Annotated in this window: 102 protein-coding genes, 3 tRNA genes, 1 rRNA gene, 1 other RNA gene, 1 pseudogene and 1 riboswitch (1 of these 109 only partly in view); of the genes and pseudogenes, 58 read left to right on the forward strand and 50 right to left on the reverse strand. The window is 69.8% G+C overall.

Translation table 11 applies throughout. The annotated features are described in order from the left end of the window. Positions 1 to 89 (forward strand): 5S ribosomal RNA (rrf, locus tag ABH936_RS08520); the annotation flags it as partial. A gap of 66 nt (positions 90 to 155) precedes the next feature. Here rrf and ABH936_RS08525 read toward each other — a convergent pair. After that, a complete protein-coding gene (locus ABH936_RS08525) occupies positions 156 to 797 on the reverse strand; it encodes a hypothetical protein (protein WP_404603026.1) in 642 nt (213 codons plus the stop codon). 162 nt (positions 798 to 959) lie between these two features. Between ABH936_RS08525 and ABH936_RS08530 the strand changes: the two genes are divergently transcribed. Further along, positions 960 to 2765, forward strand: a complete 1806-nt coding sequence (locus ABH936_RS08530) for a long-chain-acyl-CoA synthetase (protein ID WP_288756761.1) — start codon at positions 960 to 962, stop codon at positions 2763 to 2765. Between the two features lie 94 nt (positions 2766 to 2859). On the opposite strand, the gene leuE is transcribed toward ABH936_RS08530, so the two are convergent. The 3 genes from leuE to ABH936_RS08545 are packed head-to-tail and all read right to left on the reverse strand — an operon-like array spanning position 2860 to position 5023. Then, positions 2860 to 3552, reverse strand: a complete 693-nt coding sequence (gene leuE / locus ABH936_RS08535; RefSeq protein ID WP_241724884.1) for a leucine efflux protein LeuE — start codon at positions 3550 to 3552, stop codon at positions 2860 to 2862. Continuing rightward, positions 3549 to 4055: an acyl-CoA thioesterase gene (locus ABH936_RS08540; RefSeq protein WP_006945484.1), complete on the reverse strand. Its 507-nt coding sequence runs from the start codon at positions 4053 to 4055 to the stop codon at positions 3549 to 3551. The genes leuE and ABH936_RS08540 overlap by 4 nt, the downstream gene beginning before the upstream one ends. A gap of 23 nt (positions 4056 to 4078) precedes the next feature. Beyond that, on the reverse strand, positions 4079 to 5023 hold the full coding sequence (locus ABH936_RS08545) for a histidine phosphatase family protein (protein ID WP_404603028.1): 945 nt from the start codon (positions 5021 to 5023) through the stop codon (positions 4079 to 4081). 47 nt (positions 5024 to 5070) lie between these two features. Between ABH936_RS08545 and ABH936_RS08550 the strand changes: the two genes are divergently transcribed. Then, positions 5071 to 5931: an alpha/beta fold hydrolase gene (locus ABH936_RS08550; RefSeq protein ID WP_241724887.1), complete on the forward strand. Its 861-nt coding sequence runs from the start codon at positions 5071 to 5073 to the stop codon at positions 5929 to 5931. Between the two features lie 114 nt (positions 5932 to 6045). Here the strand turns inward: ABH936_RS08550 and ABH936_RS08555 are convergent, their stop codons facing one another. Together ABH936_RS08555 and ABH936_RS08560 are read right to left on the reverse strand one after the other, a co-directional pair. Next, positions 6046 to 7083, reverse strand: coding sequence for a Type 1 glutamine amidotransferase-like domain-containing protein (locus ABH936_RS08555; protein WP_404603029.1), 1038 nt, complete (start codon positions 7081 to 7083; stop codon positions 6046 to 6048). A 358-nt stretch (positions 7084 to 7441) separates the two neighbouring features. Further along, the gene (locus tag ABH936_RS08560) at positions 7442 to 8392 is read right to left on the reverse strand and encodes a transglycosylase family protein (protein ID WP_404603030.1); all 951 of its coding nucleotides are present in this window, start codon (positions 8390 to 8392) and stop codon (positions 7442 to 7444) included. Positions 8393 to 8681: 289 nt separating this feature from the next. On the opposite strand from ABH936_RS08560, the gene ABH936_RS08565 reads away from it, so the two are divergent. Beyond that, entirely contained in the window at positions 8682 to 9503 is an 822-nt protein-coding gene (locus ABH936_RS08565; protein WP_241724890.1) for a response regulator transcription factor, read from the forward strand. 97 nt (positions 9504 to 9600) lie between these two features. On the opposite strand, the gene ABH936_RS08570 is transcribed toward ABH936_RS08565, so the two are convergent. The 8 genes from ABH936_RS08570 to ABH936_RS08605 form a co-directional block, all read right to left on the reverse strand. After that, positions 9601 to 9969: a transglycosylase family protein gene (locus ABH936_RS08570; RefSeq protein WP_404603031.1), complete on the reverse strand. Its 369-nt coding sequence runs from the start codon at positions 9967 to 9969 to the stop codon at positions 9601 to 9603. Positions 9970 to 10121: 152 nt separating this feature from the next. Then, positions 10122 to 10760, reverse strand: a complete 639-nt coding sequence (locus ABH936_RS08575; protein WP_404603032.1) for a hypothetical protein — start codon at positions 10758 to 10760, stop codon at positions 10122 to 10124. Positions 10761 to 11018: 258 nt separating this feature from the next. Continuing rightward, a complete protein-coding gene (locus ABH936_RS08580) occupies positions 11019 to 12275 on the reverse strand; it encodes a fatty acid desaturase family protein (RefSeq protein ID WP_404603033.1) in 1257 nt (418 codons plus the stop codon). Positions 12276 to 12462: 187 nt separating this feature from the next. Next, positions 12463 to 13575 (reverse strand): ferredoxin reductase, encoded by a 1113-nt coding sequence (locus ABH936_RS08585; RefSeq protein ID WP_081873758.1) that lies wholly within the window; start codon positions 13573 to 13575, stop codon positions 12463 to 12465. Between the two features lie 344 nt (positions 13576 to 13919). Continuing rightward, positions 13920 to 14357 carry an AraC family transcriptional regulator gene (locus ABH936_RS08590; RefSeq protein ID WP_074041130.1) on the reverse strand — a complete coding sequence of 146 codons (438 nt, stop codon included), beginning with the start codon at positions 14355 to 14357 and terminating at the stop codon, positions 13920 to 13922. Positions 14358 to 14526: 169 nt separating this feature from the next. After that, positions 14527 to 15876 carry a hypothetical protein gene (locus tag ABH936_RS08595; protein WP_404603034.1) on the reverse strand — a complete coding sequence of 450 codons (1350 nt, stop codon included), beginning with the start codon at positions 15874 to 15876 and terminating at the stop codon, positions 14527 to 14529. A 210-nt stretch (positions 15877 to 16086) separates the two neighbouring features. Then, positions 16087 to 16617, reverse strand: a complete 531-nt coding sequence (gene rraA, locus ABH936_RS08600; protein ID WP_404603035.1) for a ribonuclease E activity regulator RraA — start codon at positions 16615 to 16617, stop codon at positions 16087 to 16089. A gap of 327 nt (positions 16618 to 16944) precedes the next feature. Next, positions 16945 to 17688: a helix-turn-helix domain-containing protein gene (locus ABH936_RS08605; protein WP_404603036.1), complete on the reverse strand. Its 744-nt coding sequence runs from the start codon at positions 17686 to 17688 to the stop codon at positions 16945 to 16947. A gap of 186 nt (positions 17689 to 17874) precedes the next feature. On the opposite strand from ABH936_RS08605, the gene ABH936_RS08610 reads away from it, so the two are divergent. Beyond that, the gene (locus ABH936_RS08610; protein ID WP_404603037.1) at positions 17875 to 21609 is read left to right on the forward strand and encodes a proline dehydrogenase family protein; all 3735 of its coding nucleotides are present in this window, start codon (positions 17875 to 17877) and stop codon (positions 21607 to 21609) included. Between the two features lie 218 nt (positions 21610 to 21827). Here the strand turns inward: ABH936_RS08610 and ABH936_RS08615 are convergent, their stop codons facing one another. Continuing rightward, positions 21828 to 23561, reverse strand: a complete 1734-nt coding sequence (locus ABH936_RS08615; RefSeq protein ID WP_404603038.1) for a serine/threonine-protein kinase — start codon at positions 23559 to 23561, stop codon at positions 21828 to 21830. A gap of 118 nt (positions 23562 to 23679) precedes the next feature. Between ABH936_RS08615 and ABH936_RS08620 the strand changes: the two genes are divergently transcribed. The 3 genes from ABH936_RS08620 to ABH936_RS08630 all read left to right on the forward strand — a co-directional run bounded on the left by ABH936_RS08620 (position 23680) and on the right by ABH936_RS08630 (position 25899). Continuing rightward, complete coding sequence (locus ABH936_RS08620; RefSeq protein ID WP_038569695.1) at positions 23680 to 23976, forward strand: YciI family protein; 297 nt, start codon at positions 23680 to 23682, stop codon at positions 23974 to 23976. Continuing rightward, positions 23973 to 25175 (forward strand): alpha/beta fold hydrolase, encoded by a 1203-nt coding sequence (locus ABH936_RS08625; protein ID WP_165584677.1) that lies wholly within the window; start codon positions 23973 to 23975, stop codon positions 25173 to 25175. The genes ABH936_RS08620 and ABH936_RS08625 overlap by 4 nt, the downstream gene beginning before the upstream one ends. 238 nt (positions 25176 to 25413) lie before the next feature. After that, a complete protein-coding gene (locus tag ABH936_RS08630) occupies positions 25414 to 25899 on the forward strand; it encodes a hypothetical protein (RefSeq protein WP_165584678.1) in 486 nt (161 codons plus the stop codon). Here ABH936_RS08630 and ABH936_RS08635 read toward each other — a convergent pair. After that, on the reverse strand, positions 25850 to 26743 hold the full coding sequence (locus ABH936_RS08635) for a hypothetical protein (RefSeq protein WP_171969886.1): 894 nt from the start codon (positions 26741 to 26743) through the stop codon (positions 25850 to 25852). The genes ABH936_RS08630 and ABH936_RS08635 overlap by 50 nt on opposite strands. Before the next feature lie 160 nt (positions 26744 to 26903). Between ABH936_RS08635 and ABH936_RS08640 the strand changes: the two genes are divergently transcribed. Beyond that, positions 26904 to 27683, forward strand: coding sequence for a polyprenol monophosphomannose synthase (locus ABH936_RS08640; protein WP_038569692.1), 780 nt, complete (start codon positions 26904 to 26906; stop codon positions 27681 to 27683). A gap of 80 nt (positions 27684 to 27763) precedes the next feature. Here the strand turns inward: ABH936_RS08640 and ABH936_RS08645 are convergent, their stop codons facing one another. Beyond that, the gene (locus tag ABH936_RS08645) at positions 27764 to 28294 is read right to left on the reverse strand and encodes a GtrA family protein (RefSeq protein ID WP_006943451.1); all 531 of its coding nucleotides are present in this window, start codon (positions 28292 to 28294) and stop codon (positions 27764 to 27766) included. A gap of 209 nt (positions 28295 to 28503) precedes the next feature. Here ABH936_RS08645 and ABH936_RS08650 point away from each other — a divergent pair, with 209 nt between their 5' ends. The 4 genes from ABH936_RS08650 to ABH936_RS08665 all read left to right on the forward strand — a co-directional run bounded on the left by ABH936_RS08650 (position 28504) and on the right by ABH936_RS08665 (position 32591). Then, the gene (locus ABH936_RS08650; protein ID WP_038569691.1) at positions 28504 to 30228 is read left to right on the forward strand and encodes an FAD-binding dehydrogenase; all 1725 of its coding nucleotides are present in this window, start codon (positions 28504 to 28506) and stop codon (positions 30226 to 30228) included. A gap of 69 nt (positions 30229 to 30297) precedes the next feature. After that, positions 30298 to 30933, forward strand: a complete 636-nt coding sequence (locus ABH936_RS08655) for a ScbR family autoregulator-binding transcription factor (RefSeq protein ID WP_404603039.1) — start codon at positions 30298 to 30300, stop codon at positions 30931 to 30933. Positions 30934 to 30945: 12 nt separating this feature from the next. Further along, complete coding sequence (locus ABH936_RS08660; RefSeq protein WP_404603040.1) at positions 30946 to 32085, forward strand: AI-2E family transporter; 1140 nt, start codon at positions 30946 to 30948, stop codon at positions 32083 to 32085. Continuing rightward, positions 32082 to 32591, forward strand: coding sequence for an NUDIX domain-containing protein (locus ABH936_RS08665; protein ID WP_404603041.1), 510 nt, complete (start codon positions 32082 to 32084; stop codon positions 32589 to 32591). The genes ABH936_RS08660 and ABH936_RS08665 overlap by 4 nt, the downstream gene beginning before the upstream one ends. Positions 32592 to 32612: 21 nt before the next feature. Here the strand turns inward: ABH936_RS08665 and ABH936_RS08670 are convergent, their stop codons facing one another. Together ABH936_RS08670 and ABH936_RS08675 are read right to left on the reverse strand one after the other, a co-directional pair. Further along, positions 32613 to 33245, reverse strand: a complete 633-nt coding sequence (locus tag ABH936_RS08670) for a response regulator (protein ID WP_404603042.1) — start codon at positions 33243 to 33245, stop codon at positions 32613 to 32615. Continuing rightward, entirely contained in the window at positions 33242 to 34633 is a 1392-nt protein-coding gene (locus ABH936_RS08675; protein ID WP_404603043.1) for a sensor histidine kinase, read from the reverse strand. Before ABH936_RS08675 ends, ABH936_RS08670 begins: the two co-directional genes overlap by 4 nt. A 152-nt stretch (positions 34634 to 34785) precedes the next feature. On the opposite strand from ABH936_RS08675, the gene ABH936_RS08680 reads away from it, so the two are divergent. Further along, entirely contained in the window at positions 34786 to 35862 is a 1077-nt protein-coding gene (locus tag ABH936_RS08680; RefSeq protein ID WP_006946338.1) for an FtsX-like permease family protein, read from the forward strand. Between the two features lie 94 nt (positions 35863 to 35956). Continuing rightward, positions 35957 to 36652 (forward strand): ABC transporter ATP-binding protein, encoded by a 696-nt coding sequence (locus tag ABH936_RS08685; protein WP_131941747.1) that lies wholly within the window; start codon positions 35957 to 35959, stop codon positions 36650 to 36652. Positions 36653 to 36941: 289 nt separating this feature from the next. On the opposite strand, the gene ABH936_RS08690 is transcribed toward ABH936_RS08685, so the two are convergent. Continuing rightward, the gene (locus ABH936_RS08690; RefSeq protein WP_006947571.1) at positions 36942 to 37403 is read right to left on the reverse strand and encodes a hypothetical protein; all 462 of its coding nucleotides are present in this window, start codon (positions 37401 to 37403) and stop codon (positions 36942 to 36944) included. Between the two features lie 240 nt (positions 37404 to 37643). Beyond that, positions 37644 to 37712: riboswitch (cobalamin riboswitch) on the forward strand. Positions 37713 to 37759: 47 nt separating this feature from the next. Here ABH936_RS08690 and ABH936_RS08695 point away from each other — a divergent pair. From ABH936_RS08695 to ABH936_RS08710, 4 genes are all read left to right on the forward strand, one after another. After that, the gene (locus tag ABH936_RS08695) at positions 37760 to 38479 is read left to right on the forward strand and encodes an energy-coupling factor ABC transporter permease (protein ID WP_006947566.1); all 720 of its coding nucleotides are present in this window, start codon (positions 37760 to 37762) and stop codon (positions 38477 to 38479) included. After that, positions 38472 to 38876 carry an energy-coupling factor ABC transporter substrate-binding protein gene (locus ABH936_RS08700; RefSeq protein WP_165584686.1) on the forward strand — a complete coding sequence of 135 codons (405 nt, stop codon included), beginning with the start codon at positions 38472 to 38474 and terminating at the stop codon, positions 38874 to 38876. Before ABH936_RS08695 ends, ABH936_RS08700 begins: the two co-directional genes overlap by 8 nt. Before the next feature lie 2 nt (positions 38877 to 38878). Next, entirely contained in the window at positions 38879 to 39643 is a 765-nt protein-coding gene (cbiQ, locus tag ABH936_RS08705; protein WP_038569677.1) for a cobalt ECF transporter T component CbiQ, read from the forward strand. Positions 39644 to 39768: 125 nt separating this feature from the next. Further along, the gene (locus ABH936_RS08710; RefSeq protein WP_341352636.1) at positions 39769 to 40749 is read left to right on the forward strand and encodes an ATP-binding cassette domain-containing protein; all 981 of its coding nucleotides are present in this window, start codon (positions 39769 to 39771) and stop codon (positions 40747 to 40749) included. A 284-nt stretch (positions 40750 to 41033) separates the two neighbouring features. On the opposite strand, the gene ABH936_RS08715 is transcribed toward ABH936_RS08710, so the two are convergent. The 9 genes from ABH936_RS08715 to ABH936_RS08755 all read right to left on the reverse strand — a co-directional run bounded on the left by ABH936_RS08715 (position 41034) and on the right by ABH936_RS08755 (position 48071). Next, entirely contained in the window at positions 41034 to 42830 is a 1797-nt protein-coding gene (locus ABH936_RS08715) for an FUSC family protein (protein WP_165584688.1), read from the reverse strand. Positions 42831 to 43227: 397 nt separating this feature from the next. Further along, positions 43228 to 43752: a PadR family transcriptional regulator gene (locus tag ABH936_RS08720; protein WP_165584689.1), complete on the reverse strand. Its 525-nt coding sequence runs from the start codon at positions 43750 to 43752 to the stop codon at positions 43228 to 43230. Positions 43753 to 43885: 133 nt separating this feature from the next. Then, positions 43886 to 44134 (reverse strand): FtsX-like permease family protein, encoded by a 249-nt coding sequence (locus tag ABH936_RS08725; RefSeq protein ID WP_341352637.1) that lies wholly within the window; start codon positions 44132 to 44134, stop codon positions 43886 to 43888. A 12-nt stretch (positions 44135 to 44146) separates the two neighbouring features. Next, complete coding sequence (locus tag ABH936_RS08730; RefSeq protein ID WP_165584691.1) at positions 44147 to 45118, reverse strand: NAD(P)H-quinone oxidoreductase; 972 nt, start codon at positions 45116 to 45118, stop codon at positions 44147 to 44149. Positions 45119 to 45127: 9 nt separating this feature from the next. Continuing rightward, positions 45128 to 45856 (reverse strand): molybdenum cofactor guanylyltransferase, encoded by a 729-nt coding sequence (locus tag ABH936_RS08735; RefSeq protein ID WP_165584692.1) that lies wholly within the window; start codon positions 45854 to 45856, stop codon positions 45128 to 45130. 93 nt (positions 45857 to 45949) lie between these two features. Continuing rightward, positions 45950 to 46513, reverse strand: coding sequence for a TetR/AcrR family transcriptional regulator (locus tag ABH936_RS08740; RefSeq protein ID WP_165584693.1), 564 nt, complete (start codon positions 46511 to 46513; stop codon positions 45950 to 45952). Positions 46514 to 47121: 608 nt separating this feature from the next. Next, positions 47122 to 47211: transfer RNA gene (locus ABH936_RS08745), tRNA-Ser, on the reverse strand. A 54-nt stretch (positions 47212 to 47265) separates the two neighbouring features. After that, complete coding sequence (locus tag ABH936_RS08750; RefSeq protein ID WP_165584694.1) at positions 47266 to 47781, reverse strand: LytR C-terminal domain-containing protein; 516 nt, start codon at positions 47779 to 47781, stop codon at positions 47266 to 47268. Beyond that, entirely contained in the window at positions 47778 to 48071 is a 294-nt protein-coding gene (locus ABH936_RS08755; RefSeq protein WP_062256997.1) for a hypothetical protein, read from the reverse strand. Before ABH936_RS08755 ends, ABH936_RS08750 begins: the two co-directional genes overlap by 4 nt. A gap of 61 nt (positions 48072 to 48132) precedes the next feature. Here ABH936_RS08755 and ABH936_RS08760 point away from each other — a divergent pair, with 61 nt between their 5' ends. Then, positions 48133 to 49695 (forward strand): helicase HerA-like domain-containing protein, encoded by a 1563-nt coding sequence (locus ABH936_RS08760; protein WP_239304380.1) that lies wholly within the window; start codon positions 48133 to 48135, stop codon positions 49693 to 49695. A 97-nt stretch (positions 49696 to 49792) separates the two neighbouring features. Here ABH936_RS08760 and ABH936_RS08765 read toward each other — a convergent pair whose 3' ends face one another. Together ABH936_RS08765 and ABH936_RS08770 are read right to left on the reverse strand one after the other, a co-directional pair. Next, the gene (locus ABH936_RS08765) at positions 49793 to 50599 is read right to left on the reverse strand and encodes a LytR C-terminal domain-containing protein (RefSeq protein WP_241724911.1); all 807 of its coding nucleotides are present in this window, start codon (positions 50597 to 50599) and stop codon (positions 49793 to 49795) included. A gap of 158 nt (positions 50600 to 50757) precedes the next feature. After that, positions 50758 to 50847 (reverse strand) — tRNA-Ser (locus ABH936_RS08770). A 124-nt stretch (positions 50848 to 50971) separates the two neighbouring features. Between ABH936_RS08770 and ABH936_RS08775 the strand changes: the two genes are divergently transcribed. Both ABH936_RS08775 and ABH936_RS08780 read left to right on the forward strand, forming a co-directional pair. Continuing rightward, positions 50972 to 52327 (forward strand): MFS transporter, encoded by a 1356-nt coding sequence (locus tag ABH936_RS08775; RefSeq protein WP_404603044.1) that lies wholly within the window; start codon positions 50972 to 50974, stop codon positions 52325 to 52327. A gap of 49 nt (positions 52328 to 52376) precedes the next feature. Next, complete coding sequence (locus ABH936_RS08780; protein ID WP_404603045.1) at positions 52377 to 52835, forward strand: hypothetical protein; 459 nt, start codon at positions 52377 to 52379, stop codon at positions 52833 to 52835. A gap of 161 nt (positions 52836 to 52996) precedes the next feature. Here ABH936_RS08780 and ffs read toward each other — a convergent pair. Next, positions 52997 to 53091: signal recognition particle sRNA small type (gene ffs, locus ABH936_RS08785), an RNA gene on the reverse strand. A gap of 160 nt (positions 53092 to 53251) precedes the next feature. Here ffs and ABH936_RS08790 point away from each other — a divergent pair. The 6 genes from ABH936_RS08790 to ABH936_RS08815 all read left to right on the forward strand — a co-directional run bounded on the left by ABH936_RS08790 (position 53252) and on the right by ABH936_RS08815 (position 62184). Beyond that, positions 53252 to 56707 (forward strand): DNA polymerase III subunit gamma and tau, encoded by a 3456-nt coding sequence (locus ABH936_RS08790; protein ID WP_404603046.1) that lies wholly within the window; start codon positions 53252 to 53254, stop codon positions 56705 to 56707. Between the two features lie 384 nt (positions 56708 to 57091). Then, on the forward strand, positions 57092 to 57493 hold the full coding sequence (locus tag ABH936_RS08795; RefSeq protein ID WP_171969875.1) for a hypothetical protein: 402 nt from the start codon (positions 57092 to 57094) through the stop codon (positions 57491 to 57493). A gap of 57 nt (positions 57494 to 57550) precedes the next feature. Next, a complete protein-coding gene (gene recR / locus ABH936_RS08800) occupies positions 57551 to 58150 on the forward strand; it encodes a recombination mediator RecR (RefSeq protein WP_074040928.1) in 600 nt (199 codons plus the stop codon). Between the two features lie 258 nt (positions 58151 to 58408). Beyond that, on the forward strand, positions 58409 to 59674 hold the full coding sequence (locus ABH936_RS08805; protein WP_006947193.1) for an aspartate kinase: 1266 nt from the start codon (positions 58409 to 58411) through the stop codon (positions 59672 to 59674). Positions 59675 to 59778: 104 nt separating this feature from the next. Continuing rightward, on the forward strand, positions 59779 to 60822 hold the full coding sequence (locus tag ABH936_RS08810) for an aspartate-semialdehyde dehydrogenase (RefSeq protein ID WP_006947191.1): 1044 nt from the start codon (positions 59779 to 59781) through the stop codon (positions 60820 to 60822). 273 nt (positions 60823 to 61095) lie between these two features. Then, positions 61096 to 62184 (forward strand): aspartate-semialdehyde dehydrogenase, encoded by a 1089-nt coding sequence (locus tag ABH936_RS08815; protein WP_062256989.1) that lies wholly within the window; start codon positions 61096 to 61098, stop codon positions 62182 to 62184. Here ABH936_RS08815 and ABH936_RS08820 read toward each other — a convergent pair. Continuing rightward, the gene (locus ABH936_RS08820; RefSeq protein ID WP_074040914.1) at positions 62126 to 62548 is read right to left on the reverse strand and encodes a hypothetical protein; all 423 of its coding nucleotides are present in this window, start codon (positions 62546 to 62548) and stop codon (positions 62126 to 62128) included. The genes ABH936_RS08815 and ABH936_RS08820 overlap by 59 nt on opposite strands. Before the next feature lie 281 nt (positions 62549 to 62829). Between ABH936_RS08820 and ABH936_RS08825 the strand changes: the two are divergent. The 3 genes and pseudogenes from ABH936_RS08825 to ABH936_RS08835 form a co-directional block, all read left to right on the forward strand. Further along, positions 62830 to 63525, forward strand: a pseudogene (locus tag ABH936_RS08825) (transporter substrate-binding domain-containing protein); the annotation flags it as partial. Positions 63526 to 63591: 66 nt separating this feature from the next. After that, a complete protein-coding gene (locus ABH936_RS08830; protein ID WP_050786614.1) occupies positions 63592 to 64215 on the forward strand; it encodes an amino acid ABC transporter permease in 624 nt (207 codons plus the stop codon). Further along, on the forward strand, positions 64212 to 65069 hold the full coding sequence (locus ABH936_RS08835) for an amino acid ABC transporter ATP-binding protein (protein WP_288756521.1): 858 nt from the start codon (positions 64212 to 64214) through the stop codon (positions 65067 to 65069). The genes ABH936_RS08830 and ABH936_RS08835 overlap by 4 nt, the downstream gene beginning before the upstream one ends. 160 nt (positions 65070 to 65229) lie before the next feature. Here ABH936_RS08835 and ABH936_RS08840 read toward each other — a convergent pair whose 3' ends face one another. The 4 genes from ABH936_RS08840 to ABH936_RS08855 form a co-directional block, all read right to left on the reverse strand. Continuing rightward, positions 65230 to 65391 carry a hypothetical protein gene (locus tag ABH936_RS08840; protein ID WP_254654000.1) on the reverse strand — a complete coding sequence of 54 codons (162 nt, stop codon included), beginning with the start codon at positions 65389 to 65391 and terminating at the stop codon, positions 65230 to 65232. Positions 65392 to 65508: 117 nt separating this feature from the next. Beyond that, on the reverse strand, positions 65509 to 65637 hold the full coding sequence (locus ABH936_RS08845) for a type II toxin-antitoxin system Phd/YefM family antitoxin (RefSeq protein WP_404603047.1): 129 nt from the start codon (positions 65635 to 65637) through the stop codon (positions 65509 to 65511). 171 nt (positions 65638 to 65808) lie between these two features. Continuing rightward, a complete protein-coding gene (locus ABH936_RS08850) occupies positions 65809 to 66990 on the reverse strand; it encodes an acyl-CoA dehydrogenase family protein (protein WP_404603048.1) in 1182 nt (393 codons plus the stop codon). A 105-nt stretch (positions 66991 to 67095) separates the two neighbouring features. Beyond that, positions 67096 to 68262, reverse strand: a complete 1167-nt coding sequence (locus tag ABH936_RS08855; protein WP_062256980.1) for a cysteine desulfurase family protein — start codon at positions 68260 to 68262, stop codon at positions 67096 to 67098. A 156-nt stretch (positions 68263 to 68418) separates the two neighbouring features. Between ABH936_RS08855 and ABH936_RS08860 the strand changes: the two genes are divergently transcribed. From ABH936_RS08860 to ABH936_RS08875, 4 genes are all read left to right on the forward strand, one after another. Further along, positions 68419 to 69354, forward strand: coding sequence for a nitrilase-related carbon-nitrogen hydrolase (locus tag ABH936_RS08860; RefSeq protein ID WP_404603049.1), 936 nt, complete (start codon positions 68419 to 68421; stop codon positions 69352 to 69354). 205 nt (positions 69355 to 69559) lie between these two features. Next, positions 69560 to 71080: an APC family permease gene (locus ABH936_RS08865; RefSeq protein ID WP_404603050.1), complete on the forward strand. Its 1521-nt coding sequence runs from the start codon at positions 69560 to 69562 to the stop codon at positions 71078 to 71080. Next, entirely contained in the window at positions 71077 to 72771 is a 1695-nt protein-coding gene (locus ABH936_RS08870) for a flavin monoamine oxidase family protein (protein ID WP_404603051.1), read from the forward strand. The genes ABH936_RS08865 and ABH936_RS08870 overlap by 4 nt, the downstream gene beginning before the upstream one ends. An 88-nt stretch (positions 72772 to 72859) precedes the next feature. Then, entirely contained in the window at positions 72860 to 73432 is a 573-nt protein-coding gene (locus ABH936_RS08875; protein ID WP_040015099.1) for a helix-turn-helix domain-containing protein, read from the forward strand. A gap of 104 nt (positions 73433 to 73536) precedes the next feature. Here ABH936_RS08875 and ABH936_RS08880 read toward each other — a convergent pair whose 3' ends face one another. Together ABH936_RS08880 and ABH936_RS08885 are read right to left on the reverse strand one after the other, a co-directional pair. Continuing rightward, positions 73537 to 74997 (reverse strand): FAD-binding oxidoreductase, encoded by a 1461-nt coding sequence (locus tag ABH936_RS08880; RefSeq protein WP_404603052.1) that lies wholly within the window; start codon positions 74995 to 74997, stop codon positions 73537 to 73539. Between the two features lie 134 nt (positions 74998 to 75131). Further along, positions 75132 to 76697 (reverse strand): sodium:solute symporter, encoded by a 1566-nt coding sequence (locus ABH936_RS08885; protein ID WP_404603103.1) that lies wholly within the window; start codon positions 76695 to 76697, stop codon positions 75132 to 75134. Between the two features lie 253 nt (positions 76698 to 76950). Here ABH936_RS08885 and speB point away from each other — a divergent pair, with 253 nt between their 5' ends. Next, complete coding sequence (speB, locus tag ABH936_RS08890; RefSeq protein ID WP_006947199.1) at positions 76951 to 77973, forward strand: agmatinase; 1023 nt, start codon at positions 76951 to 76953, stop codon at positions 77971 to 77973. Further along, positions 77970 to 79721 (forward strand): thiamine pyrophosphate-binding protein, encoded by a 1752-nt coding sequence (locus tag ABH936_RS08895; RefSeq protein ID WP_082740595.1) that lies wholly within the window; start codon positions 77970 to 77972, stop codon positions 79719 to 79721. The genes speB and ABH936_RS08895 overlap by 4 nt, the downstream gene beginning before the upstream one ends. Positions 79722 to 79867: 146 nt before the next feature. On the opposite strand, the gene ABH936_RS08900 is transcribed toward ABH936_RS08895, so the two are convergent. Beyond that, on the reverse strand, positions 79868 to 80362 hold the full coding sequence (locus ABH936_RS08900; protein ID WP_404603053.1) for a MarR family winged helix-turn-helix transcriptional regulator: 495 nt from the start codon (positions 80360 to 80362) through the stop codon (positions 79868 to 79870). A gap of 94 nt (positions 80363 to 80456) precedes the next feature. Here ABH936_RS08900 and ABH936_RS08905 point away from each other — a divergent pair, with 94 nt between their 5' ends. Beyond that, positions 80457 to 81941 carry an MFS transporter gene (locus tag ABH936_RS08905; RefSeq protein WP_231729417.1) on the forward strand — a complete coding sequence of 495 codons (1485 nt, stop codon included), beginning with the start codon at positions 80457 to 80459 and terminating at the stop codon, positions 81939 to 81941. A gap of 316 nt (positions 81942 to 82257) precedes the next feature. Here the strand turns inward: ABH936_RS08905 and ABH936_RS08910 are convergent, their stop codons facing one another. The 3 genes from ABH936_RS08910 to gabT all read right to left on the reverse strand — a co-directional run bounded on the left by ABH936_RS08910 (position 82258) and on the right by gabT (position 86591). Then, the gene (locus ABH936_RS08910) at positions 82258 to 83643 is read right to left on the reverse strand and encodes an NAD-dependent succinate-semialdehyde dehydrogenase (RefSeq protein WP_144694320.1); all 1386 of its coding nucleotides are present in this window, start codon (positions 83641 to 83643) and stop codon (positions 82258 to 82260) included. Positions 83644 to 83667: 24 nt separating this feature from the next. Continuing rightward, positions 83668 to 85122 carry an NAD-dependent succinate-semialdehyde dehydrogenase gene (locus ABH936_RS08915; protein WP_404603054.1) on the reverse strand — a complete coding sequence of 485 codons (1455 nt, stop codon included), beginning with the start codon at positions 85120 to 85122 and terminating at the stop codon, positions 83668 to 83670. 131 nt (positions 85123 to 85253) lie between these two features. Continuing rightward, on the reverse strand, positions 85254 to 86591 hold the full coding sequence (gabT, locus tag ABH936_RS08920; RefSeq protein ID WP_404603055.1) for a 4-aminobutyrate--2-oxoglutarate transaminase: 1338 nt from the start codon (positions 86589 to 86591) through the stop codon (positions 85254 to 85256). 225 nt (positions 86592 to 86816) lie between these two features. Between gabT and ABH936_RS08925 the strand changes: the two genes are divergently transcribed. After that, entirely contained in the window at positions 86817 to 87692 is an 876-nt protein-coding gene (locus tag ABH936_RS08925) for a LysR family transcriptional regulator (RefSeq protein WP_404603056.1), read from the forward strand. A 15-nt stretch (positions 87693 to 87707) separates the two neighbouring features. Here the strand turns inward: ABH936_RS08925 and ABH936_RS08930 are convergent, their stop codons facing one another. Next, positions 87708 to 89669, reverse strand: a complete 1962-nt coding sequence (locus ABH936_RS08930; RefSeq protein ID WP_404603057.1) for an acyltransferase family protein — start codon at positions 89667 to 89669, stop codon at positions 87708 to 87710. 142 nt (positions 89670 to 89811) lie between these two features. Here ABH936_RS08930 and ABH936_RS08935 point away from each other — a divergent pair, with 142 nt between their 5' ends. The 11 genes from ABH936_RS08935 to ABH936_RS08985 all read left to right on the forward strand — a co-directional run bounded on the left by ABH936_RS08935 (position 89812) and on the right by ABH936_RS08985 (position 100644). Next, positions 89812 to 90060: a hypothetical protein gene (locus ABH936_RS08935; RefSeq protein WP_404603058.1), complete on the forward strand. Its 249-nt coding sequence runs from the start codon at positions 89812 to 89814 to the stop codon at positions 90058 to 90060. Positions 90061 to 90392: 332 nt separating this feature from the next. Next, positions 90393 to 90469, forward strand: a tRNA-Pro gene (locus ABH936_RS08940). Positions 90470 to 90647: 178 nt separating this feature from the next. Further along, a complete protein-coding gene (locus ABH936_RS08945; RefSeq protein WP_144694308.1) occupies positions 90648 to 91646 on the forward strand; it encodes a cytochrome c oxidase assembly protein in 999 nt (332 codons plus the stop codon). A 669-nt stretch (positions 91647 to 92315) separates the two neighbouring features. Further along, a complete protein-coding gene (locus ABH936_RS08950; RefSeq protein ID WP_006943979.1) occupies positions 92316 to 92693 on the forward strand; it encodes an alpha/beta hydrolase-fold protein in 378 nt (125 codons plus the stop codon). Then, positions 92654 to 92860: a hypothetical protein gene (locus ABH936_RS08955; RefSeq protein WP_062256086.1), complete on the forward strand. Its 207-nt coding sequence runs from the start codon at positions 92654 to 92656 to the stop codon at positions 92858 to 92860. Before ABH936_RS08950 ends, ABH936_RS08955 begins: the two co-directional genes overlap by 40 nt. 111 nt (positions 92861 to 92971) lie before the next feature. Continuing rightward, positions 92972 to 93058 (forward strand): K(+)-transporting ATPase subunit F, encoded by an 87-nt coding sequence (kdpF, locus tag ABH936_RS08960; RefSeq protein ID WP_006943951.1) that lies wholly within the window; start codon positions 92972 to 92974, stop codon positions 93056 to 93058. Between the two features lie 11 nt (positions 93059 to 93069). After that, the gene (kdpA, locus tag ABH936_RS08965) at positions 93070 to 94707 is read left to right on the forward strand and encodes a potassium-transporting ATPase subunit KdpA (RefSeq protein WP_006943959.1); all 1638 of its coding nucleotides are present in this window, start codon (positions 93070 to 93072) and stop codon (positions 94705 to 94707) included. Further along, positions 94704 to 96719, forward strand: a complete 2016-nt coding sequence (kdpB, locus tag ABH936_RS08970) for a potassium-transporting ATPase subunit KdpB (RefSeq protein ID WP_144707622.1) — start codon at positions 94704 to 94706, stop codon at positions 96717 to 96719. The genes kdpA and kdpB overlap by 4 nt, the downstream gene beginning before the upstream one ends. Position 96720: 1 nt before the next feature. Beyond that, entirely contained in the window at positions 96721 to 97293 is a 573-nt protein-coding gene (kdpC, locus tag ABH936_RS08975; protein ID WP_144707621.1) for a potassium-transporting ATPase subunit KdpC, read from the forward strand. A 37-nt stretch (positions 97294 to 97330) separates the two neighbouring features. Then, positions 97331 to 99970: an ATP-binding protein gene (locus tag ABH936_RS08980; RefSeq protein WP_144707620.1), complete on the forward strand. Its 2640-nt coding sequence runs from the start codon at positions 97331 to 97333 to the stop codon at positions 99968 to 99970. Next, on the forward strand, positions 99967 to 100644 hold the full coding sequence (locus ABH936_RS08985) for a response regulator transcription factor (RefSeq protein WP_404603059.1): 678 nt from the start codon (positions 99967 to 99969) through the stop codon (positions 100642 to 100644). The genes ABH936_RS08980 and ABH936_RS08985 overlap by 4 nt, the downstream gene beginning before the upstream one ends. An 18-nt stretch (positions 100645 to 100662) precedes the next feature. Here the strand turns inward: ABH936_RS08985 and ABH936_RS08990 are convergent, their stop codons facing one another. Next, positions 100663 to 101814, reverse strand: a complete 1152-nt coding sequence (locus ABH936_RS08990; protein WP_404603060.1) for a metallophosphoesterase — start codon at positions 101812 to 101814, stop codon at positions 100663 to 100665. A gap of 36 nt (positions 101815 to 101850) precedes the next feature. On the opposite strand from ABH936_RS08990, the gene ABH936_RS08995 reads away from it, so the two are divergent. Further along, a complete protein-coding gene (locus tag ABH936_RS08995) occupies positions 101851 to 102321 on the forward strand; it encodes a GatB/YqeY domain-containing protein (RefSeq protein WP_404603061.1) in 471 nt (156 codons plus the stop codon). A gap of 88 nt (positions 102322 to 102409) precedes the next feature. Here the strand turns inward: ABH936_RS08995 and ABH936_RS09000 are convergent, their stop codons facing one another. Then, a complete protein-coding gene (locus tag ABH936_RS09000) occupies positions 102410 to 102742 on the reverse strand; it encodes a WhiB family transcriptional regulator (protein ID WP_006943975.1) in 333 nt (110 codons plus the stop codon). A gap of 198 nt (positions 102743 to 102940) precedes the next feature. Here ABH936_RS09000 and ABH936_RS09005 point away from each other — a divergent pair, with 198 nt between their 5' ends. The 5 genes from ABH936_RS09005 to ABH936_RS09025 all read left to right on the forward strand — a co-directional run bounded on the left by ABH936_RS09005 (position 102941) and on the right by ABH936_RS09025 (position 107824). Continuing rightward, the gene (locus tag ABH936_RS09005) at positions 102941 to 105322 is read left to right on the forward strand and encodes a transglycosylase domain-containing protein (protein ID WP_404603062.1); all 2382 of its coding nucleotides are present in this window, start codon (positions 102941 to 102943) and stop codon (positions 105320 to 105322) included. A gap of 138 nt (positions 105323 to 105460) precedes the next feature. Next, positions 105461 to 105616: a DUF4177 domain-containing protein gene (locus ABH936_RS09010; protein ID WP_118914533.1), complete on the forward strand. Its 156-nt coding sequence runs from the start codon at positions 105461 to 105463 to the stop codon at positions 105614 to 105616. 3 nt (positions 105617 to 105619) lie between these two features. Next, positions 105620 to 106084: a RidA family protein gene (locus ABH936_RS09015; protein ID WP_259880256.1), complete on the forward strand. Its 465-nt coding sequence runs from the start codon at positions 105620 to 105622 to the stop codon at positions 106082 to 106084. A gap of 8 nt (positions 106085 to 106092) precedes the next feature. Continuing rightward, complete coding sequence (locus ABH936_RS09020) at positions 106093 to 106989, forward strand: NUDIX hydrolase (RefSeq protein WP_404603063.1); 897 nt, start codon at positions 106093 to 106095, stop codon at positions 106987 to 106989. An 85-nt stretch (positions 106990 to 107074) separates the two neighbouring features. Continuing rightward, a complete protein-coding gene (locus ABH936_RS09025) occupies positions 107075 to 107824 on the forward strand; it encodes an MBL fold metallo-hydrolase (RefSeq protein ID WP_404603064.1) in 750 nt (249 codons plus the stop codon). 72 nt (positions 107825 to 107896) lie between these two features. Here ABH936_RS09025 and ABH936_RS09030 read toward each other — a convergent pair whose 3' ends face one another. Further along, positions 107897 to 108574, reverse strand: a complete 678-nt coding sequence (locus tag ABH936_RS09030; protein ID WP_006943962.1) for a Crp/Fnr family transcriptional regulator — start codon at positions 108572 to 108574, stop codon at positions 107897 to 107899. 215 nt (positions 108575 to 108789) lie between these two features. On the opposite strand from ABH936_RS09030, the gene nth reads away from it, so the two are divergent. Both nth and ABH936_RS09040 read left to right on the forward strand, forming a co-directional pair. After that, positions 108790 to 109623 (forward strand): endonuclease III, encoded by an 834-nt coding sequence (gene nth, locus ABH936_RS09035; protein ID WP_136788534.1) that lies wholly within the window; start codon positions 108790 to 108792, stop codon positions 109621 to 109623. Next, positions 109623 to 110303, forward strand: a complete 681-nt coding sequence (locus tag ABH936_RS09040) for a CoA pyrophosphatase (RefSeq protein ID WP_243754727.1) — start codon at positions 109623 to 109625, stop codon at positions 110301 to 110303. Before nth ends, ABH936_RS09040 begins: the two co-directional genes overlap by 1 nt. A gap of 127 nt (positions 110304 to 110430) precedes the next feature. Here the strand turns inward: ABH936_RS09040 and ABH936_RS09045 are convergent, their stop codons facing one another. The 3 genes from ABH936_RS09045 to acs all read right to left on the reverse strand — a co-directional run. Beyond that, entirely contained in the window at positions 110431 to 110835 is a 405-nt protein-coding gene (locus ABH936_RS09045) for a phage holin family protein (protein ID WP_006943992.1), read from the reverse strand. A gap of 152 nt (positions 110836 to 110987) precedes the next feature. Next, a complete protein-coding gene (nhaA, locus tag ABH936_RS09050; RefSeq protein ID WP_131941719.1) occupies positions 110988 to 112355 on the reverse strand; it encodes a Na+/H+ antiporter NhaA in 1368 nt (455 codons plus the stop codon). Positions 112356 to 112649: 294 nt separating this feature from the next. Beyond that, positions 112650 to 114288, reverse strand: partial view of an acetate--CoA ligase gene (gene acs / locus ABH936_RS09055; RefSeq protein ID WP_404603065.1) — the 3' portion only. It continues 311 nt past the right edge of the window; 1639 of the gene's 1950 nt are visible here — the last part of the coding sequence; its start codon lies off the right edge, out of view; its stop codon occupies positions 112650 to 112652.

Below are 114288 nucleotides of genomic sequence, written 5' to 3' on the forward strand. Positions count from 1 at the left end.
CCGGTCACATTCCGAACCCGGAAGCTAAGCCCTTCAGCGCCGATGGTACTGCACTCGGTAGGGTGTGGGAGAGTAGGACACCGCCGGACTTCTTCTAAGACGTGGTGGTCTTGAACAGCTCCCCCGAAAGACTGGGGTTGAGTAGTTCAAGACCATCACGCATTTCTACGTCCACCACAAACACCTGAACCGCGGCGCCCCCTGCGAATGCTTGTACGGGTGCGGATAGACACGTACATGACGTTGCCCACTCCCTCGGGGTTGGCCGTCGGCGTCGTGTCGCCCTCACCGCGGCTCGCACCCTGGGGCATCTCGACGAACGCGACGTCGCGGTGGCCGAGGTCGTACAGGTACGTGGCCAGGGTGCGCATCGCGGCGCGTTCGTCGATCGTCAGCTGCAGGACACCGTCGATCGCGGGGTAACCCATGCCGGGGAGCGGGATGCGGCGATGGCGCAGGTGGTCCAGCACCGCCGCCGAGACATGCCCGCCGAGCGGGAAGACGACGGCGTCGAGGGGGATGCCGGACATGCGTCGCACGACCTCGTGCTCATCGCTGCCCTGCGCCGGGATGAGCAGGATGCCGCTCGAGTTCTGGCCCAGGTGCTGCGCGAGACCGTCGAGCACGCTGACGGCGAACGGGTCACTGAACGAGTTGAGCAGTGGGCCCTCGGCGAAGACACCGACGATCCCGGAGGGTCCCTGTCGCAGGGACGAGGCGAGCGGGTCGGGGCCGCCGTAGTCGAGATCCTCGGTGGCATTGAGGACGCGCTCGCGCGTCGCGTCGGCTTCGTTCATCGTCCACCACGGCCGGGGGATGGCAATTTTGTGCTGGCACCCATCGATGTGGGACGGGCTGAGCGGTATCCGTCACGTGGTTACTGAAGCGTAGGTAGGGTTGGGGGATCGCGGCGCGGACCGCGACACCCGAGCTGACGACGGCCAAAGGAGACCAAAGCGATGACGACCTCACGGACCCGGGTGACGCTGCTCGACGTGGCGCGCGGGGCGCTGACGATGACGCCCGACGTCCCCCACGTCGCCAAGCATCTGCCGTCCTTACTGCTGCGTCGATCGGGCCGCGCCATGTCGATCGGCTCGGTGTTCGAAGGGCTCGCCGAGCGGCACCCGCAGCGTCCGTTCGTCGTGGCCGACGAGGGGCGCCTCACCTATGCAGAGGCCAATGAGCGTGTCAACCGGCTCGCGTGGGTGCTCAAGGACGCTGCGGTTCGTCACGGGGACGTCGTCGGGCTGATGGCGCACAACTCGATCGACATGCTGCTCGTCATGCTCGCGACCGTGAAGATCGGCGCCGTCAGCGGGCTGATCAACTACAACCAGCAGGGCGATGTGCTCGCCCACAGCCTCGGAGTACTCGACGCCCGCGTCATCGTCGCCGAGCCGTCGTTGCTCGAGGCGGTGACGACGTGCCTCGCGGGGGAGGGCGCAGCGAACACCGCACCGTCGTCGGATACCGGGCGCCACGCGGACGTCGTCGGGCTCGACGAGCTCGTCGCACAGGCGACGAACGCGCCTACGGCGGCGGCGCAGAACCCGCCCGAATGCGCGCAGGTGCGCGGCAGCGACAAGGCGTACTACATCTTCACCTCCGGCACGACGGGCATGCCGAAGGCCTCCATCATGAGCCACCATCGGTGGCTGCAGTCGTACTCGGGCCTCGGCGGGCTGGGCGTGCGGCTGCGCGAGGGCGACACTCTCTACTGCTGCCTGCCGCTGTATCACAACAACGCCGTGACGGTCGCGCTCGGAGCCGTGCTCAACGGCGGCGCGTGCTTCGCCATCGCGCGCAAGTTCTCCGTCTCCAACTTCTGGGACGACGTCATCCGCTTCGACGCGACGTCGTTCGTCTACATCGGCGAACTGTGCCGCTATCTGCTCGGCCAGCCGCAGCGGGACGTCGACCGGGCGCACCGCATCCGCGTCATCGTCGGCAACGGCCTGCGGACCGACATCTGGGCCGAGTTCCAGGAGCGCTTCGGCATCGCGCGCGTCGCCGAGTTCTACGGGGCGAGCGAGTGCAACATCGCGTTCATCAACGCCTACAACATCTCCGAGACGGCCGGCACGTGCCCACTGCCGCACAAGGTCGTCGCCTACGACCCGGAGACGGGCGGCGCGGTGCGCGACGCGAACGGGCGGCTGCGTCAGGTCAAGGTCGGCGAGGCGGGCCTGCTGCTCGCCAAGGTGACGAAGGCGCAGCCGTTCGACGGGTACACCGACGACGACGCCACCGAGAAGAAGCTGCTGCGCGACGGTTTCAAGGACGGCGACTGCTGGTTCATCACCGGCGACCTCGTGCGCCGGCAGGGGCTCAACCACGTGGCGTTCGTCGATCGGCTCGGCGACACGTTCCGGTGGAAGGGCGAGAACGTCGCGACGACGGAGGTCGAGGCGGCCCTCGAGCGGCTGCCGTTCGTCGAGGACTGCGTCGTCTACGGCGTCGAGGTGCCCGGCTGCGACGGGCGAGCCGGCATGGCCGCCGTCGTGCTGCGCGAGGGCGAGCCCTTCGACGCCATCGCGGCCGTGGCGCTCGACGAACGCCTGCCGAAATACGCGGTGCCACTTTTCGTGCGCGAGGTCGATTCGCTCGAGCACACCTCGACGTTCAAGTCGCGCAAGGTCGAACTGCGCGACGCCGGGTTCGCCGGCGTGGGTGACGACCGCGTGTGGGTGCTGACGCGTGACGGCTACGTGCCCTTCTACGAGAGCTACCCCGAAGACGTCGCAGCAGCGCGTCAGCCGTGAGGGGTTGAGCTTCGCCGTCGGCCGGCCATGTGGTTGTGCGGCAGCCGTGAGGGGTGGAGCGTCGCGTCGGCGTGGTGGTTCAGCGTGTCGGGCGTCAGAACGATGCGGTGGCGAGCTTGACGGCGAACAGGCAGAAGGCCGTCCCCGCGGCGAGATGTGCGCCGGCGACGACGCGCGGGCGTCCTGCGACGCGGTGGCCGAGCCGCGCACTGATGGCGATGACGGCCGCGAGGTAGATGAGGCTGATGATCTGCATGATGACGGCGAGCACCCCGAAGTTGACCCACAGGTGCGGATCGCCCGGCGTCACGAACTGCACGAAGAACGCGGCGAAGAACAGGATCGACTTGGAGTTGAGCATGCCCGTCGCGATCGAGCGGCGGAACGGGGACGTCGCGATGCCGGCGTCATCGGGGGCCGCGCCTGTGTCGATGGGGTTGAGCGAGTCGTCCGTGGCCTCGGCGCGCGTCAGCGCTCGATGTTCGCGCAGCAACTGCACCCCTCGGCGCAGCAGACCGAACCCGAGATAGGCGAGATAGGCGCCGCCGACGAGCGTCAGCGCGCGGAAGAACAGCGACCCGCCCGTCAGCAGCGTGCCCGCGCCGGCGACGGCCGCGATCATGAGGATGCTGTCGCTGATGAACACACCGGCGGCGGCCTGCCAGCCGGCGCGTCGCGACACCTGCGCGGCGCTCGTCGCGACGAACAGCGAGTTCGGCCCGGGCAGCAGGATGATGAGCACCGCGCCGAGGGAGAACTGCGCGAGCTGGGCGAACGTCAGCGTCATGCGCGCTCGACGGACGCCTCACCCGCGCCGAGATCGCGGATGGCGGCGCGCTGCGCGAGGCGGTGCTCGCGACGGATCTGCGCGGCGCGGAAGCGGCGCTTCTCCTCCTCCGTCACCGGCTCGAGCGTCGGCACCTGACGCGGCCTGCCCGACTCGTCGACGCCGACCATGACGAGGAACGCCGTCGCGACGTGGACCGGGGGCGTGCGATCGTCCCACCGCGTCGTCTCGACGCGCGCGCCGACCTCCATCGACGAGCGACCCGCCCAGTTGACCTGCGTCTTCACCGTCAGCACGTCACCGACGCGCACCGGGGCGAGGAACAGCATCTCGTCCATCGCGGCCGTGACGGCGGGGCCCTGCGCGAAGCGTGCCGAGACGGCGCCCGCGGCGTCGTCGACGAACTTCATGATGTTGCCACCATGGACGGTGCCGAGCAGGTTCGTGTGCTGGTTGCCCATGATCTGGCTGAGGACGAGTTGCGTGTCGGAGGGAGCGGTCATGACCGCCATTGTCTCGCAGGATCTCAGCGGTTCGTAACGAGCCCGGCGCCCTCGAGATGGGTGAACTCGTTGAACGTCAGCAACCGAGGGCCATGACGATCGATCGTGATGCGCGTGACGCCCGTGTTGACCGCCGCGAGGGTGAAGTGCTTCCACGCATCGAGGCTGCCGCCGGCGGTGAGGTGAGCCGCCGTCCAGCACACCGGGCCGGCCGACGTCACGACGACGACGTGCTCGTGCGCGGCGTCGACGAGATCGTCGAGCGCCTCGTTCGTGCGCGAGGTGAACTGCTCGAAGCTCTCCGGGTACTCGTGGTCGTACTGGCCGCCACTCCAGCGATCGACGGCCTTCTCGAACGTCTCCTCGAACGCGATGCGCGGACGCAACGTACGCACCATGTCGGCCTTCAACACGAGCATGTTCTTGTACGCCGGTTTGTACGCCGTCAGGAGCGCGCGATGATCGAGCTCGTTCCAGCGCTCGTCGCGACCACGCGCCACGACGCGCGGGGCATGCGCGGCGATGATGGCGTCATCAGGCTGTTCATCGGGTTTCGGGTGAGGGGGCTTGCCTCTGGAGGGTTCTCTCGGCGCGTGTGTGGCGGCGTCCTGGGTGCTCTCCAGGTGTTGCGCTCGGTCTGTTTCTCGGTCGCTCGACGCCGGGGCGGGCGGCGTGGCCGGCGCCTCCGATTCGTCCGCGCGGGGGTGAGCGGGCGTCGTCACGTGTGTGGGTTCGGTGGCGGGGGCGTCGTCGAGCTGCCAGCCGGCGCCCGCGGCGATCTCGGCGAGAGTCTGACGGTGGCGCTTCATCGAACCACTGACGATGAGGCTCGGTGCGACGCCGTGCGCGGCGAAGTGCTTGCCGAGCAGATACGCCTGCTCGTGGCCCGTCTCGGAGAGGTTGTCGTAGTCGGACTTGCCGAAGGACGCCTGCCCGTGGCGCACGAGCCAGACCGAACGCGTTTCCATGGACCAATCTTGCCGCACCACGTGCTACCCGCGGGTAGCCTTTCGTCGTGCATTCCACGACCGCCCTCGAGGCCACCGTCACGACCACGAGCGGGCTCACGAGCCACGTCACCTTCATTCCCGTCGACGACCCGGCGGCGCCCGTCCTCGTCATCCGACCGGCGTTCGGGGCGCCCGCGTCGTACTACCGGCACCTGACGCCGGCGCTCGCCGAGGCAGGGCTCGCGAGCCTCGTCGTCGAGTACCCGGGGCGGGAGACGCGCGACGGAATCGGGCGCGAGACGACGTACGGCTACGACGCGCTCGCGACCGGGGCGCACGAGAGCGTCATGACGCACGTGCGCGAGCTTCGGCCCGACGCCCCGGTCGTGCTGCTCGGGCACAGCCTCGGCGGGCACGTGTCGATCTTCGCGGCGGCGCTGCACCCGGATGGGCCGGCCGCGGTCGACGGCGTGATCCTCGCGGCGTCGGCAAGTCCCTACTGGCGGGGGTACGGGGCGCCCGGCAGGGTGCGCTCCTTCGCCGGGACAGCGCTGATGGCGACCGTCGCGCGCGCCGTCGGGTACTGGCCGGGCGACCGGCTGAAGTTCTGGGGGCGCCAATCGCGGGTGCTCGTGCAGGACTGGTCGCGGATGGCGCGTACCGGGCGCGTGCGTCCGTCGGGGGCTCAGATCGACTACGAGGCGGCGTTGGGGGCCTATGGCGGGCAGGTGCTCGCGATCTCACTGCCGAACGACTCGTTCGCACCCGTCGGCGGGCTCGAGCAGATGCTGCGCTGGGTGCCTAAGGCGCGCGTGACGCGCTGGCACTCGCCGGACGATCTCGGGCACATCCAGTGGGTGCGTCGCAACGTCGACGTCGTGCCCGTCATCGCTGCGTGGGTCGAGGAGAACATCGCGGCTCGGTGACGGGTGCGTGATGGGTGTTGACGCCTGGCGGCGGGGGGTAGTTGCACGAGTCATGTGCATCTGCACGTCGAATGTGCGGCACATTCCTCGTGCAGATGCGCAGAAGTCGTGCAGCTAAAAACTGCGATTGCGTCCGGTCGATGACGAAGCGTGCAGGTTCCAGATCTGACGAGCGACGTCGACGTACTGCTCGCGTGGGCCTGCGGTGGAGGGTGTCTCTGGTTCGGCGGCGCTCTCGCCATCGCTGTCGAAGCAGTGGACGAACGTCGCGTGGACGAGGGTGAGGACGTCGTCCGGGCTCGTGCACGCAGGCAGTCCCGAGGCGATGTACTCGGCCTCGGCGTCGAACTCGTTCGACGGCGCGCCGATCTCGGCGAGCCCGAGGAGGTTTGCGGCGTCGAGGATCTCGCTGATGCGGGGTGCCACCGTCGAGCCCCGCAGGCGCGCCGGGATGACGTGTGGCTCGCCCTGTTCGCGCGTCACGCGCCAGGCCACGCCGCCTGGTTTCTCGGTGACGGCGTAGGTGGAGGTGCCGTACTCGGTGTCGCGGTGCCAGATGAGCGCAACGCCGTCATCGGCGGCATGGCCGTCGGGCAGGGCGCCGTCAGCGACCCACCGCCGGTACTTCTCGGCGCGGCCCGGTTCACCGAACAGGTGGGGGCACGCGCTGCCGGGGAGAAAGCCGAGGCCGTCATCGAGGGGTGCGAGTGGGCCGAACGAGTCGGTCGACGACGCCTCGAACCAGCAGTTCATGCCAGCGCTGATACCGGCCAGGACGGTGCCGTTCGCCGCGGCTTCGCGCAGGAGGTCGGGCAGGCCGTGCGTGCGCCAGATCGCGAGCAGGTTGGCCGTCGACCCACCGCCGACGTAGACGACGTCCTGGGTGAGGACGTGGCGGGGGTCGCAGGTCCAGTTGGCGTTCGCGGACTTGGTGAACAGCGACAGGACGCTCGTCTCGGCGCGCCCGGCGAAGGCTTGCTCGAACTTCGCGGCGTAGCCGAGGTCGTCGCCGCTGGCCGTGGGGACGAAGCAGACGCGGGGACGCTCGGCGCGCGTCAGCTCGAGGATGTGCTCGTCGATCGGCGTGACGGCGCCCTCCTGAGAGAAACCCCCGCCGCCGAGGGTGATGATCGTACCGGTGAAGTTCGTCATCCCTCGATTGTCGCCGAGGCGATGCGTGGTGGCGACAGACTTTCAGTCGGCGGGGTTTGGTCTGCCGTCGGGTGTGAGTGCGGGGCGCCGGTCCGTCGTCGTGACTCACCGTCATGGGTCGTCGAGTTCGTCGCTTGGGGCCCAGCTTCCGGCGTGGTTGAGGACGACGGTGAATGTGGACGAAAATCGCCGATGGGTACGAGAATCGCAGGTGAGCACACGCGTCGCCGGCGTGGATCGTGAGATGCCGGGGTGAATGCGACGGCTCGCACTCACCCCGGCATCTCACGCCCGGGCCCGACCGGCGTTCACGCGACGGGTGGGGCGCTCCCCTCATGAACGGAAAGCGCGGCGCGGCTCAGGCCGCAGCCTTCGCCGGAGCGTGCGAACCGTGCGCCGCCAGCGAGTTGGCCGGCTTCGTCAGGGGCTTCGGGGCCACCTTCGCGTGGTGCTTGCCGACCGGCTTGGCCTTCGGCAGCGCCTTGTTCGCGTCCTTGCCATGCGGCTTGGGTGCGGCCTTCGCGTGAGCAGGCTTGGGTGCAGTCTTGCCATGCTTCACCGTCGCCAGCTTGGGCTGCGGCTTGGCCTTCTCACCCGGCTTGGCCTTCTCACCCGGCTTGGCCTTCTCACCCGGCTTGGCCTTCTCACCCGGCTTGCCGTGCTGCGCCGGGGCGGGCTTGCCGTGCGCCTTCGTCTTGCCCGGGTGCGCCGCCTTCGTGCTCGCGGTGCTGCTCTTCGAGTTGGACACGCTCGTCGTCGTGCTCGAGCTGTTACCCGTCGAGCTGGACGCGCTCGACGCCTTCGTGCTCGTGGACGTCGTCGTGCCCGACGTGGCGCTCGTGCTCGTCGACGAGCTGGAGGTGCTCGTCGTGGGCGCGCTCGTCATGCTCGACCAGCAGCTGCTCGAGGCGGCCCAGGGCGACGTCCCGGCCTGGTTGTAGAGCTCGAGGGCGGCGGCGTCCTGCACCGACGCGGGCGCCGAGGCGGCCGTCGTGTAGCCGGCGGAGGCCGACAGGCCCTTCCACGTCGAGTTCAAGAACTGGTAGGCGCCCGAGGCGCCACTCGAGGCGTTGACGGCCTGGTAGTTGCCGCCGCTCTCACAGGACTTGATCTTGGCGAGCACCGATGACGCGGACGACGAGGACGTCGACGTCGCGGCGCTCGCGGTGGAGGCCAGGCCCGCACCGGCGACGCCGACGAGCGCGATTCCGCTCGCGAGCGTCATGGCGCGTTTGCGCTTCTGCTTGGGTGCGGCGTCCGTGGTGTCGTGCGAACGGATCGGGTCGGTGGTGGTGTCGAAGTGGGTCATGACTGTTCCTCTCGTCGGTCTGTTGACGTCATCCACCGTGCCGACGCTTCGTTGCGGGCGGCTGACGCGACTCTGACGGCGACGAAACGTTGTGAGCCTGCTGTGAGGCGTGCCGTCATCGCTTCCTGTCGATGGCGGGCGGCTCTGATCGCTTGTGGGGCAACAGTTTTCGACAGAAGCACCGCGTCGCGGCGAGCCGCCGGGCGAGGGTCCGTCGGTGCCTCAGAGAGGGCGCGTGACGGCCGGCGTTCTTATCGAAATCAAAGGCGAGGTTCTTAGCGTCGCCGTCATGAAGGCACTCATCGTCGACGAATCCGGCCGCACGTCGGCACGTCTGCAGCCGGCGCTCGCGCAGGAGGGGTACGTCGTGCAGGCGGCCTCTCAGCGCGGCGAGGCGCTGTGGTTGGCGAGCGAGGCGGAACCCGACGTCATCGTCATCTGCAGCGCCCGACCCGGCACGCACGACGTCCCCGTCGTCACCGCCCTGCGCGGCGACGGCGAGCGCGCGCCGATCCTCGTCATGGCTCGCCGCGGCGAATCGGCCGACCTCGTCGACGTGCTCGACGCGGGCGCCGACGACGTCGTCACCTCACCCGTGCCGTTCGCCGAGGTCGCCGCGCGTCTGCGAGCTCTGACGCGCAGGGCCCCGCACCTCGTCGAGGACGAACTGCGCGTCGGGACCCTCCGTCTGGATCGCGCGGCGCGCGTCGCCGTCAGGACGCTCGACGACGCCACCACGGGTGACGCCGGCAGCGATCACGCCAGCATCGGTGACGCCCTTGCCGAGCCGGGCGGGGCCACCGCCCGCGACGTGGCGAGCGGCGCGCAAGGGGGTGAGGTGGCGATCGACCTCACCGCCCGCGAGTACGCCGTCCTCGAACTGCTCATGCGCAACGCGGGGCACGTGGTGTCACGCGCGCGCATCGTCGACGATGTCTGGGGCGGGCTCGATGCGGCGACGTCGAACCTCGTCGATCAGGTCGTCAGCCATCTGCGGCGCAAGCTCGACCGCCCGTTCGGTCGCCACGACATCACGACGGTGCGTGGCGTCGGCTACCGCATCGTCGACTCAGCCGCTCAGCTCGACGGCGTCGTGCGACGCGCGTCCTGACGGGCCCCACCCCCGGCCTGCCCGGGCAGCACGACGCCCCCGTCAGGACAAATCCTGACGGGGGCGTCACCGGCACGACACATCGTGCCGAGAGGTCTTACGTGGCCCAGCAGCTGGAGCTGGCGGCCCAGGGGGAGGTGCCGGCCTGGTTGTACAACTCGAGGGCTGCGGCGTCCTGCACCGACGCGGGCGCGTACTTGGCCTTCGAGTAGCCCTTGGCGGCGGAGAGGCCCTGCCACGTCGTGTCGAGGAACTGGTAGGCGCCCGAGGCGGTCGACGACGGGTTCTGCGCCTGGTAGTTGTTCGAGCTCTCGCAGAACTTGATGGCGGCGAGCGTGCTCTGCGCGCCCGAGCCGGTCGCTGCGGAAGCGGTGCTCGCGAGGCCGGCTCCTGCGGTGCCGACGCTGGCGACTGCGCCGGCCAGGGCGGCGGCGCGGTGACGGATGTTCATGGTCGAGTGCGACATGTGGCGTCTCCTCGGAAGGTGTGAGCGGGCACGAAGTGGTGTTGCTCCGTGCGGGTTCTCCACCTGTCTAATGACCGAGCCCCGGCCCGCCGCAAACGCGAGACGCCCGCCGAGCCGTGGCTCGACGGGCGTCACCCGGGAAAAGCGTTGCGTCAGCGCGATGCTCGGCGACGCATGACGAGCGTCACACTCGCCGCGGCGAACGCGAGCGCGGCAGCGCCCGTCAGCGCGCCGGTGTTCGACGACGGCGCGACGCGGTCGGTCTGGACGACGGGGCCGGCCGGCTTCGACGAGGCGTGGGACGTGCCCGGCTTGTGCGGCATCCCGCCCGGCATCTGCGGCATGCCGGACATGCCCATGAGCGTGGTGAACCAGGCGTCCCACTGTGCTTCGGACGCGTTGGCCGACGGCGGCTTCGGCAGGCCGAACATCGTGGCGACCTTGCCGGCCCACGCGTCGTACTCGGCGTCGGAGGCGTCCATCGCGGGCAGTGCCGGCAGGCCGAGCAGCTTCACGACGGCCTTGACGTACGTGTACGCCTGCTCGTCCGTGGCGTTCTCACCCGGGAAGGGCGGCAGGCCGAGGGCCTTCGACGCCTGCTGGAACCACGCCTCGATCTGCGCGTCCGTGGCGTTCTCGCCGGGGAACGGCGGCAGCTTGGCAGCCAGCTGCTCGATGGTGGCGGGCATCGTCGGCTTCGGGGCGGGCTGCTCGGCGAGGGCCGGAGCGGCGAACGAGACAGCGACGAGCGCGGTGCCGAAACCGGCGGCGACGCGGGAGGTGAGTGACACGTGAGTCACCTTTCGATGAAGGCCCGCGAGGCTCGGTCTCGAGCAGATCGGGCATGCACAGCCCATTATGAGCTACTTCACAGGGTGGCGGCGACTCGGCGAGCTGTGCGCTCAGCGGATACGCGAACTATCGCGCCAGTCGCGACGGCAACGTGCGGGTTGGGTGCTCCCGCGCGCTCACACGCCCGTCCGACGGAGCGTGCGAACCCGCACTCCCGTCGAGACAGGACGTGCGGGTTCGTCGAGGGGCAGAGGCGATCAACCGGCGCGGTAGGCGGCCCATTCGTCACGTGTCGGGACTGCGAGGACGCAGATGTTCTTCCACGTCGAGCCGAGCTGACGCCCGAATCGTCCCGTGTTGTACGGCAGGCCATAGCGTTCGCAGATCTCGCGCACCTTGGGGGCGACCTCGATGTAGCGGTTGCTCGGCAGGTCGGGGAAGAGGTGGTGCTCGATCTGGTGGCTGAGGTTGCCCGTCAGCGTGTGAAACGTGCGGGTGCCGGAGATGTTCGCCGAGCCGAGCATCTGCCGGATGTACCAGTCGCCGCGCGTCTCGCCGTCGATCATGCGTTCGTCGAAGGTGTCGACGCCGTCGGGAAAGTGACCGCAGAAGATGACGGCGTGCGCCCAGACGTTGCGCAGTGCGTTCGCCGCGACGGTGCCGCCGAGCGCGCGCAGCGCCGTCGAACAGAAGTTCGTCGGTCGTCCGAGGGCCTTGCCGACGAGCGCGCCGACGGTGGCCGCAGCGAGCGGCGTCGCGACGTAGTCCTTGGCGACCATCGCGATGGCCTTGTCGCGCAGCGCCGCGATGTCGGCCATGACGGCCTCGCGCGACTTGTACCCGGCCTTGTACTGATCCCACTCGATGTCGTAGCTCGCGATGCCCCATTCGAACATCGGCGCGAGCACGAGGTTGACGAGCGGGTTCGCGAGGTCGCGCGGCTTCCACGGCTGGTCGTCGCTGACGCGCAGGATGTTGTAGCCCACGTCGCGGTCCTTGCCGATGACGTTCGTCCACGTGTGGTGCAGGTCGTTGTGCGTGTGCTGCCAGCCGCGGGCGGGCGCGACGAAATCCCACTCCCACGTCGTCGAGTGGATGTCGGGGTCGCGCATCCAATCCCACTGCCCGTGCAGGACGTTGTGGCCGAGCTCCATGTTGTCGAGCACCTTGCCGAGCGCGATGAGGCCGACGCCGGCGCTCCACGCGATCTTCGAGCGGCTGCCGATCATGCAGACGCGGCCCGCGAGTTCCGTCGCACGCTGGATCTTCACCATGCGCTTGACGTACGCCGCGTCCTTCGCGCCGCGCTCGGCGAGCACCTCGTCACGGATCGCGTCGAGTTCGGCGCCGAGGCGTTCGACGTCGTCGTCACTGAGGTGCGCGGCCGTCGGCGGGCGCACGGCGAGGTGGCCGTGCGTCGGCAGGACGCCGGTGCGTTTGTCGGGCTTCGCGGCCGCGCGGGCCGTCTTCGAATCGGCGGCGCCGGGCTTGAGGCCGTTGAGGACGGATGTCATGAGCTGAACTCCTGGTCGGGTTCGTTCTCGCCGGATGGGTAAAGAGGACGTGGGGTGGCCGCGCGTCTGGTCGGCGCGGCAGGACGGAGCGTCGAGGGGGTGACGCCGCAGCGGGATCGTGCGCTCAGGGCGTGCGCGTCGGATCGGCGGGCTAGGGCGCGGGTGGTCATGGTGACATCTCCACCGCTCACGCGTCGAGGTGGACCGGGCCCACCGCGGCGCTGATGCAGGTCTGGATGAGTTCGCCCTCGTCGGAGCACAGTTCGCCCGACGACAGATTGCGCACCGTCCCACTGACGAGCGGCGTCAGGCACGTTCGGCAGATGCCCATGCGGCACCCGGACGGAAGCAGGACGCCCGCGTCCTCGCCGACCTCGAGCAGCGTCGTGTTGCCCTCGGCGTTCGCCTCCTTGTCGGACTTCTCGAACGTGACGACGCCGCCGCGCGCGTCGGGGTCGGCGAACAGGGTCGGGGCGAAGCGTTCGACGCTCAGCTCGTGCGGCAGATCCTCGCTGTGCCAGAGGCGTTCGGCGTCGTCGAGCATCTCCTGCGGCCCGCAGACGTACGTCTTGCGGCTGCGCCAGTCGGGGCAGAGCGTGTCGAGGTCATGGGTCGTCGCGAGATCGAGACGGCCTTCGTGCTCGGTGAAGCGGTGCACGAGCGTCAGGCTGTGGTGTGCGTCGTTCATCTGCGTGAGTTCGTCGAGGAACAGCGTCTCGTCGGAGTTGCGCGAGGAGTGGATGACGACGACGTCCGCGTCGCGCCGCTGCGGCAGCAGGGTGCGCAGCATCGACATGACGGGCGTGAGGCCGCTGCCCGCCGTCAGCATGAGCAGGGGGCGCGGGCCGGTGGGCAGGAGGAAGTCGCCCTGCGGCGGAGCGAGGAACAGCACGTCGCCGGGCTCGGTGTGGTGCACGAGGTGGCTCGAGACGCGCCCGACAGCGGTGACGGTGATCGCCGGGTCGTGGCCCTCGGCGGTGACGAGGGAGTACGAGCGCCAGTTGCGCACCCCGTCGATCTCGACGCCGATGCGCGCGTACTGGCCGGCCTTGTGCGCGTCCCACGTGCCACCGGGCGTGAACTCGATCGTCGCCGAGTTCGCCGTCTCATGGCGCACGGCGGTGACGACGCCGCGCAGCTGACGGCTCGAGACGAGCGGGTTGAACAGGCGCGCGAACTCCTGCGGCGGCGCCGGCGTCGTGAACACCTCGGCAGCGCGCCACGCGGCGCGCTTGAGCAGCGAGCCGCGGCGCGGGGTGCCTGACGAGCGGGCAGGGCGCGGTGGCAGAGCGGAGTTCACTCAGACATTGTGCCTCTCACAACTGACAAAAGCTTCCGCCGCCGGAGTGAGCAGCTCTGGGACCTTCGTCTCTGCGGACGAACTGGCGGGTTCGGTGGGGCAGCGGCGAGGGCGTGGCTGACGGGGTGCTCGGCGCTCGCCGACCCCGGCGCGATCTTGTGTCATCAACGCGTGAAATGTCGCGCGTTCATGACACAACATCCAGGAGGCTTGACGAGATGACGAACGTTCACCCTCGCAAATCGCGAAGTCATCCCCTCATGGCGCCATGCCACCGTCCTCGGTGATGGGATCGCCATCAGCGACATGACGTAAAGCGGTCTGTGGTGGGGGACCCTCGTCAACTACGCCAGGATCGGGAGGAGGCAGTCGACCTCGCCTTCACGTCGATAACTCTCGATCTGCGGACGGGACGAGTCGTGATCTGCCGAGCCGAAGAGGACGTCGAACGCCTCGCCGATGTGCCCGTAGACCTCCGGCGCTTCACCTCGTAGGCGCAGCCGAAGGTAGGCGCCACCCGGGATCGTCGTCTCGTCCAGACCCAGCGAATTTGCGGCGTCGCGATCCAACCGAATCGAGCACATGCGGTAGATGTGCGATCCGCCGTAGACGAGGCCCATCATGCGTCGTCCCCTCAGGGAGTCGAAGGCGTGCTCGAAGTCGGGCCACCCGGCTTGGATGCTCGGCAGGTCGAGGGGAACATCGCGGCTGAGCGCGGGAAGATCCTCGAGGTTGATGACATCGATCCTGCCCAAGGCGTGGCGTTCTGGGTAGTCGCTCATGCGCCAGGTCTAGCCAAGAATTTGGAAGGTTTTCAAGTGTTCGGAGCAGACAGGCGACGCCGGCCCGCAGGGATGGGCCGTCGAGCTCGACGTGCTGTCCGTGCTGGAGCCCAACCGCGACGGCACCCCGTACGGTGGGTGACCGCCCCGCCGGCTGACCTGCGCGCCGTCAGCGACCGGTGCGAGCCCGCCACTCACGACGCGTCTCGCCCGGGCGCGGGGCGCTGTCGTCGTCGGAGGCGCTGGCGGCGGTTGCTTCGGGCGTCTGGGGGGTCGCCGCACCGGAGGCCGGCGGTTGGTTCGGCGTCTCGGTCGACGCGCCAGGGACGTCGGTGCGTGCGGCACCGGAGGTGGGCGCTTGGTTCGCCGCACGTGACGGCGCACCGGGCGTATCAGTCGCGTCGGGGGTGTCAGTGGTGTCAGCGCTCGCGGCATCAGCGTTCTGGGGGCGTCCGCTCTGAGGAACACCCATCGACTCGCCCGCTTCGTCGGCGCCGGGCTCGACCACGTCAGGCTCGGCGGGCAGTTCGCGTCGGGCGTCGAGGGCGTCCTCGGTGGAGGTTTCTTCGCGCGTGGAGGGCGTGGGGACCGGCTTCGGGCGCAACCCGGCCTCGGGGTCGCCGCCCTTCCACGCTGCGTGCTCCTCGGTGGTGCGCACGACGCCGTCCTCGCCGAGGACGAGGCCGTCGGGCAGATCGGGGGCATCCATCGGCATGACGTCGTCGGGGGAGTGCGGGTCGCCGTCACGGAACGTCGGGCCGACGCGTTCGGCGGGGGAGTCGTACGCGGCCGACGGGTCGTCGAGACCGTGCGCCGGGAAGCCGGCGAGCAGCTCGACCTGACCGACCGTCACCGACCCCGGTGCCGGCACGCCGTCGAGGGGGACGGGCGTGCACAGGTCGATCTCGCCGCACACCGTCGCGATCCGGGAGACGAGGAACTCGTGGCCCGTGACGGAGTTCGTGCGGATCTCGGCGAACTGGACGGTGCCGCTCAACGTCGCGAGAGGCGAATCGCTCGACGCGGCGGGCAGGAACGTCTCGATCTCCATCGGCGGCGGCCACGGCAGACCGAACTGCTTGACCTCGGCCGGCGGCTCACCTTCGACGCCGGGCATCGCACTGCGGGGCGAGTCGAAGAAATCCTCGACCGTCGCGAAGAACTCGGTGTCGACACCCATCGCGACGAGCGCGACGCGCCCCACCGCGGCCCAACCGACCGTGTACCGGTTGTTCGGCACGACCGTGAACGGGTCGAGCTCGAAACCGGAGACGTCCGTCAGCGTCACCTGCGCGAGACCGTTCTCGAGCGGCGTGATGCCGCGGTACGGAGTGCGCACCGGCGTGTCGAAACCAGGGCGCGCGTACTGCGCCGTGCGGTCGAGCAACAGCATCGCGCCACTCGAGTCGACCCAACGCGTCGTGCTCGACAACTCGTGAGCCGGCGCACCCTTGTCGCGCGCCAGGGCGGCCAGGGCAGCGGGGTTGGTAAAACCGATGCACGCGACAGTTGAACTCATGGGCGTAACGGTAGGCGAGCAGGTGGCCCCTCGCCACTCTCGCGGGGCGTTCGATCGCGTCGCGGCATGTGGTGGCACGGCGCGCCCCGGCTCGGCGCGGCACGCGGACAACGCGGTGCGCGGGTGGCATCGACGTCGGCCGGACCTGCGAGGCAGGCCTGCCATGCGGGCTGCGTCGAGATCGGCATCAGGTCGGGCTTGTCGGGCCCGTCAGGACAGGAAGGTGGAGGCGTGTTCCGCGGACGTGACGACGATGCCGTCCTCGTCGCTCCACAGATGGTCGCCGGGCGTGAACGTGGCGCCCCCGAACGTCACCGGAACGTCCTTCTCGCCCTTGCCGTCCTTCGCCGACTTGCGCGGGTTCGTGCCGAGAGCCTTGGTGCCGAGGTCGAGTTTCGCGACCGCGGCGCTGTCACGGATGGCGCCGTTGATGATGACGCCCTCCCACCCGTTCACGACGGCGGCCTCGGCGATCATGTCGCCCATCAGGGCGCTCTCGACGTTGCCGTCGCCGTCGACGACGAGCACCTTGCCCGCGCCCGGCGAGTTGAGTGTCTCCTTGACGATCTGGTTGTCGCGGAAGCACTTGATCGTCACGATCGTGCCGCTGAACCGCGCGCGTCCGCCGTACTGAGTGAACTGGGTGGAGCACGAGTCGAGCGCGTCGCCGAGCTCGTCATAGAGGTCGGCGGTGGCGATGTCGGCCATGAGAGGCGTCCTTTCGTCGGGTTCGAAGGGCATGCAGGTCCACGCTATTTCGCGAGGACGCCCCATGGGGCGTCGCGGGCCGCGGATCAAGACGAGGCGCGGCGGTGACGGCCGGGGTCGGAGCGATGAACGGTGAATGTGGACGAAAATCGCAGAAGCGGACGAAAATCGCGAATGGGGACAGGATTCGCACAGGGGGACGGGATTCGCCGATGGGTACGGGGCCGTGCCACTCTGCGATTTTCGTCCACATTCGCGATTCTTGGTCACATTCGGAATCGGGATGCTGTCGGCGCGCGGGCGGTGCCGGCCGTTGGCTGGGGTGGGGCTCGGGATCAGGTCAGGTCGGGTCGGATCACGTCAGCCCTGGGTGCGGCGCTCGCGGCGATAACGTCCCGGGGGCATGCCGACGAGGCGCGTGAACGTGCGGTTGAACGCGGCCTGGTCGGAGTAGCCACAGCGGTCGGCGATCTGCGCCAGCGTCAGCTCTTTGGCGGTGAGCATCTCGCGCGCGGCGTCGATGCGTGACGACAGGACCAGTTGGCGCGGCGAACGTCCGAACACGCGGCGCGAGCGTCGCTCCAGCGTGTCGACCGAGCATCCCGCGACGCGGGCGAGATCCTGCGACGTCACCGGCTGGTCGAGGTGCGCGTCGATGTAGGCGCGCACGGCGCCGAGCGACGTCATCGCCGGGTCGTCCTCGGCGGCCTCGCCGACGTCCTGCGACATGCTGGCGATGCCGACGACACGCCCCGCCTGGTCGCGCAGCGGCACCTTCGCCGTGATGTGCCAACGAAACGGCCCGCCCGAGGCGCGGATCAGCTCGAGCTCGTTGAACAGCGGCTTGCCGGACGACAGGACACGCGCGTCCTGCTCCTCGTAGCGCTCGGCGAGCTCCGGCACGAACAGCTCGGCCGCGCGACGCCCGACGACGTCACCGCGCGAGCGCTTCTTCGTGCGCTCGACGAACGTCGGGTTGACGGCGAGGTAGCGACCGTCCGCACCCTTGACGCAGAACATCGTGCCCGGCAGGTGATCGACCATTTCGAGGACGGCGGGTCCGAGCGCGCCACGTAGGGCGTCGAGCGTCGGTGCCGTCGTCATGAGGGAAGGGTAGCGGGCGCGTCGGCACCGCCAGGCCCACAGACCTCGCCAGCCCCACAGGTCCCCGGGTCTTCCCGTCCCGCCGGCGACACGAACCGTCACGACGGGCCGTTCTGGCCGATACCCGCGGCGAGGCTGCGGCAGGCGGGCAAGACTTTAGCGGTCAGGAGGGGTTTGACTGGTGGTATGAGCCAGATCACTGACGGACCCCACACCCCGGGCGCCACCACCGTCGACACCACCCCGTCCGACGACGCTGCGACGTTCGCCGAACTGCACGACCTCGTCGAGGACGCCGTCGCCCTCGCGAACCGTTGGAGCGACGCGACCGAGGCCGGCCAGACGAAGGCCGAGAAGCGCACGAGCGACCAGCTCGGCGCGCTGCTGCGTGACGAGAAGGGCCTCGACCTCGCGGTGAAGTTCGTCGACCGCGTCGCGCGCCCCGAGGACAACACGGCCGCCGCGCGCGAGCTCGCGCGCCTGTCGTCGAACGAGGCGACCGGGTTCATGGGCAAGCTCGACGCGAAGCTGCTCGGCCTCGGTTCCCGCCTCGCGACGACGATGCCGCCCGTCGTCGTGCCCGCGGCGCGCACGCGTCTGCGTCAGCTCGTCGGCCACCTCGTCGTCGACGCGAGCGACCCGACGCTCGCGAAGCACCTCGTCAAGGCGCACGCCGACGGCTTCCGCCTCAACATCAATTTGCTCGGCGAGGCCGTCCTCGGTGAGGCCGAGGCCGCGCGTCGCACCGAGGAGACGCGCAAGCTGCTCGCGCGCGACGACGTCGACTACGTCTCGATCAAGGTCAGCTGCCTCGTCTCGCAGATCTCGACGTGGGACGCCGAGGGCACCGTCGAGCGCGCCCTCGAGCGGCTGCGTCCGATCTACCGCGTCGCGAACGGCACGGCGAGCGACGCGTCGTCGCCATCGTCGAACACCGGTGACGCCAACGCCGACGCAGGCCAGCCGGGTGGGGGCGCCGCGAACGTCAACCGCGGCGACATCAAGAAGAAGTTCGTCAACCTCGACATGGAGGAGTACCGCGACCTCGACCTGACGATCGAGCTGTTCACGCGCCTGCTGTCGGAGCCGGAGTTCCACGACCTCGAGGCGGGCATCGTCCTGCAGGCCTACCTGCCGGACGCGGTGCCGGCGCTCGAGCGTCTCATCGCGTTCGCGAAGGAGCGCAAGGCCAACGGTGGCGCGGGCATCAAGGTGCGTCTCGTCAAGGGCGCGAACCTCGCGATGGAGCGCGTCGAGGCCGAACTGCACGACTGGAAGCAGGCGCCGTACACGTCGAAGGAGGACGTCGACGCGAACTACCTGCGCTTCATCGAGCGCGCGACGCGCGCCGACGCGATGGAGGTGTGCCGCCTCGGTGTCGCCTCGCACAACCTGTACGACGTCGCGATGGCGCACCTGCTCGCCGAGAAGCGTGGCGTGAGCGAGCACCTCGACGTCGAGATGCTGCAGGGCATGGCGCCGTCGCAGGCCCGCGCGGTGAAGGCCGACGTCGGCACCGTCCTGCTCTACACGCCCGTCGTGAAGCGCGAGGACTTCGACGTCGCCGTCTCCTACCTCATCCGTCGCCTCGAGGAGAACGCGGCGGAGCAGAACTTCCTGCACGCCATGTTCAGCCACGACGAGGGTGCGGCCGAGCGTCACAAGTACGTGCGTGACGGCCTCGTCGGCACCGGTGCGCTGTCGGCGATGCAGGACCAGGAGCGACGCTTCCGTGAGTCGATCGACGCGATCGCCTCGACGCCCGTCGGCCCGCGACGCTCGCCCGAGCGCGCGCCGATCGGAGACTTCTTCGAGAACACGGCCGACTCCGACCCGGCGCTGCCCGCGGTGCGCGATTGGGCGCGGGAGGCCGTCACGCGTCAGCCGGCGCCGCTGACGTCGCCGCAGCTCACGTCGCGCGAGATGGTCGACGACGTCGTCGCGCGCGGCGTCGCGGCGCAGGCCGGGTGGGCCGGACGTTCCAACACCGAGCGTGCCGCGCTGCTGCGTGAGGCGGCGCGGGAGATCGAGAAGCGTCGCGGTGATCTCGTCACCGTCGCGGCCGCCGAGGGGGGCAAGACGATCGACCAGGTCGACCCGGAGATCTCGGAGGCGATCGACTTCGCGCGCTACTACGCCGACCGCTGCGAAGAGTTGGTCACCGGAATGGCTTCTGACGGAGCACGATTCGAGCCTCGCCGCCTCACGCTCGTCACTCCGCCGTGGAATTTCCCCGTCGCCATCCCGATCGGTTCGGTGCTCGCGGCGCTCGCGAGCGGATCGGCCGTCGTCATCAAGCCGGCACCGCAGACGGTCGGCTGCGTCGAGGTCGCGATGGAGGCCCTGTGGGCTGCGGGCATCCCGCGCGACGCCGCGCAGGTCGTCCGCGTCGAGGAGGACGACAACGGCCGCGCGCTCGTCGCGCACGACGACGTCGACACCGTCATCCTCACCGGCTCGATCGAGACGGGTCGCCTGTTCGCCGGGTGGCGCGCGCGTCACGCCGGTGGGCCGCGCGTGTTCGGTGAGACGAGCGGCAAGAACGCACTCGTCGTCACGCCCGCCGCCGACCTCGACCTCGCCGCTGCCGACCTCATGAAGTCGGCGTTCGGGCACGCCGGGCAGAAGTGCTCGGCTGCCTCGCTCGGCATCCTCGTCGGCTCGGTCGCGACGTCGAAGCGGTTCCGTGAGCAGCTCGTCGACGCCGTCAAGTCGCTGCGCGTCGGCTGGCCGAGCGACCTCGGCACGACGATGGGCCCGGTCATCGAGCCGCCGTCGGGCAAGCTGCTCAAGGCGCTGACGACGCTCGAACCGGGTGAGACGTGGCTCGTCGAGCCGAAGCAGCTCGACGACACCGGCCGCCTGTGGAGCCCCGGCCTCAAGGACGGCGTGAAGCCCGGCTCGTTCTTCCACATGACCGAGGTCTTCGGCCCCGTGCTCGGCCTCATGCACGCCGACACGCTCGAGGAGGCGCTCGAACTGCAGAACGCGACGCAGTTCGGCCTCACCGCTGGCATCCACAGCCTCGACGAGGACGAGGTCACGTACTGGCAGGAGCACGTCGAAGCGGGCAACTGTTACGTCAACCGTCACATCACGGGCGCGATCGTGCAGCGTCAGAGCTTCGGCGGGTGGAAGGAATCCGTCATGGGCCCCGGCGCGAAGGCGGGCGGGCCGAACTACGTCGCGCAGTTCGGCACATGGGTGCCTGACGGCGTCGCGCGTCAGGGCGCGCCGATCATGCCGCGGGTGCGCGACCTGCTCGAGATCCTGTCGCCGCTGGCGCGAAACGAAGCCGACCGCGAGTGGCTGCATGCGTCGCTGCGTTCCGACGCGTTCGCGTGGCGCGAGGAGCTCGGCATCGAGGCCGACCCGTCGTCGCTGCGCGCCGAGTCGAACGTCTTCCGCTACCGCCCGCAGCCGCAGGTCGTCGTGCGCGCGGAGCTCGGCGAGACTTCGGCGGACGGCGACGTCGACGCCGTCGCGGACCGCACGCTCGCCGAGGTGGCGCGACTGGTACTCGGAGCGCACCTCGTCGGTTCGAGCGTGTACCTGTCGTGGGACGTCGCGCTGCAGCCGGCGCTGACGCGCCTGGCGGCGACGGGCGAGGGACGACAGGCACTCGTCTGGCTGAACCGCATGGGGTCGGTCGAGAGCTCGGCGCAGTTCGTCACCTGGTGCCGTGAGCGCACGCGCGACGGCGAGCCGCTGCGCATCCGCATGGTCGGCGCGGACGCCGACGGCGAGACGGCCGCCGCGCTCGCGTCAGCTCCCGGCGAGGACCAGGGCGCGAGCATCACGCCGCTGTTCGGCGAGGTGCTGTCGACGGGACGCCGGGAACTGCTGACGTTCCTGCGCGAACAGGCCATCTCGCGGACACTGCACCGCTTCGGCCACGTTGCGCCGGAGCTGATGCGCTGACCGGTTGACGCCGAATCGGTGACCCACCGAGGTCTACTGCGTGACGAGCCGTCAGGGGCGGCTCGTCACGCAGTTGGTTCGAGTTGAATGTGGACGAGATTCGCGAGTGTGGACATAGATCGCGAATGCGGACGAAAATCGCAGGTGGGCGGGGCCTGAGTGGGTGGGTGGCGCCGGGGGTATCCAGGGCGTGAGGGCGGCGCGGGGCGCCCAGGGCGTCAGGATGTGCGCAGGGTGCCGGCGACGAGGGCGACCGGGGCGGTGTCGAGCGCGGGCGAGCAGCCGATCGAGTCGGTGTCGACGTTCAACGTACGGGCACCGCTGACGGGCACGCGGAGTGTCTTGGCCTGCTTGCCGCCGAGGGTGACGGTCTGCTTGGCGCTGCCGTCGACGCGGACGGTCACGGTCGTCGTGCCCTCCGGCTGCATGTTCGTCCCCCCGGGCTGGGCGTCGGTGGCGCCGACGGTGAACGCCACTTCGTCGTAGCGACGATCGAGGGCGAACTGTGCCGCGGCGGTGCACGCCTGGCGGTCGGTGAGCAACGGCACGACGGCGTCGTCGTACGAGGATCCGCCGACGCGCACGCTCGCCGTGCGCGCCCCGCCCGACAGCGCGCCCGACAGGGGGACGTCTCGTGGCTGCGCCGAACGACTCGACGTCGACGATGACGGCGCCGGAGCTGCGCCATGCGACGAGGAGGAGTCGCGCAGCAGCAGCCACGCGACGAGCGCGATGAGAGCGAGACCGGCGACGAGCGTCACCGCCAGCCAGACGCTGCGCCGGTGCTGCCCCCCGCTCGGAGTGTCGCTCGTCGCCGACGCTGTGCCCAGGTGATCGGCGGGATTCGGCCCACCCGGGCCGGCCACGCCACCCACGCCGCCCGCGCCGACCGCCCCACCTGCGCCCGCAGGCAGCGCCGCCACCGCGGCGGCGCCTGACATGGGCGCGGGCGATCCGATGGGCGCGGAACTTTCCGACGCCCCTGCGGCGACGATCCGTGACGTCCGCGGCGGTGCGCTGAGCATGGGCGCGGCGGGGGCGCCGGCGAACTGCGGCGCCATGGCCCACAGTCGCTGTGCGACGGCTGCGGCATCGTCCGGGCGTTCGTGCGGGTTCTTCGCGAGCAGCTCGGCGATGAGCACCCACAGGGCATCGGGGATGTCGTCGGGGCGCGTCGGCGCGTGATCGGCGTGCAGGCGCAGCAACGCGACGGGCGAGTCCGCGTGGAACGGCACCGCGCCGCACGCCATCTCGTACAGCGTGACGCCGAGCGCGTAGAGGTCGCCCGCACGTCCGCTCGGTTGCCCGTCGCCGAGTTCGGGCGCGAGGTACTGCGGCGTGCCGATGACGTTCGCCGTCGCCACCTGCCCCGTCTGCGTGACGAGGGAGGCCACCCCGAAGTCGGCGAGCCTCGGCACGAGAGTGCCCAGCGCGTCGGTGGACGTCCGCGTCGATGCGGCGGCGGGCAAGGAGGTCTCGGTCGTAGCCCTCGATATCGCAGCCCTCGACATCGCGTCGGGATCGTCGGCGAGCAGGACGTTCTCGGGCTTGAGGTCGCGGTGCAGCACACCCGCGCCGTGGACGGTGGCGAGGCCCTGTGCGATCTGGGCGCCGAGCGTCGCGACATCGTGCGGGGTCAGGTTGCCGCGCCGTTGCAGGAGGGCGCGCAGGGAGTCGCCGGCGACGTAGTCCATGACGATCGCGAGGCGCGGGCCCTCGACGACGAGGTCGTGCACGCGGATGACGTACGGGCTGCGCAGGCCGACGAGGAGGTTGCGTTCCTGCAGGAAGCGCGCGACGACGCCGGGGTCGTCGGCGAGTTCGGGGCGCAGCAGTTTGAAGGCCAGGGTGTGGCCGTCGACGTCATGCCCGACCCACACCTGCCCCATCGCGCCCGAGCCGATCTGCCGCTCGAGCGTGTAGCGGCTTCCCAGCTGCCAACCCTCGCTCACGCCGAGTTCCCTCCCTGCCTCGTTGGGACGATCCTATGGGCGCGCCGCCGCGTCTGGGGCTACTCTCGGGCACCAACCCCGACTTGCCCGCCGACCGGCGCGTGGCGTAGGAGAGATCATGGCCATCTTCGCTGTCACCTACACGTATTCCGACGACGTCGCCGCCCGCGACGCCCACCGCCCCGAGCACCGCACCTACCTCTCGCAGGTCGAGGGCATGCTGCTGTCCGGACCCCTCGCCGAGCCCGACGGTGCGCTGCTCGTCATCGCCGCGCCGACGCGTGAGGATGTCGCCGAGCGCCTCGACCGCGACCCGTTCTTGCTCGAGGGCATCGTCGTCGAACGCACGATCCGCCCCTACACGCCCGTCCTCGGCTCGCAGGCGCCGACGTTCGCCGAACACCTCGAACGATGACGGAGACGCCACGCGAGCCCGCACCTGACGGCACGTCCGGCACCTCGTTCGTCGACACCTCGCGCCTCGCCGAGAGGGCAGACATTGACGAATCGCCGGCGTCTGAGGGCGCATCGTCGAGCCACGCAAATGTGTCGCTGGCGAACGCGGACCTGCCGGAGCCGAAGCTGCCACCGATCACGAGCGTCGTCATCGACATCGGGGACGATCGCGTCGAGGTCTTCCACCGCGACAGCGGGCCTGATGATCAGCCCGACAACGCCTCGAGTGACGGGGGTGTCGACGTCCCGGGCGTGAACGCGTCGCTCGCCGGCGAGCAACGGGAGCACGCCGCGGCTGACGCTGCGGCCGACCCTGGTGCCGCCGACGCTGAGCCCCACCCCGAAGCCGCGCCGACTGGTCGCCCGACGTATGTGCTCGTCCATGGTCTCGGCGGCAGCCTCGCCAACTGGGAGCCGTTGTGGCCGTTCCTCACCGAGCACGGTCGCGTGCTGGCGCTCGACCTCGCAGGGTTCGGCCGCACGAGTGGGTCGAACCGCTCAGCCGTCTCCGACAACGTCGATCTGCTCGCGGCGTACCTGCGTCAGCTCGGTCTGAGCGACGTCGTCCTCGTCGGCAACTCGATGGGCGGGATGATCGTCGCGATGATGACCGCGAAGCACCCTGAGCTCGTGTCGCGTCTCGTGCTCGTCGACCCCGTGCTGCCGCTGCACCCGCAGGATCGGCCGCACTGGTCCGTGCTCGTCACCTTCTCCCTCTACATGTGTCCACCCGCGGCGCGACGCGTCATCCCGCGTTACGCCGCGCGCCGCGGCATCGACCGCATGGGCGTCGAGGGCGTCCTGACGGTCGTCGCCGACCCGCATCGCGTGCCGAAGTGGGTGATGCGACGCTCCGTCGAGGAGGTCCGTGCTCTGGCGGAGAACCAGGACTCCGTGCCCGGGCTCGTGCGGGCCGCCAACTCGCTCGTCGTGGCTGCTGGAAGCCCGCGCTACCGTCGCGTGCTGAGTGAGTTGCGGGTGCCCGTCACGCTCGTGCACGGCGAGCGCGATCGCCTCGTGCCCGTCTCCGCGGCGCGTCGCATCGCCGCTCGTCACCCGGCCTGGGCGTTCCTCGAAGGCCCCGGCCTCGGCCACGTGCCGATCTACGAGGCCGCGGGGTGGGTCGCACGCTGCATCGTGGGGGCGGCAGCGTCCTGACGAGCAAGACGGCCCGAGCCCGACGCCCGGCTCGGGCCGCCGATTGCCGGCACCGTGCATGGTGTTTACCACCGCTCGCTCAGGATCGCCTCGCGCGCGCTGGTTCTGGTCGCTGGTGGATGGCACTGTGCGTGGCGGGTGTCACCGCGTGCTGACTGGCCGCCAAGGTCACGAATGTGTCACGGTGGAGTCGATCGTCCGTCATCGTGACCCACCCCGACCTTCCTGAGAGGACCCAGTGACCTTCACTCTTCGACCCGCCCGCACGCTGTCGGTGCTCGGTGCCTGCGCCGGTCTGACGCTCACGCTCGGTGCCTGCGGCAACAGCGGCGACGACCCGAGCGTGCAGGTCAGCCAGTCGAGTTCGGCCTCCGGCAAGCCCGGCGCGACACTTGCGCTGCGCAAGGCCTGCATCTCGTCGAACAGCCAGGTCGTCTCGGCGAACGCGGCGTGGAACGACGCCGTCGACTCTCACAAGGACGCCGACCTGCAGAAGGCGACGAAGACGATGGGTTCGCTCGCGGATTCGCTGCGCTCGGACGGGAAGCATTCCGGTGATTCGTCGTTCAAGAAGAAGGCCGACGCAGCTGCGGCTCAGGTCGATGCGTTGAAGAAGGCGGAGAAGCCGGCGAAGACGGTCGACACGACGTCGTACAACAGCGCCGTCGAGGACCTCACGAGCTACTGCTCGACGATGTTCCCCCAGGCATCGAAGAGCGCCTGAGCAACGCCTCTTCGAGAGCGGCCCGCGCCGAGTCGCGGGCCGCTCTCGCTGCGTCGTAGGCCTTCTGCGCCGCCTCGACGCGGACTCGCAACCGCGCGATGCGGGCATCCATCTCGGCCAGCGCTGCCTTCTCGCGCTGCTCCTGCTCGGCCCGCCGCCTCTGGGCGCTCTCGCGCTCGGCGGCCCCACGTTCGGCTTTCTCCTGCTCGTCCTCATCCCGCCGGCTCTGGGTGTCGGCGACCTGCGGGGAGGCTCCATCCGCGGAGGAGGAAGCGGATGGGGCTGATGTCGCGGCCGCAGCACCGCGGATTCGGTCTTGGGCAGGCGTACCGCCGGCGACGAGTCGCAGCGCGGGGCGCGCAGGCGCGTCGCGGTGCGCGACGGCGTCGGTGAGGTCGACGTCGCCCCACCCGCTGTAGCTCAGTGGCCGCACGAGTGCGCGGGTCGCCACGGCGTCGGCTGCCTGCCGGTCCGCGATCGCCGCGAGCAGCGTGGCGCGCACGGCCTCGGCGAGCGAGCCGTTCAGGTCGTGCCGCGTGACGATCTGCTGCAGCAGTTCCTGCCGTCGGGCCGACAACTCCTTGAGCGTGGCCGCGTCGAGCGAGGTCTGCGCGGCACGCATCTGTTCGCCGAGGGCAAGGACGTCGCTGATGGCGCCGTCGTCGAGGTGGTTGACGGCCGCGGCCGCGGCGGTGGGCTTGCGGAGCGCGGCGATCTCACGGGCAGCATCGCGCTCACCGGCGGTACGTGCGGCTGCGGCGAGTTCCTTGCGCACCGCGACGAAGTCGGCCGGGTCGCCGCCGTAGAGCGTCGTGACGGCCTCGGCGACGGTGCCCATGTTCATGTCGGCGCTCATGCGACCCGGCCGGGGGGTGTGCGTCGCACGAGGGCCTGCGGATGCCCGGCGACCGCGATTCGTGCTGGGTTCATTGCTCCATTGTCCGTCGCCACCGATAGGGTATGCACAGCCTGGCGCCCGCCTGGCGCTCGTGGGGAGGTCTTTGGTGGTCGACGCAGCGGATCGCGCACCGATCGAGCGAGTGCTCGTTCTCGTGCCGACGTACGACGAGCGGGAGAACCTGCCGGTCATCGTCGAGCGCATCCGGAGTGCCGTCCCCGACGCCGACATCCTCGTCCTCGACGACAACTCGCCCGACGGGACAGGACAGCTCGCCGATGAGATGGCGGCGGCCGACGCCCACGTGCATGTCATGCACCGTCGCGGCAAGGAGGGCCTCGGCAAGGCCTACCTCGCCGGTTTCGCGTGGGGTCTGGAGCGCGGCTACGACGCGCTCGTCGAGATCGACGCGGACGGTTCGCACCCGGCCGAGGAACTGCCTGCGATGCTCGCGCTCGCGGCCGGCGCCGACCTCGTCATCGGCTCCCGCTGGATCAAGGGCGGCTCCGTCGTCAACTGGCCGAAGAACCGCGAGATCCTCAGCCGCGGCGCCAACGTCTACGTCCAGGCGATGCTCGGCACCCGAGTCCATGACGCGACGGCCGGGTTCCGCGTCTACCGCGCGACGCTGCTGCGCCAGATCGACCTCGCGAGCGTGACGTCAGCCGGTTACGGCTTCCAGATCGACCTGACGTGGCGCTCGATCCGGGCCGGGGCGCGCATCGTCGAGCACCCGATCCGATTCAGCGAGCGCGAACTCGGCACGTCGAAGATGTCGGGCAACATCATCAGCGAGGCGCTGCTCGCCGTCGCCGGCTGGGGTCTCGAACTGCGGCGCGAACAGGCCGGGCACCTCCTGTCGCGGGTGCGGGCGCGACGGTCCTAGCGTTCGAGGGTGATGTGGTCGGGCACCTCGTGTCCCGGGTGGGCGCACGGCGCTCAGCCCCCTGATCCCGCTCCTGCGCGTCAGGCTTTCGGATCCTCTGCGGCGGCGCCGAACACGATCGTCCGGTAGGCGACGAAGCGCAGGATGGTGCCGATTCCGATGCCGATGAGGGCGTGCACGTTCTCCCACAACGCGCCGCGGGCCCCCAGCACGTAGTGCGCGAACGCGACCCAGGCCGAGGTGGCGGCGAGTGCGACACCGTTGACGGCGAAGAACAACACGACCTCGTGGTGCAGCGGACGGTTCTCGCGGTGACGGAACGTCCAGTACCGGTTGCCGACCCATGCGAACACGGTGGCCACGGCGCCCGAGATGATCTTCGCGGTCGTCACCTTGCCGTCGAGCGGGCCGGCGCGCAGCCAGTTGTACAGGCCCATGTCGATGAAGATGTTGAGCACGCCGATGATGCCGAACGTGCTGAGCTCGCGCCAGAACGCGGCGAGCGGGGACGACGCCGTAGTCGCCTGGTGCCCGGACGAGTCGGCCCCGAGCGATGACGCTCCGGCCGCGGGCGTCTCGTCGGGGCGCGCCGCTGCGGTCCGTGAGGTCATAACGTCCGATGCTACCCATTGCGCCTTCTGACGGGCTGAGAACGTCAGCACATCGGACGGCCGCGCAGCGCCTTTTCGTCGTTCGTCGATGCGCCCGAAAACCCGTGAGTACAGTGATCGGCATCACATCGAACCCTGGCGTTCGATACAGGCCGCGACGTGACGCGTCGTCCCGAGACAGTGCGTGCGACGAGACTTTGGAGGTGGGCATGGACGGGAAGAGTTTCGACGCGATCGTCGTGGGCGCGGGGCTGGCAGGTCTCGTGGCGGCGGCCGAACTGACGTCGCGGGGGCGCCGCGTCGTCGTCGTCGAGCAGGAGAATCGCGCCAATCTGGGCGCTCAGGCGCACTGGTCGTTCGGTGGGTTGTTCCTCGTCGACTCGCCCGAGCAGCGCCGCCTGCGGGTGCGCGACAGCCTCGAGCTCGCGTGGCAGGACTGGTGCGGCAGCGCCCAGTGGGACCGCCTCGAGGGTGAGGCGAACGCGTCCGGTGAGCCCCTCGGTGAGGACGTCTGGGGAAAGCGCTGGGCGCGCGCCTACGTCGAGTGGGCGGCCGGCGGCAAGCGGGAGTGGTTGCGCGAGAACGGAATCGAGCTCACGCCAATGGTCGGGTGGGCCGAGCGAGGCGACGGTCGCGCCGGGGGTCACGGCAACTCGGTGCCCCGCTTCCACATCGCGTGGGGCACCGGCACGGGCGTGAGCGGCCCCTTCGTCGAGAAGGCGCTCGATGCCGAGGCCCGGGGCCTGCTGACGTTCGCGCACCGTCATCGCGTCGACGAATTCATCGTCGAGACCCCTGCCGACGGTGGTGCTCGCGCCGTCACCGGCGTGCGCGGCAGCGTCCTCGCTCCCGACGACGCGGAGCGCGGTGTCGCGTCGAACCGCGACGTCGTCGGCGGGTTCGAGTTCACGGCGCCGTCGGTCATCGTCGCGAGCGGTGGCATCGGTGGCAACCACGACCTCGTGCGGCGCTGGTGGCCGGCGGATCTCGGCGAGGCGCCGCGTTCGATGCTGACGGGGGTGCCCGCCTACGTCGACGGGCGCATGCTCGAGATCGCCGCGGACGCGGGCGCGCGCCTCGTCAACCGTGATCGGATGTGGCACTACACCGAAGGCATCCGAAACTGGAACCCGGTGTGGCCGCAGCACGCCATCCGCATCCTGCCCGGCCCGTCGCCGCTGTGGTTCGACGCGATCGGACGTCGCATGCCGATGCCGTGCCTGCCCGGTTTCGACACGCGCGGCACGCTGCGTCACCTGCGCAGCGACCCGGCGATCCGCGCGTACGACCACTCGTGGTTCATCGTCACCCAACCGATGCTGGAGAAGGAGTTCGCCCTCTCCGGCTCGGAGCAGAACCTCGACCTGACGTCCGGGAGCCGCCGCGAGGTCGTGCGGGCGCGGCTGGCCAAGGGTGCGCCGCGAGCGGTCGCCGACTTCGTCGAGCACGGCGAGGACTTCGTCGTCGCCGAGACGCTCGAAGAGCTCGTCGCGAAGATGAACGAGTTGACGGACGAGCCGCTGCTCGATGCGGCACACGTGCGTCGGCAGATCGAGGAGCGTGACGCGCAGGTCGACAACGCCTACGGCAAGGACGTGCAGGTCATGGCGATCCACAACGCGCGCCGCTACCTCGGCGACCGGCTGGCGCGCGTGTCGGCGTCGCACCGCGTGCTCGACGAGAGGCAGGGCCCGCTCGTCGGCATCAAGCTGCACGTGCTGACGCGCAAGAGTCTCGGCGGCATCCAGACCGACCTCGACTCGCGCGTGCTCGACGCTCGCGGCCGCGTCGTGCCGGGGCTGTTCGCCGCCGGTGAGGCCGCCGGCTTCGGTGGGGGAGGCGTCCACGGCTTCAACGCGCTCGAGGGCACGTTCCTCGGAGGATGCCTGTTCTCCGGGCGAGCGGCCGGGGTGGCCGCCTCCCGAGTGGCATGACGGACGACATAACAATTCGTGATTGAATCCGCAGGCCGAAATACGAGACGACCATGAGGGGGTGGCTCGGTGGCGCAGCGGAAAATCACCCAGGCGCGTGCGCACGAGACGCGCTCTCGCATCCTGACGGGCGCCGCCGAGGCGTTCGCCGAGCACGGTTTCGCCGGCGCGACCATCGCCGACATCATGACGCGCTCGGGCGTGACGAAGCGCGCGCTGTACTTCCACTTCGACACGAAGGAAGAGGTCGCCGACGCCGTCCTCGCCGCGCACACGACGTGGCTGCGCGACGCCGTCGCCGCCCTGGCGGGCTCGCCGGTGCAACGCCTCGTCGACTACGGCTACCTCACCTGTGACGGGCTCGCCGACGACCCGATCTTCCAGGCGACGGCTCGGCTCGCGATCGAGCGCGAGACCTACGGCGCGGGGCGTCCGGCGTCGTTCGGGGTGTGGCAGGAGACGACCCGCGACATGCTCGACGAGGTCGCCGCTGCGGGGTGCCTCAATGCCGGGGTCGACACGGGCGTCGTGGCGCGCATGCTCAGTGCGACCGTCCTCGGGCTGCACCTGTCAGCACGCGCGAGCGACCCGTCGTCGCGCCTGCACGCCGAGATCGAACAGTTCTGGACGCACGCCGGGGCGACCCTCGTGAGGCCCGAAGCGCTCGCCGGTGTGACGCTGCGTCGCGCCCGCCCCACCGCGTGACACTCTTGGGCCATGGAACAGCAGAGGGTGGAGTCGGCGCGTGAGGCCGTGCCGTACGGCGTGCGGGTGGCCGCGTGGTGGTCGGTGTGTTTGCTCGCCATCGCCGTCGGGGTGCTCGCGTTCTTCTGGGGCGTCACGCGTCTCGGCGTCGTCACCGTCTCCTTCGTCACCGGGGTGATGTTCGCGGCGCTCCTCGCTCCGATCGTGTCGTGGCTGGTGCGGCGCGGCGTGGGGCGCACGACATCCGCGGTCATCGCGTTCTTCGTCGGTGTCGGTTCGGCTGCGGGGCTGATCGCGTTCGTCGTGGCGCAGATCGACGACTCCGGCGGCGAGTTCGCCCGACAGCTGACGCTCGCCGAGCAGGGCGCGCGGCACTGGCTCGTCGACGGGCCGCTGAAGATCGACGAAACCTCGGCGAGCCGCTACACGACCGACCTCGGAACGACGCTGAGCAACCACACGGCCGACATCGTCGGCTGGGCGGCGGCGCACGTCGGCATCGTCACGGGCGGGCTGTCGGCGCTGCTGCTCACGCTGTTCTGCGCGTTGTTCCTGCTCGCCGACGACGGCTCCATCTGGCGTTGGATCGTGCGGCTGCTGCCGCGTGGCGCGCACAACCACGTCGACCTCGCGGGCGCGGCGGCGTGGCGCACCCTCGTCGTCTACATGCGCTCGCTCGTGCTGCTCGCCCTGCTCAACGCGGCGGCGATGCTGCCCGTGCTCTGGTTCGCGGACGTGCCCCTCGCCGTCCCGCTGACCGTCGTCATCTTCCTCGGCTCGCTCATCCCGCTCGTCGGGGTGCTGCTCGCCGCGGCGCTCATGTTCGCCGTCGCGTTCGTCGGCAACGGGCTCGTCACCGCGCTCGTGCTCGTCGCGATCCTCACGGTGCTCGTGCAGCTGCTCGGCAACCTCGTCAACCCCCTCATCCTCGGACGGTTCGTCGACCTGCACCCCGTCGTCATCCTCATCGGCGTGAGCGCCGGCACGCTGCTCGGCGGGGCGTTCGGCGCGTTCACGGCCGTGCCGCTCATCGCCGTCGTCAACAACATGGTCAAGGTGATGCGCAGCTACCATCTCGAGGAACACGGCGACGAGGATCTCGACGCCGTCGACGAACGTCAGCTCGAACGCCGCGCCAAGGAGGCCATGTGAACGCCGAGCGTCCCGGAGCGCTGCGGATGGCCGCGCTGCGCGTCTACCGGATGCTGCCCGCCGGGCTCAGCCACCACATCGTGCACGCCATGCAGCCGACGTTCAGCGCCGGCGCCGTCGCCATCATCGAGCACGACGGGCGCGTGCTCGCGCTGCGTCAGGCGCACCGCAGCGGATGGTCGCTACCGGGCGGCCTCATCGACGCCGGCGAGCAACCGCAGGACGCCGTCGTGCGCGAGGTGCGTGAGGAGACGGGCCTCGACATCGAGCCGGGTAGCGTCATGGCCACTGATTTCGACCCGGAGATCCGGCACGTCGACGTCATCTTCCGCGTCGTGTGCGACGAGCGCCCCGAGGTCGAGGTGGCGAGCGAAGCCCTCGAATCCGGATGGTTCGCGCTCGACGAACTACCGCACCCCGACAAGTCGACGCGCCGCATCCAGCGCGCCGTGCGCCTCGCGCGGCAGCCATCAAGCGTGGGGCGTGTCGTCGGGCGCGGCGACTGAGGGTTCAGCCCTGCGCGCTTCTCAGCGCAGCAGCCCGGCGCGTCGTGCGAGTGCCACCGCTTCGGTGCGCGAGGTGGCGCCCAGTTTTTCGTTGATGTGCACGAGGTGCGTCTTGACGGTCGCCTCGGAGACGAAGAGGTGCTTCGCGATCTCCTTGTTCGTCGCGCCGCCGGCGACGGCGTCGAGCACGTCGAGTTCGCGGGCCGTCAGCGTCGGTGCGGGCGAGGACAACCGGTTGACGAGGCGCGCCGCGATGGCGGGCGCGAGCACCGTCTCGCCGCGTGAGGCGCGGTGCACGGCCTCGACGAGGTCGGCGGGCGGTGCGTCCTTGAGCAGGTAGCCTGACGCGCCGGCTTCGACGCCCCGCACGATGTCGGCGTCCGTGTCGTAGGTGGTGAGGATGAGGACGCGAGGCGCGTCGTCGCGGGCTCGGATGGCGCGCGTCGCCGCGACGCCGTCGAGGCCGGGCCCCATCTGCAGATCCATGAGGACGACGTCGGGGCGCACCCCCTGCTCGGCGAGGCGGTCGAGCACGCGCAGGGCCTCCTCGCCGCTGCCGGCCTCGTCGAGGACGTCGATGCCCGACGCGTCGAGCAGCGCTCGTAGGCCCGCGCGCACGACGGGATGGTCGTCGGTGAGGATGACGCTCGTCATCGGAGGCTGCTTTCCGTCGGGGTTGCCACGTGCGGTTCGACTCCGGCCGTCAGGGCAGGGGCGGGCTCGGTGTTCTCCTGCCTCACCGCCTTGTAGGGGCCGCTGGTGGGGATGGTCGCGATGAGGGCGGCGCCCTCGCCGGGCTGGGATTCGATCTCGAGGTGGCCGCCGAGTGCGTCGAGGCGTTCCCGCATGGCGCGCAGGCCGAATCCGCTGCCGCCCAGGGGCGCGCATTCGACGTCGGCGTCGGTGAAACCCACGCCGTCGTCGATGACTTCGAGGCCGACCTCGTCGGGTCGGTAGCTGAGCGTCACGCCGACGCGCTGCGCTTTGCTGTGGGTCCGCACGTTGGCGAGGGCGCTCTGCGCGATGCGCAGCAGCGCGACATCGACTGGGGCCGGCAGTGGGCGCGGTTCGCCGTCGCAGGTCGTGTCGGCGCGGATGCCGGTGTGCTCCGTCAGGCGCGCGGTGAGGCGCTCGAGCGCGCCGGACAACGGCGCGTCGACGAGGTCGCTCGGCGTCAGGGCATGGACGACCTCGCGCGAGTCGGCGAGGCCCTGCGCGGCCGTCGACTCGATCTGCTCGAGCAGGCGCGCCATCTCGTCGCCGGCATGCGCGGCGCTGTCGTGGGTGGCCTGGGCGCTCGCGTGCTGGGTGCGGGCGTGCTGGTTACGGGCGAGGCCCGCGCGCGACAGCAGCACGATGCTGGAGAAGCCCTGCGCGAGGGTGTCGTGGATGTCGTGCGCGAGGCGCTCGCGCTCGGCGAGGACGCCGGCGCGGTGCTGGGCGAGGGCGAGCGTCTCCTGCGTCGCGAGCACGTCGTCCTGCGCGGCGACGAGCTGGGTGACGAGTTCGCGGCGGCGCGTGTTCTCCGCGCGCAGCTGGGCGTACACCCACGAGATGCCGAGCGCGACGATCATCCCCATGATCGGGCCGATGACGGTGCCGACGTTGCGTCCGTCGGGGCGCGAGACGAGGGCGGCGACGCTCGCGACGAGGACGAGGGGCACGAGGGCGGCAGCGATGGGCCGGATCGCGACGTGCAGGACGAGGAAGTACAGCGCGAACGCCACCCACGCGAAGTCAGGCGCGACGGCGAGCGTCAGGCACCACGCGAGCGTCAGCGCGATGATCCACACCTGGCCGGTGTGCGAATCCTGGGCGGCGCGCAGCGACTGGGCGCGGCGCGCGCGGCGTTCGACGACGAGGCCGCTCAGGTAGACGCCGGTGAACACGACCGTCGCGGCGATGACGGCGAACGGCGAGGCGTCTCCGGCGAGCGCCCGGATCACCCCGACGACGAGCAGCACGACGAACAGGACGTGCATCGCGGCCTGCATGATGCGGATGGTGCGTTCGGAGTCGGTGGTGGGGTCGGTGGTACTCATCACCGTCCATTTTGCCGCGTGGATGCGTCGAACGCGCACGGACGTCAACCGAACGGTTGACGCGTTCTCCCACTGCCTGGGTGATGCGCGCAGGGGATGAATCGCGCTCGAATGGAGAAAACCTGGAGAACCTGTGCCGAAAGAAGAGGTTGATGTTCCTCGCAACTCGAGACCTTGCGTACGCCAAGGGTCGTTTCGCCCTTATCGGCGGCGTCATCGCCCTGATCACGCTGCTCGTCGTCATGCTGACCGGCCTCGCGGCCGGCCTCGCGAAGGAGAGCGTGTCGGCCATCGACACGTTGCCCTCGCACGGTGTCGACCAGATCGGCTTCTCGGCCCCCGCGAAGGGGCAGAAGGTCGGGTATGACAGCTCCCACGTCGAGGCGAAGGACATCGACAAGATCAAATCGGTCAAGGGCGTCACCGACGCCTCGCCGCTGACGATCACGCAGGGCCGCGCGAGTGTCTCCGGTGTGCCGTCGGCGGTCGCCATCTTCGCCGTCCCGGACGGTTCGTTCGCCGCGCCGAAGGGGGTGAAGAACGGCTCCGTCGTCGTCGGCAAGACGATCACGAAGGACGCCGCGCTCAAGGAGGGCGAGTCGATCTCGTTCAACAACAAGAGCGTTCGCGTCGCGAAGCTGAGCGACGACGCGTCGTACCAGCACCAGCCCGTCGTGTGGATGACGGAGAACGACGCGAAGGCCGCCGGCCTGCTCGGCCAGGGCTCGGGCACCGTCGCGCTCGTCAAGACGGGCAGCGGGTTCTCGAAGGACGCGCTCACCTCGGCGACCGGCCTCGACGTGCAGGACCCGAAGACGTCGCTCAGCACGATCAGCGCCTACCAGGCCGAGAACGGCTCGCTGACGCTCATGCGCGTCATGCTCATGCTCGTCTCCGCCCTCGTCGTCGGCGCGTTCTTCACCGTCTGGACGATCCAGCGCACGCCCGACCTCGCCGTCCTCAAGGCGATGGGCGCGCACACCGGCTACCTCGTGCGTGACGCCATGGGTCAGGCCGCCATCCTGCTGCTCATCGGTGGCGGCCTCGGCACGATCGTCGCGACCGTCCTCGGCTACTTCGCGCAGGGCACGGTGCCGTTCGTCCTCAGCCTCACCACCACGCTCGTCCCGCTGGCGCTGCTGTTCGTTCTCGGTCTGCTCGGCGCGCTCGTCAGCGTGCGCCGCATCGTGACCGTCGACCCCAACACCGCACTGGGGGCCGCGCGATGAGCCTTCGTCGTCATGCACCCGTACCTCGTGTCGAAGGCCGCGCGATGAGCCTCGACGCCACCCTCGTCCCCACCACCGCGCCAGGAGCAGCCCGATGAGCCTCGACGTCAAGAACGCGACGCTGACCTTCCCCGACGGCGCCTCGGGGCGCATCACGGCCGTCAACGACGTGTCGTTGCACGTCGCCGCGGGCGAGTTCGCCGCGGTGACGGGCCCGTCGGGTTCCGGCAAGTCGTCGCTGCTCGCCGTCGCCGGCCTGCTGCAGACGCCCGACTCCGGCATCGTGACGATCGACGGCAAGGTCGTCTCGGGGCTCTCGCACAAGGACGCCGCAGCGGTGCGCCTGTCGTCGATCGGGTTCGTCTTCCAGCAGAGCAACCTCATCGCGTCGCTGACGTCCGTGGAGCAGCTCGAGATCGTTGCGCGCATCGCCGGGCGTCACGGCAAGGACACCGCATCGCGGGCCGAGGAACTGCTCGCCGCCGTCGGGTTGGAGAAGGTCTTCGACCGCCGCCCCGCAGCGCTCTCCGGCGGTCAGCGTCAGCGTGTCGGCATCGCCCGCGCGCTGATGAACGAGCCGAAGCTGCTGCTCGTCGACGAACCGACCGCGTCGCTCGACACCGAGCGCGGCACCGCCGTCGTCGAACTGCTCGGCAAGGTGACGCACGAGCACCAGGCCGCGACCATCATGGTGACGCACGACCTGCACACCCTCGACGCCGTCGACTCGCTGCACGAGATGGTCGACGGTCGCCTGCGCACGCTCGAGGCGGCCCCGACGCAGGGTTGATGTCGGCGCCTCGTCGTAGTGCTGGCCTCGGCGCCTGATCGCCTCGACGGAGACGACGCGAGGAATCGGGCGTAGGCGAACATGGCGCCGGCCGGATGCGACAAGCATCCGGCCGGCGTTCGTCGTCTCGTGGTTGCGGCGTCTCACGGTGGCGTCGCCTCGTGGTTTCGGCGTCTCGACGGTAGGTGTGAGGTCGGCGAGTCGTTGTGGACGGGATTCGCAGATGGGGACGCGAATCGCGGTTGGGGACGGGAGTTCGAGCTGGCGCCTGTTCTCGCGCCGGCGTTGGTCAGGAGCTGACGTGAGCCAGCTGCGTCGTCGTGGCCGGCGCGTCATGCATCAGGGCGAGGCGTAGGCATCCGAGAGCGACGGGGATCTCGGCGGCGAGCGCCATGGCGACGGCGGTGGCGAGCGAACTTGTCGTGGTCGCGCTCGCGATGTCCGTGACGGCGTCGAGGACGAACAGCGTCGCGGCGACGAGCCCGATGAGCCGGGTGGCCGCGGCGCGTCGACTGGTGGCCAGAACGAGTGCGGTGAGGGCGAGGAGTTCGCTCACGTCGAGCCCCAACCACGCCGCGATGCTCGCAGGGTCGACGCGCTGCGCGTCCAGGCGCAGGTAGAGCACCGGGATCCAGGCTGCGAGGACGCCGCCTGCCACCGTCAGGACTCGTGTCACCGTCGTGTTCTCCACGTCCCCCACGTTCGCGCTCGCGTGTGGGTGGGTGATGTCGAGATCCTGTGCGTCGGCCATGAGCGCTCGCGGGCGATCTGGCGTGGTGTTGACGTCGCAATGTCGACGTGGTGCGGTGCGCGCAGCGCGGGCGTGGGGAGAGCCGGAGGGAAGCCTGGCCGTGGGGCGGTGGCGCGAGGGGCCGTCAGAGGGGCGGGCCGGGCACGACGAAGGTGTGATCACCGTTGCGGGAGCTGCTACGTCCCGGGCGCCCACGGCGGGCGGGCGGTTCGCTAGGGTGGTCAGCGCGCGTCACCCAGGACGAGGAAGCCGGTGAGAATCCGGCACGGTCGCGCCACTGTGAACGGGATTTCCGTGAGTCAGGAACTCGGGGCGACGCCATCGAGCGGGACGCGTCATCCCGGGAAGGTGCACTCATGCATATCGCTGAGGGGTTCTTGCCCCCTGTTCACGCTGCCGCCTGGAGTGCGGTAGCGGCCCCCTTCGTCATCCACGGAGCGCGCGAGATCAAGCGCACGATCGAGAAGCATCCGGAGTCGAAGCTGCTGCTCGGCGGGGTCGGGGCGTATTCGTTCGTGCTGTCGGCCATCAAGTTGCCGTCCGTCACCGGGAGTTCGTCGCATCCGACGGGCACCGGTGAGGGCGCCATCATCTTCCGCCCGCCCGTCATGGCGGCGCTGGGCACGATCGTGCTGCTGTTCCAGGCGCTGTTGCTCGCCCACGGCGGGCTGACGACGCTCGGCGCGAACGTCATGTCGATGGCCGTCGTCGGGCCGTGGGCCGGGTACGGCGTCTATCGGCTGATGCGTCGCGCGCCGCTGTCGATCGCCGTGTTCTGCGCCGTCGCCGTCTCCGACCTCATGACGTACGTGACGACGGCGACGCAGCTCGCCCTCGCCTTCCCCGACCGCGCGACGGGTTTCGTCGGCGCATGGTCGCGGTTTCTCGGGCTGTTCGCGGTGACGCAGATTCCGCTCGCCATCGTCGAAGGCCTCGTCGGTGTGCTGCTCATGAACGCGCTGCGCTCCTGGGCCGGCCCGGAGCTCGCCGGTCTCGGATTCGGACGCGATCGTGGGTTCGATGCGGGTGTCGCGGTCTCGGCCGACGTCGAGGCGAAGGAGGCGAGCCGTGCGTGACCGTCGACTGACGAACGTCCTCCTCGTCGTGCTCGCGGCGGCGATCTTCGTCCTGGCGCTCGTCATGGGCACGCGCAGTGGCGACTTCGGTGGCACGGACGCTGCGGCCACCGAGACCATCGAGAAGTCCGACCCCGACTACAAGCCGTGGTTCGAGCCGTTCTGGACGCAGCCCGGTGGCGAGGTCGAATCGGGGCTGTTCGCGATGCAGGCCGCGCTCGGTGCGGGCTTCCTCGGCTTCGTCCTCGGCACGTTCCGCGAGCGTCGCAAGAACCGCGACGCGGCGTCGGGTGTCGCGAGTGCGGGTAGCGGTGTTGCGTCACGTCGTGCTGCCCCGGGTGATGACGCTGCGACGGGTGTCGTCACGAACGCGCCCGACGGTTCGCGGATCGCCTGAGCGTGGCTCATCTCGCGATCGACGAGGCGGCGTGGAGCAGCGCGTGGCGCTCGCATGCCGTCAGCGAGAAGGCTGCGCTGGCGCTCGGTCTTCTCGCCGTGGCGATGGTGGCGCGGGACGTGCGCGTCGACCTGGCCGTCGTCGTCGTCGCGTTCGTCGCCGTCACGGTGGGTGCGCGCGTCGCGCCCGGGCTCGTGCTGCGTGTGTGGGCGCTGCCGGCGGTGTTCGTCGTCATCGGCCTCGTGGGCGTGCTCGTGTCGATCGGCCCCGCGCCCGATGACGCGCTGTGGCAGGCGGGGCCGTTCTCGATCGGGCGATCGTCGCTCGATCGAGCCGTTCTGACGGGGTCGCGTGCAGCGGCGGGGGCGGCTGCCGTCCTCGTGCTCGCGCTGACGACGCCGATGACGGACGTCCTCGGCGGGCTGCGGCGCGTCGGGGTGCCGGCGTTTCTCGTCGAGATCGCGGGCGTCGTGTATCGGATGATCTTCACGCTGCTCGACTCGGTCGGCACGATCCGGGAGAGTCAGACGGCGCGCCTCGGCTACGCGACGCGCCGCGCGGCGCTCGCGAGCACTGGGACGCTGCTCGCGGGGGTGCTCGTCCGGGCCTGGACGCGCGCCCAGCGCCTCGAAGCGGGGCTCGCCGGACGTGGATACACGGGCGACCTCATCGTCACGACGCCCGCGCGGCAGGCGTCGTGGCGGTCGCTGTGTGGTGTCGTGCTCGTCGTCGGCGCCCTCATGGCGTGGGCGGTGATGTCGCGATGAACAGGTGGCTGCAGAACAGGCAAGCTGGGCCGAACGGCGTCGCTCGAGATAGTGAGTCACGTGTGGCTGAGCCCGGCGGCCGGGAGGCAACTGGTACCCGTGGGTTGAGTGTCAGGGATCTGCGCGTGGGGTATCGCGGTCGGGATGCCGTACTCGACGGCGTCGACCTCAACGTGCAGCCGGGGCGGCGGCTCGCGTTCGTCGGCGCGAACGGCGCAGGCAAGACGACGCTGTTACGCGCCGTGGCCGGGTCGGTTGCGGCGACGTCGGGGGACGTCGTCGTCGACGGGGTGGCGTTGCAGCGTTCGCGGCGCGGGCTGGAGCGTCATCGACAGCTCGTGCAGCTCGTGCTTCAGGATCCGGCGGATCAGTTGTTCTCGGCGGACGTCTTCGCGGACGTCTCGTTCGGCCCGACCAACCTCGGGCTGCCGCCCGACGAGGTGCGGCGACGCGTCGAGGAGACGCTCGACGTCCTCGGGATCAGCGACCTCGCGGATCGGCCGGTTCATCAACTGTCGTTCGGGCAGCAGAAACGCGTGGCCATCGCGGGTGCCGTCGCGATGCGCCCCGCGTACCTGCTGCTCGACGAGCCGACGGCCGGCCTCGACCCGGCCGGCGTCGAGGCGCTGCTCGCGAGCCTCACGTCGCTCGAGGAACGCGGTACGACGATCGCCCTGTCGACGCATGACCTCGCGTTCGCGTGGGAGTGGGCCGACGACGTCGCGCTGCTGCACGACGGGCACCTGCGTCAGGACGCCGCGCATCCTGTGCTCAGCGACGAGCCCGCCCTGCATGCCGCGGCGCTGCGCGCTCCCTGGCAGGCGCAGATGTTGGCGCGCGCAGGCGTGACGTGTGCCGGACCGCAGACGTCGCGCGACGGGGGCGCCGACGGGGGCGCCGTCGAGGCCGTCAACGAGGTCGTTGGCGGCGACTCGGGGCCTGGTGACACCGCCGGCGACACGGGGCCCGGCGACGCCGGCGGCGAAGGTCCAGGCGCTCGCCGGCGTCCTGTCATCGGGGCGATACCGCGCACGGTCGATGAGATATACGACGCTGTGGTCAGTGGCGTCTCACGCTCCAGTGACGGCACTGCTCAGGCGGAATGACAGCCCCGGCCGCTCATCGCAGGGGGGTGACAACAGGTGCCGCTGGCAGCTGGCAGCTGGCAGCTGGCGGCCATCAGCCAGTGACCATCAGTCGGTAATCAGCGGTCGGTGGTCGGTGGTCGGGGGTGGTCGGTGGTCGGCAGCTGGCGGGCTCGGCGGCTGGTGGATACGGCAGTCGGCGGGTGCCACGGTTGCTCTGCTCAACGCCGCGCAGGATGTTCTCACTCATGGCGTGGGTGGGTCGGACGTGGGGGAGTGCCACCTCGGCGGTCGCGACGACACCGCTACGGGCGCGGCGCGGCGCCGTGCCCCCCGACGTCGAGTAGGTCGTCGACGCTCGCGGCGATGGTCGTCGCGTCGACGAGCTGTGTCGAGACGGGCGGCAGGTCGTGGATGAGGCGCGCGAGGCGTGACGCCATCGCGTTGGCGTCGAGGTGAGCGAGCGGATCGTGAGTCCAGCACGCCGCGAGGGTCACGTACGTGGCCGAACCGAGGCTCGCCTCGAGCTCGCTCCACGACCCGAGCACGCGCGGCAGGTCGCGCTGTGCGATCTGCAGGACGTGCGCGGCCTCGAGCTGCTCGAAGACGAGGTCGCGCCGCGCGCTGACGCCCCGCTCGGAGTTGTGCTCACCGTCGGCCACGAGCAGCAGCACCCGCTCGAGGGCGCGCAGGGCGCGACGGAACTGACGACGCACGAGCAGCACGGGCAGGCGCCGCCCGAACGCCCACAGCACGAACAGGCAGATGACGCACGACAGGGCCGTCTCGAAGATGCGATCGAGCATCAACTCACCGATCGGCTTGTGCGCCGTGCCCGCCGACGCCACGAGCAGCGCCATCGGCGTGATGAACATCGAGCCCAGCGCATAGTTGCGCACGACCGTCCACTGCAGCAGGTACACGCACATCAGCGCGACGACGATGACCCACCAGCCGCTCGGATGCGTGAGGCTGACGAGGAAGAACAACCCCACCCCGACGACCGTGCCGACGAAGCGGTGCGCGGCGCGATGCGTCAGTGTCAACCGGTCGCCGCCGAGGGAGATGAGCAGCGCCGTCGTCATGACCGCCCAGTACGGATGCGTGACGCCGAGTGCGTACGCGAGCACGCACGTGAGCAGCACCGCGAGCGCTGCGCGCCGCGCGATCAGCGCAGGCAAGGACGAGCGCGACAACCCCCAGCGCAGCAGGTAGCGCCGCGGTGGGCGTCCGAGGTAGCGCGCCTGCGCCATGACGGGGACGGCGATCACGGCCCCGGGCAGTCGCGTGGCGGCGGTGCGTTGGACGACTTCGATGTGCAACCGGCGCAGGCGCTTCGTCAGCTCGCGCCAGTGCGGGTCGGGGTGACGGCGGCCCGTCGCCGCGCTCAACGCCCACGCCGCGGAGAAGATCGACGCGTACGCCGTGTCCCGCAGGCGGCCCGTCTCGACGAAATCGCCGTCCGGGTCTGACTCGAAGTACGCGTCACACGCCTCCTGCGCCTCGTCGACGGCTTGATCCTCCGGTTCGTGACGCTGCGGGTACTGCAGCGCGAGGCTCAGCACGCTCGACATCACGGCGCCACAGCCTGCTGCCAGCAGGAACCGGCTGCCGGGCACGCCGACCGTAGGCAGATACGTACCGATGGCCGGGCCGATCGTCAGAAAGACAGGGCCAGGCGGGTCGCCGACGAGCGCGTGGTACAGAAGCACACTGACGCCGGCGATCGCCGTCAGCGCGACCGTCGTGAGCACCGCATGTCCTGCGACGCTCACCCCGATCGTCAACGCCGCGACGTACGCGAGCGTCATGCACGCGAGGATGGTGACGCGGTGACGCCACGTCCGCTTGACGCTGACGGTGCACAAGAACGTGCCCGTCAACCCGAGCAGGCCGAGCTGTGGGCCGAGGACGAACGACAACGCCAGCACCGTCAGCGTCACGCACGTCGTGATGTGTGCCGCCGTCTTCCAGCGCCCCGGCGCGGGCTTGACCTCGACGAACGTCTGCAGCTCGTCCGCGAGGCGCGCCTTCGTCACCCCGCGACGACGGGCAGCGCGACGCACCTGCGGCGGCGCGAGCATCATCGTGAGGCGGGGCATGCCTCTATTGTGAACCTGGCCACCGACAACCCCGGAAACCTGGGCCTTTCGCCTCCACATGCACACGGGTGCTCGTCCCGCTCATCGTCGTCCTGGTCTACCTCATCGGCGAGCTGGCTCTGCTGTTGCTCCTGGTTCCGCTGCTGGCATTGACCCGTTTCGTGTTTCGTTGCCCCTGGGCCGTCTGTGTGAGTCGACGTGGCCGGGTGCTTCACGAGGAGCGGTGCCCCACGTTCAGCGCCGCCCGAGCGCGTCGGGGCGACCTCGCACAGGCGGTGCGAACCGGCACCTGGCGCGAGCTACCGCGTCAGCACTGAGGCGCGCGCGACGAAGCACCTCGACGTCAACCCCGCGCCAGGCGCTCCCACCTCGCGATCCATGTGGACCGCGCACGACGTCAGCCGCGAGCCAGCCGCTCCTCGACGTAGTCGAGCCAGCGCAGCTCGGCCTCGCCGGCGAAGATGAGCGATTCGAGGACGAGCTCGTCGGGCGTCGGAGCGCTCGGCGCGCCCGGTGTGCGGCGCGGTTTCGACCGGTTGAGCTCGCGTAGGTGCCGCATCGTCGCGGTGCGTTGCGTCGAGACGAGCGCACGCACGTCGACCCCTGGCATCGTGACGGCGAGCGCCAACTTGATGGCGAGTTCGTTGCGTGGCGTCACGTCGCGCGGGACGGCCTGGGCCCACCATGAATCCACTTCACCGCGCCCCGTCTCGGTGAGGCGATACGGAATGCGGCCCTCGTCGTCGGCCGCGCCCGCGCCCTCGACGAGGCCGTCGCGCTCGAGGCGCCCGAGCGTCGTGTAGACCTGGCCGATGTTGAGGGGCCACTGCCCGCCCGTGCGCGCCTCGAACTCGGAGCGTAGCTGCGCGCCGTACATCTCCTGCGACGCGAGCAGCGCGAGCAGGCCGTTACGAACGCTCACGTCAGCCCCCTTCGCGTCGTCGCGGTGAACGATGAACGTTCAACGGTACGACGCGGCGCGCCCACCCGCCGAACCCGCCGAACCCGCCGAACCCGCCGAACCCGCCGAACCCGGCGCGAGTCGTGCATGACGCTCACCGCTCGCGCCTCGTCAGCACCGGCTTGCGGCGTGCGAACAGCATCGACACGAGCGCTGCGACGAGTGGCACCGCGATGAGCATGATCGCGAGCGACCACCATGGGATCGCGTACGTGCCGCCGCTGAGCTGGTGCGTCCGCTCGTCCATCATGTGGTTCGTCGAGGCCCGCGCCAGGATGAGCCCCGGCGCGATGCCGATGAGCGCACCGATGACGCCGATCGCCGCCGCGTGCGCGCCGACGATGCGTCGCCGCGCTCAGAGGGTCAGCAGCACCTTGCCGATGTGCTGCGACGCGGCGAGTTCGCGGTGTGCGTCCGCTGCCTGCGCGAGCGGGTAGGTGGCGTGGACGATGGGTTGCACGGCGCCCGATTCGACGAGCGGCCACACCGTGTCGCGCACCTCGCGCACGATTGCGGCCTTCTCCGCGAGTGGGCGCGAACGCAGCGACGTCGCCGTCACCTGGGCGCGCTTGGCGAGCAGTTTCGCGAGGTCGAGCTCGGCCTTCGTCCCGCCCTGCATGCCGATGATGACGAGCCGGCCGTTGGGCGCGAGAGCGTCGATGTTGCGGCTCAGGTACTTGGCGCCCATGACGTCGAGGATGACGTTGGCGCCACCCGCTGCCGCGACGGCGTCGACGAAGTCCTCCTCGCGGTAGTTGATGAGGGTCTGTGCGCCGAGCGCCTTGCATGCGGCGAGCTTTTCGGCCGAACCGGCGGTGACGGCGACGCGCGCGCCGAGCGCCGTCGCCAACTGGATCGCCATCGTGCCGATTCCGCTGCTGCCGCCGTGCACGAGCAGCAATTCACCGGGCTGCAGGTCAGCGGTGAAGACGACGTTGGACCACACCGTCGCGGCCACCTCCGGCAACGCGGCGGCCGTCACGAGATCGACGCCGCGCGGCACGGGCAGCACCTGGCCGACGCGGACGTTGACGTACTCGGCGTAGCCGCCGCCCGCAAGCAGCGCGCACACCTCGTCGCCGACGCGCCAGCCGACGACGTCGGGCCCGAGCGCGTCGATGGTGCCGGAGACCTCGAGGCCGAGGATGTCGGATTCTCCGGCAGGCGGCGGATAGTGCCCCTGACGCTGCAGCAGGTCCGCCCGATTGACACCCGCAGCGGCGACCTTGATGCGTATCGAGTCGCCCTCGGGCGCGGGCAGATCGGGCACCTCGGCAAGGGTCATGACGTTCTCGTCACCGAATTCGGACAGCGTGATCGCCTTCATTCCTCGACCCTACGACGCGCCCCGCGCACGATGAAACGCCAGATCGTCGACGGTGTCGACGTCGCGGGCGTCGCCCGGGTCGACGGGGGTCTCAGCAAGAGCGAGGGATGCAAGCATCGCACGCATCGACGCGCCGGCAGGGTTCCCGATCGCCTCGCAGGCCGCGGCCAGGGCATCGGCGCGATACACCGCGAGAAGCGGCTGACGACGGCCATCGACGACGGCGACAGCTCCGTCGAGGCAGGACGTGCTGGTCGCCCGCATCGTCAACGCCGCGTCGAGGAGGGCGGGCAGGGCATGGCCGCCCCGGGGCGTGTCGCCGGCGACGAGGGCGATCCACTCGCCGGTGCTGACGTCGAGCGCCCGCGCCAGGGCAGCGACCGGGCCGCCCAGGGGCGGATCCTCCTGCACCCAGGTGACCTGCTCGCGACTGATCGCGCGCGGCGGACCGACGACGATGACGGGCCATGATGTCGGGAGCGAGGCCAGCGTCGAATCGAGCACGCTGCGGGCGCCGAGCGATACGTCCAGCTTGTCGTCGTGAGCGCCGCCGAAGCGCCGCGACGTGCCGCCGGCGAGCACGACGGCCGTGACGGACAGGTTCAGATCGGGCCGTTCGTCGCCTGCGCTGCCCCTGCCCGCCCGCCGGCCTGCCGGTTCTGCGGCGGCGCCACTCAGCCGCGAATCGGTGCCGCCGGGTCGGGAGGCGTGCTCGTCGAGAGGCTCGTGCGAGGTCATGGGTCCATCGTCGTGGACGCGAGCGGGCGGTGGGTGCGACAGGACGTCATCGCGCCGTCGCAGGTGGGTGATCCCGGCGAGGAGGCGTTCAGGTCAGCTGCGCGGCAGGCGACGCGCGCTGTCGACGAGCTGGCGGGCGCTCGCGTCGAAACCGTCGTAACTGCGAGCTGCGCGGGCCGTCATCGTCATGCCGATCATCGAGCTCGTGAGCAGGCTCGCGTACTCGCGCGCTGCGGCAGTGGTGACGCTGCAGTCGGTCAGGGCCTTCGCGAGGCCACCCTTGAACGCGTCGAACGCTGCACGGCAGTGTTCGAGCTGCGTCGGGTTCTCGGCAGCGACGGTGACCGCGCCGACGGCCGAGCCGGCCTCGAACTTCGTCTCGTCGAGGTAGGTCCGCAGGCGGCCGAGCAGTTCGCTGACGACCTGTTCAGGCGAACGACGTTCGACCGACGCCACGACGTCGAGCCACTGCTGGGCGTTGAGGTCGATGGCGGCGAGAACGAGTTCCTGCTTGCCGCCGGGGAAGTGGTGATAGATCGAGCCGCGCGGTGTCTGCGTCGCCTGCGTCACCTCTGCGAACGAGGTGGCCTGCAGGCCACGGCGGGCGAGCAGGTCGAGGGCACCGGAGATCATGCGATCTCTGACGGGCGACGGCATCGGAGCTCCTTCAGGCAGGTTCAGGGTTTGCAGAAAACCCATGTTGCACAGGAGGGAACCCACGTTCGCTCCTTGAACGCTTTATACACCGTCTGTGCTCTTTTTGTTCTGCGGGCGTGCTTCGCCTGGCACTGGCGGCCGATAACTAGGACGATGCAAGCGGGCGAGGGTGAAGAGTTCACGCGTTCGTGTAGAGAATTTTACCCGTTCGGTGGGAGTGTGTGCTCCCCCACAGGTGTGGGTTGCGTGCTGCCTGGTTGTTCAGCGCTGCCATCGTAGCTGGACATGTGACCAAGTGTGGTGGAGTTGCTACAGCCACAAGAATATTGCGTCGCAACTCCGGTCGATGATGCTGGCGGTGCGTCGTCTTGGGTACGGCAGGTGGTGGGTCGCAGGTGCGGCCGGTGTGGCGTCAGCGACGCGTCGAGGGTGGGTCAAGTGCGTGTCGCGTGTGCGTCATGTGGCGGTGGGACTCCGTCGCGGCACGCGGGCTCGCTTCGCTCGCGCGCATGGCGCTCCTCCCAAATCCCCCGAGCTCATTCAGAGATGCGGAAGACCCCCTCCGGGGCGACTTCGTCGCTGATCCCGGAGGGGGTCTTCCGCATCTCTGGCGGTGGCGGTGGGATTTGAACCCACGGTGGAGTTACCCCCACACACGCTTTCGAGGCGTGCTCCTTAGGCCGCTCGGACACGCCACCGGTAAGAACATTACAACAGCGATGCGTCGGAGCAAAAACGAGATGAACGAACCGTCACTTGCACACCGGCGACGGCGACGGCGACGCAGGCGCCACAGCGATCGTCGGGAACGACGAACCGACGACGACATCCACACTGTTGCCGTCACGCCCGTCCTGCACGAGCTTCGCGCCCGGCACCAACGTCGCGACGTACCGCTTCGCCAGCGCCGCGCCGTCAGGGCCGAAACGCACCTCGCCGACACCGTCCTCGCTGTGCTGATACGGGTCGTTGCCGACGACACCCATCCTGAACCCGTGCGTGCGCAACGCCTCCGCAGCCGTTGCCGCCGCACCCTTCGACCCGCTCGCGTTGTAGACGTTGAGCGTGAAAGACGCGATCTCCGGCGGCGCCGAGCTCACCGTCCCGTTCGGACATGGGCCGCTCTGCTTGCTCGGCGACGAGATGAACGTCGCCGCGAACACGATCGCGCCGAGCACGAGCAGCGCGCAGAAGACGAGGATGGCGATGGAACGGCGCTCGCGACGCTTGCGCGCCCGAGCGAGACCGTTGTCGCGGACATAACTCATAGGGACAAGACCCTTGCGTGGAAGGTGGCGCGCGACTGCAAGGCGGCCCGCAAGGCGCGATGCAGCCCGTCCTCCAGGTACAACTCGTTCTGGTACGCGACGACATGCGCGAAGATGTCGCCGTAGAACGTCGAATCCTCCGACAACAACGCCGACAGATCGAGCGTCGTACGAGTCGTCGTCAGATCCGCCAGACGCACCACCCGAGGCGTCACCGGCGACCAGTCCTTGGGCGTGACGAGGCCATGGTCGGGGTAGGGGCGCGAATCGCCCACGGCCTTGAAGATCACGGCCCTATTTTATGTGCCCACAGTGCTGGGCGCGCACGCGCCGGGCGGATACGCTCACGACGTGACCGAAAAGAATCAGCTCGAAGCCATCCGCAGCGGATACGCCTTCGACGGCGCCTCCCTCGAGCTCGGCGCAGCCGTCGAGGACAACACCGCCAAGCCCGACGTGCAGGTGCGCCTGCCGCTGTCGATGATGAACCGCCACGGCCTCATCGCCGGCGCCACCGGAACGGGCAAGACCAAGACGCTGCAGCTCATGGCCGAGCAGCTCGCCACCAACGGCGTTCCCGTCTTCATGGCCGACATCAAGGGCGACCTGTCCGGTCTCGCCGAACCGGGTGAGTCGAACGACAAGGTCGCCGCCCGCGCGAAGGACGTCGGGCAGGCGTGGGAGGGCAAGGGCTTCGACGTCGAATACCTCAGCCTCGGCGGCGAGGGCAAGGGTGTGCCTGTGCGTGCCACCGTCACCTCGTTCGGCCCGACGCTGCTGTCGAAGGTGCTGGGGCTCAACGCAACCCAGGAATCCAGCCTCGGTCTCATCTTCCACTACGCCGACGCCAACGGGCTCGCCCTGCTCGACCTCAGGGACCTGCGCGCCGTCATCACGCACCTGACGTCCGACGAGGGCAAGGCCGACCTCAAGAACCTCGGCGGGCTCAGCTCGGCGACGGCCGGCGTCATCCTGCGCAACCTCATCGCGTTCGCCGATGGCGGCGCCGAGGTGTTCTTCGGCGAACCCGAGTTCGCCACGTCCGACCTCATGCGCACCGGCGCCGACGGGCGCGGCATCATCACCTGCCTCGAACTGCCGAGCGTGGCCGAGAAGCCCGCACTGTTCTCGACGTTCCTCATGTGGATGCTCGCCGACCTCTTCCAGGAACTGCCCGAAGCGGGCGACCTCGACAAGCCGAAGCTCGTGTTCTTCTTCGACGAGGCGCACCTGCTCTTCGACGGCTCGAGCAAGGCGTTCGTCGACCAGATCGAGCAGACCGTCCGCCTCATCCGCTCCAAGGGCGTCGGCGTCTTCTTCGTCACCCAGACGCCCAAGGACGTGCCGTCCGGCGTCCTCGGCCAGCTCGGCAACCGCGTCCAGCACGCGTTGCGCGCCTTCACGCCCGACGACCAGAAGGCGCTCACCGCGACCGTGCGCACCTTCCCCAAGAGCGGCTACGACCTCGAAGAGCTGCTGACGACGCTCGGCACCGGCGAAGCGATCGTCACCGTACTGTCGGAGACCGGCGCCCCGACGCCCGTCGCCTGGACGCGCATGCTCGCACCGACGTCGAAGATGGGCCCGGCCGCACCCGAGACGATGGACCGCATCGTGTCGTCGTCGCCGCTCGCACCCAAGTACTCCGAAGCGATCGACCGCGAATCGGCCTACGAGAAACTGCAGGGGCGCCTGACGCCCGACACAGCGGGTGCGGGGAGCGACGCCGACGCGGCGCAGAACACACCCGCTCCCGAAGCGCCCCACGCGCCCGCCAAGAAGGAGAAGGACGACCCCGGCCTGGTCAGCCAGGTCGTCCACTCCTCCGCCTTCAAGTCGTTCATGCGCTCCGCCGGTACCCAGATCGGCCGCGAGATCACCCGCAGCCTCTTCGGCACCGCCCGCCGTCGCTGACGATCAGCGCATCAGAGGCGCACGCACCCAAGACACACGAGGGACGCCCGACCAGGGCGTCCCTCGTGTGACTTCCACCTGCCGGAGCTTGTTTCCCTCAGCAGCCGCCCGACGCTGACGGTGACGGACTCGGCGACGCCGTCGCCTGCGACAACGGCACGACCTTGCCGTTCGTCGGCCACTTCGAACCCAGATACAGGCGCACGGCCGAACCCTTGATGTCGACAGCGCCCTTCGTCTGCGTGTCCTGCAGCAACCGCGAACCGGGGATACTCATCTGCAGGCGCTGCGCGTCGGGCAGGCCCTCCTCGTCGTACACGATGACGGCCGAGTCGTCCGGGTAGTACGCCTTGTCGTTCGCCTCGGCATCCGCGTGGAAACCCTGCTTGCCGAGCTGACCGGCGACGTCCGCCGCGAGGCCCGGCATGAACGTCGTGTTGAGGACGGTGACGGAGACGTTCTTCACCGCGCGCGGCGGGCGCGGCGCCAGGGAGAACTTGTTGCCGATGACGATGTCGATCGTAGGATCCGAGCGCTCGTCCTGATACAGGTTCGCGTGGGGGATCTGCCTGGCGACGTTGAGCGCGATTGTGCGGCCGTTCTTGCCGTACCGGATCTCGGCGAACTTGGGGGTCGGACGATCGTCGCTCAATGGGTCGTTCTTGACGTCCAGCGTGTGCATGCCGCGCCAGCCGAGCTGCTTCGCGACGGTGGCACCCTCACCGCTGCGGTCGCTCGCGTTGTAGACGTTGGCGTAGATGCTCGACCACGCGACCGTGCGTGACGGCGACGGGTTGCCGGGTGGGCACGTCGGCGCAGCCTGCTTCGGCTTGTCGCTCGAGCACCCCGTCAACGCACCTGCGGCAACGACGAAAACCGCTGCAGTGCTGGCGGTTCGGCGCATCATCACGATCCTTTCGACCCGGCTCGCACGACGACGAACCACCCCCGGAAGTGCCCAGTGTACGGCGGGCCGCGCACCCACGCCGACGGCGACCGTCCCTCGGCGCGCAGACACGACGATGCCCCGCCGGACGAACCCGGCGGGGCATCGATCACGTGTGGCGGAGGATATGGGATTTGAACCCATGAGGGGTTTCATCCCCAACACGATTTCCAATCGTGCGCACTAGGCCACTATGCGAATCCTCCGCCGAGAACTGTACTGCACCGCGGCGCATGCGCCCAAGTCGGGCGGTGCAAGCAGCGTCGAGGGAACAGCCGGGGAACGACGGGTGCGCAGGGGCTCGTCGGTGCGGGCTGTCACCATGGGGGCGTGACGCACGACAACACGAGCCCCGACGACACCCGCGCAGCCCGTGTGCGCTGGAGCGACCTGCCGCTCGCGGCCAAGCTCATGCTCGTCAGCATCGTGTTCGACTTCGTCGGCACCGGCCTCATCATGCCGTTCGGCGTCACCTACCTGCACGAGGTGCGCCACCTCAGCCTGCAGGTGACGGGCATCCTGCTGGCCCTGCCCGCGATCGTCGGGTTGCTCGCCGTCGGCCCCGGCGGTGTCGTCATCGACCGTGTCGGTGCGCGTCGCGTCGTCATCACGGCCGTCGGGCTCGAGATCGCCGGGCAACTGCTCATGGCCGGGGCGCACGACGTCGGGCGGGCCGCACTGGCATTGACGCTCTCCGGAATCGCGACGGGGGTGATCTTCCCGGCCGTGCAGGCGATGGTCGCAAGCGTCATGCCGTCGGACCAACGGCAGTTCTTCTTCGGTCTCAACTTCACGCTGCTCAACCTGGGCATGGGCATCGGCGGGGTGCTCGGCGGGGCCATCGTCGACGTGACGCGGCCGTCGACGTTCGAGCTCGTGTACGTCATCGACGCCGCGACGTTCCTCGTCCCACTCGCGCTGTACCTGGGTCCGCTGCGACACCACGGCGGACGCGTCGAGCACCCCTCGAGCCCTGACGGCGACGCGCCGCGCGGCGGTTACGCGCAGGTGCTACGCGAGCCGACGATGCGGCTGCTCGTGCTGCTCGGATTCATCACGGCCTTCATCGGCTACGCGCAGTTCGGAGTCGGATTCCAGGCCTTCGCCCGCAGCGTCGCGCACGTCTCGACGCAGGTGCTCGGCTGGGCGTACGCGGCGAACACGGCCGTCATCGTCGTCGTGCAGATCCTCGTGCTGCGGCTCGTCTCCGGCAGGCGGCGCACGCGCGCGCTGGTGCTCATGTGTGGCCTGTGGTCGCTGTCGTGGGCCGTGCTCGGCCTCGCGGGCTGGTCGGGGGAGCGCTCCGCGACGATGGCCGGCGTCCTCGTCTGCGCGTCGGCGGCGATCTTCGGCGTCGGCGAGACGTTCCTGCAGCCGACGCTGCCCGCCATGGTCAACGACCTCGCCCCGGACGCCCTGCGCGGGCGCTACAACTCGGCCTCCGCGGGAGCCTTCCACCTGGCCGAGATCGTCGGCCCGCCGTTCGCGGGCCTGCTCATCGGGCACGCCCTGGCCGGCTGGTACACGCTCGCGCTCGTCCTCGGATGCGTGGGCGCGGCCGCCGTCACCCTCGCCGTCGAACGGCGCCTCAGCCCCGCCGTCAACGGGCTCGGCGCGCCGCGCGAACCCGACGTCGCGGGCGAGCTGGCCCTCGAGGTGCAGCGCGCCAAGCTGAGCGGAGAGTAGGTGCGTGAAAACCCCTTCGGTGATGAGCGGCGGCTCGTAGCCTGACGCCATGCCCCGACGCGTCGCCCGTCACGCCGCGCCGCTCGGCGACGGACGCGTCGTGTGGCTGTTCGGCGACACGCGTCGCGCGACCGGCCGCGGGGCGACCATGGTGTCGAACTCGATGCTCATCAGCACGCGGGGGTGCTTCGCGCAGGTGCTGACGGGCGTCGCCGTCATCCCCGATCCCGGTGTTGCGGGCGAGCGGTTGGCGGCGTGGCCGACCTGCGTCATCAGCCTTGATCGCGGTCGATGGAGCGAGCTTTTCGTCTGCACCAACACGATCAGGCGGCACGGCGGGTTCTGGGGGTTCACGCTGCTCGGCACGTCGGTGACGCGCTTCGTCGTGCCGGACGGCGGGGCGGCGCGCCGCCTCGAGAACGTCGCGCTGAGCGCAGACGACGACACGCTCGACCACATGACGTGGGGGACGGCGAGCGTCGCCGATGACGGGTGGATCGTCGTGTAGGGCACCCGTGCGCCGACGGGCGGCTTCGGACGCGAGGTGTACGTCGCGCGCACGCGTCCGGAGGACATCGAGAACATGGCGCTGCGTCAGTACCGCGGCGCGACGGGCCGGGGCCCCCGACGTCAGATGACGCCCGGGACGCGGCTGGGGCCCTGTGAGACGTGAGCGCCCCCCGCGTACCTGGAAGAGCTCCCCTACCCTTGCTGCATTCCTGCCCTGGGGGAGTTCGGAGAGGTACCACCACGCGGGGGGCTTGGCATGAGTCTACCGGGGAGGCTGCGAGGGCGGTAATCGTGGGGTGGTCGGCGCTCCGGGCGGCCCTGGACGGGTGGTCGGACGAGGCGTGATCGGCCTGTTCGTAGGGCGTTCTCCGCGGAATCTCGGGGTTGTCGGTGCGCGCCACTAGTGTTGCTCGCATGACAACGGCCCTGTACCGCCGCTACCGCCCCGAGACGTTCGCCGACGTCATCGGCCAAGAGCACGTCACCGAACCCCTCATGCAGGCGCTGCGGACGGGGCGCGTCAATCACGCGTACCTGTTCAGTGGGCCGCGCGGGTGTGGCAAGACGACGTCGGCGCGCATCCTCGCGCGTTGCCTCAACTGCGAGCAGGGCCCGACGCCGACGCCGTGCGGGGTGTGCGACTCGTGCGTGGCGCTCGCTCGTGGCGGTGCCGGCAGCGTCGACGTCATCGAGATCGACGCGGCCTCGCACGGTGGTGTCGACGACGCGCGTGACCTGCGTGAGCGCGCGTCGTTCGGCCCGGCGAGCAGCCGCTACAAGATCTACATCATCGACGAGGCGCACATGGTGACGCCGCAGGGCTTCAACGCGCTGCTCAAGATCGTCGAGGAGCCGCCGGAGCACGTGAAGTTCGTGTTCGCGACGACAGAACCGGAGAAGGTCATCGGCACGATCCGCTCGCGCACGCACCACTACCCGTTCCGCCTCGTGCCGCCGAAGAAGCTGAGCGACTACATGGAGACGCTGCTCGACGCCGAGGGCGTCGCGTACGAGCCGGGCGTGCTGTCGTTCGTCACGCGCGCGGGTGGGGGTTCGGTGCGTGACTCGCTGTCGGTGCTCGACCAGCTCATCGCCGGGTCGGGGCCCGAGGGGCTGACGTACGCCGGCGCCGCGAGCCTGCTCGGCTTCACCGATGACGAACTGCTCGACGGCATCATCGAGGCGTTCGCGGCCGGTGACTCGGCGGCGGTCTTCCGGCAGATCGACCGCGTCGTCGAATCGGGCGCCGACCCGCGACGGTTCGTCGAGGATCTGCTCGAGCGTCTACGCGACCTCATCGTCGTCGCGGCCGTGGCCGAGGGTGCGGGCGCCGTGCTGCGCTCGGTGCCGGAGGACCAGCTGGAGCGCATGCGCTCGCAGGCGGCCTCGTTCGGTGCTGGGGCGCTGTCGCGCGCGGCGGACGTCATCAATGCCGGCCTGACGGAGATGACGGGCGCGACGTCGCCGCGCCTGCAGCTCGAACTCATGTGCGCGCGCGTGCTGCTGCCCGGCATCGCGGGTCTCGACGGGTATGCGGCGCGACTCGACCGGATGGAACGTCGCCTCGACATGGGCGAACTGCCGCCTCGTGCTGCCGCGGGGCCGGTGCCACATGCGCCGCCGATGCCTCCCGCCGGTGCATCGGCGCCGACGCAGGGCGGGGTCGGCGCGAGCGCCGGCGCGGCCTCTGGGGTGGGTGCGAATGCTGACAGGGCAGGACGCTCGGGCGGTTCCGCCGAGGACGCCGCATCGGCGACGGCGGGTGTGACAGGGGCGGCGGGCGCTCCTCAGCCGGCGACGGCACCGAGGTGGCAGAGCCCGAGTGCCGGTGCAGCGCAGGAGAACTCGTCGACCGGTGACGATCTGTCTCGCGCGCCGGGTGCCGGGGCGGGGGGTGGTCGTGCTGACACCGCCGGCGTTGAGGGCGGGGATGGTCGCGCGGGTCAGTCGGGTGCCTCTCGCCCGGCAGGTCACGGCGAGGCCGCACCCGAGCAGGGTCAGCGGGCCGCTGCGGCCGCGCGCGACGACGCGCGGGTCGAGCAGCCGCAGAGCGTCACGGGAGGCGTGAGCGAGGCCGAGCGAGAGCGCGCGCAGCGTGATTTCGATGCGACGCAGCAGTCCGGCGCCGCGTCGTCGCCGCAGCAGGGTTCCGGCGAGCGCGAGAGCGGTCAGCCGGCGCGCGGAGGCATGAGCACGGACGACATCCGTCGGGCGTGGCCCGATGTGCTCGACCGCATCTTCCGCATCAAGCGCGTCACGTGGACGTTGCTCAGTCAGAACGCTCAGGTGGCCGAGTTCGACGGGCGCCGGTTGATCCTGGGCGCGACGAGCGAGGGCCTCGCCGGCACGATGAGTCGCGGGCAGCACATGGAGGTCGTGCGTCAGGCGCTCATCGAGGCGATCGGCGTCGACGTCGCCGTCGAAGCCCGCGCCATGACGGCCGGTGCCGCGGCGCCGTCAGGTCAGGGCGGGGGTCATCAGTGGGCGGCCAACGCTGCGCAGGCGCGCCAGACGTGGTCGTCGCCGAACGCGTCGCCCGCGGGTGAGGGGCCGAACGCGCAGCAGTCTGCGCGGGGATGGTCGTCGCCGAACGCTGCCCCCTCGGGGGCGCAGGGTTCGTCCCGACCCCAGGGGGATGGTGGGCAGTCTGTCGCATCGGATGGCGGGTCGTGGGGTGACGAGCCCGCGCCGCATGACGCGCCGCCCGACGACAGGTCGCAGTTCGACGAGATGGCGCAGTTCAGCGCGTCGATCGATCCTTCATCGTCCGCCGGTGGGACGGCTGACGGGCGTGTGAACGTGCCAGCAGGCTCTCACCGTGGCGAGGGTGTTGACGCTCGCCGCCAGGGCAGCCCGGGCCATGATGGTGGTTCGCGTGGTGCGACGCAGGATGCGTCCGGCCAGAACGCGTGGGGCGATCCCGCCTCGGGAGGAGCGCGCTCTGCTGCGCCGCAGCAGGGTCGTCAGGGCCAGGGACGCCCCGGTGGGTGGCGCGATCGCACCGGTTGGAACGGGGCGCAGGGCGGCCATGCCCGCGTCGATCCGGCGCGGGCCGGCGACCCCGCCGAGGGCGTCGCGCCGCGTGAGGCTGATTCGCCGCGCCAGGACGCAGGCCTCGCGGCTGCCGCCGCGCAGAGCAGCGCGTGGGGTTCGGATTCGCGCGGCGACTGGGGCGCGCAGGCCGGCCCGGCGCCGTCATGGGCGAACGACGACGCGTCTCCCAGCATGCGCGGAGCCGGCCACGGTTCTGCGGACGAATCCTCGCGGAACCAGGGATCGGCCAACGGCGCCTCGAACAGGGGCGACGCGTCCGGTGGCGTCGCGAGGGTGGGCGCGAATCCTTCGGGGCGCTCGGTCGAGGCGTCGCCGGCTGACAACGGCGGCACCAGCAGCGGCGTCGGTGCCAGTGGTGTCGACGACAGTGCGGGTGCGCCCTCGAGCGCGGGGGAGCCCATTCCTGACTGGATGGAGGACGAGCCCGAGACCGACGTCGAGGCCGTCTACGATCCGCTGCCGCCTCGTTCGGGCGAGAGCGATCGAGCCGGTGCTCGCGAGCGCGCCGGCGATGGGCAGGCCGAGGCGGCCCACGACTCGGCGGCGGCGGGCAGCGTTGCGCCTGCGCCGCAGCCGACGCAGGGCGCCGTCGACGACGGGCGCGCGCTGACGCCGCGTCAGCGCGCCGAGAAGGCGGCGCGGGAGGCCGCGCAGCGTCAGGAGGATGCCGAGCGGGGCGGGCGCGGCCGCTTCGATGATGCGTCGGCGAGCGTCGACGACGAGGACATCGAGAACTCGGACGCCGTCGGGCTGCCGATCATCAAGTCGGTACTGGGCGGCACGGTCATCAAGGAAGAAGGCCCTGACGCGAACTGACCTGACACGGGCTGACGAAAGTCGTGGCAGCGCTGCGTGGCGCGACCGTCACGGATGCCAGGCCTTGGCCCGGGTTCTACCGGGCCGTAGGGCACGGGCCGGCTCGCGGGGCGCGTCAGCACAAGCGGGATGCGACGGCGACATGCCAGCAAGAGCGGGACGCGACAAAGACGCGGCAGTGAGAGCGGGCCGCACAGCAGACGCGTCAGCAAGAACCAGTCACGCGGGAGACGTCAGCAAGAGCGGGGCGCGATGGAGAGTGGGCGAGTGAGAAGAATGATGGGACGCATGGGACGAGCAGGGTTCGCCTTCAGGATCGACACGGCGTTGGCGCCGCATGAGGCATGGCGGCGCGTCGTCGACGTGTCGGCGCACGGCGAGGTCGTGCCGTTCACCACGGGTCGCGGGCCGGCTCCCGAGGACGCAGTCGTCGGGTCACGCTACGTCGCGCGGACACGGCTCGGGCCGCTTGGCTTCGACGACGTCATGGTCGTCCGGGAGATAGAAGCCGGCCGGCGCGTCGTGTTCGAGAAGGTCGGTCGCCTCCTCGGCGGTGTCGTGACGGTCGAGATCACCCCGGTGCGCCGGGCCGCCGGGCCCGACCGGGCAGACGGCGAGCGGGACCTCGACGGCGGTGCAGAGGTCGCCTGGGCGCAGAGCATCACCCTGCCGTGGGTGCCGGGTCGCCTTCGCCCCGCCGCCGCTTTCGTCACCCGCGTGGCGGCACCCGCTATCGGCGCAGGCTATCGCCGGGTGGTGACGAAGCTGCTCGATCCGCGCCGCTGACCTACGCCCCGCGCGCTCGATTGGGGTTGTCACCGGTGACGCGTAGGCTTGCCGATCGTGTATGAAGGCGTGGTTCAAGACCTCATCGACGAGCTCGGTCGGCTGCCCGGTGTCGGGCCGAAGTCGGCGCAGCGCATCGCGTTCCACCTGCTCGAGGCGGATGTCGATGACGTTCAGCGTCTCGCGGAGGTGCTGCTCAAGGTCAAGGAGACAGTGCACTTCTGCGAGGTGTGCTTCAACGTCGCCGAGACGAACCTGTGTCGTGTGTGCGCCGACCCGCAGCGCAACCCGGCGCTCATCTGCATCGTCGAGGAGAGCAAGGACGTCGTCGCGATCGAACGCACCCGCGAGTTCCGCGGGCGCTACCACGTGCTCGGCGGTGCGTTGAACCCGATCGAGGGCGTCGGCCCGGGCGACCTGCACATCACCGAGCTCATGGCGCGCCTCAGCGACACGTCGCTCGAGGAGATCATCATCGCGACCAACCCGAACCACACGGGTGAGGCGACGGCGAGCTACCTCGCGCGCCTCATCGGACCGATGGGCGTGACGGTGAGCCGCCTCGCATCCGGCCTGCCTGTCGGCGGCGATCTCGAATACGCCGACGAGGTGACGCTCGGCCGTGCCTTCGAGGGCCGCCGCGTCCTCGTGTTCTGACGCCCCGTGATGTGACGCATCCTTCGTCGCGGGCGTGCCGCCTCGACGAACATGAGTTCGGCCCGACGAATACGAGCGAAATGGTCGAACACGAGCGGCAGATCGCTCAGGTTCGACCATTCCGCTCGTACGGGCCGACAGCTGGTCATATGGCGCCCGTCGCGGCCGCAGAACCAGTATCTGAGCGCTCAGCGAGCCTGCAGGGCGCAGTGCCTAGACTCGCCGTGACCGACCGAAGTCGACCCCCGGAGCAACACCGTGAGCCTGATCGTCCAGAAGTACGGCGGTTCGTCCCTCGCCGACGCCGACAGCATCAAGCGTGTCGCGCGACGCATCGTCGACACGAAGAAGGCGGGCAACAGCGTCGTCGTCGTGGTCTCCGCGATGGGCGACACGACGGACGAGCTGCTCGACCTCGCCGCGCAGGTCAGCCCCGCGCCGCAGGCGCGCGAGATGGACATGCTGCTGACGGCGGGGGAGCGCATGTCGATGGCGCTCGTCTCCATGGCCATCGCGAACCTCGGCCATTCGGCGCGCAGCTACACCGGCAGCCAGGCGGGCGTCATCACCGACGAGGTGCACGGCAGGGCGAAGATCATCGACGTGACGCCCGGCCGCATCCAGCGGGCCGTCGACGAGGGGCACATCGTCATCGTCGCCGGGTTCCAGGGCGTCAGCCAGAGCACGAACGAGATCACGACGCTCGGACGCGGCGGTTCGGACACGACGGCCGTCGCGCTCGCCGCCGCCATCAAGGCCGACGTGTGCGAGATCTACACCGACGTCGATGGCATCTTCACCGCCGACCCGCGCATCGTGCCGAAGGCCCACAAGATCGACCGAATCACCAACGAGGAGATGCAGGAGATGGCGGCACAGGGCGCGAAGGTGCTCATGCTGCGCTGCGTCGAGTACGCCCGCCGATTCGACCTCCCCATCCACGTGCGTAGCTCCTTCAGCCACCACGAGGGCACCTGGGTCGTCAACGACAAAGAAGGAGACACCGTGGAAGACCCGATCATCGCCGGCGTCGCGCACGACCGCAGCGAAGGAAAGATCACGATCGTCGGCATCCCCGACTCACCCGGGCGCGCAGCCGCCGTCTTCCGCGCCGTCGCGGGCGCGGGCCTCAACGTCGACATGATCGTCCAGAACGTCTCCGCCGGCGAGGACAAGCGCACCGACATCTCCTTCACCGTGCCGAAGGACGAAGCGCCCAAGGGTGTCGCCGTCCTCAACGCGATGAAGGACGAACTCGGCTTCGACCGACTCCACTACGACGACACGATCGGCAAGCTGTCGCTCGTCGGCTCCGGCATGCGCTCCAACCCGGGCATCTCGGCGACGCTGTTCCAGGCGCTCGCCGACGCCGGCATCAACATCGAGATGATCTCGACGTCCGAGATCCGCGTCTCGGTCGTGACGAGCAGCGACGAACTCGACGAAGCCGTCCGCCTCGTCCACACCGCATTCGGGCTCGACGCCGACGGCGAGGCCGTCGTCTACGCCGGCACCGGCCGCTGACGGGCAACGTCTGCAATCGCGGAACGGCACCCGGTGCTGACGACGCGACGCCATCATCACAGCGGGGACGCTCGACGTCTGGCCGCGCGAAAGGAACGTCACCCATGAACAAGGAACTGAATCTCGGCGTCGTCGGCGCGACAGGCCAGGTCGGCCGCGTCGTCCTGCAACTGCTCGAGGAGCGGAACTTCCCGATCAAGAGCTTGCGGCTGTTCGCGTCGGCGCGCAGTGCGGGCAAGACGCTGACGTTCAAGGGCGTCGACTACACCCTCGAGGACGCGGCGACCGCTGACCCGAGCGGCCTCGACGTCGCGATCTTCTCCGCGGGCGGCGACACGTCGAAGGCGCTCGCACCGAAGTTCGCGGCGGCGGGCGTCACCGTCATAGACAACTCCTCGGCGTGGCGACGCGACCCCGAGGTGCCGCTCATCGTCAGTGAGGTCAACGGCGAGCAGATCGCGAACACGCCCAAGGGCATCATCGCCAACCCGAACTGCACGACGATGGCCGCGATGCCGGTGCTCAAGCCGCTGCACGACGCCGCGGGGCTGATGCGTCTCGTCGTCTCGACGTACCAGGCCGTCTCCGGATCGGGCGTCGCCGGGGTGGCCGAACTCGCCGGGCAGATCCGCAAGGCCGCCGAGGCCGACATGGAGAAGATGGCGCTCGACGGCGAGGCCGTCGACCTCGGCGCGCCGAACAAGTACGTCGCGCCGATCGCGTTCAACGTGCTCGCCATGGCCGGTTCGATCGTCGACGACGGCACGAACGAGACGGACGAGGAGCAGAAGCTGCGCAACGAATCGCGCAAGATCCTCGACTTGCCCGAGCTCGCCGTGTCCGGCACGTGCGTGCGCGTGCCGGTGTTCAGCGGTCACTCGCTCAGCGTCAACGCAGAGTTCGAGCGCGCCATCACGCCCGAGGAAGCTCGTGACCTGCTCGCCGACGCCCCCGGCGTCGAACTCGCCGACGTGCCGATGCCGCGCGTCGCCGCAGGCAAGGACCCGAGCTACGTCGGACGCATCCGCCAGGACGCCTCCGTCGCCGACGGCAAGGGTCTCGCGCTGTTCATCAGCAACGACAACCTGCGCAAGGGCGCGGCGCTCAACACGGTGCAGATCGCCGAACTCATCGCTGCCGCGGGCTGACCCCCGCCCCAACGGCGATTCCTGTCCCCATCGGCGAATCTCGTCCCCATCTGCGATTTTCGGTCACATGCAACGTGGGTTGGGTGGGGCGGTCAGGCGGGACGTGAAGCCACAGGTGATGGGGCGAGAACTGCGCCAGGCGTTGGGCTCACGGGATCGAACGGTGCAGACGGCGGGTGCGATCTCGCCCAATCATGTGAGTTTCCAATCGATCTGGCGTCAACCGGGCAGGCGGACGGGTTCGTCGTCAGTGACGGCGCCTATGCTCGGAACGTGACTGCGAACCAGCCCGAACGGCCCGTCCTCGCCGTCGTCGGCCCCACGGGGCTCGTCGGCCAGGCGGTGATCGACGTCCTCGCGACGCGCGCGGACGCGTGGGACGACGTGCGTCTCTTCGGCTCCGACCGATCTGTCGGACGCAGGATGCTGTTCGGCGTCGACGAACTCGAGGTCGAACCCCTCGACAGTGAGAGCTTCGCCGGCGTCGACGTCGCCATCTTCGCGACGCCCGCAGACGTGTCGGCGAAGTGGGCGCCGTTCGCGACGGCGTCCGACTGCCTCGTCGTCGACACCTCCGCCGCGTTCCGTGATGACGACGACGTCCCACTCGTCGTGCCCGAGGTCAACGCGGCTGCGGCGTTCGAGCACCCCCGCGGCATCGTCGCGATGCCGTCGGGCCCCGCGATCGTCATGCTTCCCGTCCTCGCGACGCTGCACGAGCACTGGAGCCTCACGCACGTGACGGCGACGTCGATGCAGGCCGTCACCGGCGCGGGCAAGCGGGGCGCGGAGCGTCTCTATGAAGAGGTATCGGCGCTCACCGGCCACCCGCGCATCGGCCAGATGCCCGGTGACGTCCGCCGCTACGTCGCCGATCTGCCCGACGACTCACCGTTTCCGGCCCCGATCGTCAGCAACGTCGTGCCCTGGGTGGGTGAGCACGTCGGCGGCGGCTGGTCGAGCGAGGAGAACGACATCGCGCACGAACTGCGTGACGTGCTCGCGCTGCCGCAGCTGCGCGTCGCCGTCACGTGCGTGCAGGTGCCGATCGTCACGACGCACATGTCGACGCTGCACGTGAGCTTCGACAAGAAGGTCAAGCCCGACGACGCGCGCCGCGCCATCGTCGAGGGCGCGAACGGGGCGATCGTCATGCCCGACGAAAACGGCACCGACTGGCCGACGCCCGCCGACGCCGTTGGCACCGACCCCGTGTGGGTCGGGCGCGTGCGTCAGGTCGAGAGCAACCCGCACACGCTCGACTTCATCGTGTGCGGCGACAACATCCGCAAGGGCGCCGCGCTCAACGCCCTGCAGATCGCCGAGATGCTCGTCGGGGTCGGGCGCTACGCGCAAGCGTGAGGCCGGTCGCGTCGACGGCGTCGAGTTGCCGACCGAGCCGACGCATGAGCCACCAGCGCCGAATCCAGAAGACGGCATTGACGGTGAAGAAGGCGGCCGCGAGCCAGTCCCACCACGAACGGCGGCCATCGACGACGTCCAAGCAGCGCATCAGGGCAAGGCCGGTGAAGGCCAACGCACCCATCGCTCGCGCCCAGGGCAACTGCGCGACGCGGGCGCGTTGGATGTCGCGGTCGTGCGGGTCGTCGAGCATGCGGCCGGCGCCGGTGGCGGCGTCGATGCGGCGCTTCTCGGGCGCAGGCATCAGCTCCAGTTCGTTGAGGAGCTTCGATCGGTCCAGCTCGCCCCTCACGCGTCGCGTCATGCCGCGATTCTTGCAGTTCTTCGACGGCGCCGGTGGCCGCGTGAGGGGCGCCGCGCGAGGCCGGCTGGAAGTGGGGCGCCGATAGGCCCCCCGCGGGCGGTATGCACCATGGATGCATAACGGTGAGTTAGGCGACATGAAATAGGAGATTGTTTAATCGGGGCGTAATCTCGACTCTCGTGAAGACGCCCAACCGTGACCGTTTCGGGGTGCTGCGAGCCCGAAGCGTCCTCGTCGCGATCCTCAGCTTCGTCGCAGCCCTTCTCCTGGGTGGCCTGACGATGACCACCGCCGCTGCGCAGCAGGCCCCTGCCGTCACGAAGACCGACGACAAGCTGCCGGACACGATCAAGGTCGGCACCGAGGGCGTCTACGCTCCGTTCTCGTTCCACCAGGCGGGCAAGCTCACTGGCTACGACGTCGACTACTTCCGCGAGGTCGGCAAGCGGCTGGGGGTCAAGGTCGAGTTCGTCGAGACGCAGTGGGATTCGATGTTCGCCGCCCTCGACTCGGGCCGTATCGACGTCATCGCCAACCAGGTCGGCGCCAACGCTGAGCGTCGCGCCAAGTACGACCTGACGAAGCCATACGTCGAGAGCCACGGCGTCGTCGTCGTCAGGGATGGCTCGTCGATCAAGAACCTCGCCGACATCAAGGGCAAGAAGTCGGCGCAGAACATCACGTCCGACTGGGCAGGCGTCGCGAAGAAGGCGGGGGCGAACGTCGTCTCCGTCGACGGCATGGACAAAGCTGTCGAGCTGCTCTCACAGGGGCGCGTCGACACCTTCGTCAACGACGAACTCGCCGTCAAGTACTACCTCGCGACGCACGAGAACTCAGGGCTCAAGATCGCGAGCCGCACGAGCGACACCAGCCAAGAGGTCTTCCCGACGAAGAAGGGAAGCAAGCTCTCGCCCGCGATCAACACCGCCATCGATGAGATGAACGCCGACGGCACGAGCAAGAAGCTCTACGCCCAGTACTTCGAGACGGAGGCAAAGGGCACGAGCGTCACCGACACGATCAAGAACAACATCGGCCCGATGCTCGTGGCGACGCTCAAGGGCACGATTCCGCTGACGGCGGCGTCGTTCGCCATCGGCCTCGTCCTCGCCCTGGGCGTCGCGCTGGCACGCATGAGCGCCAACGCGGCCCTGTCCTGGCCGGCGCGCATCTTCATCTCGATCTTCCGAGGCACACCGCTGCTCGTGCAGCTCGCCATCATCTTCTTCGGCATGCCGCAGCTCGGGATCAAACTCAGCCCATGGCCGTCGGCCATCATCGCGTTCTCACTCAACGTCGCGGCGTACTCCGCGGAGATCATCCGCGCCGCCATCCTGTCCGTGCCGAAGGGGCAGTGGGAGGCCGCGGAGACGATCGGCATGAACCGGGCGACGGCGCTACGGCGCATCATCCTGCCGCAGGCGTTGCGTGTCGCCGTCCCGCCCCTGTCGAACACGCTCATCTCCCTCGTCAAGGACACGTCGCTCGCCTCGACCATCCTCGTCACCGAGATGTTCCGCCAGGCTCAGATCGCCGCCGCACCCTCGGGTGACTTCCTCGAGCTGTACGGTGTCGCCGCCGCGATCTACTGGGCTCTGTGCTTCATCCTCTCCCTCGTCCAGGGCAGGCTCGAAAACCGACTCGGAAGGCACGTCGCACGATGACTCCTCACGGTTCCACACCCGCCCGCCCCGGGGACGCTCGTTCCGCGGACGCCGCGTCGACCTCGACCACGGACGCCCTCGTCGACGTCCGTGGTCTGACGAAGTCGTTCGGCTCGCTCGAGGTGCTTCGCGGCGTCGACTTCACCGTCCCGTCGGGGTCGGTGACGGTGCTGCTCGGCCCGTCGGGTTCGGGCAAGACGACGGTGCTGCGTTCGCTCAATGCGCTCGACCTGCCTGAGGCGGGCGTCGTCCGCATCGGGGACGCCGAGGTCGACTACGTCGACGTCCCGCGCGGGCGTGACGGTCGAGCCAAGGGTGACGCTGCCAAACGTGTCGGTGCGCTGCGGTCGAAGACGGGCATGGTGTTCCAGCAGCACAACCTGTTTCCGCACAAGAGCGTGCTCGAGAATGTCACCGAGGGTCCGATCGTCGTGCAGGGCGTCGCGAAGGCTGACGCCGACGCGCGCGGGCATGAGCTTCTCGCGAAGGTGGGTCTCGACGACCAGGCCGACAAGTACCCCTACCAACTCTCGGGTGGGCAGCAGCAGCGCGTCGGCATCGCGCGCGCCCTGGCCCTCGCACCCGAGCTGCTGCTCTTCGATGAGCCGACGTCGGCGCTCGACCCCGAACTCGTCGGGGGAGTGCTGAGCGTCATGCGCGAACTCGCCGACGAGGGTCGCACGATGATCGTCGTCACCCACGAGATCGCGTTTGCGCGCGACGTCGCTGATCAGGTGCTGTTCATGGACGGCGGCGTCATCGTCGAACGCGGCGCGCCGTCACAGGTCATCGACCACCCGCGCGAGGCCCGCACCCAGGCGTTCTTGAAGCGCATCCTCGACCCGCTGAGCTGACCTCCGACGATGGTGGTGTGCTGGCATGAGAATGAGCTCTCACTGGTGCGCCACCACCATCAGCGGTAGGCGTCTCTGCGGTGTCGATGCGCAGGACGAAAACCTCATGAGCCGAGTCGTCGATGCGGTAGAGGACGCGGTAGGTGCCTCGCCGTGCGGATCACACACCGTCTAGTGCAGGTCGAAGCTCCTTGCCCACGCGATGCGGGTTCTCGCTCAACGCACCGAGGATGAACCCGGTGACGGCCGCCGCGACAGCTTCGGCCAGGGTTTCGCGGAGGGCCCGAGCCGCCGCAGGGGCTAGTGCGATCTCGTAGTCCATCGCCGTTTCAGCTTCGCAAGGAGCGGATCGCGTTCGCCCCACGCACGACGTCGTCGGATGCGTAGGCAGCGTCGCCGTCGCGAATGTCTCGTAAGGCCGACGCGTCGGCGAGCACCGTCAAGGTCTCCTCCAGCACTGAGAGGTCCTCAGGGCTGACGACGGCAACGGCCGGCCGTTCTTGGTCACGGTGACGCGTTCGTGGTGCTGGTGAACGCGATCCACGACCTCGCTGAAATGGTTGCGCACGTCACGCAGCGGGCTCGATGCTCATGGACACAACGGTGGCGTCCGTCGGGTGCGGTGCCAAGAGTGGGCGCGAGTCAGAGGCCGGTGAGTCACTTGGCGCCAGATGAGTCAGTCAGGACTGACTCACCCAGCGCGAAGTGACTCACCTGGCCCTGCGCGGCGCGCACCAAGTCAGCGGAACGCCGACTGACCCGTCAGGGCATTGCCGAGGACGAGTTGGTGCACCTCGCTCGTGCCCTCGTAGGTCATGACCGACTCGAGGTTTCCGGCGTGACGGATGGGGGAGTACTCCGTCGAGATGCCGTTGGCGCCGAGGATCGTGCGGCACTCGCGCGCGATGGCGATGGCCTCGCGGCAGTTGTTGAGCTTGCCAAGGCTGATCTGCTCGGGGCTCACGCCCGCGCTGTCCTTGAGGCGCCCCAGGTGCAGCGCGAGGAGCATGCCCTTGGAGACCTCGAGCGTCATGTCGGCGAGCTTGCCCTGCGTCAGCTGGTAGCCGCTGAGCGGTTTGCCGAACACCTGGCGGGTCGCGGCGTAGTCGAGCGCTGTCTCGAGCGAATCGCGAGCGGCGCCCATCGCGCCGAAGACGATGCCGAAACGCGCCTCCGACAGGCACGACAGCGGGCCCTTGAGACCGCGCACCTCGGGGAAGACGGCGTCAGCGGGCAGGCGGACGTCGGTGAGCGACAGCTCCGCCGTCACGGACGCGCGCAGCGACATCTTCTTCGTGATCTCACGGGCCTCGAAACCGGGGGTGTCCGTCGGCACGACGAAGCCGCGGATCTTGTCGTCGGTCTGCGCCCAGACGACGGCGATGTCGGCGATCGCACCGTTCGTGATCCACATCTTCGTGCCGTTGAGCACCCAGTCGCCGCCGTCACGCTTGGCGTGGGTGCGCATGCCGGCCGGGTCGGAACCGAAGTCCGGCTCGGTCAGGCCGAAGCATCCGACGGCGTCGCCCGCCGCCATCCGCGGCAGCCACTCGGTCTTCTGCTCCTCGCTGCCCCAACGCCAGATCGCGAACATCGCGAGGCTGCCCTGCACGCTGACGAGCGAACGAATACCCGAATCGGCAGCTTCGAGCTCGTGACACGCCATGCCGTACGCGGTCGCCGACGAACCGGCGCACCCGTAGCCGTCGAGGTGCATGCCGAGCAGCCCGAGCTCGCCGAGCCCCTTCGCGAGCTCACGCGCCGGGACGCTCGCCTCGTCATACCAGGTCGGCAGATTCGGACGCACGTGGTCGTCGCAGAAGCGTCGGACGAGGGCCTGGACGTCGCGCTCGTCGTCGCTCAGGAGCCCGTCGATCGCGACCAGACGGTTGAGTTCAGGGTTGCGGGAGAAATCACTCACGCCACCATCGTGCCTCACGCGGTGAGCGCCGGCCCCGTGTGCACCTGTGCGATCTGCGTCCCCATCCGCGATTCTTGGTCAGATTCGTCGGCGGCCCGGCGCTCGTCAGGCGACGTGGCGAAACGCCGCGACGAGGCTCGTCGCGGCGCGGTCGATGTCGGCGGATGTCGTGGCGCGCCCGAGCGTCAGGCGAATCGCGCCGAGCGAGACGCCGTCGTCACACCCCATGGCGACGAGTGTCGTTGCGGGGGAGTCGATTCCGGCGTGACACGCGCTGCCGGTGGACGCTTCGACGTCAGGCGCTGCCTCCAGCACCTCGCGCCCGAGGCGCCCCGGCAGGGAGATCATCAGCGTGTTCGGCAGACAGTTCTGCGCGGGGCTGAGGCGAACGAGGCCGGGCACGGCCGTCGAGAGGCGGAGCCACAGCTCGTCACGCAGGCTCATCATGCGCAAGGCATCGTCGGCGAGGCGCGAGAGTGCGAGCTGCGCGGCCCGCCCGAGGCCGACGATGCCGGCGACGTTCTCCGTCCCCGGACGCAGCCCGCGCTCCTGGCCCGCGCCGACGACGAGGGGCTCGATCGGTGTGCCACGCCTGACGTACAGCGCGCCGACGGCCTTGGGGGCGTACAGCTTGTGGCCGGCGAGGCTGAGCAGATCGACGCCGAGGTCGTCGACGTCGACGCCGATCTTCCCGACGGCCTGCGCCGCGTCGGTGTGGACGAGACCGCCCGCCGCGTGCACGCTCGCGGCGAACTCACGGACGGGTTGAATCGCCCCGGTCTCGTTCTGCGCGAGGATGATCGAGCCAAAGGCCACATGGTCGCGCGGCATGGGTGCGAGGTCGACGTGGCCGGCTCGCGTCACCGGCAGCGTCACGACGTCCCAGCCGTCGCGCGCGAGAAGCGCCATGGGCGCCGACGTCGCCGGGTGCTCCACGGCCGACGTCACGACGGTCGAACTCACGTCGGCCGCGGGCGACGCGCCAGCGCGGCGAAGCGCCGCCGTCACGCCGCGGATGGCGAGGTTGTTCGCCTCCGTGCCGCCGGAGGTGAACGTCACCTCGTCCGCCGACGCACCGATGAGCGCAGCGACGTGCTCGCGCGCATCGTCGACGGCACGGCGGGCCAGGCGCCCGGCCGGGGTCGCGCTCGACGGGTTGCCGCAGTGCTCGGTGAGATACGGCCACATCGCCCCGGCGACCTCCGGCGCGACGGGCGTCGTGCCGTTGTGATCGAGGTAGACGGGGCGGGCGTCGTCAGGCCGAGAACTCATGCTGACGATCCTGCCGCGACGCAGGGGCGCATCCAACTCGCGGTGCTGGTGCGGCCGTCAGGGGGCCTCACACGAGCCGAAAGTGGACGGAAATCGCGGATGTGACGGAGATTCGCGAAGGGGGACGGGATTCGCAGATGGGGACGAGAATCGCCAATGTGGACGGAAAGCGCAGAGGTGGCAGGCGGGTCGGACGGTCGCCGCACGGGGGCATGGTGGTCGGATCGGGCCTCGAGTGCCGTCGCATCTGCCATCCTCGACGTCATGCGCATCGCCGTCATGCAGGACAAGGCCGTCGTCGGTGACGTCGACGCCAACCTCGCCATCACCGACCGTCGCGCGGGTGAAGCTGCCGCGCGCCGTGCTGACGTCCTCGTCACCCCCGAACTCTTCGTCACCGGCTACGCCCCGAAGCGGTTGCACACCGTCGACCCCACCCAGCAGATCGACATCGCGGGCGCCCTCGCCGCCACCGCGGCGCGTCACGGTATCGCCGTCCTCGCGAGCTATCCCGAGGTCGCGACGGCCGACGCTCCCGCCGCCCGGGGTGGCGTCGCGCCCGGTGAGACTGCTCGACACATCGCCGCCACGCTGTTCGACACCGACGGCCACCCGATCCTGCATTACCGCAAGGTCAACCTGTTCGACGACGACGAAGCCGCCGCCTTCAGCTCCGGAACAGACGCCCCCACCACCGTCGAACTCGCCGGGATGCGGGTGAGCGTCATCATCTGCTTCGACGTCGAATACCCCGAGATGACGCGCGCCGCGGCGCTCGCGGGCGCCGACGTCATCCTCGTCCCGACCGCGCTCACCGCAGGGTTCGACGACGTCCCCCAGGTGCTCGTGCGGGCTCGTGCCCTCGAGAACGGCGTCGGCCTCGCCTATGCGAACCACGTCGGCGTCGAGGACGGGCTCACGTTCGGCGGCGGCAGCGTCATCGTCGGGCCTGACGGCGGCCTCCTCGCCCAGGGCGGCGACGGCGCCGAACTCCTCGTCGCCGACATCACCCGCGACGATGTCGCCGCAGCCCGTGACGCCGTCCCCTACCTGGCCAAGCTGCGCCGCGACACCTACGCGTCCTGGCGCTGACGTCAGCCACAGCCCCTCGGCGTGCCCGCGCCGGCGAGCAAGAACGAGCGGCATGACTGACCACGAGCGGCAGACCACTCGCATCCAGCCAGAACGCTCGTCTTCACCTCTCGCCACGTCGAAGCACATGCGTTTCCCAACACGAAACAACTCGGCGATGTGTGACATCGTGGTCTGGCCCACAGACCCCTTCGAGAGGTGCCCCGTGTCCTCATCGCTCGACGAGCAGGCGCGTTCGAGACTCCCGTTCGGCGCCCAGCTCCTGCGGCGCAAGCCGATCGGGCTGACGCTCGCGCAGGCCGAGGCGACCTCCGCCGGGCGCAGCCTGCACCGCAGTTTCGGTGTCCTGCAGCTGACGATGATCTCGGTCGGGGCGACGCTCGGCACCGGCATCCTCGTCGTCCTCGGTGAGACGGTGCCCGAGGCTGGCCCGGCGATCTGGATCTCGTTCGTCATCGCCGGCGTCGCCGCGCTGCTGTCGGCGTTCTCCTACGCCGAGATGGCGGGCCTCGTGCCCGTCGCCGGGTCGAGCTACAGCTACACCTACGCGACGATGGGTGAGGGCCTCGCGTGGGTGTGCGGGTGGTGTCTCGTCCTCGAGTACGCGGTGAGCGTCGCGGCCGTCGCCGTCGGGGCGGGGCAGTACGTCAACGAGACACTCGACTCGTTCGGCCTGGGCCTGCCCGAGGCCGTCGCGAACCCACCCGGGGCGGGCGGCGTCGTCAACGTCCCCGCAGCCCTCGTCGTCCTGCTCGCGACGGCCCTGCTCGCACGCGGCGCGCGGGAGAGTGCGCGCGTCAACACGATCATCGTCGTGCTGAAGATCGCCATCCTCGTCTTCTTCTGCGCGGTCGCGTTCACCGCGTTCAAGGCGGGCAACTTCGCACCGCTGGCCCCGATGGGTGCCGCGGGCGTCTCCGCCGCCGCGAGCACCGTGTTCTTCTCGTACATCGGTTTCGACGCCGCATCCACGGCCGGTGAGGAGGCGCGCGATCCGAAGCGGGATCTGCCGCGCTCGATCCTGCTGTCCATGATCATCGTGACGGTGCTGTACGTCGCGGTCGCCGTCGCCGCCATCGGAGCCCGCGAGTGGCACTGGTTCGACGGGCGCGAGGCGCCGCTCGTGCAGATCATGCGTGAGATCACGGGGGCCTCGTGGGTCGCGTTCATCTTCGCGGTGACGTCGGTGCTCGCCATCTTCAGCGTCGTGCTGACGGTGCTGTTCGGCCAGATCCGCATCCTGTTGTCGATGTCGCGCGACGGCCTCGTGCCGCGCGTCTTCGGCGTCATCTCCCCGCAGACGGCCACGCCGGTGCGCAGCACCCTGATCGTCGGCGGCGTCGTCGCGGTGACGGCGGGCCTCATCCCGCTCGGTGAGTTGGCCGACGCGACGAGCATCGGCACGCTGTTCGCGTTCGCCCTCGTCAACGTCGCCGTCATCTATCTGCGCGTGCGCAACCCGAAGCTGCCGCGCGCATTCACGGTGCCGCTGTACCCGCTGCTGCCGGCCGCCGGCGCGCTCATCTGTCTCTACCTCATGGCCAACCTCAGTTCCTCGACGTGGATCGTGTTCGGCGTGTGGATGGCCGTCGGCATCGCCGTCTACCTCGGCTACGGCCGCCGTCACTCCCGCCTCGCCACGCTCGACCAGGCGACCTATGAGCGTCACCTCGAAGACGACCTCGACCCCGACCATCCACTCCGAGAAGGAGACACCCCGCGATGACCGCTGTCACCGAGTTCCCGCACGATCGCGACAAGCACGCGGGCGATGCGCCCGTCACGATGCTCAACCCCGACTTCCCGTTCAGCTACGACGAATACCTCACCCACCCCGCGGGCCTCGGCAGCGTGCCGGAGGAGATGTACGGCACCGAGGTCGCCGTCGTCGGCGCCGGCCTGTCAGGCCTCATCACCGCATACGAGCTGATGAAGCTGGGCCTCAAGCCCGTCGTCCACGAGGCCGACCGCATCGGTGGCCGGTTGCGCACCGACAGTTTCAGCGCCGCCCCGGACGTCGTCGCCGACCTCGGGGGCATGCGTTTCCCCGTCTCCGGCCGCGCGCTCTACCACTACATCGACGCGATGGGCCTCGAGACGGAGGCGTTCCCGAACCCGCTGTCGGACGTCACGCCGAGCACCGTCATCGAGCTCGGCGGCGAGGCGCACTACGCGCGCACGCCCGACGAACTGCCGCAGTTCTTCCGCGACGTCGCGGACGCGTGGAAGGCCGCCGTCGACGACGGCGCGCGCTTCACCGAGATGCAGGACGCCATCCGCGCTCGTGACACGAAGCGCATCAAGCAGATCTGGAACGAGCTCGTGCCGACGATGGACGAGCAGACGTTCTACGGCTTCATCGCCGCCTCCGAATCGTTCAAGAAGGCCGGTTTCGCGGCGCGTGAGGCGTTCGGTCAGGTCGGTTTCGGCACGGGTGGCTGGGACACGGACTTCCCGAACTCCATCCTCGAGATCCTGCGCGTCGTCTACACCGACGCCGACGATCAGCACCGCCGCATCCTCGGCGGAGCGCAGAAGTTGCCCGAGGCGTTGTGGTCGCACGCGCCCGAGAAGCTCGCCCATTGGCCGGCCGGCACCACCCTGGCGAGCCTGCACGACGGGGCGCCGCGCGGCGCCGTCGCCGCCATCCGGCGTCATGAGAGCCGCGACCTCGAGGTCACCGAGCGATGGGGGCGCAAGGCGACGTACCCGGCGCTCGTCACGACGTGCCAGTCGTGGTTGCTGTCGACGCGCATCACGACCGAGGAGGCGCTGTTCAGCCCGCAGATGTGGATGGCGATCGAGCGCAGCCACTACATGAGCAGTTCGAAGACGTTCGTCATGGTCGATCGCCCGTTCTGGAAGGACATCGACCCCGCCACGGGCCGTGACGTCATGTCGATGACCCTCACCGACCGCCTCAACCGCGCCACCTACCTGCTCGACGACGGCCCGGACCGGCCCGCCGTCATCCTGCTGTCGTACACGTGGAACGACGACGCGCTCAAGTGGCTCGCGCTCGATGCCGACGAGCGCGTCGAGCTCATGCTGCACTCGCTCGCCCAGATCTACCCGGACGTCGACATCGCGAGCCACATCATCGGCCAGCCGATCACCGTCTCGTGGGAATCCGACCCCAACTTCATGGGCGCGTTCAAGGCCAACCTGCCGGGGCACTACCGGTATCAGCAGCGGCTGTTCACCCACTTCACCCAGGACGAGCTGCCGGAGCACCAGCGCGGTATCTTCCTCGCCGGCGACGACATCTCGTGGACGGCCGGTTGGGCCGAGGGCGCCGTCCAGACCGGCCTCAACGCGGTGTGGGGTGTGGTCCGTCACCTCGGCGGAAGTTCGTCTCCGGAAAACCCCGGGCCAGGGGAGCTGCTCGGCGAGTACGGCCCCATCGCCCTGGACTGACGGCGAAAATGGACTCTGACGGCTTTTCTGGGGAGAGCGGTGAGATCCGGCGTAGGGTTTACCGCAATACAACCAAGGGGGAGTCGGCGTGAAGTCACTACCAGTGCAAGGGGTGCGTGAGAACGTCGCCATCGGCGCCCGGCTGCGCAACGCCCGGCTGGCGCGCCGCTACACCCTCGAGCAGGCCGCGCAGCTCGCCGGCATGACGAAGGGGTTTCTCAGCCGCGTCGAACGCGACCTCACGTCGCCGTCCGTCGCCTCTCTCGTGACGCTGTGCCAGGTGCTGCAGATCGAGGTCGGCTCGCTCTTCGAGGCACCCCGCACGTCGCTCATCAAGCTTGCCGACGCGCCGGTCGTCGACATGGGCGGCACGGGCATCGACGAGCGCCTCGTCACGGGTCGTCAGGAACGTTCCGTGCAGATGCTGCGCGCCGTCATCCAACCCGGCGGGGCCGGTGAGGCCGAACCGTACGCCATCGACTGCGAGCTCGAGATCTGGCACGTCGTCTCCGGCGCGCTCGACGTGACGCTGCACGACGCCACGCACCGACTCGAGGCCGGCGACACCCTCACCTTCCCCGGCCGCGAACCACACACCTGGCGCAACGCCGCCGACGGCGAGAGCGTCGTCATCTTCACCCTCATCCCCGTCGCGCGTTGACGGGGCTCAGGGCACCTGCACGTGGTTGTCACCCTCGACGCACTGGCTGACGAGGGTGCCACCGACGGCTTCGAGGTAGCTGCGGATGCTGCGCGCGCTCGATATCAAGAGTGATCGCTCGCAAGGTTCACACCCGGGTTGAGGGTCCCATTCGGGTCGAAGACGCGCCGCAGTTCGCGCTGGATGCGCGTGTTCGTCTCGCCGAGCTCGACGGGCAGCATGCTCGCCTTGAGGCGCCCGATGCCGTGCTCACCGGTGATGGTGCCGCCGAGATCGAGGCCGAGCTGCATGATCTCCTCGAACGCGGCGTAAGCGCGACGCTTCTCGTCCACGGCCTCGGGAGTGTCGCCGGGGGAGTAGAGCACGGCGGGGTGCATGTTGCCGTCGCCGAGGTGGCCGGCCGTCGCGACGCGTACGCGGTGCTTCTTGCCGAGCGCCCGCACGCCGTCGACGAGTTCGCCGGTGCGTCGCAGAGGCACGCAGACGTCGTCGACGAGGTCGCGGCCCATCGCCTCGAACGCGTTGCCGACGAGGCGCCGCGCAGCGGTGAACTGCAGTGACTCCGCGACGGATTCGGCGACGAACACCTCCGCGCCGGCCTCCTCGGCGAGGCGCGAGAACGCCGCGAACTCGACGTCCTGACGTGTGGCGTCGTCACACCCGACGATGAGCATGCCGTCGACGGACTCGTCGAAGCCGAGATCGGCCATGCGCTGCACCGCGGCGAGCGTCGGGCCGTCCATGAACTCCAGCATCGACGGGCGCCCGCCGGCCTCGAGGTAGGTTGCCGCCACCTCGCACGCACGCGACGCCGAGTCGAACAGTGCGACGGCGACCAGTTCGTCGTCAGGCGCCGGGACGAGAGCGAGCGTCACCTCCGTGACGACACCGAGCGTGCCCTCCGACCCGACGATGAGGCCCGTGAGGTCGTACCCCGCGACGCCCTTCGCCGTCGGAGTGCCGGTGCGCATGACGCTGCCGTCGGCGAGCACGACCTCGAGCGCACGCACGAACTTCTTCGTCACCCCGTACTTGACGCAGCACAGGCCCCCGGCGTTCGTCGCGACGTTGCCGCCGATCGAGGAGATGCGCCACGAGCCCGGGTCCGGGGGATAGAACAGGCCCTGCTCACGCACAGCGTCCGACAGATCGCCGTTCAGCACACCCGGTTCGACGACGGCGATGCGCTCGGCAGGGTTGATGGTCTTGATCGCGTTCATACGGGAGACATCGAGCACGACGCACCCGTCGATCGCGTTCGCGCCACCCGACAGCCCGGTGCCCGCACCCCGCGTGATGACGGGCACGCCACGCTCGTTCGCCCACCGCAGCGTCGCGACGACGTCGTCACGGCACGTCGCGCGCACGAGCGCGATGGCCGCACCCACCTCTTCGACGGGGGAGCGGTCACGGCTCGCGGCGTCGACGACGTCGGGGTCGGTGACGAGCGTGCCGCTCAGCTGCGCGGCGAGGGCGTCGAGGTCGTCCGCTTTCGGGACGGCTGGTGCCGTGGCCGCGGAAGCCTCGTCGGGGGTGGGCTGCTCGCGCTGATCGGGGGTGCTCATGCGGTCTCCTCGTGAGGTGGGCGGTCTTCGGGGCGCGATGGGGCGCGTCGTGACTCAGCAGGGACGCCGATGCCGCCGTCCGCTCCAGCGTGCGAGCGGACGGCGGCATCGTCAAGCCGCGGCGGGCAAGTGCCTCAGCGTGCGGTCGGCGTGGCGTCGAGTTCGACGTCGGCGGGGCGGTGGACGCGGGCGTCCCACTCGGCGCGCACCGCGTCGTCCGTCTTTGGCGTCGCGAGGGAAGCGACGACGAACGTGACGAGCGAGGCGATGAGGCCGTAGTAGATCGGCTCATTGGCGAGGATGCGGCTCAGGGTGTCGCCGAGCTTGTTCGCCTGGTAGACCATCCCGGCCACGGTGACGAGCGTGCCGACGAGCATCGAGATCGCGGCGCCCGCGCCGTTGGCGCGTTTCCACACGAAACCGCCGAGGATGGCGACGAGCAGGCCGCCGACGAGGATGTCGTACGCCACCGTCAGCGACGCGACGACGAGGTCGCCGCCGTTGTCGAGGCGCGCCATGAGGATCGAGATGAGCACCGTCAGCACGCCGAGGCCGAGGACGAACGCGCGGTTCTCGCGGATGTTCTTCTCACTGTGCGGGTCGGACGCATCATCGTTCGCGGCGTGCGAGCCTGTGCTCTTCAGGGCGTCGTGGTCGCTGTAGGCGTCGACGGCGACGTCGTCGACGGCGCGGGCATGGCCCGTCAGGAACGGGACGACGTCGTTGCGGGCCACCGTCGCGCACGCGATGAGCGCGCCGGACGCCGTCGACATCATCGCCGCGACGGCGGCGGCGAGCACGAGACCGCCGATGCCGACGGGCAGGATCTTGTCGGCGACCTCGGCGTAGACGTCGTTCTTCGCCTTGATGCCGTCGCCGAGGACGGCGTGCGCGCCCATGCCGATGATCGCGCCGGCCGCGCCGTAGAGGATGCAGTAGACACCGGCCATGGTGCCGCCGAGACGCGCTACCTTCGGGGTGCGCGCGGTGAAGACGCGCTGCCAGATGTCCTGGCCGATGAGCATGCCGAACATGTAGACGACGAACCACGTGATGATCGTCTGCGTGTCGGCGCCGACCTTGCCGCCGGCGATGGCGAAGTAGTCGTCGCCCAGGCGCTCGCGGATGCCGGAGAAGCCGTCGGCCTTGACGAGCACGAACGGCAGCATGAGCGCAAAGATGCCGATCGTCTTGATGATGAACTGCACCTGGTCGGCCAGGGTGATCGACCACATGCCGCCGATGACGGAGTACACGAGCACGACGGCGCCGCCGATGGCGATGCAGATCCAGCTGTCGAGGCCCGTCAGCACGTGCAGGACGGTGGCGTACGCGCCGGTCGAGGTGACGACGAGGAACATCGTGTAGAGCATCATGACGATGCTGGACGCGCCCGCGGCGCTCTTGCTGCCGTAGCGCAGTTTCAGCATGTCGCTGACGGTGTAGACGCGCAGCTTCGAGATGGTGCCGGCGAACAGCAGCGACAGCAGGAGCACGCCGACGCCGATGGCGACGACGAGCCACATGCCCGACAACCCCATCTTGTAGCCGAGGCCGACCCCGCCGACCGTGGAGGCGCCACCGAGGACGACGGCCGCCATCGTGCCGGTGTAGAGGAAGGTGCCGAGGCGGCGGCCGGCGACGAGGTAGTCGCTGGAGTTCTGGGTGCGCGAGCGGCCCCAGAACCCGAAGCCGAGCATGGCGACGAGGTAGAGGACGACGATCACGAGGTTGAGGTCCACGAGGGCCTCCTTGGATCCGGGTGGCATGGCTCTGGCATGAGTCCACGGTGAACCGTATGAATATACGAGATCGACTCGTGACAAACGAGAGATTCGCATTGGTAAACACGTCCGTTAATCTGATCGTGACCTGATGAGTGGCCGTTCGACGGCTCGACGGGGTGCTCGCACCGGGCGTGCGCACGCCTCGTCGGAAGAGGAAGAGGACGAGATGGATCACCCCCGCATCGAGGCCGGCGGCAACGTCGGGCCCGTCAATGCCGCCCTCACGCCGCGGTACGCCGGCCTCGGCACGTTCGCGCGCCTGCCGCGCATCGAGGACGTCTCGAAGGCCGACGTCGCCGTCGTCGGCATGCCGTTCGACACCGGCGTCTCCTACCGCCCCGGTGCGCGTTTCGGCGCGACGCACGTGCGCGAGAGCTCGCGTCTGCTGCGCCCGTTCAACCCGGCGCAGTCCGTGTCGCCGTTCGCGCAGATGCAGATTGCCGATGCCGGTGACATCGCGCTCAACCCGTTCGACATCGAGTCGGCGCTGAAGGAAGCGGAGGAGGGTGCACGTCAGTTCGTCGACGAGGGCACCTCGCTCATCACGATCGGCGGCGACCACACCCTCGCCCTGCCGCTGCTGCGCGCGCACGCGAAGAAGCACGGCCCCGTCGCGCTGCTGCACTTCGACGCGCACCTCGACACGTGGGACACCTACTTCGGCGCCGAGTACACGCACGGGACGCCGTTCCGCCGGGCGTTCGAGGAGGGCCTCATCGACTCCTCCGGCGTCTGCCACGTCGGCACGCGCGGCCCGCTGTACGGCACGCAGGACCTCGAGGACGACGCGCGCTTCGGCTTCGGTGTCGTGACGAGCAACGACGTCATGCGCATGGGCGTCGACGAGGTCGTCGGGTTCCTGCGCGAGCGCGTCGGCGACCGTCCGCTGTACGTCTCGCTCGACATCGACGTGCTCGACCCCGCGCACGCGCCGGGCACCGGCACCCCCGAGCCGGGCGGTCTGACGTCGCGTGAGCTGCTCGAGATCCTGCGCGGCCTGCGCGGCACGAACCTCATCGGCGCCGACGTCGTCGAGGTCGCACCGCCCTACGACCACGCCGAGCTGACGGGCCTGGCCGCCGCCAACGTCGTCTACGAGTACATGTCGCTGCTCGCGCTCGGTGCGGACGCCGCGCCCGGCGGGCCCGCGTACGGCGAGTCCGGCACGGTGTACGGGGCCCAGCGGTGAGCGAGCAGATCCGTCACCCCGAGCCCGAAGCCGTCGCGCCGACGGGCGAGGGCGAGAAGATCCGCAACGGTGGCGACCTCGTCGTCGAGACGCTCGAAGCGCTCGGCACGACGACGGTGTTCGGCATTCCCGGTCAGCATGCGCTGGGCCTGTTCGACGCGCTGCGCCGCTCGGGGCTGCACTTCATGAGCTCGCGCGTCGAGAACAACGCAGCCTTCGCGGCCGACGGCTACTCGCGCGTCTCAGGCAAGCCGGCTGCGCTGTTCCTGTCGACCGGGCCGGGTGCCCTGACGGCGCTGCCCGGGCTGCAGGAGGCGTACGCGACGAGCGTGCCGATGGTCGTCGTCGCCTCGCAGGTGCCCGTCTCGGGCCTCGGCGGCGCGCGTCGCGGCATGCTGCACCAGCTCGACGAGCAGCGCCGCGCCGCCATCGACGTGACGAAGTCGCAGCGCACGGTGACGCACCACGCCGCCATCCCGACGGCCATCGAGTCGGCGTGGGTCGAGGCGATGACGTATCCGCGCGGGCCCGTGTGGGTCGAGGTGCCGCAGGACGTGCTGCTCGCGAAGACGGAGATCCCGCCGATCCGCACGGCCGTCTCGGCGCCGACGCCGGAGGGGCCGCGCCCCGAACTCGTCTGGGCTGCAGTGAAGTTGCTCGCGGGCGCGAAGCGCCCTGCCATCGTCGCCGGTGGTGGCGTGCGCCGCGCCGGCGCCGAGAGGGCGCTGCTCGCCCTGGCGGAGAAGCTCGACGCACCCGTCGTCTGCTCGCCGGGTGGCAACTCGGGTTTTCCGGTCGATCACCCGTTGTCGATGGGGTCGTGGGTCGAGGACCGCGCCGTCACCGACCTCCTCGCGGACGCCGACGTCCTGCTCGCGGTCGGCACCTCGCTCGGCGAGGTGACGTCGAACTACTTCACGCTGAAGCCCGCCGGCAAGCTCATCCACGTCGACGCCGAGCCGCGCGTGCTCGAGTCGAACCACCCCGCGCTCGGCATCGCGTGCGACGCGAAGGCGGCGCTCGATGCGTTCGTCGCGGCGTTCCCGGCAGAGGCGCCCGCGGGGCGCGCGTCGGGAGCCGAGCGTGCTGCCGAAGTGCGCAAGGCGATCGTCGCCCGGCTCGACGGTCAGGATCTCGCCCACGAGCGCGCGTTCATGGACGCCATCCGCGCCGGCATCCCCGACGAGGTGCCGACGTTCTGGGACATGACGATCGCCGCCTACTGGGCCTGGAACTGCTGGGACGGCCGCTCCGGCGGCTTCCACTCGGGTCAGGGCGCCGGCGGGCTCGGGTTCGCGTTCCCGGCCGCGCTCGGCGGCGCCGTCGCGCTCGCGGAGAAGCGCGGCGCGAAGCTGACGGACGTCGACGCGGCGTTCTCCGTCGGCGGGCACGAGCGCGTCGTCGCCGTCGCTGGTGACGGCTCGTCGATGTACTCGATCGCCGAACTCGCGACGGCCGTGCAACACGGCATCCCCGTCACGTGGCTCATCGTCGACGACGGCGGCTACGGCATCCTGCGCGAGTACATGGAGGCGACGTTCGGCCAGGCGACGCACACCGAACTGGCACGGCCGGACTTCGTCGCCTTGGCGGAGTCGTTCGGTGTCGAGGCTCAAGAGGTGGCTGTGGGTGACGAGGTCGGCTACGGCGAGTTGACGGACGCCCTGCGCGCGACGTTCGCCGCCGATGTCAACGGCCCGCGCGTCATCGTCGTCAAGACCCACCTCGAGATGTTCGCGATGAGCTGACCCCTCTGCGATTCCCGTTCACATCTGCGATTTTCGTTCACCTTCACGAAGGTGAACGAAAATCGCCGATGTGGACGTAGATCGCCGTTGGGTACGGGATGGCGAGGGTGACGGTCACGGCGGCTTCGCGGTGTGGCCGGGGACTCTCAGGACGTGTCGTCGCGCGGTGAGCCGTGGGGTGAGGTCGCCGACGGTTCCTTGTAGGCGTCGATGAACGTCGCGAACGAGCTGACGAGACGTTCGCGTTCGCCGGCGGGCAGAGCGGCGAGGGCGTCGTCGACGCGGTCGAGGTGACGTCCGACGCTGCGCTCGTAGAGCGCCGCGCCGTCGTCGCTCGCCTCGAAGAGCCAAGCGTGAGACCCGGATTCGCGGAATCGCCGGACGACGCCGGCCCGCACCGCAGCGTTGACCTGACGGTTCGCCGTCGACTGCTCGAGCTCAAGTTCGCACGCGATCTGCTTGAGCGTGCGCGGCGGGCCGTCGCCCGTCAGCAGCCACAGCAGGCGGCCCTCGGCGATGCGCAACTCGCTCGCCTGCTCCTCGGCGCGGCGCATGATGTCGAAGTGAGAGAGCAGGCGCGCCATGGTGCGGGCACAGTCGCCGTTGCCGTCGTCGGCGGCGGTGTCGATGTCGCTCGCCACGTCTGCCGCCATCCCGTCACCCCGCTTGTTGCTTCGTACAACTAAATGTAATCTCATCGGGTAGGTATGTAATTTACACAAACGGAGTGGTCACTTGTCCTCACCCACCGCGCCGACCGGGGCCGCCCCCGCGATGCGCTTCTCCCCGATGACGGTCGTCGCCGTCCTCTGCATCGGCAGCCTCAGCGGCGCGCTCATGCAGTCCCTCGTCATCCCGATCCAGCGCGAACTGCCGGAGCTGCTGCACACGTCCGCGAGCAACGCCTCCTGGGCGGTGACGGCGACGCTGCTCGCCGGCGCCGTGACGATGCCCGTCACCGGCCGCCTCGCCGACATGTACGGCAAGAAGCGAGTCCTGCTCGTATCGGCGACGCTGCTCGTCCTCGGTTCGGTCGTCGCGGCGCTGTCGAGCACCCTCGCGCCGTTCCTCGTCGGCCGCGCGCTGCAGGGCATGGCGATGGGCTACATCCCGGTCGCCATCAGTCTCGTGCGCGAGGTCGCTCCGCCCGCGCGTGCGACGGGCGCCGTCGCCGCCGTCAGCGCGACGCTCGGTGTCGGTGGTGCGCTTGGTCTGCCGCTCGCAGCGTGGATCGCGCAGGACTACTCGTGGCACGACCTGTTCTGGCTGTCCGCGGTGCTCGCCGCCGTCGTCGTCGTGCTGACGGCGTTCGTCGTGCCGCACATCCACGACGAGCACCCGGCGCACATCGACCCTGTCGGCATCATCGGTCTCGCCGTGGGTCTGGTCTCGGCGCTCGTCGGTGTCTCGAAGGGCTCCGAATGGGGGTGGGGCAGTGGGCGCACGATCGGCAGCATCGTCGCCGGTGTCATCGTGCTGCTCGTCTGGGGCGCGTACGAGCTGCGTCACCACGATCCGCTCGTCGACCTGCGCACCATGGCGCGCCGCCCGGTGTTGTTCACGAACCTCGCGGCCGTGCTCGTCGGATTCGGCATGATGGCGCAGTCCATCATCGTGCCGCAGCTGCTCGAGATGCCCGAGGCCACCGGGTACGGTCTCGGCCAGTCGATCCTGCACGCCGGGCTGTGGATGGCTCCCGCGGGCCTCATGATGATGGCGTTCGCGCCCGTCTCGAGCGCGCTCATCACGCACCGCGGTGCGCGGGTGACGCTCGCCACCGGTGCGCTCGTCATCAGCATCGGCTACGTCATCGCGCTGTTCCTCATGAACGCGCCGTGGCAGCTCATGGTCGCCTCGTGCGTCGCGTCGGCGGGTGTCGGCATCGGTTACGCCGCCATGCCGACGCTCATCCTCGACAACGTGCCGATGCACGAGGCCGGCGCCAGCGTCGGCGTCAACGGCCTCATGCGTTCGGTCGGCACGACCGTCGCCGGCGCCGTCATGGCCGCCGTGCTGACGAGCCGCACGACCGTCCTCGCGCCGGGGACGCCCGCCATCCCGACGGAGGGCGCGTTCAAGGTGTGCTTCATCATCGGGGCCTGCGCCGCCGTCGCGGGCGCCGCCATCGCGATGCTCGTCCCGCGACGTGTGCGCCCCGACGCCGAGGCCCAGCCGGCCGGCGTCGACCTCGCACCGGAGGGCGCCGTCGTCGCGGGCTGAACCCGTCGCTCACGGTGAGCTCGAACGTCGCCCGCGAAGGCGTCAGATCTGACGCGTTCGCGGGCGACGTTCGTCATGAATGGCTGACGTCGGATGCAGTACCCCGATGGCGCGACATGTCGCGCAAGTGGGGATGCTGTGACGCAAGAACGCCCCACTCGTGCGACGTGACGCACGAGTGGGGCGTTCTCAGGCCCCGAGGGTCAGGTGGGCGTACTTCGTCAGCCCGCGATCACTTCGGCGGTCCGACGCGCGCCCGAAGGGGCCGGGGCACATCCTCGCTTCGCTGCGGTGCACCCCGCCCCTTCGAGCTTCGTCAGCCCGCGATGCGGATCATCCGCTTGTTGCAGAACTCGTCGAACCCGTACGTGCCGAGCTCGCGCCCGAAACCGGAACGCTTGACGCCACCGAACGGCAGCTCCGACGAAGAACCGGGGGCCTCGTTGATCGACACCATGCCCGACTCGAGCCGATCGGCCACGCGCAGCGCGGCGTCGACGTCAGCCGAGTGCACCGACGCGCCGAGACCGAACAGCGTGTCGTTCGCGATGCGCACGGCCTCGTCCTCGTCGGCCGCCTTGTACATGACGGCGACGGGGCCGAAGATCTCCTCGCTCCACGCGCGCATCTGCGGCGTGACGCCGGCGAGCACCGTCGGCGTGACGTACGCGCCCGGACCGTCAGGACGCTTGCCACCGACGACCACCTCGGCGCCCGCGTCGACGGCGTCGTCGATCTGCGCCTGGATACCCTTCGCGGCGGCCTCCGTGACGAGCGGGCCGATGTTCGTCGACTCGTCGTGCGGGTCGCCCATCTTCAACCCGGCGACGGCCTCGGCGAACTTCGGCACGAACTTGTCGTACGTCTCGTCGCCGATGAGGATGAACCGCTTGGCGGCGTTGCACGCCTGGCCCGAGTTCTCGAAGCGGCCGGGGATGCCGTCCTCGACAGCCTTGTCGATGTCGGCGTCCGGCAGCACGATGAACGGGTCGCTGCCGCCGAGCTCGAGCACGGCCTTCTTCAGGTTGCGCCCTGCACGCTCACCGACGGCCGAACCGGCGCGCTCCGAACCCGTCAGCGACACGCCCTGCACGCGCGGGTCGTCGATGAGCATCGCGATCTGCTCGTTCGTCGCGTACAGGTTCTGGTAGACATCCTTCGGCACCCCGGCGGCGTGGTAGATCTCCTCGATCACCTTCGCCGAACGCGGGCACTGCGGCGCGTGCTTGAGCAGGATGACGTTGCCGAGCAGCAGGTTCGGCGCCGCGAAACGCGCGACCTGGTAGTACGGGTAGTTCCACGGCATGACGCCGACGATGACGCCGACGGGCTCCTTGCGCATGTACGCCCGCCCGTCACGCTCACCGAGGTCAAGTTCCTCGTCCTCGAGCACCTCCGGCGCGTGCTTCGCGTTGTACGCGTGGATGTCGCCCGAGAGCCACACCTCACCTGTCGCGTCGCCGTGGGGCTTGCCCATCTCGTCTCCGATGATGCGCGCCAGTTCCTCCTGACGCGAGTCGTACTCGGCCGCGACGCGCTCGATGATCGCGATCTTCTCCTCGAGCGGCACCTTGCGCCACCGCTCGCGGGCGGCGTAGGCGCGCTCGAGGGCGGCCATCACCTCGTCGTCGGTCGCGGTGGGGAAGGTCTCCTCGACCTCGCCCGTCGCCGGGTTCGTCACCGTGTAGATGGCTTCACTCATCACATGTCCCTTCGTCGCAGGCGCTCAGAGCGCCATGCCCACGTACTTGGTCTCGAGGTACTCGTCGATGCCCTGGAAGCCGCCCTCGCGGCCGAATCCGGAGGCCTTGACCCCGCCGAACGGCGCGGCCGGGTTCGAGATGACGCCGACGTTGACGCCGACCATGCCGTACTCGAGCTTCTCGGCGACCCGCAGCGCCCGCGAGTAGTCCTTCGAGAAGAAGTACGCGGCGAGGCCGTACTCCGTCGAGTTCGCGCGGGCGATGACGTCGTCCTCGTCGGCGAACGTCTGGATCACGGCGACCGGGCCGAAGATCTCCTCGCGCACGATGTCGTCGTCACCGGTCACGTTCGTCAGGACGGTGGGGGCGACGAAGTTGCCCTCGCTCGGCACCTGCTCGTCGCCGCACACCTTCGTGGCGCCCGCGGCGACGGCACCGTCGATGAGTCGCTTGACGTTCTTCACGGCCTTGCCGGTGATGAGCGGGCCGACGGTGACGCCCTCGTCCATGCCGTTGCCGACCGTCATCGCCTTCATCTTCGCGGCGAACTTCTCGCCGAACTCCGCGGCGACCGACTCGTGCACATACAGACGGTTCGCGGCCGTGCAGGCCTCACCGATGTTGCGCATCTTCGCCGCCATCGCGCCCTCGACGGCGGCGTCGACGTCAGCGTCCTCGAAGACGACGAAGGGCGCGTTGCCACCGAGTTCCATCGACACGCGCAGCAACTGCTCGGCCGACTGCTCGACGAGCTTGCGGCCGACAGCCGTCGAGCCGGTGAACGTCAGCTTGCGAGCTCGCGGGTCGCGAATGAGCGGCTCCATGACGCCGCCCGAATCGCTCGTCGTGACGACGTTGACGACGCCCTTCGGCACGCCGACCTCCTCGAGAAGCGCGACGAGGGCGAGCATCGTCAGCGGCGTCTCGGCGGCGGGCTTGATGACCATCGTGCAACCGGCCGCGAGCGCCGGACCGATCTTGCGCGTGCCCATGGCGAGCGGGAAGTTCCACGGCGTGATCATGAGGCACGGGCCGACGGGCTGCTTCATCGTCAGCAGGCGCGATCCGCCCGCGGGGGCGGGCAGGTACGAGCCGTTGATGCGCACGGCCTCCTCCGCGAACCAGCGGAAGTACTCGGCGCCATAGGCGACCTCTCCCTTGGCCTCGGCGAAGGGCTTGCCCATCTCGAGGGTCATGAGCGCCGCGAAGTCGTCGGTACGCTCGATGAGCAGCTCGAACGCCTTGCGCAGCAGTTCGGAACGCTCACGCGGCGTCGTGGCCGCCCAGCTCGCCTGCGCGGCGTGCGCGGCGGCGAGGGCTGCGTCGCCGTCAGCGGGAGAGGCGTCGGCGACGCGCGCGAGGACCTCGCCGGTCGCGGGGTTCGTCACCTCGAGCGTCTTGCCGCCCTCGGCGTCGCGCCATGCGCCGTCGACGAACAGCTGCTTCGGCACGTCGTTGATCAGAGCCTTCGAGTCCATGTGTCTTTCCTATCCCAGATTCGTGGTGTACCGGCGGGTACGGCGGGTGCAGCTGTGGAAACGGCTGTGCCGGATCGCCCGGGGCGGGGCGATCCGACACAGCCTGTGGATGGTCGTGCTCGCTCAGGCGCTCAGGCAGTCGCGGAGTCGAACGCTTCGGCGATGATGTCGAGGCCCTCGCGCAGCAGGTCGTCACCGATGACGAGCGGCGGCAGGAAGCGCAGGACGTTGCCGTACGTGCCGGCCGTCAGCGTGACGACGCCCTGAGCGTTCGCGGCGGCCGCGATCTTCTTCGTCAGGTCGGCGTCGGGCTCCTTCGTGCCGGCCTTGACGATCTCGACGGCCATCATGCCGCCGCGTCCGCGGATGTCGCCGACGACGTCGTGCGTGTCGGCGATCTGGCCGAGGCGCTCGCGGAAGATCGCCTCGATCTCCTTGGCGCGCGCAGGCAGGTTCTCCGACTCCATCGTCTCGATGGCGCCGAGGGCGCCCGCGCAGGCGACGGGGTTGCCGCCGTAGGTGCCGCCGAGGCCGCCTGCGTGGACGGCGTCCATGATCTCGGCGCGGCCCGTCACGGCCGCGAGCGGCAGGCCGCCCGCGATGCCCTTGGCGGTCGTGATGAGGTCGGGCACGACGCCCTCGGCGTCGCACGCGAACCAGTCGCCGGTGCGGCAGAAACCGCTCTGCACCTCGTCGGCGATGAAGACGATGCCGTTCTCGCGGCACCAGTCGGCGACCTTCTTCAACCAGCCGGTGGGCGGCACGATGAACCCGCCCTCACCCTGGATGGGCTCGATGATGACGGCAGCGACGTTCTGCTCGCCGATCTGCGCGTGCACAGCGCTCGTGAACGCCTCGAAGGCGTCGTCAGTGATCGTGTCGGGGTTGCCGACCCAGCGGTACGGGTACGCCATCGGCATGCGGTAGACGTCGCCCGCGAACGGACCGAAGCCCTGCTTGTACGGCATGTTCTTGGCCGTGAGCGCCATCGTCAGGTTCGTGCGGCCGTGGTAGGCGTGGTCGAACGCGACGACGGCCTGACGGCCCGTGTGGACGCGCGCGATCTTGACGGCGTTCTCGACGGCCTCGGCGCCCGAGTTGAACAGCGCCGAACGCTTCTCGTGGTCACCGGGCGTCAGCTCGTTGAGCTTCTCGCAGACGGCCGTGTACTCCTCGTACGGCGTCACCATGAAGCAGGTGTGCGTGAAGTCGTCGAGCTGGTTCTTGGCCTTCTCGACGACCTTCGGCGCCGAGTTGCCGACGCTCGTCACGGCGATGCCGGAGCCGAAGTCGATGAGCTGGTTGCCGTCGACGTCGACGAGGACGCCACCGCCCGCACGCTCGACGTAGACCGGCAGGCCGATGCCGACGCCCGCGGAGACCGCGCCCTTCGTCCGCTGGTGCAGTTCCTGGCTCTTCGGGCCGGGGATGGCGGTGACGAGCTTGCGCTCCTGGGGGACGGACGTCATGGCCGTGTCCTTTCGTCGTGCGGGATCGAACCGAGGTGCGAGTGACCAGGCTCGATCAGTGTTCTCCCTCACTCTGAGGCCTGGCGCCTATGCTGTCCAATATCAATTTTCGATGATTGGTATGCATGTTAGGAATAGGCCGCTGATGGGCTCTGGCCAGTCGCCGAGGGCGGTGAAAGTGACCGTAGATCGCTGATGTGGACGTAGATCGCAGAAGGGGACGGCATGGAGTTGAGGGCGGTCGAGTGCTTCGTCGCCGTGGCCGACGCCGGGACGGTGACGGCCGGCGCGGCGCGACTCGGCGTGGGGCAACCCGCCGTCACGCGTCAGATCCAGCAGTTGGAGCGGCAGCTGCGCATCCGCCTGTTCGATCGTGAGGACGGGCGGCTGCGCCTCACCTCCGCCGGCATCGACGTGCTGCCCGTCGCGCGTCGACTGCTGCGCCAGGCCGACGCCGTGAGTGACGCGGCCCGCGGCGTCGCAGCCGGCCGTCTGCAGCGGGTTCGTCTCGTCAGCCCCGGCACGACCCGCGACGACGTCCTCGCCCCCTGGCTCGCGACGTGGTCCGCCGACGCGCCGCTGCCGAGCATCGCCGAGGCGTCCGTCGACGGCGTCTACGACACGTTGCGCCGCGGAGCCGACCTCGCCGTGGCCCCGCTCGCACCACCCCCGGCGTTGGCCAGCCGCGTCGTCGCGCGCCTGCCGCTGTGGGCGTGCGTCGCGCCGACCCATCCGTGGGCGCAGCGTGACGGCGTCGACCTCGACGAGCTCGCGGGTGCTGACCTGCTCCTGCTCGAACGCAGCTTCTCGGCGCGCCGCGTGCTCGACGCAGCCCTCGACGCAGAGCAGCTCGGCGTCGAACCCCGCGCGGAGTTCGCCTCACCCGTCGTCGCCCAGGCCGTCGCGGCCAGCGGGCGCGGCGTCTGCGTCCTCACCGACGACCCCCGCTTCGGCCTCGTGCCCCTCACGATCCGCGACGCTGATGGCGACGCTCTCGGCATCCGCCTCCACGCCGCGTGGGATCGTCGCCATCACGCCGCTGTCGCGCTCGAGCGGCTCGCACAGGATCTGGCACGGTTCACGCGACGGAGGTATGCCTGACGAGTCGTGTCGCGGTCAGTCCTTCGAAGCCCTCTGCACGAGGCTGATGTAGACGGGCATCGCTGCAAGGGTGGGGTGGACGCCGTCGATGAAGTACTCGGGGTGGTCCTTGGAGGCGCCGTACCAGTCGACGAGGTGCACCCACGGCCGGCCCTTCGCCGCCTCGCGGATCGCATGCAGCGCCTGCTTCTGGGTGCCCAGCGTGGTCTTCGGCAGCACGAGCACGACGCGTTCGTCCTTCAGCGCATCGAGGGTTTTCTCGAGCATCTCCTGCGGTACGACACCGTTGTCGCCGGTGTGGAGCAGGACGACGTCGCTCCTGATCGTCACCGCCTTCGCAGCCGCCATGACCTGCTCGAGCACCGCGTTCGCCTGCTGGCTCTTCGCGGCGTGGTTGTCGACCGTGCGGTAGGCGTGCGGGAGCTGGTTGCGTGCGACGGACGCGGGCACCGAGTCGCCCCAGACGCTGATGCTCAGCTGCTTCGTGGCGTGGATGTCGAGCCCGGCCGCGGGGGTGTTGCTCGACGACGGGCTCGCCGAGGTCGACGGCGCCCCGGGGCGCCCCGGCGTCGTCGGAGCGGACGGCGCCGGGGTGGGCGTGGCGTCGATCCCGGGTACGTGTGCCGTCGTCTCGGTCGACCCCTGACGGTGAGCGACGAGCTGTGTTGCCGTGACGACGAGCGCCGCCGCGAGTGCGAGACTCGCGACCATGGCGCCGACACGGCGGTCGACGACAGCACCCCGCGCGCGACGCAGGCAGGCGCGCACCCCGGCGCGACGCACGGGCATCTCGACGTAGCGGTAGCTCAGTTCGGCGAGCACGAACGTCGCGACGCTCACCCCGATCGCGGGCAGCAGCCACGACGACGCCATTGCGTCGGTGACGAACGGCAGCGTCACGAGCGGCCAGTGCCACAGGTACAGCCCGTACGAGCGGTCGCCGACGTAGCGCAGCGGGCGCCACGACAACGCGCGGGCGAGCGGCCCGTCATGGACGACGATCCACACGAGAGCCGCCACGACGAGCGAGAAGACGAGGAACCCGCCCCAGCGGTAGAAACCCATCGAGAGGAAGTCGAGCTGCGTCATCACGGCGACGACGGCGACGAGCGCCGCGACGCCGGCGGCCGTCATGCGGGTCGTCGCCGGGGCGAACGTGAGGCGCGAGCGGAACCCCCGCCCGTCGAGCAGCAGTGCGAGGGCGGCGCCGACGAGCAGACCCATGACGTGCGTGTCCGTGCCGAAGTAGACGCGCGTGGGGTCGTCGGCCCAGCGGCCGGTCGAGGCGAAGGCGCCGACACTCATCGCGATGCTCGAGGCGAGCGCCCCGCCGATCGTCACGGCGAGCAGGACGTGGCGCCGCGTTCGTGTGGCGCGAACGGCGACGAGCACCCCCGCCACGAGGAGCGGCCACAGCAGGTAGAACTGCTCCTCGATCGCGAGTGACCAGAGGTGTTCGAGGAACCACCACGAACCGAAGTCGCCGTACTGCCGCCCGCCGTACACGTACCACCAGTTCGACGTGTACGTCAGCGCCGCCGCCGAATCGCGCAGTTGCTGCGCGAGGCCGGACGGATGGAAACACGCCGTGACGAGCGTCGTCACGCCGAGCAGGAGCAGTGCGGCGGGCGCGAGGCGTCGCACGCGAGCGGCCCAGAACGCCTTCAGATCGATGCCGCGCAGCGGCCAGCGCGACCACAACTGGCTCGTGATGAGGTAGCCCGACAGGACGAAGAAGATGTCGACACCCAGAAACCCGCCGCTGAAACCGGGCACCCGGAAGTGGAACGCCATGACGGCCAGCACCGCGAGCGCGCGCACGCCGTCGAGGGCAGGCAGCCGGCCGCGCCGCGCCTGCGTCGCGACGGGTGGCGGCGCGGAGTCGAAGGCCAGTGGCGCGGCGTCGGAGGACGACGGGGCGCTCGTGTCGGTCGGCGTGGTGGGGTCTGCCGTGGCGTCCATCGCGTCGGTGTCCACTGACGGCGCGTTGCTCGCCGCGGATTCGCGAGCCGGCGGGGCCAACCGTTCCGCGTGGTGGGGTGCCTGACGCGGGGGTGTCGCGAGCATGTCCGTGGGGCGTCTCCGGGGCCGAGAGCTCGCCTCGCGGGCCGCTCGGTTCGTGCGGTCGACTGACTTCCCGACGGTCGTGCGCCAGGCCGCCGCCGTCGCCGGCGTCTCGACGACGTCCCTCGACGGCTCGACGCGCAACGTGTCCGCGTCGTTCTTGACGCGCGCGCTCGGGGACGCTTCCCGAGATGCGGGAGAGGACGTTGCGGGAGCGTTCGCTGATCGCGGCGGGGACGTCAGCGGGTCGGCGCTGAACAGCCAGGCGGGCAGGTCATCGCTCGATGAGGGCACGCCGCCATGACCTGCGTTGCGGTCGCGACTGCCTGCCGCGCTCCCGCTCCGGCCTGCAGTCGCGGCGCCGTCGCGACGAGCCGTGCCGCGACCGCGAGGCGTGCGTGGCCCGTCGTGGTCCGTGCCCACGATTGTTCCCCCTGGCGTTCGTTCCTCCCTGACCTTTGATGGTATGACCTGACCGCCCCGATGGACGTGGCGACGCGGCCACGATGACGTAGCTCACGAACGGGCCGCCGGGGCGTCGGCGACGACGGTGCCCCGACGATTAGCGCCGACGCGCCGCGGCATGTAAGGTTTGGTGTCGCTGCCGATCGCATCGGTGGCGCATGACGAAAGTCGCGGGGTGTGGCGCAGCTTGGTAGCGCGCGTCGTTCGGGACGACGAGGTCGCAGGTTCAAATCCTGTCACCCCGACCAGCGTCAGCAAGGCCCTCATCGGTTCGCCGATGGGGGCCTTCGCCGTACCCGTCCGAATGCGGGCCCAGCCGTGTGCGTCGTGGCCGCAGTGCGCAGTTGCCCGATCCCGAGGAGACGCGAGCGCGCTCGAAACCGCCGCCGAGGCGAGTTCACCGCCCTCCCAGCCGACGCGCGCACAATGCCCGCTGTGAACGAACTGCATGCCTCGTCATGGCTGACCGACTGGCGACCGGGCTCATGGGGCACCCTCCTCGTCGCAGTCGTGACGATCGGCTACGTCGCCCCCTGGATCCGCGCACGCCGTCGCGGACGAGCTGACGTCTCGTGGCTCGCGTGGTTCCTGACGTTCGGAGCCGGCGCCCTCGCCTACACGCTGTGCGGGCCTGTCGAGGTGTGGTCGACGCGCCTCATGTGGGTGTTCGCGCTGCAGGTCGCGCTGCTCGTCGCCGTCATCCCGACCGGCTTCGCGCTCGCGCGCCCCGTCGACGTCATCGAGGGCGCGACGGGGTCGACGGCGCTGCGCCGAGTGCTCGGCGGGCACCTCGGACGGGCGCTCATGTACCCGTTCGTCAGCTCGATCCTCGCGATGGTGAGCGTCATCGTCGTCTTCTTCACGCCCTACGGGCAGGCCGCGCTCGACTCCACGCCGATGCGCATCGTGCTCACCGTGCACCTTCTCGTCGTCGGCGTCACCGTCGTGCTGCCCCTGCTCGCCGGCGATCTGCTGCCCGCGTGGGCCGGGCCCGGCGTGCGCGTCCTGCTCGCCTGCGTCGACGGCCTGTTCGACGCGATCCCCGGCATCCTCGTCATGACGCACCACGATCTGCTCATGCCGCACTTCCCCGGCTCCGCCGCGTCCGCCGCCACCTACCGCGGCGACATGTCCACCTCACTCGATCAGAAGTTCGCCGGGGGAGCGCTGCTCGCCGTCGCCGAGAGTGTCGGGCTGCCCCTGCTCGCAGCCGTCTTCATCGAATGGATGCGCGCCGATCGCGCGAGCGCCCTCCGCGCCGACGCCGAACTCGACGCCCAGTACGGCGACGGCCCCGGCAGGACGACGCCGTGGTGGATCACCGCGGCACCCGCCACGTCCGAGGGCAGCGCCGACGCGACCCTCACCGCCTCCGAGGGCGACGCCGACGCCGCGTCCGATCGGACGTCGACGCCCTCCACGTGACGCACACCACGATTCGGAGCGTTCTCCCAGCGGGGCTCACGGGCAATTCCCCAGATGAGTCCTCACCCTTCCTCCATGGGGTTGAACGGGACGTGGCTGCCGATCGTGCTCGGCTGCGCCGCGGCACTCGTTCTCGTCGTCATCGTCCGGGGAGGCTCGTGGGGGGCGCAAGCCGTGGATGCAGGCGCTGTCGCGCCTCGGCCTGACGGCACTGTTCACCACGCTCGCGCTCGTCGGTGCCCTGTCAACAACGAGTAGGCGTTCTACACGAGTTGGGGTGACCTGCTCGGCGACTCGCCTGCGGACACGCCGCGTCACTACGGCGCGCCCACGCCGGCGCCCGCCCTGGATCAGCAGGCCCCTCCGCGAGCGCCACCCCGACGGCGCCGACGACGCCGCACGCCCTGCCCGCGCTGCCGCAGCCGGGTCAGCGCCTGCAGAAGTGCGAGATCCCGGGCCCGAAGAACGCCGACGGGCGCCCCACCGCGTCGCGCAAGGTGTACGTCCAGCTGCCGGTGGGGTACGACCAACACTCCGCGACGCGTCACCCCGTCATCGTCGCGATGCACGGATTGCCGGGCAGCCCAGAGACGTACAGCAAGCTCGACCACCTCTACACGCGTCGACAGGGCTGTCAGCGACCGCCGCATCGCCGCGCCCATCGTCGTCGTGCCGCAACTCAACCGCACCCTCGACGACGACACGGAGTGCATCGACGACCCGCACGGCCTGCAGACCGAGACGTGGCTCGCCTCCACGCTGCCGACGTGGGTGAAACACACCTTCGCCGTCGCGCCCGGGCGCGGGTCGTGGGCGACGTGGGGGTACTCCCTCGGCGGATGGTGCGCCTCGATGCTGACGATGAAGCACCCCGCGACGTTCGGCGCCGCCGTCGCCTACCAGGGCTACTTCCGTCCGCAGTTCGACGGCCACCCGCCGTTTCCCCCAACTCGCCGCAGGCGCGCAGCTACGACCTCATCGCCCTGGAGAAAGCCAACCCGGTGCCCGTGTCGCTGTGGCTGTTCGCCTCCGACGCCGACAAGGTGAGCTACCCCTCCGTCAAGGAGTTCCTCACCGTGGTGAAGCGGCCCACCGACGTCACGGCGCGCATCGCGCAGGGCGGCGGCCACCGCCTGTCGGTGTGGACGCGCAAGATCCCGCGCTCGTTCGACTGGCTCGTCGAGGTGCAGCCCGGTTTCGCACCGCGCCCCTGAACGCCGGGGCAGCGACGCAGGGGAAGAGCCTGACGTAAAGAACGCGTCAAGACGCGACAAGGCGACCTCAAGACGAGCGGTGCGCCGCCGGGGCGGTTGCACGCTCGATCCATGATCGAAATCGTCATCGCGGGCATCATCGCCCTCGCACTGCTGGGGTACCTGCTGTACGCCCTCATCCGGCCCGAGAAGTTCTGAGGGCCGCGCACATGAACGTCACTCTTCAGGCGATCTGCATGATCGCCACCATCGCGCTGCTGCTGGCGTTCGTCCACGTGCCGCTCGGCACCTGGATGTACCGCTGCTTCACGGATGAGAATGACTGGGCGCCGGAGCGCCTCATCTACCGGGCCGTCGGCGTCGACCCGCGCGTCGAGCAGGGCTGGCGCACGTACGCCGTCGCCAGCGTCATGTTCGGCGTCGCGTCCGTCGTGCTGCTGTTCGCGCTCATCATGGCGCAGGGCGTCCTGCCCTGGGGCCTGGGGCGCAGCCAGGACTGGCACACGGCCTTCAACACGGCCGTGTCGTTCACGACGAACACGAACTGGCAGAGCTACGGCGGTGAGTCGGGCGCCGGGTACACCGTCCAGATGGCCGGCCTGAACGTGCAGAACTTCGTCTCCGCCGCGACGGGCATGGCCGTCGCCGTCGCCCTGTGCCGCGCGATCGCGCGCAGCAACGCCGCGACGATCGGCAACTTCTGGGTCGACCTCGTGCGCAGCTGCACCCGCATCCTGCTGCCCATCGCGTTCGTCGGCGCGCTCGTGCTCGTCGCGGGCGGCGTCATCCAGAACCTCAGCAGCCCGCACGACGTGACGACGCTCGTCGGCGGCAGCCAGACGATCCAGGGCGGCCCCGTCGCCTCCCAGGAGGTCATCAAGCTGCTCGGCACGAACGGTGGCGGTTTCTTCAACGCGAACTCGGCGCACCCGTTCGAGAACCCGAACGCGTGGACGAACCTGTTCGAGATCCTCCTCGTGCTCGCGATCCCCTTCTCGTTGCCGTGGATGTACGGCCTCATGGTCGGCGACCGCCGTCAGGGCGCGGTGTTCACGACGGCCATGGGCGCCCTGTTCACCCTGAGCGCCGGCCTCGGCATCTGGGCCGAGTCCAGCGGTGCGCTCGGCTCTATGGAAGGCAAGGAGCAACGCTTCGGCATCGTCGGATCGGTGCTGTTCGGCACCGCGACGACGGGCACCTCGACCGGTGGCGTCAACATGATGCACGACTCGATGAGCCCCCTCGGCGGCGGCCTCATGATGCTCAACATGATGCTCGGTGAGGTCTCGCCCGGCGGCGTCGGCACCGGCCTGTACAACATCATCATCTTCGCGCTGCTCACCGTCTTCATCGCCGGCCTCATGGTCGGACGCACGCCCGAACTGCTCGGCAAGGCCATCGGCCGACGCGAGATCACGTACTCGGCGCTCGCCGTCGTCGTCATGCCCGCGCTCGTGCTGATGTTCACCGCCGCCGGTGTCGTGCTGCCGGTCGCGAAGGACGCCCTGCTCAACCACGGCCCGCACGGCCTGAGCGAGATGATGTACGCCTACACGTCGGCGTCGAACAACAACGGTTCCGCCTTCGCGGGCCTGGCGGCCGACCAGCCGTACCTCAACCTCACGCTCGCGGCGTGCATGTTCCTCGGACGCTTCCTGCCCATCGTGCTCGTGCTCGCCGTCGCCGGCGCGCTCGTCTCGCAGCAGCGGCGCCCCGCCACGGCCGGCACGATGCCGACCCGCGGGCCCGTCTTCACCAGTCTGCTCGTCGGCATCATCGTCATCGTCGCCGGGCTGACCTTCTTCCCCTCACTCGCTCTCGGCCCGATCGCGGAGGCCCTCTCGTGAACGCATCACTCGCCCTTACGGCCCTCGAATCGGCGCCGGACGCCCTGCGCAAGCTCGACCCGCGCCACCTCGTGCGCACCCCCGTCATCTTCGTCGTCTGGGTGGGCTCGGTGCTCACGACGGTGCTGTCGATCATCCACCCGTCGGTGTTCTCGATCTCCGTCACGATCTGGTTGTGGCTGACGATCCTGTTCGCCAACCTCGCCGAGGCCATCGCTGAAGGGCGCGGCAAGGCGCAGGCCGACACCCTGCGTCAGACCCGCGTCGACTCCATCGCCCGCCGCCTCATGCCGCACGGCGGCGAGGAGCGCGTGCCCGGCACCGAACTGCGCGTCGGCGACCGCGTCGTCGTCGAGGCCGGCGAGGTCATCCCCGGTGACGGCGACGTCGTCGACGGTGTCGCGACGGTCGACGAGTCGGCCATCACCGGTGAGTCGGCGCCCGTCATCCGCGAATCGGGTGGCGATCGCTGCGCCGTCACCGGCGGTACGACGGTGCTGTCGGACCGCATCGTCGTCGAGATCACGAGCAAGCCCGGTGAGACGTTCATCGACCGCATGATCGCGCTCGTCGAGGGCGCCGAACGGCAGAAGACGCCGAACGAGATCGCCCTCGGCATCCTGCTGACGACGCTGACAATCATCTTCGTCCTCGCCGTCATGGCGATCTGGCCCATGGCGAGCTACTCGGGCCACGACATGTCGCTCGTCGTCCTCGTCGCGCTGCTCGTCTGCCTCATCCCGACGACGATCGGGGCCCTGCTGTCCGCCATCGGCATCGCCGGCATGGACCGCCTCGTGCAGCACAACGTGCTCGCGATGTCGGGGCGCGCCGTCGAGGCCGCCGGTGACGTCTCGACGCTGCTGCTCGACAAGACCGGCACGATCACCTACGGCAACCGCCGCGCCGGTGACGTCGTCCCCGTCGAGGGTATCTCGCGCGAGGATCTCGTGCGCGCCGCCTGCCTGTCGTCGCTCGCCGACGAGACGCCCGAGGGTCGCTCGATCGTCGAATACGCTGCGGCAGAAGGGTTCACGGCGACCGAGATCCCCGACGTCGTCACCGTTCCGTTCACCGCGCAGACGCGCATGTCCGGCATCGACCTGCCCGACGGCAGCGCCATCCGCAAGGGCGCCGGCTCCGCCGTCGCCGCGTGGGTGCACGAGCTCGGCGGCCACATGGCGCACGACATCGACGCACGCGTCGAGGCGATCAGCCAGGCCGGCGGCACGCCCCTCGTCGTCGCCGAGCGTGACGCCGGCGGCACCGCCCGCATGCTCGGCGTCATCCACCTCAAGGACGTCGTCAAGCCCGGCATGGCCGAGCGTTTCGCGCAGATGCGCGAGATGGGCATCCGCACCGTCATGATCACGGGCGACAACCCGCTGACGGCCGCCGCGATCGCGAAGGAGGCCGGGGTCGACGACTTCCTCGCCGAGGCGACGCCCGAGGACAAGATGCGCCTCATCAAGGCCGAGCAGGAAGGCGGACGTCTCGTCGCCATGACCGGCGACGGCACGAACGACGCGCCCGCCCTCGCGCAGGCCGACGTCGGCGTCGCGATGAACACGGGCACGTCGGCGGCGAAGGAGGCCGGCAACATGGTCGACCTCGACTCCGACCCGACGAAGCTCATCGACGTCGTCGCCATCGGCAAGCAGCTGCTCATCACCCGCGGAGCGCTGACGACGTTCTCGATCGCCAACGACGTCGCGAAGTACTTCGCGATCATCCCCGCGATGTTCGTCGTCATCTTCCCGGGCCTGAGCAAGCTCAACATCATGCACCTGCACAGCCCCGAGTCGGCGATGCTGTCGGCGGTCATCTTCAACGCCCTCGTCATCGTCGCGCTCATCCCGCTCTCGCTCAAGGGCGTGGCGTACCGATCGCTCGGTGCCGCCGCGATGCTGCGCCGCAACCTGCTCGTCTACGGCGTCGGCGGCGTCATCGCACCCTTCGTGGGCATCAAGCTCATCGACCTCGTCCTGTCCGTCATCCCGGGAGTGAAGTGACATGTTCGTTCTTCGTCAGAGTTGGGCCGCGCTGCGTGCGCTCCTCGTCCTCACCGTCGTCCTCGGTATCGCCTACCCGCTGCTCGTCACGGGCGTGGCGCGGGCCATGCCGGCCCGGGCGGACGGCTCGATCGTCCGCGCCGAGGGTCGCGAGGTGGGCTCCAGCCTCATCGGCCAGCCCACGAGCGACGCGAAGTGGTTCGCGGCGCGCCCGTCCGCCGTCGACGCCCCCGGCGCCGAGAGCGGCGGCTCGAACCTCGGCCAGAACGCCGACGAGCAGAAGAAGGCGATCGCCGAGCGTCGCGCGGCGCTGACGAAGGCCAACCCGAACGCGACGGGCCCGATCCCGGACGACGCGCTCACCGCGAGCGGCAGCGGCGTCGACCCGGACATCAGCGTCGCCTACGCCCGCTGGCAGGCACCGCGGATCGCCGCGGCCCGCGGGATGAGCGTCGCCGACGTCGAGAAGATCATCGACGCCCGCATCGAGAAGCCTGCCCTGGGCTACCTCGGCGGCGAACGGGTCAACGTGCTCGACCTCAACGTCGCACTCGCGCAACGCGCCGCTCGCTGAGCGGGCGGAAACCGCGACGGCAGAAGAAGATGGACGCATGACACGAGGCACGCTGCGCATCTACCTCGGCGCGGCCCCCGGCGTCGGCAAGACCATGGCGATGCTCGCCGAGGGCCGACGCCGGGCCGAGCGGGGGACGGACGTCGTCGTCGGTTTCTGCGAGACCCACGGGCGCACCGCGACGGCCGTCGCGCTCGAGGGCCTCGAGGTCATGCCGCGACTGCGGCGCGAGTACCGGGGCGCGACGCTCGAGGAGATGGACCTCGACGCCGTGCTCCGGCGCGCGCCGCAGGTCGCGCTCGTCGACGAACTCGCGCACACCAACGTGCCGGGCGGCCGCCACGAGAAGCGGTGGCAGGACGTCGAGGACCTGCTCGCGGCGGGCATCGACGTCGTCTCCACCGTCAACATCCAGCACCTCGAATCGCTCAACGACGCGGCGTTCGCCATCACCGGCGTGCTGCAGCGCGAGACGGTGCCGGATGTCGTCGTCCGGCGCGCCGAGCAGGTCGAACTCATCGACATGGCGCCCGAGGCACTGCGTCGGCGGATGGCGCACGGCAACGTCTACAAGCCGGAGAAGGTCGACGCGGCGCTCGCCAACTACTTCCGCCAGGGCAACCTGACGGCCCTGCGCGAGCTCGCGCTGCTGTGGCTCGCCGACCGCGTCGAGGAGAGCCTGACGGCCTACCGCAGCGACCATGACATCGTCGGTACGTGGCCGACACGTCACCGTGTCGTCGTCGCCCTCTCCGGTGGGCGCGAGGGCGCGACGCTGCTGCGCCGCGCCGCCCGCATTGCCGCGCGCGGCAGCGGCGGCGAGATGCACACCGTCTTCGTCGTGCGCGACGACGGCCTGCGCACCGCCGAGGCCGACGTCGTCAGCGGCCTGCGACGCCTCACCGAAGAGCTCGGCGGGACGTTCCACACCGTCAGCGGGCCCGACGCGGCCGAGGCCGTCCTGCACTACGCGCGCGGCGTCAACGCCGACCAGATCGTCGTCGGCCTCAGCCGGCGCTCGCGGGCCCAGGCGATGCTGCGTCCCGGCACGGGCGAGCGCATCATCGCGGGTTCGGGCGAGGACATCGACGTCCACGTCGTCACCCACGAGCTCGCGCACGTGGGCTCGTCACCGACCGAACGCGAGGGGTTGTCGACGCGCCGGGTGCGGCTCGGCTTCCTCACCTCGGTGACCGCCCCGGCGCTGCTGAGCGCCCTGCTCGTGCCGCTGCGCTCCGGTGTCGGGCTGCCGCTCATCGTGCAGCTGTACCTGCTGCTCACCGTGGTCGTCGCGCTCATCGGCGGGATGGCGCCCGCGATCACGGCCGGTGTGCTGTCGTCCCTGCTCATCAACTGGTTCTTCACCCCGCCCATCGGCACGCTGACGATCTCCGACCCACAGAACGTCGTCGCGCTCGTGCTCTTCGTCGTCATCGGCGCCGCCGTCTCGCTCGTCGTCCACGCGAGCGCCCGCCGGGCCGCCGACGTCAGCGCCTCGCACCAGGAGGCGACGGCGCTCGCCGAACTCAGCCACACGATGCTGTCCTCCGCCGACCAGCTCGCGCTGCTGCTCACGCGCTCGCTCGAGATGTTCGACCAGGACGCGGCGGCCGTCGTGCGCACCCGCGGGCCGGGTCGCAGCGTCATCGCCTCGACGGACGGCTACAGCGACGTCGCCGCGCAGGCGCTGCCGCGCGAGAAGACGACGGTCGAGCGCATCGACGACGAGCACGACCTCGTCCTCGTGGGGCGCCCCGTCCCCGCCGAGCGGCAGCGGCTGCTGGGGGCGTACGCGATGCACGCGGCGGCCGTGCTGCACCGTCGAGCGCTGCTCGACCTCGCCGAGTCGGCCGACACCCTCGTGCGCGACAACAAGGCGCGCACCGCGCTGCTGTCCGCCGTCTCCCACGATTTGCGCACGCCCCTGGCCGGCATCAAGGCCGCCGTCGGCAGCCTGCGCAGCGACGAGGTGACGTTCTCGCCGGAGGACCAGGCGGAACTGCTCGAAGCCGTCGAGACGTCGGCCGATCGGCTCGATGCGCTCATCGGCAACCTGCTCGACGCCTCACGGCTGCAGACCGGCGCGCTCGTCGCGAACCCGCGCGAGATCGACCTCGCCGAGGTCGTCACACCCGCGGTGCGCGCCCTCGAGACACCCGATCGCGTCACCTGGCACCTCGACGACGCCGCGCGCCACGTCGTCGCCGACCCCGGCCTGCTCGACCGCGTCCTCGCGAACGTCCTCGAGAACGCCCTGCGTCACGGCGGCAGCGACGGCGTTGTCGTGACGACGAGTGCGCTCGGCCCGCGCGTCGAACTACGCGTCGCCGACCACGGCCCCGGCATCCCCGACGAGGCGCGCGAAGAGATATTCCGGCCCTTCCAGCGCTACGGCGACGCACCCGCGGGTGACGGCATCGGGCTCGGTCTCGCCGTCGCGCGCGGCCTGACGGAGGCGATGGGCGGCATGCTGGAGGCGGAGACCACTCCCGGTGGAGGTGTCACGATGGTCATCGTCCTGCCGGCCGTGGCGAACGCAGCGGGTGCGACGAGCGAGGCCGAGCCCGGCGCTGAATCGGAACCCGAGTCGGCGCCCGAGGCCCGGCCCCAGGACGCTGAGGCCGACCAGCCGGTCGATACCCGGTTCGCAGACGCAACCACGCGCGGTGAGTCATGAGTGAACGAGTGCTCGTCGTCGACGACGACCCGACGATCGCGCGGACGCTGCGCATCAACCTCAAGGCGCGCGGCTTGGACGTCGAGACCGTCGGGTGCGGCCTCGATGCCCTCAGCACGTGCGCAGACGCGATGCCCGACCTCGTCGTCCTCGACCTGGGCCTGCCCGACCTCGACGGCGTCGACGTGCTGCGCCGACTGCGTCAGAGCTCGAGCGTGCCTGTCATCGTGTTGTCGGCTCGTCAGGAAGCCGATGACAAGGTCGAGGCGCTCGACGAGGGTGCCGACGACTACGTGACGAAACCGTTCGGCATCGAGGAGCTCATGGCGCGCGTGCGGGCCGCGCTGCGGCGAGGCGGCGCCGAACCGTCCGGCCCGGCGCCCGTCGTCACCGCGGACTTCTCGCTCGACTTCACGACGTACGAGGCGAGCGGGCCGACGGGGGCCGTCCACCTCACGCCGACGGAGTGGCGCCTGCTCGCCGAACTCGCGCGCCACCGCGGGCGCGTCGTGCCGCGCGAACAACTGCTGCGCGCCGTGTGGGGGCCGCAGTACGGGCGCGAGTCGAACTACCTGCGCGTCTACTGCGGGCAGCTGCGTCGCAAGCTCGAACCCGAACCGTCCCTCCCGCGCTGGATCGTCACCGAACCCGGCATCGGCTACGTGCTGCGCTGACGCGCCGCGCAGGGCTCGTCAGTGCGCCTTCGCCGTCAGCGTGATGAGTGTCGCCTCGGGACGGCAGGCGAAGCGCACGGGCGTGTACTTGTTGTGTCCGAGCCCGGCGGAGACGTGCAGCCACGCCGCGTCGTCGGGCGTGGCGGACGACGGCAGCGCGGTGCGGCGCCGTTCGCGCGCCGTAGCCTCCGAGCGCGAGACCGAGTCGTTGTGCACGCGGTGGGCGTCGAGGACGTCGAAGCGCTCGCCGATCTCGGCGGCGGAGTCGAGGGGCGAGCCGTCCGTTGCGAGCGCACCCGGCCCGATCGGCACGGCCTGCGTCGAGTCGACGCCGGACGCGCCGGGCCACCAGCGCGAGACGCCCTTGACGCGCGAGGTGTCGAGGTCGCAGTTCGTCACGAGCGCGCCGTGGAACGGCACGCACAGCTGCCCGCCGTGCGTGTGACCGGCGATGACGGCGTCCGCGCCGTCGGCCGTCATCGCGTCGAGCACGCGCGTGTACGGCGCGTGGACGACGCCGATCGTCGCGGCCACCTCACCTCGGCGCGACGCGGCCTCACCGGCGACCTGCGCGTAGTCGTCGTACTCGAGGTGCGGGTCGTCGACGCCGAGAAGCTCCAGCGCCACGCCGTCAGCCCCCACCCGCACCCGCTCGCGTCGATGCGTGAGGTCGAGCCAGCCGCCCGCGGTGAAACCGTCACGCAACTGGGCGATGTCGAACTCACCCGTCTGCATCGCCGCGCCCTTGGCATGCGAGTCGTCGAAGTAGCGCAGGGGGTTCTTGAGCTTGGGGTAGAAGTAGTCGTTCGAACCGAAGACGAACGCGCCGGGAAACTCCATGAGCGGCCCCATCGCGCGCAGCGCAGCGGGGATGGCGTGCTCGTCGCTGAGGTTGTCGCCGGTGTTGATGACGAAGTCGGGTTCGAGCCGCGCGAGCTGACGCACCCACTGGATGCGTCGTTCCTGACGCGGCACGATGTGCAGGTCGCTGACGTGCAGCACCCGCAGCGGCGCCGTCCCGGGGGCGAGCACCGGCATCTCGACGCGGCGCAGCGCGTACCAGTTGCGCTCGATGAGCGAGGCCCAGGCCAGCGCCGCCGTACCGCCGGCGGCCGTGCCTGCAGCGGCCAGCGACAGCGCGCGGGGGAGGGGGCGGGCGGGGAAACTCATGCGGGGATTCTCGCACCGGGGTGGAAGAATGACCGCATGAACGCAACCGGTGCCACCACCTTGAAGGCCACTCTCCACACCGACCTGACCGACGCGATCCGCGAGCGCGATCAGGTGCGTAGCGCGACGTTGCGCATGGTCCTGACGGCCGTGTCGAACGCCGAGGTCGCAGGCAAGGAGCACCGTGAGTTGAGCGATGACGAGGTGCTCGCCGTCATCGTCAAGGAGGCGAAGAAGCGCCGCGAGGCGGCTGACGCCTACGTCGGCGCCGGGCGCACCGAGCTCGCCGAGAAGGAGAACGCCGAACTTGCGTGCCTCGAGGGGTACCTGCCGAAGCAGCTGAGCGACGACGAGATCGACGCGATCGTCGCCGAGGCCGTCAGCGCCACGGGCGCATCCGGCATGAAAGACATGGGCAAGGTGATGGGCGTCGTCAAGCCCAAGATCGGCGAGCAGGCAGAGGGTGGGCGCGTCGCGGCGGTCGTCAAGAAGGCGCTCGCGGGCTGATCACTTGCTGCGGGCTCAGGTGCCCGAATGGCGGTGAGGGCCGTGCCGACCCCAGCGGTCGGCACGGCCCTCAGCGTTCGTGCACGTCTCAGCTCTCGCGGCGGATGCCTGCGGCGGCCTCGTCGGCGCGCGCCATCTTGAACAGGGTCGCCCACGACTTGACGTCCGGACGGCGACGCAGCAGCGCGCGGCGCTCACGCTCCGTCATGCCGCCCCAGACGCCGTACTCGGTGCGGTTGTCGAGCGCGTCGGCGAGGCATTCGGCGACGACGGGGCAGCGCTGACAGATCGTCTTCGCCGACTGCTGCGCAGCCCCCTTGGCGAACAGTTCGTCAGGTGCCGCCGCGGCGCACTGGGCGCGGGCGGCCCAGTTGTCGTCCCAGACGGGCGTCTGCATCTCTTCTTCGGCCATGATCGTCATCGGTGCCCTCCCCTTGTTGGTGCGGATGACGGTGTGGCGTGCGCCACATACAAAGGTTGCTATACGCACAGTAGGCGTGGTTACTGGTGAGTTTCCATGGGGATTGAGTACCAAAAACGTTAGTACACGCGGTCGGCGCGGGGCGCGCCGAACCGCGCCTCGAAGGCTTTGACAGGCTGCTCCGATACGCTGAGCGGCATGCGTGGAAAGTCTCCTGGCGCCGATGCGTCGGCCAAGAAGCAAGCCCGGAAGAAATCTGACGGTGGCCGTCAGCGTTCTGCGATGGGCTCGGTTCTCAGCCTCCTCGGCGCGTTCGTCGCCACCTCGATGGCGCTGGGCCTGCTCTTCGCGGGCCTGCTCATCCCCGCCACGGGCCTCGCGGGCGCGAGCGTCAAGGGTGGCGTCAAGGAGTTCGACGACATGTCGGGCACGCTCACCGAAAACGCGTTGAGCCAGCAGTCGAAGATCCTGGCGAAGGACGGCTCCGTCATCGCCGCCCCGTACGACGAGAACCGCATCGTGGTGGCGTCGTCGGCCATCCCCAAGGTGATGAAGGACGCTCAGGTCGCCATCGAGGACGAGCGCTTCTACGAGCACGGCGCCCTCGACCAGCGCGGCCTCGCACGCGCCGTGGCCTCGAACCTCGTGTCGTCGAGCACGCAGGGCGCCTCGACGCTGACGCAGCAGTACGTCAAGGTCGCGGCCCAGCGCGCCGCGATCGAGAGCGGCGACAAGGAAGAGGCGAAGAAGGCCGTCGCGCAGCACGGCACCGACGCCTACGTCCGCAAGATCAAGCAGCTCAAGATGGCGGTCGAGCTGGAGAAGACGCACACGAAGGATCAGATCCTCACGAGCTACCTCAACCTCGTCTTCTTCGGTGACGGCACGTACGGCATCGAAGCCGCCTCCCAGCATTACTTCGACCACCCGGCGAAGGATCTGACGCTGCCCGAGGCCGCGACGCTCGCGGGCGTCGTCAACCTGCCGGGTTCGACCGACCCGGTGCACAACCCGAAGGCCGCGGTGAAGCGCCGCAACATCGTCCTGCAGAAGATGATCGACCAGGGCAAGGTGAGCGAGACCGAGGGCAAGGCGGCCATCGCGAGTCCACTCAAGACGAACGTCACGAACGTCGCCGGTGGCGGTGGCTGCCAGGGCAGCAAGTACCCGTACTTCTGCGACTACGTCACCGACTGGGTCGCCGACCAGCCCGCGCTCGGCGCGAACCGCAAGGAGCGCCTCGCCAAGCTGAAGACGGGCGGCCTGACGATCCAGACGTCGCTCGACCCCCAGAAGATGTCGGCCCTCGACTCGAACCTCAAGAAGCGCGTGCCCACCGGCAACGGCGCCGACGTGCAGGCGGCGGGCGTCATCATCGAACCCGGCACGGGTCTCGTCCAGGCCATGGCGCAGAATGCCAAGTACGACGTCGCCGGATCGAACCACTTCTCGACGTCCGTCGACTGGGTCCGCTCGGGCTTCCCCATCGGTTCGACGGCGAAGATCTTCGCCATCGTCGAGGCGATGCGTCAGGGCCGCGCCGTCGACTCGACGGTGAACGTTCCCGCCATGAACGGCACGAAGGACGGGCGCCCGGTCTACAACTTCACGTCGAAGACGTTCCCCGGCCAGTGCGGTCAGGGTGCCGGCAACTGGTCCGTCGGAAACGACCACCCGGTGCCGTCCGGCCCGATGAGCCTGAGCAAGGCCACTGCCGAATCGGTCAACACCGCCTTCGGAGCCCTCGTGGCGTCGCTGGGGCCGTGCAAGGTGCGGGACACCTTCAAACTCATGGGTGTTCAGGCCCGTGACCTCAAGACGGGCGGGTGGCGAGACATCCGTCGCGACCCCTCGTCGATCGTGCTCGGCTCCGACTCGTCCTCGCCGATGATGATGGCCAACGCGTTCGCCACCGTCGCGGCGGACGGCAAGTACTGCGCACCCCGCCCCGTCGTCTCGATCAAGCGGGCGAACGGCAAGCCGGTGGCGCTCAAGGTCGAGGCGTGCAAGCAGGTCATCAGCCAGCAGGAGGCTCGCGGAACGGCGAAGATCTTCACACACGTATTCGACAGCGACGGCACCGCCTCTGATGCCAAGCTGGCCGACGGGCGGGAAGCTTTCGGCAAGACCGGTACGGTCGACGGATCCCTGCACACGTGGTTCGTCGGCTCGACGAAGCAGCTCTCCACGGCCGTCTGGGTGGGTCGCGGTTTCGACAACAAGAACCCGATCAAGAACGTCTCCATCGGGGGCAAGCACATCGGCACCTTCCTGTACGGCGGCGACATCGCGGCGCCGGTGTGGAAGGAGACGATGGACACGATTTCGAAGGGCATGCCCAAGGCGAAGCTCGCCGAACCCGACGAGGCGACCAAGCAGGGCGACGAGGTAAGCGTCCCCGACGTCAAGGGCAAGAGCGAGGCGGACGCGAAGTCGACACTCGAGAAGGCCGGTTTCCTCGTCACCGTGTCGAAGCAGAACTCCGGTGACGTCTCCGGCGGGCAGGCGTTCAAGACCGACCCTGCGGCCGGCCAGAAGCTCGGCAAGGGCAAGAAGATCACGCTGTACGTCAAGCCCTGATCGTCAGGTGCTGGGCACCGACTGACGCAGGCTCGCGAGGCCCACCCCGTCCTGGGGTGGGCCTCGCGCCGTCATGGGGTGGGGTCTGCCTCGGGCCGCTTCGACCGTGACGGCGGTGGGTGGCTCTAGGGTGGAGGCATGCAGAAATGGGAATACTTCACCGCGCCGATCATGATCCACGCCACGCAGCAGATCCTCAACAACTTCGGTGAGGACGGCTGGGAGCTCGTGCAGATCGTGCCCGGCCCCGACGGCAACGGTCTCGTCGGCTACTTCAAGCGCCCCAAGGCCTGAGCGATGAGCGCGATCGAGAAGCGTCTCGCGGAGCTCGGGTTCGAACTGCCCGAGGTCGCAGCGCCCGTCGCCGCCTACGTCCCGGCGGTTCGTGACGGCGACCACGTCCACACCTCCGGCCAGTTGCCCATGGTCGCCGGCAAGCTGCCGCTGACGGGCAAGGTCGGTGCCGAGGTCAGCGCCGAGCAGGCCACCGAGCTCGCTCGCACGTGTGCGCTCAACGCGCTCGCGGCGATCAAGAGCGTCATCGGCGACCTCGATCGCGTGACGCGCGTCGTCAAGGTCGTCGGGTTCGTCGCCAGCAACCCGTCGTTCACGGCCCAGCCGGGCGTCGTCAACGGCGCCTCGCACCTGCTCGGCGATGTCTTCGGCGACGCCGGCGTGCACGCGCGCTCGGCCGTCGGCGTGGCCGTCCTGCCCCTCGACGCACCGGTCGAGGTCGAGATCACCGTCGCCGTTCGCGACTGAGGGACCCCGTGACCACGTCGTCGCAGGTGCGCGAGTTCCCGATCGGGCCGTTCCGCGAGTCGGCCATGCGCTGGCTCGACGCCGTCGGCCGGGGCGAGCCGGGCGACGAGGCGACGCCCTCGCAGGCGGCTACCGTCATGCTCGTGCGCGGTGAACCGCTTGAGGTCTTCATGATCGAGCGCGCCTCGACGATGGACTTCGCGCCGTCGACGTGGGTGTTTCCCGGTGGGCGGGTCGACGCAGCCGATGAGGACGTCGTGAAGGCCGGGTTGCTCGACGGTTTCGACGCCGAGGACGCGGGGCGCGACCTCGGGATCGACGCCGACGCGGCAGGCGCCGTCGTCGTGTGCGCCCTGCGGGAGTTGTTCGAGGAGGCGGGCGTGCTGCTCGTCGACACGAACGTACGCGGGAACGCAGTCGGCGACGGAGCCGACGCTGGGCTCGCAGCTGAGACGGATGGCCCGGCCGAGGCTGCTGGGCCTGACGTTGAGCTACGCACGCGCCTCGAGGCGCACGAGGTGACGTTCGTCGACGTGCTCGCCGGGCGGCGACTGCGCGCCGACCTCGTCGCGGCCGTCGACCGCTGGGTCACCCCGCCGTTCGAGAAACGACGCTTCGACACGTGGTTCTTCACGGCGTTGCTGCCGGAGGGCGCCGTCGCCGATGCCGTCTCGCGTGAGTCGCAGCGTGGCCGCTGGGTGCGCCCGCGGGAGATGCTCGACGAGATGGCGGCCGGGCACGTCCGCCTCCTGCCGCCGACCCGCACCGGTCTGGAGCGGCTGACGCGCGCCGCGAGCGCGTCCGAGGCCCTGACGCAGGCGCGTGCTGCAACGTTCGAACCGACCCGTCCCGAACCGCTCATGGGCCCCGACGGCCCGAACCTGCGAGCCCGCATCAACCTCTGAGGGAGCACCTTCCGTGACCGACCAGGCGACCACGCATCCACTGCCCCCTGGCGTGCTTCACGTGCGCTGCGACAACCCGAGCGCCATGACGCTGAGTGGCACGAACAGCTATGTCATCACGCGAGCTGACGGCGTTGCCGACGGCGGCGAGCGCGCGCTCGTCATCGACCCGGGGCCGGACGAGCACGGGCACGTCGGTGCACTCGTCGACGCGGTGCGCGGCGTGAGTAACGTCGACGTCCTGCTCACGCATCATCACGACGATCACGAAGGCGGCGCGGCGAGGCTCGTCGAGCTGCTGTCCGAGGCAGGCGTCGGCGCGCGCGTCTGGGGCGGCGCACAGGGTATCCCGCTCGTCGACGGGCAGATCTTCGACGACGTCCAGGTCGTCCTCGCGCCCGGTCATACTGCGGATTCGGTCGCGTATGTGCTCGAACGCGACGGCGATGTCGTGCTGCTCAGCGGCGACACGCTGCTCGGCGGCAGCAGTTCGTTCATCGCCCACCCCGACGGCGACCTCACCGACTACCTCGTGACGCTCGACGTGCTCGAAGCGGCCCTCGAGGCGACCCCCGGCGCCGTGCTGGCGCCCGGGCACGGCGACGTCGGCGGCGACGCCCTCGCCGTCATCGACGCGTACCGGCATCACCGCAACGAGCGGCTCGACGGGGTGCGGGCCGCGCTCGCCCAGGCACCGTCCGACGCTGATGACGCCGCGCGCGTCGACGCCGTCATCGACGGTGTGTACGGCGGCGTCGACGCGGCCCTACGCCCCGCCGTCGAAGCCGTCGCCGCGGCGCAGTTGACGCATCTGACGCGTATCGGCGAAGTCTGAATCAAGCGCTGACGGACGTCGAAGGCCGCCCCACCGATTCGGTGGGGCGGCCTTCGACGCGTGGGGGTAGCCTCAGCGAGCGCGACGCTGCAGACGCTCGACGTCGAGCAGCGTGACGGCGCGCGCCTCGAGCTTGAGCCAGCCGCGTCCGGCGAAGTCGGCGAGGGCCTTGTTGACCGTCTCGCGCGAGGCACCGACGAGCTGCGCCAGCTCCTCCTGCGTCAGGTCGTGTGCGACGAGGACGCCACCGTCGACCTGGCGACCGAAGCGGCTCGCCAGGTCGAGCAGCGCCTTGGCGACGCGGCCGGGAACGTCGGTGAAGACAAGGTCGCCGAGCGCCTCGTTGGTACGGCGCAGGCGGCGCGCGATCGAACCGAGCAGCTTGACGGCGACCTCGGGACGCGTCGAGACGAACTCGGTGAGCTCGGCGTGCCCGAGCCCGACGAGGTCGGTGCCGGCGACGGCGGTCGCCGTCGTCGTGCGGGCGCCCGGGTCGAAGAGGCTGAGCTCACCGAACATCTCGCCGGGGCCGAGCACGGCGAGCAGGTTCTCCCGGCCGTCGGGGGAGCGGCGGCCGAGCTTCACCTTGCCGGAGGTGATGACGTAGAGCCGGTCGCCGGGCTCGCCCTCCTCGAACAGCACGTCACCACGTTCGATGCGCGCACGCGACATGCGCTGAAGAAGAGCCTGCGCATCCTCGTCGCTCAGCGCAGCGAAGAGGGGGGCCTGACGCACAACATCGATGTCCACCTCTCCATCCTGCCACGTTTCGCGTGACGGGCCACACAGCACAGCTGTTTACTCCTGGGCGACGTGTTGTGACGGCCCCCACCCACGGGCCGTCGGAGGGGGTTGTCAGCGCTGCGTTCTAGGGTGTGAGCATGAGTTCTTCCCCGTCCGCTCCGGCCGGCGACGCAGGCCCGGCGGCCCCCTCGTCAGGGCCCTCGACGTCGCCCGCGCGCAGGATGCCGCGCCGTGCTGCCGCGCGCCCCGAGACGCACACGGCGCTCGTGCGTCAGGCGCGTCGCATCTACCGCACGCTGATCGCCCAGTACCCGTACGCACGAGCGGAACTCGACTTCGAGTCGCCGCTCGAACTGCTCGTCGCCACCGTCATCTCGGCGCAGACCACCGACGTCGGCGTCAACAAGGTGACGCCGGTGCTGTTCGCGCGCTACCCCGATGCCGCGGCGCTCGCGAGCGCCGATCCGGCTGAGATGGAGGAGATCCTGCGTCCGACGGGGTTCTATCGCGCCAAGACGCGCGCCGTCATCAAGCTGAGCCAGGACATCGTCGAGCGCTTCGACGGTGAGGTGCCCGGCCGGCTCGACGACCTCGTGACCCTGCCCGGTGTCGGCCGCAAGACGGCGAACGTCGTGCTCGGCAATGCGTTCGGCGTGCCCGGCATCACCGTCGACACGCACTTCGGGCGGCTCGCGCGCCGGTTCGGGTGGACGACGTCCGACGACCCCGTCAAGGTCGAGGCCGAGGTAGGTGCGCTGTTCCCGAAGAAGGACTGGACGATGCTCAGCCACGTCGTCATCTTCCACGGCCGACGCATCTGCCACGCCCGTCGCCCGGCGTGCGGGGTGTGCCCGGTGGCGCAGTGGTGCCCGTCGTTCGGCGAGGGGGAGATCGACGCCGATGCAGCCCGCAAGCTGCTCAAGTACGAACTGGCCGTGCCGAAGGGCGGTGAGGCCCTCGTCGGCCTCCTCGTCGACGGCGCCGAACCTGACGCCTCGTTCTCGACCGGGCATCGAGGAACTCCGACCGTCCCGCGGCACTCGGGGCTCGCGTGATGACGGACGCGCCCGAGGCGCCGGCTTGGTTGCATCGCGTCCACGAGCTCGGCTCGTCGGACCGGCTGCGCGGTGCCTGGCCGTCGCCGGAGCCCGGGGCCCGTGAGTCGGCCGTCCTCATCCTCTTCGGGCCGACGGACGGCGCGCTGGCGGGGCTCGAGTCGCTCGACGAGCAGGGCGGGGGCGTCGATGTCGTCCTCACCCAGCGCGCGGATGCGATGCGCACGCATGCGGGGCAGGTCTCGTTTCCCGGCGGGGGAGTCGAGCACGACGACGCAGACGCCGTCGCCACAGCGCTGCGTGAGGCGCACGAGGAGATCGGTCTGTCGCCGGCGGGCGTCGAGGTGCTCGGAGCGCTGGCACCAGTCGCGCTGACGGTGACGAACTTCGCCGTCACGCCGGTGCTGGCGTGGTGGCAGCAGCCGTCGCCGGTCGCCGCGCTCGACCCGATCGAGGTGGCACACGTCGCGCGGGTGCGCGTCAGCGACCTCGTCGATCCGGCCAATCGCCACACCGCGACGCATCCGCGCGGTTTCGCCGGGCCGGCGTTCACCGTCGACGGGCTGTACGTGTGGGGTTTCACAGCGTTCCTGCTCGACGCCGTGGTCACCGCTGCGGGGCTCGCCCGCGCCTGGAACACCGGTGACCGCCGCCAGGTGCCGCAGCGGTTCCTGCGCTGACGTCGGCGGTCGCCTGGAGCGGTGGCGTTCCTGGGGGCGTCCAGATCATGCGGGTATGACGAAGGCGGCCCCCCGCATGGGGAGCCGCCTTCGTCGAGCGTCCGACGTGAGGGTCAGACGTGGTGGATCACTTGGCGGGCTTGATGGCCGCGACCGTCGCCTGCGCGTTCTCGATCGTCTTCTCGGGCTTGCCCTTGATCTTCTTGAGGGCCTTGATGCCGATGAGCGCGAGCACCGCGGCGACGACGGCGAGGATGCCGGCGACGATGAGGAATCCGGCCCACGGGTTCCAGCCGAAGATGTTCGACAGGCCGTAGGCGAGGGACGTCAGCAGGAAGCCGAGCATGAAGAGTGCAAGGACGCCCGCCGCAGCGAGCATCCCGCCGCCCTTGCCGGCCTTCTGCGCATCCGCCTTGATCTCGACCTTCGCGAGGTCGATCTCACCCTTGACGATGTTCTGCAGGTCGGTGGTGGCGTCCGAGACGAGCTGACCCAGCGTGCGCTCGGTGCCTCGCGTGGTGTTGAGAGCCATGGGGTTTTCTCCTGTCAGCAGGCACTCGCTCGAGCTCGAGTGAGGTGGCCTGGCGCGTCAGACAATTCGTACTTGCCCCACAGACTACCGATTCGTGGGGTTTCGCGCCCACCGGGCCACAGGATGAGGCGTGTCGGTGGGCTGCGGGCGGGTCAGGCCGTGCTGGGGCGCTGGTAGACGTCGGGGATGCCGTCGTGGTTGTCGTCCCGCTCTTCCTCCTCGGCGAGCTGGGCGTAGACGCGGTTGCGTCGTGCCAGCACGATGCTGGCGAGCGCAGCCGACAGCAGGCTGCCGAGCAGGACGCCGATCTTGACGTGGTCGTCGGCGGAACTGCCTGATCCGAACGCGAGTTCACCGATGAGCAGGCTGACGGTGAAGCCGATGCCGCCGAGCAGGCTGAGGCCGAAGACGTCGCTCCACGTGAGGTTGTCGTCGAGTTCGGCGCGTGTGAACTTGCTGACGAGGAACGTGCTGCCGAAGATGCCGACCGCCTTGCCGAGCACGAGCCCGGCGATGACGCCGATCGTCACGGCGTCCGTCAGCGTGTCGGTGATGCTCGTGCCGACGACGGTGACGCCCGTCGAGAAGAACGCGAAGACGGGCACCGCGAAACCGGCGGAGTAGGGGTGCAGGCGCTGCTCCATGCGGTCGGCGATCGCGCGCTTGCCCTTGACCGGCACGAGCAGGCCGAGGACGACACCGGCGATCGTCGCGTGAATGCCCGAGTTGAGCACGCACACCCACGCGGCGATGGCCAGCACTCCGAGGACGACGGGGTTCTTGAGGCCCCGCTGAACGGCGACGCCGAAGAGCGCGATCGGCACGATGGCCACGACGAGCCACGTCAGCGAGAAGCCGTGGCTGTAGAAGATCGCGATGATCGTGATGGCGATGAGGTCGTCGACGACCGCGAGGGTGAGCAGGAACGAACGCAACGCCGTCGGCAGGTGCGAGCCGATGACGGCGAGCACCGCCAGCGCGAACGCGATGTCGGTGGCCGTCGGGATCGCCCACCCCTGCGCGCCGTCGCCACCGGCATTGATGGCGGCGTAGATGAGAGCGGGGACGGCGACGCCGCACACGGCCGCGATGACGGGAACCGCCGCAGCCGAGGGGTTCTTGAGATCGCCGACGACGAACTCGTGCTTGAGCTCGAGGCCGACGACGAAGAAGAACAGTGCGAGCAGACCGTCGGCCGCCCAGTGCGCGACGGACATGTTGAGCCCGAGGAAGTGCGGGCCGATGTGCGCGTCGCGCAGCACCTCATAGCTGTGGCTCCACGGCGAGTTCGCCCACGTCAGCGCAGCCACGGCAGCCATGAGCAGCAGGACGCCACCGATGGTCTCCGTCTGGAGCAGTTCCTTGACGCGCCTCGCCTCGGGCCACGTGCCGCGGGTGAACATTCGCTTGGCCATGCGACCTGCCGTCGCGACGGGGGCTTGGTGCGCGTAGGTCTTGAAGTCCTCGAACTCCGGCGGCTCGTCACTCATCGGAGGGAGGGGGTTCTTGTTGCCGGGCATGGGCGGCTCCTCGGGGGTAGCGCTGAGCAGGGGCACCCGGTGGCTCGTGAGCACTTCTCGGGCGGCCGACCAGACTTCCCGGCACACCAATTGCTGAGAATTCTAGGGGAGTTCGCCCCACGTCCGATCCGACGTCCGGTGCGCGGGACGCCCCTGCCCCCGTCCAACTGGCCCCACCACGCGATGGCGGGTAACTCAACGCCGGCAGGCAAGTGCCCGCCTACCTGTGAGTTACCCGTCATCGTGAGCCGGTGAGCCGGTGAGCCGGTGAGCCGGGGTGCCGGAGGCGAAGAGCTACTTCTTCAACCCCGCCTGGATCTGAGCCATGACGCTCGGGTCGGCCAACGTCGTGGCGTCACCGGCTTCACGGCCCTCGGCGACATCCTTGAGCAGGCGTCGCATGATCTTGCCCGAACGCGTCTTCGGCAATTCGTCGACGACGAGCACCTGTCGCGGCTTCGCGATCGGCCCGATCTGACGACCGACGTGCGTGCGCAGCTCCTGGACGAGCTCTTCGCGGGCTGCGTCTTCGGCGTAGTTCTCCCGCGATTCTTCGCGCAGGATGACGAACGCGCAGACGGCCTGGCCGGTCGTCTCGTCCGCGGCGCCGACGACGGCGGCCTCCGCGACCGTGTCGTGGCTGACGAGCGCCGACTCGATCTCGGAGGTCGACAGGCGGTGACCGGATACGTTCATGACGTCGTCGACGCGGCCGAGCACCCAGATGTTGCCGTCCTCGTCGCGCTTCGCGCCGTCACCGGCGAAGTACATGTCGGGGAAGCGCGACCAGTACGTGTCCTCGTAGCGCTGACGGTCGCCCCAGATGCCGCGCAGCATCGACGGCCACGGGTCGCGGATGACGAGGTAGCCGCTCTCGCCGTTCGGCACGCTCTTGCCCTCTTCGTCGACGACGTCAGCGGTGATGCCGGGGACGGGCGCCTGCGCCGAACCGGGCACGAGCGCCGTGACGCCGGGCAGCGGCGACATCATGATCGCGCCCGTCTCCGTCTGCCACCACGTGTCGACGATCGGGGCCTCACCCGCGCCGATGACGTCACGGAACCACATCCACGCCTCGGGGTTGATCGGCTCACCGACCGAGCCGAGCACCCGGATGCTCGACAGGTCGTACTCCTGCGGGATCTCCTCGCCCCACTTCATGCAGGTGCGGATCGCCGTCGGCGCCGTGTAGAAGATCGACACCTTCTTGTCGGCGATGATCTCCCACCAGCGACCCTGATGCGGGGTGTCGGGCGTGCCCTCGTACATGACCTGCGTCGCGCCGTTCGCGAGCGGGCCGTATGTGATGTAGCTGTGGCCGGTGATCCAGCCGACGTCGGCGGTGCACCAGTAGACGTCCGTGTCGGGGTGGACGTCGTGGACGACGGCGTTCGTGTACGCCGCCTGCGTCAGGTAGCCGCCCGAGGTGTGGAAGATGCCCTTCGGCTTCCCCGTCGTGCCCGAGGTGTAGAGGATGAACAGCGGGTGCTCCGCATCGAAGTTCTCGACCTCGACGACGGGTTCGGCGGCCTCGAGCGCCTCGTCCCACCACATGTCCTTGTCACCCATCGTGACGTCCTCGCCGGTGCGCTTGACGACGAGTACGCGCTGCACGCTCGTCTCGCCGCTGACGGCCTCGTCGACGGCCGGCTTGAGCGCGCTCGGCTTGCCGCGGCGATAGCCGCCGTCAGCGGTGATGACGACCTTCGCCTCACCGTCGGCGATGCGGGTGCGCAGCGCGTCCGCCGAGAAGCCGCCGAAGACGACGGAGTGGACGGCGCCGATGCGCGCGCACGCGAGCATCGAGATGACGGCCTCGGGGATCATCGGCAGGTAGATCGCGACGCGGTCACCCGCTTCGACGCCGGCGGCGCGCAGAGCTCCGGCGGCGCGCTGCACGCGCTCGGTGAGGTCGGCGTACGTGATGGCCTGC

Origin of the sequence: Dermacoccus sp. GAS27A (assembly GCF_044909235.1) — a bacterium.
Taxonomy (GTDB): domain Bacteria; phylum Actinomycetota; class Actinomycetes; order Actinomycetales; family Dermatophilaceae; genus Dermacoccus; species Dermacoccus nishinomiyaensis.

What these genes read in the sequence shown, in the direction of transcription:
- ABH936_RS08525 (WP_404603026.1), bottom strand. Translation starts at nt 797, where the DNA reads ATGAACGAAGCCGACGCGACGCGCGAGCGCGTCCTCAATGCCACCGAG.
- ABH936_RS08810 (WP_006947191.1), top strand. Translation starts at nt 59,779, where the DNA reads ATGAACAAGGAACTGAATCTCGGCGTCGTCGGCGCGACAGGCCAGGTC.
- ABH936_RS09005 (WP_404603062.1), top strand. Translation starts at nt 102,941, where the DNA reads ATGCGTGGAAAGTCTCCTGGCGCCGATGCGTCGGCCAAGAAGCAAGCC.
- ABH936_RS08670 (WP_404603042.1), bottom strand. Translation starts at nt 33,245, where the DNA reads ATGACGAGCGTCATCCTCACCGACGACCATCCCGTCGTGCGCGCGGGC.
- ABH936_RS08735 (WP_165584692.1), bottom strand. Translation starts at nt 45,856, where the DNA reads ATGACCTCGCACGAGCCTCTCGACGAGCACGCCTCCCGACCCGGCGGC.
- kdpA (WP_006943959.1), top strand. Translation starts at nt 93,070, where the DNA reads ATGAACGTCACTCTTCAGGCGATCTGCATGATCGCCACCATCGCGCTG.
- ABH936_RS08880 (WP_404603052.1), bottom strand. Translation starts at nt 74,997, where the DNA reads ATGAGCACCCCCGATCAGCGCGAGCAGCCCACCCCCGACGAGGCTTCC.
- ABH936_RS08730 (WP_165584691.1), bottom strand. Translation starts at nt 45,118, where the DNA reads ATGAAGGCGATCACGCTGTCCGAATTCGGTGACGAGAACGTCATGACC.
- ABH936_RS08835 (WP_288756521.1), top strand. Translation starts at nt 64,212, where the DNA reads ATGACTCCTCACGGTTCCACACCCGCCCGCCCCGGGGACGCTCGTTCC.
- kdpC (WP_144707621.1), top strand. Translation starts at nt 96,721, where the DNA reads ATGTTCGTTCTTCGTCAGAGTTGGGCCGCGCTGCGTGCGCTCCTCGTC.
- ABH936_RS08680 (WP_006946338.1), top strand. Translation starts at nt 34,786, where the DNA reads ATGTTCCTCGCAACTCGAGACCTTGCGTACGCCAAGGGTCGTTTCGCC.
- nth (WP_136788534.1), top strand. Translation starts at nt 108,790, where the DNA reads ATGCCGCGCCGTGCTGCCGCGCGCCCCGAGACGCACACGGCGCTCGTG.
- nhaA (WP_131941719.1), bottom strand. Translation starts at nt 112,355, where the DNA reads ATGCCCGGCAACAAGAACCCCCTCCCTCCGATGAGTGACGAGCCGCCG.
- ABH936_RS08555 (WP_404603029.1), bottom strand. Translation starts at nt 7,083, where the DNA reads ATGACGAACTTCACCGGTACGATCATCACCCTCGGCGGCGGGGGTTTC.
- ABH936_RS08855 (WP_062256980.1), bottom strand. Translation starts at nt 68,262, where the DNA reads ATGAGTTCTCGGCCTGACGACGCCCGCCCCGTCTACCTCGATCACAAC.
- ABH936_RS09015 (WP_259880256.1), top strand. Translation starts at nt 105,620, where the DNA reads ATGAGCGCGATCGAGAAGCGTCTCGCGGAGCTCGGGTTCGAACTGCCC.
- ABH936_RS08530 (WP_288756761.1), top strand. Translation starts at nt 960, where the DNA reads ATGACGACCTCACGGACCCGGGTGACGCTGCTCGACGTGGCGCGCGGG.
- ABH936_RS08625 (WP_165584677.1), top strand. Translation starts at nt 23,973, where the DNA reads ATGACGGAGACGCCACGCGAGCCCGCACCTGACGGCACGTCCGGCACC.
- ABH936_RS09000 (WP_006943975.1), bottom strand. Translation starts at nt 102,742, where the DNA reads ATGACGATCATGGCCGAAGAAGAGATGCAGACGCCCGTCTGGGACGAC.
- ABH936_RS08605 (WP_404603036.1), bottom strand. Translation starts at nt 17,688, where the DNA reads ATGACGACGGCACCGACGCTCGACGCCCTACGTGGCGCGCTCGGACCC.
- ABH936_RS08675 (WP_404603043.1), bottom strand. Translation starts at nt 34,633, where the DNA reads ATGAGTACCACCGACCCCACCACCGACTCCGAACGCACCATCCGCATC.
- ABH936_RS08925 (WP_404603056.1), top strand. Translation starts at nt 86,817, where the DNA reads ATGGAGTTGAGGGCGGTCGAGTGCTTCGTCGCCGTGGCCGACGCCGGG.
- gabT (WP_404603055.1), bottom strand. Translation starts at nt 86,591, where the DNA reads ATGACGTCCGTCCCCCAGGAGCGCAAGCTCGTCACCGCCATCCCCGGC.
- ABH936_RS08860 (WP_404603049.1), top strand. Translation starts at nt 68,419, where the DNA reads ATGTGGACGGAAAGCGCAGAGGTGGCAGGCGGGTCGGACGGTCGCCGC.
- ABH936_RS08650 (WP_038569691.1), top strand. Translation starts at nt 28,504, where the DNA reads ATGGACGGGAAGAGTTTCGACGCGATCGTCGTGGGCGCGGGGCTGGCA.
- ABH936_RS08660 (WP_404603040.1), top strand. Translation starts at nt 30,946, where the DNA reads ATGGAACAGCAGAGGGTGGAGTCGGCGCGTGAGGCCGTGCCGTACGGC.
- ABH936_RS08545 (WP_404603028.1), bottom strand. Translation starts at nt 5,023, where the DNA reads ATGGAAACGCGTTCGGTCTGGCTCGTGCGCCACGGGCAGGCGTCCTTC.
- ABH936_RS08540 (WP_006945484.1), bottom strand. Translation starts at nt 4,055, where the DNA reads ATGACCGCTCCCTCCGACACGCAACTCGTCCTCAGCCAGATCATGGGC.
- ABH936_RS08980 (WP_144707620.1), top strand. Translation starts at nt 97,331, where the DNA reads ATGACACGAGGCACGCTGCGCATCTACCTCGGCGCGGCCCCCGGCGTC.
- ABH936_RS08565 (WP_241724890.1), top strand. Translation starts at nt 8,682, where the DNA reads ATGAAGGCACTCATCGTCGACGAATCCGGCCGCACGTCGGCACGTCTG.
- ABH936_RS08765 (WP_241724911.1), bottom strand. Translation starts at nt 50,599, where the DNA reads ATGCGCCGAACCGCCAGCACTGCAGCGGTTTTCGTCGTTGCCGCAGGT.
- ABH936_RS08715 (WP_165584688.1), bottom strand. Translation starts at nt 42,830, where the DNA reads ATGCCCCGCCTCACGATGATGCTCGCGCCGCCGCAGGTGCGTCGCGCT.
- ABH936_RS08885 (WP_404603103.1), bottom strand. Translation starts at nt 76,697, where the DNA reads ATGCTCGGCTTCGGGTTCTGGGGCCGCTCGCGCACCCAGAACTCCAGC.
- ABH936_RS09045 (WP_006943992.1), bottom strand. Translation starts at nt 110,835, where the DNA reads ATGGCTCTCAACACCACGCGAGGCACCGAGCGCACGCTGGGTCAGCTC.
- leuE (WP_241724884.1), bottom strand. Translation starts at nt 3,552, where the DNA reads ATGACGCTGACGTTCGCCCAGCTCGCGCAGTTCTCCCTCGGCGCGGTG.
- ABH936_RS08830 (WP_050786614.1), top strand. Translation starts at nt 63,592, where the DNA reads ATGCTCGTGGCGACGCTCAAGGGCACGATTCCGCTGACGGCGGCGTCG.
- ABH936_RS09010 (WP_118914533.1), top strand. Translation starts at nt 105,461, where the DNA reads ATGCAGAAATGGGAATACTTCACCGCGCCGATCATGATCCACGCCACG.
- ABH936_RS08595 (WP_404603034.1), bottom strand. Translation starts at nt 15,876, where the DNA reads ATGAGTTCAACTGTCGCGTGCATCGGTTTTACCAACCCCGCTGCCCTG.
- ABH936_RS08580 (WP_404603033.1), bottom strand. Translation starts at nt 12,275, where the DNA reads ATGACATCCGTCCTCAACGGCCTCAAGCCCGGCGCCGCCGATTCGAAG.
- ABH936_RS08750 (WP_165584694.1), bottom strand. Translation starts at nt 47,781, where the DNA reads ATGAGTTATGTCCGCGACAACGGTCTCGCTCGGGCGCGCAAGCGTCGC.
- ABH936_RS08560 (WP_404603030.1), bottom strand. Translation starts at nt 8,392, where the DNA reads ATGACCCACTTCGACACCACCACCGACCCGATCCGTTCGCACGACACC.
- ABH936_RS08645 (WP_006943451.1), bottom strand. Translation starts at nt 28,294, where the DNA reads ATGACCTCACGGACCGCAGCGGCGCGCCCCGACGAGACGCCCGCGGCC.
- ABH936_RS08570 (WP_404603031.1), bottom strand. Translation starts at nt 9,969, where the DNA reads ATGTCGCACTCGACCATGAACATCCGTCACCGCGCCGCCGCCCTGGCC.
- ABH936_RS08590 (WP_074041130.1), bottom strand. Translation starts at nt 14,357, where the DNA reads ATGAGCGACTACCCAGAACGCCACGCCTTGGGCAGGATCGATGTCATC.
- ABH936_RS08870 (WP_404603051.1), top strand. Translation starts at nt 71,077, where the DNA reads ATGACCGCTGTCACCGAGTTCCCGCACGATCGCGACAAGCACGCGGGC.
- ABH936_RS08840 (WP_254654000.1), bottom strand. Translation starts at nt 65,391, where the DNA reads ATGGACTACGAGATCGCACTAGCCCCTGCGGCGGCTCGGGCCCTCCGC.
- ABH936_RS08695 (WP_006947566.1), top strand. Translation starts at nt 37,760, where the DNA reads ATGCATATCGCTGAGGGGTTCTTGCCCCCTGTTCACGCTGCCGCCTGG.
- ABH936_RS08635 (WP_171969886.1), bottom strand. Translation starts at nt 26,743, where the DNA reads ATGAACATGGGCACCGTCGCCGAGGCCGTCACGACGCTCTACGGCGGC.
- ABH936_RS08685 (WP_131941747.1), top strand. Translation starts at nt 35,957, where the DNA reads ATGAGCCTCGACGTCAAGAACGCGACGCTGACCTTCCCCGACGGCGCC.
- ABH936_RS08820 (WP_074040914.1), bottom strand. Translation starts at nt 62,548, where the DNA reads ATGACGCGACGCGTGAGGGGCGAGCTGGACCGATCGAAGCTCCTCAAC.
- ABH936_RS08790 (WP_404603046.1), top strand. Translation starts at nt 53,252, where the DNA reads ATGACAACGGCCCTGTACCGCCGCTACCGCCCCGAGACGTTCGCCGAC.
- ABH936_RS08985 (WP_404603059.1), top strand. Translation starts at nt 99,967, where the DNA reads ATGAGTGAACGAGTGCTCGTCGTCGACGACGACCCGACGATCGCGCGG.
- ABH936_RS08780 (WP_404603045.1), top strand. Translation starts at nt 52,377, where the DNA reads ATGCCCCGACGCGTCGCCCGTCACGCCGCGCCGCTCGGCGACGGACGC.
- ABH936_RS08990 (WP_404603060.1), bottom strand. Translation starts at nt 101,814, where the DNA reads ATGAGTTTCCCCGCCCGCCCCCTCCCCCGCGCGCTGTCGCTGGCCGCT.
- ABH936_RS08915 (WP_404603054.1), bottom strand. Translation starts at nt 85,122, where the DNA reads ATGGACTCGAAGGCTCTGATCAACGACGTGCCGAAGCAGCTGTTCGTC.
- ABH936_RS08945 (WP_144694308.1), top strand. Translation starts at nt 90,648, where the DNA reads ATGCCCGCTGTGAACGAACTGCATGCCTCGTCATGGCTGACCGACTGG.
- ABH936_RS08620 (WP_038569695.1), top strand. Translation starts at nt 23,680, where the DNA reads ATGGCCATCTTCGCTGTCACCTACACGTATTCCGACGACGTCGCCGCC.
- ABH936_RS08690 (WP_006947571.1), bottom strand. Translation starts at nt 37,403, where the DNA reads ATGGCCGACGCACAGGATCTCGACATCACCCACCCACACGCGAGCGCG.
- ABH936_RS08610 (WP_404603037.1), top strand. Translation starts at nt 17,875, where the DNA reads ATGAGCCAGATCACTGACGGACCCCACACCCCGGGCGCCACCACCGTC.
- ABH936_RS09040 (WP_243754727.1), top strand. Translation starts at nt 109,623, where the DNA reads ATGACGGACGCGCCCGAGGCGCCGGCTTGGTTGCATCGCGTCCACGAG.
- rraA (WP_404603035.1), bottom strand. Translation starts at nt 16,617, where the DNA reads ATGCCCTTCGAACCCGACGAAAGGACGCCTCTCATGGCCGACATCGCC.
- ABH936_RS08740 (WP_165584693.1), bottom strand. Translation starts at nt 46,513, where the DNA reads ATGCCGTCGCCCGTCAGAGATCGCATGATCTCCGGTGCCCTCGACCTG.
- ABH936_RS08995 (WP_404603061.1), top strand. Translation starts at nt 101,851, where the DNA reads ATGAACGCAACCGGTGCCACCACCTTGAAGGCCACTCTCCACACCGAC.
- speB (WP_006947199.1), top strand. Translation starts at nt 76,951, where the DNA reads ATGGATCACCCCCGCATCGAGGCCGGCGGCAACGTCGGGCCCGTCAAT.
- ABH936_RS09025 (WP_404603064.1), top strand. Translation starts at nt 107,075, where the DNA reads ATGACGCTGAGTGGCACGAACAGCTATGTCATCACGCGAGCTGACGGC.
- kdpF (WP_006943951.1), top strand. Translation starts at nt 92,972, where the DNA reads ATGATCGAAATCGTCATCGCGGGCATCATCGCCCTCGCACTGCTGGGG.
- ABH936_RS08910 (WP_144694320.1), bottom strand. Translation starts at nt 83,643, where the DNA reads ATGAGTGAAGCCATCTACACGGTGACGAACCCGGCGACGGGCGAGGTC.